General features: G+C 36.1%; 92 protein-coding genes and 1 riboswitch (2 of these 93 running past the window's edge). Of the genes, 41 read left to right on the top strand and 51 right to left on the bottom strand.

What is annotated here, in order from left to right; genetic code table 11:
• The 6 genes from OO013_RS20245 to OO013_RS02830 all read left to right on the top strand — a co-directional run.
• Positions 1-1,170, top strand: the final stretch of a protein-coding gene (locus tag OO013_RS20245) for a S41 family peptidase (RefSeq protein WP_266055107.1). The gene continues 1,377 nt to the left of window position 1, outside the view; only the last 1,170 of its 2,547 coding nucleotides appear in the window; the start codon falls outside the window, past its left edge; its stop codon occupies positions 1,168-1,170.
• A gap of 221 nt (positions 1,171-1,391) precedes the next feature.
• Positions 1,392-2,306: a hypothetical protein gene (locus OO013_RS02850; protein ID WP_266055106.1), complete on the top strand. Its 915-nt coding sequence runs from the start codon at positions 1,392-1,394 to the stop codon at positions 2,304-2,306.
• Between the two features lie 99 nt (positions 2,307-2,405).
• On the top strand, positions 2,406-4,394 hold the full coding sequence (locus OO013_RS02845) for a mechanosensitive ion channel family protein (RefSeq protein WP_266055104.1): 1,989 nt from the start codon (positions 2,406-2,408) through the stop codon (positions 4,392-4,394).
• Positions 4,369-4,989 carry a hypothetical protein gene (locus OO013_RS02840; protein ID WP_266055102.1) on the top strand — a complete coding sequence of 207 codons (621 nt, stop codon included), beginning with the start codon at positions 4,369-4,371 and terminating at the stop codon, positions 4,987-4,989. Before OO013_RS02845 ends, OO013_RS02840 begins: the two co-directional genes overlap by 26 nt.
• Positions 4,979-5,665, top strand: a complete 687-nt coding sequence (locus tag OO013_RS02835; protein ID WP_266055100.1) for a DUF2490 domain-containing protein — start codon at positions 4,979-4,981, stop codon at positions 5,663-5,665. The genes OO013_RS02840 and OO013_RS02835 overlap by 11 nt, the downstream gene beginning before the upstream one ends.
• 2 nt (positions 5,666-5,667) lie before the next feature.
• Complete coding sequence (locus tag OO013_RS02830; protein WP_266055099.1) at positions 5,668-6,507, top strand: endonuclease/exonuclease/phosphatase family protein; 840 nt, start codon at positions 5,668-5,670, stop codon at positions 6,505-6,507.
• Between the two features lie 45 nt (positions 6,508-6,552).
• Here OO013_RS02830 and OO013_RS02825 read toward each other — a convergent pair whose 3' ends face one another.
• The 15 genes from OO013_RS02825 to OO013_RS02755 form a co-directional block, all read right to left on the bottom strand.
• Positions 6,553-7,005, bottom strand: coding sequence for a hypothetical protein (locus OO013_RS02825; RefSeq protein ID WP_266055097.1), 453 nt, complete (start codon positions 7,003-7,005; stop codon positions 6,553-6,555).
• A 219-nt stretch (positions 7,006-7,224) separates the two neighbouring features.
• Positions 7,225-8,082, bottom strand: coding sequence for a hypothetical protein (locus OO013_RS02820; RefSeq protein WP_266055096.1), 858 nt, complete (start codon positions 8,080-8,082; stop codon positions 7,225-7,227).
• Positions 8,083-8,170: 88 nt separating this feature from the next.
• Positions 8,171-8,551, bottom strand: a complete 381-nt coding sequence (locus tag OO013_RS02815; RefSeq protein ID WP_266055095.1) for a hypothetical protein — start codon at positions 8,549-8,551, stop codon at positions 8,171-8,173.
• A gap of 91 nt (positions 8,552-8,642) precedes the next feature.
• A complete protein-coding gene (locus tag OO013_RS02810; protein WP_266055094.1) occupies positions 8,643-10,175 on the bottom strand; it encodes a tetratricopeptide repeat protein in 1,533 nt (510 codons plus the stop codon).
• 128 nt (positions 10,176-10,303) lie between these two features.
• Entirely contained in the window at positions 10,304-11,182 is an 879-nt protein-coding gene (locus OO013_RS02805; RefSeq protein ID WP_369414877.1) for a CvfB family protein, read from the bottom strand.
• 101 nt (positions 11,183-11,283) lie between these two features.
• Positions 11,284-12,213: a hypothetical protein gene (locus OO013_RS02800; RefSeq protein ID WP_266055093.1), complete on the bottom strand. Its 930-nt coding sequence runs from the start codon at positions 12,211-12,213 to the stop codon at positions 11,284-11,286.
• A gap of 158 nt (positions 12,214-12,371) precedes the next feature.
• A complete protein-coding gene (locus tag OO013_RS02795) occupies positions 12,372-12,809 on the bottom strand; it encodes a winged helix-turn-helix transcriptional regulator (protein WP_266055091.1) in 438 nt (145 codons plus the stop codon).
• 315 nt (positions 12,810-13,124) lie between these two features.
• Entirely contained in the window at positions 13,125-14,390 is a 1,266-nt protein-coding gene (locus OO013_RS02790; protein ID WP_266055090.1) for an acetyl-CoA hydrolase/transferase family protein, read from the bottom strand.
• A gap of 134 nt (positions 14,391-14,524) precedes the next feature.
• Complete coding sequence (locus OO013_RS02785; protein ID WP_266055089.1) at positions 14,525-14,998, bottom strand: hypothetical protein; 474 nt, start codon at positions 14,996-14,998, stop codon at positions 14,525-14,527.
• A gap of 15 nt (positions 14,999-15,013) precedes the next feature.
• A complete protein-coding gene (locus tag OO013_RS02780) occupies positions 15,014-16,084 on the bottom strand; it encodes a serine hydrolase domain-containing protein (RefSeq protein WP_266055088.1) in 1,071 nt (356 codons plus the stop codon).
• Positions 16,085-16,231: 147 nt separating this feature from the next.
• Complete coding sequence (locus OO013_RS02775; RefSeq protein ID WP_266055087.1) at positions 16,232-16,501, bottom strand: Trm112 family protein; 270 nt, start codon at positions 16,499-16,501, stop codon at positions 16,232-16,234.
• Entirely contained in the window at positions 16,498-17,127 is a 630-nt protein-coding gene (locus tag OO013_RS02770; protein ID WP_266055086.1) for a thiamine phosphate synthase, read from the bottom strand. The genes OO013_RS02775 and OO013_RS02770 overlap by 4 nt, the downstream gene beginning before the upstream one ends.
• Positions 17,127-18,182, bottom strand: coding sequence for an AIR synthase-related protein (locus OO013_RS02765; RefSeq protein ID WP_266055085.1), 1,056 nt, complete (start codon positions 18,180-18,182; stop codon positions 17,127-17,129). The genes OO013_RS02770 and OO013_RS02765 overlap by 1 nt, the downstream gene beginning before the upstream one ends.
• On the bottom strand, positions 18,182-18,907 hold the full coding sequence (locus OO013_RS02760) for a class I SAM-dependent methyltransferase (protein WP_266055084.1): 726 nt from the start codon (positions 18,905-18,907) through the stop codon (positions 18,182-18,184). Before OO013_RS02760 ends, OO013_RS02765 begins: the two co-directional genes overlap by 1 nt.
• A gap of 67 nt (positions 18,908-18,974) precedes the next feature.
• Positions 18,975-19,065: riboswitch (TPP riboswitch) on the bottom strand.
• A 65-nt stretch (positions 19,066-19,130) separates the two neighbouring features.
• On the bottom strand, positions 19,131-20,192 hold the full coding sequence (locus tag OO013_RS02755) for an SMP-30/gluconolactonase/LRE family protein (RefSeq protein WP_266055083.1): 1,062 nt from the start codon (positions 20,190-20,192) through the stop codon (positions 19,131-19,133).
• A 154-nt stretch (positions 20,193-20,346) separates the two neighbouring features.
• On the opposite strand from OO013_RS02755, the gene OO013_RS02750 reads away from it, so the two are divergent.
• Together OO013_RS02750 and OO013_RS20240 are read left to right on the top strand one after the other, a co-directional pair.
• A complete protein-coding gene (locus OO013_RS02750) occupies positions 20,347-20,970 on the top strand; it encodes a hypothetical protein (protein WP_266055082.1) in 624 nt (207 codons plus the stop codon).
• A gap of 100 nt (positions 20,971-21,070) precedes the next feature.
• Complete coding sequence (locus OO013_RS20240) at positions 21,071-21,922, top strand: archaemetzincin (RefSeq protein ID WP_266055081.1); 852 nt, start codon at positions 21,071-21,073, stop codon at positions 21,920-21,922.
• 6 nt (positions 21,923-21,928) lie between these two features.
• Here OO013_RS20240 and OO013_RS02740 read toward each other — a convergent pair whose 3' ends face one another.
• On the bottom strand, positions 21,929-22,138 hold the full coding sequence (locus OO013_RS02740) for a hypothetical protein (RefSeq protein WP_266055080.1): 210 nt from the start codon (positions 22,136-22,138) through the stop codon (positions 21,929-21,931).
• Positions 22,139-22,350: 212 nt separating this feature from the next.
• Here OO013_RS02740 and OO013_RS02735 point away from each other — a divergent pair, with 212 nt between their 5' ends.
• Positions 22,351-23,751, top strand: coding sequence for a ComEC/Rec2 family competence protein (locus OO013_RS02735; RefSeq protein WP_266055079.1), 1,401 nt, complete (start codon positions 22,351-22,353; stop codon positions 23,749-23,751).
• 11 nt (positions 23,752-23,762) lie between these two features.
• The gene (locus OO013_RS02730) at positions 23,763-24,119 is read left to right on the top strand and encodes a DoxX family protein (RefSeq protein WP_266055078.1); all 357 of its coding nucleotides are present in this window, start codon (positions 23,763-23,765) and stop codon (positions 24,117-24,119) included.
• 1 nt (position 24,120) lies between these two features.
• On the opposite strand, the gene OO013_RS02725 is transcribed toward OO013_RS02730, so the two are convergent.
• The 16 genes from OO013_RS02725 to OO013_RS02650 all read right to left on the bottom strand — a co-directional run bounded on the left by OO013_RS02725 (position 24,121) and on the right by OO013_RS02650 (position 46,234).
• Positions 24,121-24,765 carry a DUF2459 domain-containing protein gene (locus OO013_RS02725; protein WP_266055077.1) on the bottom strand — a complete coding sequence of 215 codons (645 nt, stop codon included), beginning with the start codon at positions 24,763-24,765 and terminating at the stop codon, positions 24,121-24,123.
• Between the two features lie 106 nt (positions 24,766-24,871).
• Positions 24,872-25,594: a hypothetical protein gene (locus OO013_RS02720; RefSeq protein ID WP_266055076.1), complete on the bottom strand. Its 723-nt coding sequence runs from the start codon at positions 25,592-25,594 to the stop codon at positions 24,872-24,874.
• 169 nt (positions 25,595-25,763) lie between these two features.
• Positions 25,764-26,231: an ArsI/CadI family heavy metal resistance metalloenzyme gene (locus OO013_RS02715; protein WP_266055075.1), complete on the bottom strand. Its 468-nt coding sequence runs from the start codon at positions 26,229-26,231 to the stop codon at positions 25,764-25,766.
• Between the two features lie 58 nt (positions 26,232-26,289).
• Complete coding sequence (locus OO013_RS02710) at positions 26,290-26,850, bottom strand: sigma-70 family RNA polymerase sigma factor (RefSeq protein ID WP_266055074.1); 561 nt, start codon at positions 26,848-26,850, stop codon at positions 26,290-26,292.
• A 171-nt stretch (positions 26,851-27,021) separates the two neighbouring features.
• Positions 27,022-27,435 (bottom strand): hypothetical protein, encoded by a 414-nt coding sequence (locus OO013_RS02705; RefSeq protein WP_266055073.1) that lies wholly within the window; start codon positions 27,433-27,435, stop codon positions 27,022-27,024.
• A 306-nt stretch (positions 27,436-27,741) separates the two neighbouring features.
• Positions 27,742-28,638, bottom strand: coding sequence for a 3-hydroxyacyl-CoA dehydrogenase (locus tag OO013_RS02700; RefSeq protein WP_266055072.1), 897 nt, complete (start codon positions 28,636-28,638; stop codon positions 27,742-27,744).
• 159 nt (positions 28,639-28,797) lie between these two features.
• Positions 28,798-30,396 carry a SusD/RagB family nutrient-binding outer membrane lipoprotein gene (locus OO013_RS02695; protein ID WP_266055071.1) on the bottom strand — a complete coding sequence of 533 codons (1,599 nt, stop codon included), beginning with the start codon at positions 30,394-30,396 and terminating at the stop codon, positions 28,798-28,800.
• Positions 30,397-30,416: 20 nt separating this feature from the next.
• Positions 30,417-33,647 carry a SusC/RagA family TonB-linked outer membrane protein gene (locus OO013_RS02690; protein WP_266055070.1) on the bottom strand — a complete coding sequence of 1,077 codons (3,231 nt, stop codon included), beginning with the start codon at positions 33,645-33,647 and terminating at the stop codon, positions 30,417-30,419.
• Between the two features lie 570 nt (positions 33,648-34,217).
• The gene (locus OO013_RS02685) at positions 34,218-34,619 is read right to left on the bottom strand and encodes a hypothetical protein (RefSeq protein ID WP_266055069.1); all 402 of its coding nucleotides are present in this window, start codon (positions 34,617-34,619) and stop codon (positions 34,218-34,220) included.
• A 109-nt stretch (positions 34,620-34,728) separates the two neighbouring features.
• A complete protein-coding gene (locus tag OO013_RS02680; RefSeq protein ID WP_266055068.1) occupies positions 34,729-35,127 on the bottom strand; it encodes a hypothetical protein in 399 nt (132 codons plus the stop codon).
• A gap of 126 nt (positions 35,128-35,253) precedes the next feature.
• Positions 35,254-36,093 (bottom strand): glycoside hydrolase family 16 protein, encoded by an 840-nt coding sequence (locus OO013_RS02675; protein WP_266055067.1) that lies wholly within the window; start codon positions 36,091-36,093, stop codon positions 35,254-35,256.
• A complete protein-coding gene (bglX, locus tag OO013_RS02670) occupies positions 36,074-38,380 on the bottom strand; it encodes a beta-glucosidase BglX (RefSeq protein ID WP_266055066.1) in 2,307 nt (768 codons plus the stop codon). The genes OO013_RS02675 and bglX overlap by 20 nt, the downstream gene beginning before the upstream one ends.
• 14 nt (positions 38,381-38,394) lie before the next feature.
• On the bottom strand, positions 38,395-39,486 hold the full coding sequence (locus OO013_RS02665) for a glycoside hydrolase family 16 protein (RefSeq protein WP_266055065.1): 1,092 nt from the start codon (positions 39,484-39,486) through the stop codon (positions 38,395-38,397).
• 50 nt (positions 39,487-39,536) lie between these two features.
• The gene (locus OO013_RS02660) at positions 39,537-41,657 is read right to left on the bottom strand and encodes a PKD domain-containing protein (protein WP_266055063.1); all 2,121 of its coding nucleotides are present in this window, start codon (positions 41,655-41,657) and stop codon (positions 39,537-39,539) included.
• A 19-nt stretch (positions 41,658-41,676) separates the two neighbouring features.
• Complete coding sequence (locus OO013_RS02655; protein ID WP_266055062.1) at positions 41,677-43,110, bottom strand: RagB/SusD family nutrient uptake outer membrane protein; 1,434 nt, start codon at positions 43,108-43,110, stop codon at positions 41,677-41,679.
• 40 nt (positions 43,111-43,150) lie between these two features.
• On the bottom strand, positions 43,151-46,234 hold the full coding sequence (locus OO013_RS02650; protein ID WP_266055061.1) for a SusC/RagA family TonB-linked outer membrane protein: 3,084 nt from the start codon (positions 46,232-46,234) through the stop codon (positions 43,151-43,153).
• 304 nt (positions 46,235-46,538) lie between these two features.
• Between OO013_RS02650 and OO013_RS02645 the strand changes: the two genes are divergently transcribed.
• The 4 genes from OO013_RS02645 (at position 46,539) to OO013_RS02630 (ending at position 52,563) form a co-directional block, all read left to right on the top strand.
• Positions 46,539-49,430, top strand: a complete 2,892-nt coding sequence (locus OO013_RS02645; RefSeq protein ID WP_266055060.1) for a ligand-binding sensor domain-containing protein — start codon at positions 46,539-46,541, stop codon at positions 49,428-49,430.
• An 84-nt stretch (positions 49,431-49,514) separates the two neighbouring features.
• Positions 49,515-50,117, top strand: coding sequence for a TonB family protein (locus tag OO013_RS02640; RefSeq protein ID WP_266055059.1), 603 nt, complete (start codon positions 49,515-49,517; stop codon positions 50,115-50,117).
• 179 nt (positions 50,118-50,296) lie between these two features.
• The gene (locus tag OO013_RS02635; RefSeq protein ID WP_266055058.1) at positions 50,297-50,935 is read left to right on the top strand and encodes a dioxygenase family protein; all 639 of its coding nucleotides are present in this window, start codon (positions 50,297-50,299) and stop codon (positions 50,933-50,935) included.
• Positions 50,936-51,075: 140 nt separating this feature from the next.
• Positions 51,076-52,563, top strand: coding sequence for a flavin monoamine oxidase family protein (locus OO013_RS02630; RefSeq protein ID WP_266055057.1), 1,488 nt, complete (start codon positions 51,076-51,078; stop codon positions 52,561-52,563).
• A 69-nt stretch (positions 52,564-52,632) separates the two neighbouring features.
• On the opposite strand, the gene OO013_RS02625 is transcribed toward OO013_RS02630, so the two are convergent.
• Positions 52,633-54,822: a prolyl oligopeptidase family serine peptidase gene (locus tag OO013_RS02625; protein ID WP_266055056.1), complete on the bottom strand. Its 2,190-nt coding sequence runs from the start codon at positions 54,820-54,822 to the stop codon at positions 52,633-52,635.
• Positions 54,823-55,101: 279 nt separating this feature from the next.
• On the opposite strand from OO013_RS02625, the gene OO013_RS02620 reads away from it, so the two are divergent.
• Both OO013_RS02620 and OO013_RS02615 read left to right on the top strand, forming a co-directional pair.
• Positions 55,102-56,742, top strand: coding sequence for a hypothetical protein (locus OO013_RS02620; protein WP_266055055.1), 1,641 nt, complete (start codon positions 55,102-55,104; stop codon positions 56,740-56,742).
• A 156-nt stretch (positions 56,743-56,898) separates the two neighbouring features.
• Entirely contained in the window at positions 56,899-57,561 is a 663-nt protein-coding gene (locus OO013_RS02615; protein ID WP_266055053.1) for a DUF4242 domain-containing protein, read from the top strand.
• A gap of 75 nt (positions 57,562-57,636) precedes the next feature.
• Here OO013_RS02615 and OO013_RS02610 read toward each other — a convergent pair whose 3' ends face one another.
• From OO013_RS02610 to OO013_RS02600, 3 genes are all read right to left on the bottom strand, one after another.
• Complete coding sequence (locus tag OO013_RS02610) at positions 57,637-64,845, bottom strand: NIDO-like domain-containing protein (protein ID WP_266055051.1); 7,209 nt, start codon at positions 64,843-64,845, stop codon at positions 57,637-57,639.
• Positions 64,846-65,351: 506 nt separating this feature from the next.
• Complete coding sequence (locus OO013_RS02605; RefSeq protein ID WP_266055050.1) at positions 65,352-66,209, bottom strand: 3'(2'),5'-bisphosphate nucleotidase CysQ family protein; 858 nt, start codon at positions 66,207-66,209, stop codon at positions 65,352-65,354.
• Between the two features lies 1 nt (position 66,210).
• Positions 66,211-67,191 (bottom strand): phosphotransferase, encoded by a 981-nt coding sequence (locus OO013_RS02600; RefSeq protein WP_266055048.1) that lies wholly within the window; start codon positions 67,189-67,191, stop codon positions 66,211-66,213.
• Between the two features lie 455 nt (positions 67,192-67,646).
• Here OO013_RS02600 and OO013_RS02595 point away from each other — a divergent pair, with 455 nt between their 5' ends.
• From OO013_RS02595 to OO013_RS02580, 4 genes are all read left to right on the top strand, one after another.
• Positions 67,647-68,030, top strand: a complete 384-nt coding sequence (locus OO013_RS02595; RefSeq protein WP_266055047.1) for a BlaI/MecI/CopY family transcriptional regulator — start codon at positions 67,647-67,649, stop codon at positions 68,028-68,030.
• Positions 68,023-69,294 (top strand): M23/M56 family metallopeptidase, encoded by a 1,272-nt coding sequence (locus tag OO013_RS02590; RefSeq protein WP_266055045.1) that lies wholly within the window; start codon positions 68,023-68,025, stop codon positions 69,292-69,294. Before OO013_RS02595 ends, OO013_RS02590 begins: the two co-directional genes overlap by 8 nt.
• Before the next feature lie 647 nt (positions 69,295-69,941).
• Positions 69,942-70,448, top strand: coding sequence for a hypothetical protein (locus OO013_RS02585; RefSeq protein ID WP_266055044.1), 507 nt, complete (start codon positions 69,942-69,944; stop codon positions 70,446-70,448).
• Between the two features lie 298 nt (positions 70,449-70,746).
• Positions 70,747-71,805 carry a hypothetical protein gene (locus tag OO013_RS02580; protein WP_266055041.1) on the top strand — a complete coding sequence of 353 codons (1,059 nt, stop codon included), beginning with the start codon at positions 70,747-70,749 and terminating at the stop codon, positions 71,803-71,805.
• Positions 71,806-71,814: 9 nt separating this feature from the next.
• Here OO013_RS02580 and OO013_RS02575 read toward each other — a convergent pair whose 3' ends face one another.
• The 4 genes from OO013_RS02575 to OO013_RS02560 are packed head-to-tail and all read right to left on the bottom strand — an operon-like array spanning position 71,815 to position 79,319.
• On the bottom strand, positions 71,815-72,405 hold the full coding sequence (locus OO013_RS02575) for an HD domain-containing protein (protein ID WP_266055040.1): 591 nt from the start codon (positions 72,403-72,405) through the stop codon (positions 71,815-71,817).
• A gap of 22 nt (positions 72,406-72,427) precedes the next feature.
• Entirely contained in the window at positions 72,428-72,964 is a 537-nt protein-coding gene (locus OO013_RS02570; protein ID WP_266055039.1) for a Pycsar system effector family protein, read from the bottom strand.
• A 26-nt stretch (positions 72,965-72,990) separates the two neighbouring features.
• The gene (locus tag OO013_RS02565; protein ID WP_266055037.1) at positions 72,991-74,970 is read right to left on the bottom strand and encodes an adenylate/guanylate cyclase domain-containing protein; all 1,980 of its coding nucleotides are present in this window, start codon (positions 74,968-74,970) and stop codon (positions 72,991-72,993) included.
• Between the two features lie 5 nt (positions 74,971-74,975).
• Complete coding sequence (locus OO013_RS02560) at positions 74,976-79,319, bottom strand: S8 family peptidase (protein WP_266055036.1); 4,344 nt, start codon at positions 79,317-79,319, stop codon at positions 74,976-74,978.
• Between the two features lie 597 nt (positions 79,320-79,916).
• Between OO013_RS02560 and OO013_RS02555 the strand changes: the two genes are divergently transcribed.
• The 6 genes from OO013_RS02555 to OO013_RS02530 all read left to right on the top strand — a co-directional run bounded on the left by OO013_RS02555 (position 79,917) and on the right by OO013_RS02530 (position 84,273).
• Positions 79,917-80,396, top strand: coding sequence for an RNA polymerase sigma factor (locus OO013_RS02555; protein ID WP_266055035.1), 480 nt, complete (start codon positions 79,917-79,919; stop codon positions 80,394-80,396).
• Complete coding sequence (locus OO013_RS02550; RefSeq protein ID WP_266055034.1) at positions 80,396-80,938, top strand: hypothetical protein; 543 nt, start codon at positions 80,396-80,398, stop codon at positions 80,936-80,938. Before OO013_RS02555 ends, OO013_RS02550 begins: the two co-directional genes overlap by 1 nt.
• A 159-nt stretch (positions 80,939-81,097) precedes the next feature.
• Positions 81,098-81,586, top strand: coding sequence for a hypothetical protein (locus OO013_RS02545; protein WP_266055033.1), 489 nt, complete (start codon positions 81,098-81,100; stop codon positions 81,584-81,586).
• Between the two features lie 260 nt (positions 81,587-81,846).
• Positions 81,847-82,338, top strand: coding sequence for a hypothetical protein (locus OO013_RS02540; RefSeq protein WP_266055032.1), 492 nt, complete (start codon positions 81,847-81,849; stop codon positions 82,336-82,338).
• Positions 82,339-82,465: 127 nt separating this feature from the next.
• Complete coding sequence (locus tag OO013_RS02535; RefSeq protein WP_266055030.1) at positions 82,466-83,656, top strand: MFS transporter; 1,191 nt, start codon at positions 82,466-82,468, stop codon at positions 83,654-83,656.
• 59 nt (positions 83,657-83,715) lie between these two features.
• Positions 83,716-84,273: a YybH family protein gene (locus OO013_RS02530; protein WP_266055029.1), complete on the top strand. Its 558-nt coding sequence runs from the start codon at positions 83,716-83,718 to the stop codon at positions 84,271-84,273.
• 70 nt (positions 84,274-84,343) lie between these two features.
• Here OO013_RS02530 and OO013_RS02525 read toward each other — a convergent pair whose 3' ends face one another.
• Positions 84,344-85,162 carry a sterol desaturase family protein gene (locus OO013_RS02525; RefSeq protein WP_266055028.1) on the bottom strand — a complete coding sequence of 273 codons (819 nt, stop codon included), beginning with the start codon at positions 85,160-85,162 and terminating at the stop codon, positions 84,344-84,346.
• A 198-nt stretch (positions 85,163-85,360) separates the two neighbouring features.
• Here OO013_RS02525 and OO013_RS02520 point away from each other — a divergent pair, with 198 nt between their 5' ends.
• On the top strand, positions 85,361-86,017 hold the full coding sequence (locus tag OO013_RS02520) for a cyclase family protein (protein WP_266055026.1): 657 nt from the start codon (positions 85,361-85,363) through the stop codon (positions 86,015-86,017).
• Here the strand turns inward: OO013_RS02520 and OO013_RS02515 are convergent, their stop codons facing one another.
• The 7 genes from OO013_RS02515 to OO013_RS02485 form a co-directional block, all read right to left on the bottom strand.
• Positions 86,018-86,794, bottom strand: a complete 777-nt coding sequence (locus OO013_RS02515) for a carboxylesterase family protein (RefSeq protein ID WP_266055025.1) — start codon at positions 86,792-86,794, stop codon at positions 86,018-86,020.
• 62 nt (positions 86,795-86,856) lie between these two features.
• The gene (locus OO013_RS02510) at positions 86,857-88,449 is read right to left on the bottom strand and encodes an MDR family MFS transporter (RefSeq protein WP_266055023.1); all 1,593 of its coding nucleotides are present in this window, start codon (positions 88,447-88,449) and stop codon (positions 86,857-86,859) included.
• A gap of 43 nt (positions 88,450-88,492) precedes the next feature.
• Positions 88,493-88,948, bottom strand: a complete 456-nt coding sequence (locus OO013_RS02505; protein WP_266055022.1) for a universal stress protein — start codon at positions 88,946-88,948, stop codon at positions 88,493-88,495.
• Between the two features lie 14 nt (positions 88,949-88,962).
• A complete protein-coding gene (locus OO013_RS02500; RefSeq protein ID WP_137090097.1) occupies positions 88,963-89,214 on the bottom strand; it encodes a hypothetical protein in 252 nt (83 codons plus the stop codon).
• Positions 89,215-89,311: 97 nt separating this feature from the next.
• Complete coding sequence (locus OO013_RS02495; protein WP_266055018.1) at positions 89,312-90,844, bottom strand: RagB/SusD family nutrient uptake outer membrane protein; 1,533 nt, start codon at positions 90,842-90,844, stop codon at positions 89,312-89,314.
• 12 nt (positions 90,845-90,856) lie between these two features.
• Positions 90,857-93,946: a SusC/RagA family TonB-linked outer membrane protein gene (locus OO013_RS02490; protein ID WP_266055016.1), complete on the bottom strand. Its 3,090-nt coding sequence runs from the start codon at positions 93,944-93,946 to the stop codon at positions 90,857-90,859.
• Between the two features lie 126 nt (positions 93,947-94,072).
• The gene (locus OO013_RS02485; RefSeq protein ID WP_266055014.1) at positions 94,073-98,170 is read right to left on the bottom strand and encodes a hybrid sensor histidine kinase/response regulator transcription factor; all 4,098 of its coding nucleotides are present in this window, start codon (positions 98,168-98,170) and stop codon (positions 94,073-94,075) included.
• 191 nt (positions 98,171-98,361) lie between these two features.
• Between OO013_RS02485 and OO013_RS02480 the strand changes: the two genes are divergently transcribed.
• The 3 genes from OO013_RS02480 (at position 98,362) to OO013_RS02470 (ending at position 102,195) form a co-directional block, all read left to right on the top strand.
• Positions 98,362-100,626, top strand: a complete 2,265-nt coding sequence (locus OO013_RS02480) for a glycoside hydrolase family 3 N-terminal domain-containing protein (RefSeq protein WP_266055013.1) — start codon at positions 98,362-98,364, stop codon at positions 100,624-100,626.
• Positions 100,627-100,692: 66 nt separating this feature from the next.
• Positions 100,693-101,802, top strand: coding sequence for a lactonase family protein (locus OO013_RS02475; protein WP_266055010.1), 1,110 nt, complete (start codon positions 100,693-100,695; stop codon positions 101,800-101,802).
• A 201-nt stretch (positions 101,803-102,003) separates the two neighbouring features.
• Positions 102,004-102,195, top strand: a complete 192-nt coding sequence (locus OO013_RS02470) for a cold-shock protein (protein ID WP_266055009.1) — start codon at positions 102,004-102,006, stop codon at positions 102,193-102,195.
• Between the two features lie 55 nt (positions 102,196-102,250).
• Here OO013_RS02470 and OO013_RS02465 read toward each other — a convergent pair whose 3' ends face one another.
• Entirely contained in the window at positions 102,251-103,111 is an 861-nt protein-coding gene (locus OO013_RS02465) for an alpha/beta hydrolase family protein (RefSeq protein WP_266055008.1), read from the bottom strand.
• Between the two features lie 111 nt (positions 103,112-103,222).
• Between OO013_RS02465 and OO013_RS02460 the strand changes: the two genes are divergently transcribed.
• Together OO013_RS02460 and OO013_RS02455 are read left to right on the top strand one after the other, a co-directional pair.
• Positions 103,223-104,200 (top strand): polyprenyl synthetase family protein, encoded by a 978-nt coding sequence (locus OO013_RS02460; protein WP_266055006.1) that lies wholly within the window; start codon positions 103,223-103,225, stop codon positions 104,198-104,200.
• 120 nt (positions 104,201-104,320) lie between these two features.
• Positions 104,321-104,962: a hypothetical protein gene (locus OO013_RS02455; protein ID WP_266055004.1), complete on the top strand. Its 642-nt coding sequence runs from the start codon at positions 104,321-104,323 to the stop codon at positions 104,960-104,962.
• Between the two features lie 59 nt (positions 104,963-105,021).
• Here the strand turns inward: OO013_RS02455 and OO013_RS02450 are convergent, their stop codons facing one another.
• Complete coding sequence (locus OO013_RS02450; protein WP_266055003.1) at positions 105,022-106,590, bottom strand: amidohydrolase family protein; 1,569 nt, start codon at positions 106,588-106,590, stop codon at positions 105,022-105,024.
• 108 nt (positions 106,591-106,698) lie between these two features.
• A complete protein-coding gene (locus OO013_RS02445) occupies positions 106,699-107,310 on the bottom strand; it encodes a hypothetical protein (RefSeq protein ID WP_266055001.1) in 612 nt (203 codons plus the stop codon).
• Positions 107,311-107,513: 203 nt separating this feature from the next.
• Between OO013_RS02445 and OO013_RS02440 the strand changes: the two genes are divergently transcribed.
• The 9 genes from OO013_RS02440 to vgrG form a co-directional block, all read left to right on the top strand.
• Positions 107,514-109,319, top strand: coding sequence for a glycosyl hydrolase family 18 protein (locus tag OO013_RS02440; RefSeq protein WP_266055000.1), 1,806 nt, complete (start codon positions 107,514-107,516; stop codon positions 109,317-109,319).
• Positions 109,320-109,385: 66 nt separating this feature from the next.
• The gene (locus OO013_RS02435; RefSeq protein ID WP_266054999.1) at positions 109,386-109,928 is read left to right on the top strand and encodes a Pvc16 family protein; all 543 of its coding nucleotides are present in this window, start codon (positions 109,386-109,388) and stop codon (positions 109,926-109,928) included.
• Between the two features lie 3 nt (positions 109,929-109,931).
• A complete protein-coding gene (locus OO013_RS02430) occupies positions 109,932-110,963 on the top strand; it encodes a hypothetical protein (protein ID WP_266054998.1) in 1,032 nt (343 codons plus the stop codon).
• A 28-nt stretch (positions 110,964-110,991) separates the two neighbouring features.
• Positions 110,992-112,572, top strand: a complete 1,581-nt coding sequence (locus OO013_RS02425) for a phage tail sheath family protein (RefSeq protein WP_266054996.1) — start codon at positions 110,992-110,994, stop codon at positions 112,570-112,572.
• A gap of 39 nt (positions 112,573-112,611) precedes the next feature.
• Positions 112,612-113,049: a phage tail protein gene (locus OO013_RS02420; RefSeq protein ID WP_266054994.1), complete on the top strand. Its 438-nt coding sequence runs from the start codon at positions 112,612-112,614 to the stop codon at positions 113,047-113,049.
• An 8-nt stretch (positions 113,050-113,057) separates the two neighbouring features.
• Positions 113,058-113,537: a phage tail protein gene (locus OO013_RS02415; protein ID WP_266054993.1), complete on the top strand. Its 480-nt coding sequence runs from the start codon at positions 113,058-113,060 to the stop codon at positions 113,535-113,537.
• A 1-nt stretch (position 113,538) separates the two neighbouring features.
• Positions 113,539-113,697: a DUF5908 family protein gene (locus OO013_RS02410; protein ID WP_266054992.1), complete on the top strand. Its 159-nt coding sequence runs from the start codon at positions 113,539-113,541 to the stop codon at positions 113,695-113,697.
• 3 nt (positions 113,698-113,700) lie between these two features.
• A complete protein-coding gene (locus tag OO013_RS02405) occupies positions 113,701-114,378 on the top strand; it encodes a CIS tube protein (protein ID WP_266054991.1) in 678 nt (225 codons plus the stop codon).
• Positions 114,379-114,387: 9 nt separating this feature from the next.
• Positions 114,388-115,343 carry the 5' portion of a type VI secretion system tip protein VgrG gene (vgrG, locus tag OO013_RS02400; protein WP_266054990.1) on the top strand. It continues 832 nt past the right edge of the window, so 956 of the gene's 1,788 nt are visible here — the first part of the coding sequence; it begins with the start codon at positions 114,388-114,390; the stop codon falls past the right edge of the window.

Below are 115,343 nucleotides of genomic sequence, written 5' to 3'. Positions count from 1 at the left end.
GATGCCTGGAGATTCCAACGCGACTATTTTTATGACGAAAATATGCATGGTGTGGATTGGCTGGCAGTGAAAGATTATTATGGAAGCCTTGTTGAGCAAGCAAATACCAGAAGAGACCTGAATTTTATAATTGGGGAGATGATCGGCGAACTCAATGCCTCGCATACTTATCGTGGAGGTGGTGATACTGAAACCAATGAGCAGACGGAGGTAGGTTATCTTGGAGTTAATTGGAAGGCTGATAACGGCTATTATAAAATATCAGAAATTGTAAAAGGTGCACCATGGGATGCGGAGGCAATAGCGCCGGTCGCTATGCCGGGAATTAATATTAATGAAGGCGATTATATTTTGGCTGTAAACGGTGTGCCTTTAAGTGTAGACAAGGAGCCATATAGTGCTTTTTACGGTCTTAACGGAAAAGCCGTTCAATTAACGGTAAATGATAAGCCTTCTATGGAAGGGGCCAGGAAAGAACTGGTTAAAGCATTTAGTAGGAATGAGGATATCAGATTGAGGCATTTGGCCTGGATTGAAAACAACAGGAAGAAGGTTCAGGAAGCAACAGATGGAAGGGTAGGGTATATATATGTGCGAAGTACCGGATTAGACGGTCAGGCAGAACTAGTTAGGCAGTTTGCAGGCCAATGGAATTTAGATGGCCTGATCATAGATGAGCGCTTTAATAGTGGGGGTCAGATACCCGATCGGTTTATCGAATTGTTAAATAGAAAGCCTTTTGCTTACTGGGATGTAAGAGATGGTCAGAATTGGCAATGGCCTCCGGTAGGCCATTTCGGACCAAAGGCAATGCTTATTAACGGATGGAGTGGATCAGGAGGTGATGCCTTCCCTGATTACTTTAGAAAAGCAGAATTAGGACCATTGATCGGATCCAGAACGTGGGGAGGATTAATTGGAATCTCGGGAGCACCTGCTTTAATTGATGGAGGTAGAGTTACTGTTCCTACTTTTAGAATGTACAATCCGGATGGAACCTGGTTTAAGGAAGGCCATGGTGTTGAACCTGATATCAAAGTGCCAGAAAATCCATCTGAATTGGCAAAAGGAAATGATGTGCAGCTTCAGAAGGCAATAGAATATGTTATGACTGAATTGGAAAACAAAGATTTAGGTGTTCCAGAGCATGAGGCTAAAGAGACCAGATAATATCTCCAATTTTTAAAATCAATATGTTAAAACCGGAGGGTAAATCTCTTCGGTTTTTTCTTTCCTGTTAATTTTCACATACCTGGAACCGTTGTTTAATGGATGGTTAAAAGATTAATAAAAAAAATATATGAATAGCTGATTGCAATATGACTTTAATTTGATATATTATATTTAATATTTAAATAATCATATCTAAACTAGAGATTAACATGATGAAAATGCCAAAATTATTTGCGCTAATATCAATGATATTGATATTAGCCTGTGAGAGTAATGAACAAACTTCATTAGTTCCAGTTCAAGTTGAGCCTGAATTCAGAGATCTATCAGCTATGGGGATCAATGCAAGAATAACATCAAATATTGAAGGGGAGTCATATGTGCTTTATAAAGCTGAATTTCTGACATTGGATGAATCCGGAGAAATGGGTAATACGGTCTTTTTTATGAATACCGGGAATAAGCAATTAGGTGCTGACTTCGTACCAGGATTGAGTCTGGATGGTACTAATGACATTTCATACTATATTGACGAGAACAGACCTTCTGCCGACCTTGATGTTAGTACTTCGTCAGCAGCTGTAGACAGAGCAATGAATACATGGGACGATTTGTTATGCAGTGATCTTAACATATTTAAAGTACCTTCTGACCCTGCAGTAAGTTCAGGTTTTGTTGCTTTTTTATTGGGGTTTGGAGGGAGTCAAGTAGTAATGGCTGATATAACTCATTGCGGGTGGTTAGGCTCTGACTTTTTTAACTTTCTCGCACCAGGAGGTGGTAATTTCATATTAGGAGTGACTTTTACATTTGTTTATAGCGGCCCAGGTGGTCCAACTGATGAAGATAATAATGGTAAATTAGATGTTGCTTTCCGGGAAATATATTACAATGATAATTTTTCCTGGTTTGACGGAGGTAACATCGACGTGGAAACTGTCGCCTTACATGAAGCGGGACATGGGTTAAGTCAGGCACACTTTGGAAAGGCATTTTTAGATGCTGGGGCTGGAAAATTACATTTTAGTCCAAGAGCAGTGATGAATGCTGGGTATTCAGGTATTCAAACTGAAATTCAGAGTACAGATAATGCAGGCCATTGTTCTAATTGGGCAAATTGGTCAAATAATTAACGAACAAGTTTCAAGTTGAGGATCTATCTTATCATAATTGAAAAGATAGATCCTTTTTTTATAGGTCAGATGAAAAACCGGTTTATAATTCTTTTGATAATGTTTTTAATTCCTGAAAAGCATTTTACCCAGGAATTAGATAACCAGTATTATTCAGACTCAACCAGAATTGTTTTACTTAAAATATATAAAAAAGAGCTTAGTGAAATAAAACAAAGAAAACTTGAAGATTCGGTTTTGGAGACTATCCTTATGGAAAGAATCTTAACTCTTGAGCTTGATTCGAACCAAGCGAAAGTATCCGAAGATAATAACCAGGTTATTCCAGATCCAATTAAAAGTGTAGAGGTAGAAAATAGCGAACCAGTTATAGGATTGTCAGGTGATACTCTTTTTTATTTTTACTATCCTGTAGGAACTCTTAAGGCCGATCAGAGAGCTAAAAACTTGTCAGAAAAACTCAAAGAACTATTTAACCAGGATGAATTTACACCTGACTCTTTAAAAACCATAACTGAAGATAATACAGTAGAAATTTACTATCAGGATCAGCATTTGTTGACAGCGACCAAAGAAGAAGCAGAATATAATCAACTTTCATTGAATGAATTATCAAAGTTTTATCTTCTTGAATTGAAACAAGATCTGGAAAAGTCTTATCGCGATAAAAGTTTTTTAATAAATCTATTAAAGGCGGGAAAGGTATTAATTATTCTTATTGGATTATGGCTGTTAATTAGACTTATCAGTGCTGGAAGTAATCGATCGTTTGCACTCGTTGAAAAGCATAAAGATAAATGGCTAAAAGATCTTCAATATAAGAATTATACATTCTTGTCAAAAAGCCAGGAAATCACATTAATAAAATTTTTAATTGGGGTGGCCAAATGGGTTTTAATTATTTTGTCATTATATATCTCCATACCACTAATTTTTAGTGTGTTTACCTTCACACGAGGCTGGGCAGATAAACTATTTAAACTGGTCTGGACTCCCTTTTCATCAATGGCAACTTCAATCTGGAGTTTTCTGCCGAATCTTATTACAATCATTGCCATATTGCTGGTAATGCATTATTTCCTGAAATTTATAAAATATATTTTTCAGGAAATCCGTAGAGAGAAACTCACAATACCTGGTTTTTATCCCGATTGGGCAAAACCAACTTATGGGATAGTGAAATTCTTATTGCTTGCTTTCACAGTAATACTCATTTTTCCTTATTTGCCGGGATCGGATTCTAAAATATTTCAAGGGGTATCAGTCTTTGTTGGTGTTCTGTTTTCACTTGGTTCTACAAATGCCATATCGAATATGGTTGCTGGCATAGTTATAACTTATATGAGGCCATTTAAAAGGGGAGACCGGGTTAGAATTGGTTCAATAACTGGTGATATTATAGAGAAAAATCTTTTGGTTACGAGAATAAATTCAATAAAAAATGAAGTTATTACGATCCCGAATTCAACAATTCTTTCCGGAAATATATTAAACTATAATTTACTAGGTTCTGAAAGCGGATTGATTATTTATACTACTGTGACTATCGGTTATGATGTACCATGGAAAAAAGTGCATCAGGCTTTAAAAGAAGCGGCAGGTAGAACAGAATTACTTCTTGACGAACCTGAACCATATGTTTTTCAAACGGAACTGTCTGATTTTTATGTTGCCTACCAATTAAATGCCTATACTAAGGAACCAAATAAACAAGCAGCAATTTATTCAGCTTTACATGCCCATATCCAGGATGTCTTTAATGAAAATGATATAGAAATAATGTCTCCACATTATCAGGCCAACAGAGATGGAAATAAGTCTACGATTCCCAAAATTAATTCTGGAAAATCAACTGTTAAAAAGATGAAGATGGGAAATCAATCGGAAGGGGAGGAGCCTGTTTTGGGGGATAGAGGTCAGGCAATAGAGGAGGATATAGAAGATGTCACTAAAAATAGTGATGTAACAGAAGATAAATCATCAAAAAATCCTGAAATTGAAGGTCACAGAGAAAACCAAAATAAAGAGAAGAAAAATCAGGATGATGACAAAGTGGATGAAAATGATAACCAAAAACCTAAAAAGTAGAAGTCTCTATCGAAATGGTAAATTTCTCAAATTATTGATTTTCATACTTTTTCTACATTTAACCTACAATTCTTATTCTCAGGAAAAGCTCGAAAGAGAATATAAAATCGACGAAAGCGAGGTTCCGGAAAAAGCATCAAATTTCATCAAAGAGAGTGAAGTTGACTCACGAATTAATTGGTATCGGGAAGAGAGTGAGGATGATATTTCTATAGAAGCTAAATTTAAAAATAAGGGTAAATTTTATAGTGTTGAATTTTCTGAATCAGGAGAAATCCAGGATATTGAAATTATAGTCAGAAAGAAAGAAATTCCGGAAGAAGTATGGAAAATATTGGATGAGCATATCACCGAAAAGTTTGCAAAATATGGAATAATAAAAATACAAACCCAATTCACTGGTGAAGCAACCTGGCTATTAAAACTTTTAAAAGAGGGAATAACAGATCATGATTGCATTTTGAAATATGAGATCATTATTAAGTCCCAAGTTGAAAAAGAGTGGAGTAAATATGAAATACTAGCAGATGAGGAAGGAGAGATATTACAAGTAAAAAAAATAGTAATCAGAAATACAGATAATCTTGAATACTAAAAAATTTTTTATACTTCTAATTTTATTAAGTTCACATTTTTACCTGTTTTCTCAAAATGATCACCTATTCGGAATACTTCCGTCCTTAAATATCAATCATAATATATCTGGTAACTGGACATTAAATGTAAAGTGGGAGGGGAGGCAGGTTTATTCTCAAGGAGAGGCAAACAGTGAATTTGAAGACCTGCCTGTATATGAGAGAAATGATGTGGCTACGTTAATCAGCTATAAAACGGACTTACAGCAGGTCATAGCAATGGGCTATCTAATTCGATTTGAAATGGGTGAATTAATTCATCGTTCAATTCAGCAGTACACATTTTTAGAATCTGGTTACTCTTCACGAAGATCTCATCGAATATCTGCTGATCAGACTTTTAGTAAGGTTGAAGATTCAGAATTTCGTTTCCGGTACAGATTTACCATTGAAAAACCATTGAGTGGAGTTAAAGTAGATGAAAGAGAGTTTTATTTGAAGATTAACAACGAATATCTTAATATTTTGCAGGGTGGAGAATATGATCTGGAAATAAGAATAGTACCCGTTATAGGTTATAAATTTACCGAGGACCTGAAAACCGAAACCGGACTTGATTATCGGATTGACTCATTCATTAATAATAAAGCCTCTCATAATTATTGGTTATCTTTAAGTATATATTTATCATATTAAAAATGAGTCGGTTAACTCTATTAATATTATCGGTATTTATCATTTCTAATTCCATCTGGGGTCAGAGTTTTACAGCCATGACCTATAATATTAAGTATGACGATCCCACCAGTGAATTAAATAGCTGGAATGACAGAAAGGAATCCTTAATAGAGCTCATGAAATTTTATCAACCATCTATAATTGGTACGCAGGAGGGATTACTTCATCAGCTGGAATATATTGATTCGGCTCTGGTAGATTACACTTATTTTGGAAAAGGGAGAGATGATGGGAAAAAGGAAGGAGAGTTTTCAGCCATATTTTATGATTCGACCCAATTCACGGCAAGAAATATAAATACCTTTTGGCTTTCTGAAAAAATGACAATGCCGTCTTATGGTTGGGGAGCTAATTACAGAAGAATCTGCACTTATGCTTTATTTAAAAATAAGGAGACGGGAGACGAATTTTGGGTTTTCAATGTCCATTACGATCATGAGAATAAACTGTCCAGAATCAATTCTTCAAAATTACTTTTAGAAGTATTAAACAAAGTGAATAGTAAAAACTTGCCAGTTATCATAATGGGTGATTTTAACAGCCAGATGGTGGATGAACCAATGAAAATATTAAACTCAATTCTAGCTCACTCTTTTAATAATGCTGATCAGGTTTATGGACCATTTGGTACATATAATGGATTTAATCTTGAGTCTCCTTTAAATAGGAGGATTGATCATATTCTGGTAAGAGGTATTGATGTAAAACTCAACTTGACTATAGATGACCGTAGAGATAATAATCTTTATATCAGCGATCATTTTCCTGTTCTTATAAATGCAGAGATAAAAAAAAGGTGAAGGTGTTGAGAACCTTCACCGGGTAGGAATTTCTAAATATACATTTCATTCACCTCTGGACATACCTAATTGCATACTTGACCGTGCAACGAGGCTTTGATATTCTTCCCAGATGTCTTTGGCAGAGGCTCCTTCTTCTTCTGCTATTTTTTCCATAGCTTTTCTCCATTTGATATTATCAGGACTTACTTCCCAATTCATTTCATCTAATCCGTCTTTCATTGACCAGACAACCATCATATCCCATGGCCCGGTTCTTAGTTCTATCATTGTTTCAGGGAAACTAGTTCCAGACATTTCTGAAGCTTTTTTGAAATATTTGTTAACTATTTCGAGGGCTCTGTCCATTTTTCCAGGCTTGAAGTCGATGAACACAACTTCTTTCCAGGTTGCGTTTTCGAATTTTTTAGGTTCCATATCTTCCTGAGCAATGACGTCAGTAGGCATAAGGAAGTAGGCAAAAATAAATACTGCAATAATTGTGGTAAGTGTTTTCATCGGTGTGGTACTATTTAGTTATATTAAAATATTAATATTTAATATAATAATATTTATTTTGAATAGCAAGTGCTTTTTTCACCATGATAATATTGGAAGGGGTAGATATTTTTAGAATTTGAAAAGTCTGCCTAAAGCTATTGTAAACACTCTAGATGTATGAATAAAGCCTTTTTATATAAGGTTAAGGCGATAGGATTAAAACATTCTAAAATTTTTTTAAAGAAGGATAATTAACTGAGAAGTTAATTTGATTTTATTTTTACTGTATTTGTCCCAAATGATTAATTCAACCTCAATAGGATTTTTAACTACCATACCTGACATAACAAATGAAGCTGTTATCTGGCTTTGAAATTCTTTTTCACTAAATAACTTGTCACCGATTAGGTCATCATTAGACAGAATGATTTTTCCATCATCGTCTTTGACATTCATACTCATTCCTGCACTAATCTGCCCATTTTTTAATTTGAAACCGCTTATGCCTTCAAACACATAATATATTTTTTCACCCAAAACAATTTCGTTATCGTTAACCACGCTATTTTTAAGCGGAGAATAAATATAAATCTCTTCAATACTAGCTGATTTATTTTCGATGACAAATTTTGGATTTCTGTCAACCTGAAAATTCATCTTAAGATCATTGGTTCCTTTTCCTTTTTTATCCCAAATATGAATTAATAAGGTATAGTCATTATTTGTGTGCATTGGGTTAGCACAAGTTAACGTAGCTGTTAATTGTAAGGGTTTATAGTTAACTCCCTCAGTCATTTCTTTATATAAATCCGGATTGTTAAAGATAGTATCCATCTCACTATTTACTACTGTAATACTCATTCCCGGGAACACATATTCATTCACTTCTGTCAGCCCGGTTAAATTTTCAAAATGTACTTTAATCACTTCACCATAATAAAATTTATTTCTTTCAATTTTTTTACCATTAGAAGTGAGATGAATTTTTTCAGAATAGAGGCCATTTCCGGTATTTATTTGACTTAAAGAGATTAAGTGTATAAAAAATAAGAAAAATGCTACAGAACCTCTGATTATGAGAGATGATTTGGTCATTTGCAATAAACTAAAAAATAGGACAGGTTAAAATTTATATATAGGACTTAATAATAGTGAAATTATAAAATAAACTTATAATTCACCATTATTCATATACGAATTCTGGTTTTCCATCAATACATACAACATCTGATGGATTTGACGGAACAGCGCAATCAGAATATATTCGATACTTTTTGTTAAATTCTAATTGCCTTAATTTATACTTTTCTACCAATTCAAGAAACAGGGTAGTGTCAGATTGAATAGAGTATGGTAAATAGTGAGTAGGACCACCACATGCTTTTGATCCTATTGGTGTTATTAACCATTCTGAGGGGTCTGAACAATTTTCGCTGTAAGCTATTTGTTCAATTTTCTGATATAATTTTTCTAATTGCTCGATTTCCTCTCCCTTTGTAATAGAGTTTTCTTCACATGCAACTAAAGCTAATACTGGAAAAAATAACAGAATAAGTTTTTTCATTTTTTAAGTTTTTTTAAAAAAAAACATCAAAAATCATTCCGTTAATCGAGTTGAGCCTAAAAAAATTAGTTATTATGCTTTTAACTTTTGATTAGCTTACCTCTTTTAATTCTTCTTTTTCCAATAAATCCCTGATGCTTTTAACAACAAATTCCAACTCCTTGACCTCTTTGACAAGCATAGGAATAATGATATCATAATCTTTATTATCATTTTTATCATTCATAAGGTTAATCAAACCAATTACCCGGGCTAGAGGTCCTCTGATTTTGTGCGCATTCATGAATGAATATTTCAGGATTGTTTTATTCTGAGATTTAACTTTTTCAGTTCTCATTAAAACCTCTTTTTCCAGGTTGATATTCATTAATGAAATTTCCTGATACGCTTTTATTAGCTTATTAGACTGTTCATCAAGCTGTTCTTTTTGTTGAAGAATCTGATGATTAGATTTGAGTAATTCTAAATTTGCTTGCTTTCTTAACCTGTTAAATCTCAGTAGAACAAAAGATGCAATTATTAGAATTACCAGGCATGATAGAGTAGCAAAAATTATGATTGTCTGGTATTTTATTACTGATTCCTGGAGTTCAGATTCCTTTTTTAGTACCTCATTTTCATGAGATTCTTGTATAGATGCATAATTACTTTTAAGTTGGGAGATTTTAAAGGAATTATCTCTTGTTAAAAGACTGTCCTTCAGTACAATATGCTTCTCGAAAGCTAAAAGCGCTTTATCTGAATTTCCTGTTTTTTTATATAGTTTATAGAGTGATTTATACCCTAATTCTTCAATGTGTAACATTTTCTTTTCAGAGGCTATTTCGATTGCACTTAAAATGTTCTCTTCTGCAAGACAAAAATTCCCTGAATTAAAATGAGCTTTACCTATACTGATCAAAATAGATGGTATCTGAGCTTCATTTTTTAATTTTTTATTTATTGTTAATGCCCTGTTATAATATTCTAATGATTTTTTAAACTCATTTTTATCAAGGTATAAAGTTCCAAGATTATGATAAATTATAGCACATTCACGTTTGTCACCTTTATCTATAGATATACCAAGGGCTTCATTATATGCGGCAAGAGCTTGTTTGAAATTTTCTTTTTTCCAATAAACGATTCCCAGATTCATATAATAATTCCGCCAATTATCCGAATCATCTTCTTTTAGAAATTGCTTAAGATTTTTATAATTTTTTTCAGCATCATCATATTGGTTTAGATACATATAAACTACACCAATATTGTTATAGGCTTTGATTACTCCGTCGTAATAATTAATCTTTTGTGCTAAGTTTAACGAATTTATAGTCTGGCTAAGTCCTTGTTCATACAACCCAATGTTTATATAAGAGATACCAAGTGCTCTTAATGCATTTGTGAGAAAGATATCATTTTCTGCTTTTCTACTGATATCTATTGCTTTTTTATTTATGTCTATTGCTTGTGAGGGGTCACTATCATTTAATAACTCACCATATTTGACTAATATTTCGGCTCTTTTTTCAAGTGAGAGGGGTTTGTTTTCCAAAATATATGCGATACTATCAAGTTTTGGGCTAGCATCTAAAACTTCGAGGCATAAAAAAATACCAAGAAAAATAAATAATCTTTTCATTTTGGTGTTAAGGTTGTGATCGATAGTTGCAAGAAATCAGTAATAAAGTGCACTTATTTCTTTCGGCCACGAATATTGCACCAACAAATGATTTTTCAAATTTATTTTATGATTATTTTTATAAGTAGTTACCTGTTCAAGGTAATCCCATCTGAATCAATTGTTATTTTACGATTTTTATATAAATCTCCTAATGCTTTTTTGAATGCTTTCTTACTAATTCCAAACTGATCATAAATCGCCTCCGGTTTACTTTTATCAGATAGTGGTAAAAAGCCACCATTATTAACAAGGGTATTGTAAATGGTCTCAGCATTTTTATCATTGAAATTTTCATAACCGATCGGCTGTAAAGTAAGATCGACCTTTTTATCTTCTCTGATCTTTTTTATGTATCCTTTAGTTTTATCTCCAACATTAAGATCTCTAAATACCTCGTCTTTATAAATTAAACCTCTGTGCTGACCATTGATTATTGCGGAATACCCCATATCAGAAATATGATAAATTAACAGGTCAACTTCTTCGCCTTCATTAATGGTCAATAAAGCATTTTGTAAATACTTGTCTATTTTATTAGATGCAAATAACCTGTTAGTCTTTACATCAAAATCCATATAAACAACGTACCACCTTCCAGGTTGCATTTTTTGTCTTTGTTCCTTAAAAGGCACCATTAATTCCTTTTCAAGACCCCAATCCATAAAGGCACCGACAGGAGTTACATCTGAGACTTGTAAAAAACCAAATTCATCTAATTTTATTTTTGGTTCAAGTGTGGTAGCTACTTTTCTCTCTTCATGATCGAGGTATACGAATACATCAATGTAGTCATCTATTGAATAATCCTCAGGTATATACTTATTTGGCAATAAGACTTCTTCTAAAGACTCACTGATTAAATAGAGTCCATGGTCTGTTTTACGGTTGATTCTTAGCTTATTATATTTACCGATCTCAATCATGTAGAATATTTTTTGTAAAGCTAATGCTAATAATGCAGTCAATGGTAAATTATGGAAATTAATTTAATAGTGGTAGTCACTGCTGGTAGATTTATAAATAATGAAAAAGCACAACAAGCGTTGTGCTTTTCACCTTTATATAGCTACTGAACTTCAGTAAAATTTCCGTAATAACTTCCTGTGAGCGATTCGTCGTCGGGATAAATCAGATTAAATATTAAGTAGTATCGGTTTTCTTCAATATTACCCTTTAATTCTATGGTTCCACTGACAGGTTTTATGTCCACTTGATTTTGATTTAATACCAACCTGGCATCAAAGAAAAAGGTTGAATTTGCAACATCTTCTGGTGTGACGCTTGCTTCATTTCTAAATTCAAAAGTGCTATTTAAAAAATCACTTTCTTCAGGGGCATATAAATATATATCCAAAATGATATTTTCTAATTGATCTCCGATTTCCAAATTATACAAATAATGTGTGGGATTAGTATTATTCTCTTCATCAAACGGATCTGAAAGGCCTTCTTTATAAACTAAGGACAATTCATCGTCCATTAGATAATTGGTGCCATTAAAATTAACTAACCATTCTTGTCTTGCAACAATAGTAAAAACTGTAAAATGTTCTACATCAGCCTGAATAGTTTTTGTTGATGCATTAACTATTGATGGAATTTCAATTAATGCTGAGTTTTCATAATAAGCCATCGTTAGAAGTTCATCAGCACCAGAAATCGGCACATTGTCATTGCGATAATTATATGTTAATACAGCTGGTATGTTAAACTGAGTTCCATCAGGGCCCCAGTTGTAAGCATTCTGATTTAAATCTAAAGTACCGGGCACTGGTTCTTCAGTTTGTTCTACTGTAATAGCTGTAGATTCAGATAGAGCATTTGCAGGTATATTTATTTCCATAACACCATCGTTTGAGGTTACAGAACCACCATTTTCATCAATGATATTTTCTTCAGGGGGATTAGGGTTTCCCTGATCATTATTATCATCATCATCACAAGCAATTGCAATGATTAATACCCATGACATTATTAAAACCAGGTATTTTTTCATAGTAGAATGCTTTTAATTAGTCTCTTTATGTCGGTTGTGCTGGTCTTATTAAAAATAGCATATCATTATCTGTTTATTAAATATATTCTATCAATAGAGATATATAATCGATGAAAATATTTAAACGGTATCAGGTATATGTTTGAGAGTGTTTTATTTTATTCTTCCGTAAAAAGCCTGTTGTAATTTCCTTCCTCGTTACTTCCTAAATGATCGATTCTACAAGGTCTGAATTCAATTCCTTCAATGTTTTCTTCACACCACTCACTAAATGAATTAATGATCGGGATGAGGGATTTCCCTTTAGTAGTCAGGGAATAATCAACATGAGGGGGAATATCATGATAAACCCTTTTTTCTATTAAGCCATCTTCTTCTAATTCTAATAATTGACTAGTGAGAATATTCTTTGATATTGCTGGAATACATACTAGCAATCCATCAAATTTTATTGGCTTATTCCCGATTACATGGATAATTATTATTTTCCATCTTCCTCCGATGATATTCATTAAATGTGTGATAGCACATTTTCTTGGGTTATTAATTATTTTTCTTGCCATTTTTTTTAACAGAGTAGATATTAATATACTCATATTTTATTTAATATTTCCCGTTAAGAGGAAGATGATAATTAAAATCTGAATAATTTATTTGGAAAAAGACAGATATAAGGCTTTATAATTTATAAGAAAGGGAAAGGGAGCTTTAGCTCCCCTCATTTTTAGCTTCACTTTTTAATAAACCTAGATTACTTAAATATGTCAGTATAAATAGTTTTTAAACAGATCTAGACACGTTTTTCACATTACCCTAATCGATAAGAACTAGTTGGTCATACAGGCTTTATTAGAGTATCTTTTACATTATCATTAATGAGCCTTTTCTGGTATTGAATTAAGTAGCCAACTTTATAGTAACTCATATACTTCTCTTTCAAGTGCTTCCTGATGATCTGGGTGCGCAATGCTTATCAACAGGTCAGTTCTTTCTTTCAGTGTTTTTCCATAGACATTAACGGCTCCATATTCGGTAACTATCCAATGCACGTGAGCCCTGGTAGTAACCACACTGGCTCCCGGAGTCAGGCAGCATACGATTTTGCTTTTCCCGTTTTTAGTTTGAGAAGGGAGGGCTATAATTGGTTTTCCGCCTGGAGATAAAGATGCACCACGAATGAAATCCATTTGTCCGCCAACACCTGAATATTGTCTGCTACCGATGCTATCAGCACAGACCTGCCCATACAGGTCTACCTCTAGAGCAGAGTTGATCGCAATCACTTTCGGATTTTGCCGAATCATCTTTGTATCATTAATAAATGATGAATCCAGGAACTCAAATGTCGGGTTGTCGTCAATATAGTCGTAAAGCTTTTTAGATCCCATGCAAAAGCCGGAAGTTACTTTACCATTGTAAATAGCTTTCTGACTGCCATTTATTACGCCTTTTTCCATCAGGTTCATCACCCCGTCAGAAAACATTTCGGTATGCATTCCCAGATCTTTATGGTTATTTAATGCCAAAAGAGCAGCATCCGGTATGGCACCAATACCAGTTTGAAGCGTTGAGCCATCTTCAATCAGATTTGCAATGTGTCTTCCGATTCTTAATTCTATTTCACTTAATTGTTTAGGAGCATGTTCAAATAGCGGATCGTTGACCTGAATCATAGCATCGATCTGACTTATATGAATTGTACCATCACCAGAAGTTCGAGGGACATTCGGATTTACTTGCGCAATTACCTTTTTGGCACATTGGACAGCTGCATGTGTTACATCAACTGAAATCCCCAGGCTGCAATAACCATGTTTGTTAGGTGGAGAAACTTGTATTAAAGCCACATCAACAGGGATGATGCCATTTCGTATTGCCAGTGGAATTTCACTTAAAAACATTGGAATATAGCTGGCTCTTCCTGCCTGAACATGTTTACGGATATTAGCTCCGACAAACATAGCTTTGACATTAAAGCTGGATGTGTATTGTTCTTCAGCATAAGGAGCATTTCCTTCAGTGTGTATGCTGTATATTGTTACATCTTTTAGCTCCCTGTGCCTGTCTGTCATTGCATCTACCAGTCTTTGAGGGGTAGAGGCCGCAGAGTGGAGAAAGACGTTATCACCTGATTTTATTAATTCAACTGCTTCGGCAGCCGTATCACAGACCTTCATGTTTTTTTTCTTAAAGGTCGGTAGTTAGATTATAAATGAGGGTAAGATTGGTCTGTTTAACCTATGATGTAAATCATAACTGAACAGTTGAAAAGCACCTTTATTTAATTTAAAGCCAATATTTTTAAGAGATTCTAAATATTATTCAGGTTAATAAATCTTGTATTGAGAGATTCGGCGTAAGGTTTGATTTTTTTAATTAGTGATCCTTCATTTTTAAAACTTCCAAGATGTACTTTTCTGTTATCAGAAAATCGGATGTAGGCATCAAAATCGATTTTCCTGGTTATTGAAGAATTCGCTGTTGAAAAGTCCGATCTCTTTTCTAAACTGGAATTGATTTTATAAAAAATACAGTCTATTTCTTCATATACTTGCTTTTTACCAATTTTAAATCCAAAGAGCAATATGTAGTCATGATAAATATTATTTTCTAAATCCAGTGAAAAACCATATTTGGTCGTTAAAACTAAAGCACTTAATAAGAGTAAAATCAATAAAAGAATAAGGTTTCCTTTTAATAATGCAAGGATTCCGAATAGTATCAAGATTATAAATATGACAATTCTTCCTTTGGAGAAGTAATTGCCAATAATTAATGATTTCATAATTCTAAAATTAATTTATTCTCTGGCTCCCCATACCAAACCAATCATTTGATAAAAGTGACCCTGATGAAATGAATATTCTTTCTCGGTATCTACCCTGTGAACTAAAACCATATTAGCGCCTGGATATACAGCCAGCATATGTATGCCGGTTCCGGTATGGAAAAATGATCTGGTTTTTCTACTTTCTGTTTTCATCAATACTGCCCAAAGCATCCCATAAGCAATTCCATATTTTTCGTCGTAAACTGAAATTGGTTGGGTACTGGCATTAATCCAGCTTTCAGGAATAATTTGCTGTCCATCCCATTTTCCGTTATTTAAATACAATTGACCATATCGAGCCATATCTCTGGCTGAAAGCCTGAAATGATATGCTGGGTATTTTGATTTACTTAATTCATATTGATAAAAACCATCAGTATCAGGAAACTTAAAATTGTCAGATTCACCATCAATAGAATCATAAGTTCCGTCAAAGTGTTCCATTCCGATAGGTTTTGCTATTTGTTCATGGAAAAGATCAAAAATTTTCTTTCCGGTCTTTTTTTCGAGGATGTAACCCAATACATTAAAATCCCAATTGTTGTAGTAATAAATTTCACCTGGTTTGTGAGATCCTCTTTCTGGCATTTTAGCCAGCATACCTTCAGATACAGCAGCTGCGTGATGATATACTCCGGACCTCGATTTGAGAAGGTCAGCTATGGTAGCCTGCAACTCTGATTCTGTTAATTCCGGGGTGATGTCTTCAATTTCTAATTCCTTTAAGGTCTGAGTGGTATCAATTATACCATCATTGATAGCTATTCCATAAAGTGAATTTAACATGGCCTTCCGAATGCTATGAATAGTGTGGGGTCTTTTTATATCACCAAATTCATAGACTATTTTCCCGTCAACAAGGATCATTAAGGATGAAGAACCGGCTTCTTCAAGAAACTGAGTTAGCGTATCCAATTTTGCCTGTGAGAACCCTTTAGTATTCGGGTCAACATATTCATATTCCTCAAAAGACTGTGATACTAAATTATGAGCTGAGGTGATAAGAATTAAAAGTGCAAAAATTAATTGATTGAAATTCATATTAATGATATAAAAAATCCGTAGAAAATATTTCCTACGGATAATGATAGTTTATTAAAAGCCTTTATGGAAATTGTTTCTGATGAGTGGTTTTAATAAAGTTTCTAATTGAGGATAACTCATTTTCAGTTAACCAATAAATCTTTTTTACTCCTCGATCAATCGGAAATTTTCTATTTTCTTTCCTTCTAATTGTTTATTCCATTTATCTAACAATGGTTTTTCCAGACTAAACTCCCTGTATTCATCAGGGTTCATTATTGGAATACCACGAACGATAGGATAGATCCTTCTGCATTCTTTACAGGTGAAAAATCCTTCAAGTATATTTTCAGTTGTATCCTTAGTAACCACGGTTAAGTCAAGGTCGTTTTTATCAAAAGGACAGCAAAGTTTATTTATTGTATCTCTTTTCATTTCTTTAGCTTCTTTTTATAATTTTTCAAGGCGTCTACCGGATCCTCTGAACCCATTATTCCTGATACTATCGCAATTCCATAATATGGAAGATCATCAAGATCATTTATATTCTTTGTTGTTATACCACCTGATAAAAATATTGGAACATCCGTTATTTCGGCCGCTTTTTTTACAATCTTTGGATCTACGAGTTCACAGCTATTGTTTGTTTGGCTGGGAAAAATCGTGCAGAAGGATAGATAATCAAATCCATAATCAATTGCCTCTTTGATTGTTTCAAGGTCATTATTAACTGTCAATCCAAAAATCCTGTTATTTGGGACATTGGATTTGATCCGATCGAAATCACGAGGTATTTCATCAAAGTGAATGCCATCCAGAGCAAGTTCAGCAAATAGCTTTTTTTGATTGTTTATCAATAAAGGAGTATCGTGATCCTTACACACTTTTTTGATTTCTTTGATATAATTTTTAAGATCGGGTGTTTTTTTAAAATTATCCCAGATCTGAACAGCTGCTAATCCCTCTTCAAGAAGCTTATTTAATTTATCAATAGTCTCTTGCAATGGCTCTGAAGGATCAATTACAAGGTAAATACCGCTATTAATTCTACTTTTTTTCATTATTTCCATCCTGATTTTAAAGCATTGAAAAATGCAGCCCAATAAGGGTCTTCTTCAAAATAGATAATATCTTCGGATTTACCATTAGTCGTGACCTTAATTCCCTCATTTTCTTCAGTCAATTCACCAACTTCCGAACATCTGATTCCATTTTCCTGAAGATGGGAGCTTATCTTTTCTGATGCCTCAGGAGCACAACAAATGATCATTGATCCAGCTCCGATAATATATCTTGAATCTAAATCAAAGACCGAACATACCTGCTCAATATTCTGGTTTTTCGGAATTTTCTCATTATCCACTCTCACTCCATTACCAGAGGCGATGGCTAATTCATAGATAGCACCGAGTACGCCTCCTTCAGTAACATCATGCATTGCCGATATATCTGAATTTTTAATACCAGGTGTTGCTACTGCAGTAAGTGCATCCTGAAGAGAGGAAGTCTGGAAAAATAATTCTTCGGTTTGTATCTGAGCTTCTTTCCCGAGTCTATCAGTTAATTTTTCAGGGAAGCTTTTTGCCAGGATAGCCGCTGAACTCATTGCGCAGGCTTTTGTTACCAGAATTTTATGTCCTTTTCTCGCATTGGATGATAATTTAACCTTCGGTTTATCAGCAATGGTTGTGAAAGTACCTCCACCTGAAATGGTCGAATTCTGGCCTTCTATAAAACCCGTGTGACCACCGGTAATAGCAGCCCCAATATCATCGCAAAATTTATGGATGTAATTCCAGTAAGTTTCAAAATCTTGCTTAGTAAACCCGGCTGGTAAATTAAGAACAAATTGACCAAACTGGGGTGCGAATCCCGTAGTTGCCATGTCGTTAGCCATTAAATGGACTGATAACCAGGCCGACTCTTCTAATCCTAATGAAGGAATTAATGATAATGGGTCGCTGGTCATTGCCATAACCATGTTACCTGGTATATCCACCAATGAAACATCAACACCAAAACCAGGACCAGCGATTACATCTGGTCTGTTATGACCCGTATACTTTTTGATCTTATTGATCATTTGCTGATCTGCTTTTCCAAGTATTTCACTCATTATTCAAGATCGTTAAGTTGAACATAAAGTCCGAAGAAATCACCCACAGGAACACTCCATTGTTGTACCGGAAACCATTTTGGTAATCCTGTACAAGACCACTCGATTGTATAGTCTCTTCCCTGAAGCGCTTCATCAATTATTTTAGTGAGCATTTTTGGAGTGTAGAAAGTAGCTGTAACGTAAAATGGGTTTTTACCAAATAATTGCTGGACTCGACGTCGTGCAACTTTCGGGGAGTTTCTATTCATCATTCCCATAGCGATACCATGTTTAGCCACTCTTGCTGCTTCCCTTATCACTTTAACCGGATCTTTATAATACTCGAATGTGGTTATAAAAGCAAGAGCATCAAAGGTGTTGTCTTTAAAAGGCATATGATGAGAATCGGCCATAACAAGGTCTCCTTCAAACAGGTGAATAGCCTGCGATAACATCAGAGGAGAGATATCTCCACCTGTAGCTTCGATGCCTATTTCTTTCCACCATCGTGTAAACCTTGTGGTTCCACAACCAAATTCAAGTAATGTTTTAACTCGCGTATCTTTACTTACGAGTTGTTCCATAACCTTTTTTTGCCAGATTTCTGCTCTTTTATAGCGTCCTTCGTACCACAATTCGTAAGTATCAGTATGTTCACGATTGAAAAACCACTCCGGTCGTCCTTGCCAGTTAGGTTGTTGTTCCGGAATCAGAACAGTTGATTTTTTTTTATCTATTTCCATTTTCATGATGTTTAAAAACTAAAAATCCACCCTATGGTATGAAACCAACAGAATGGATACAAAATGGAAATAATAATTTTTGCGATCCCTACGTTGGCATTATCCAAATCAGGTTTCGGGTATGATCTCAGCCAAAGATGGCACCCCGTGCATTAATAAATACGTGAAGCTAAGACAATTGTTATTATTGAGCAACAATTATATCCTCCTGCTTAGTAATAATTTATTTTAAAGTATAAAAACCTGCTTTATCCATTTTATAACTCCCAAAATACAATGTGTCCCCAGTTTGTAATGCACTGGTAATATCATGGTAAAGGCCAGTTTCATCCTGTAGATTGTACACCACATTTCCCAGTGTATCATAACCCACAATCATTCCGTACGGAGGTGGCATTTCCGGTGGAAAGACCGAAGAGACACGATAGGCTATTTTACGTAGCATTGGTTTAGTGTATAGGGGTTCAAGTGTGCCTGTTCGAATTGACGGAAATGCGACCCAGAAAATACCATTGTTATAAGTGATGTTGTCAGGATACCCGGGAAGGCTTTCTTTAAAATATTCAATTTTTCCTTTTTCCGAACCTTTAAGCCAAAGCTTTTTTATTCTCATACCTACTGTTTCGCTTACCAGTACATATTTATCATCCGGTCCCAGGGCCACACCGTTGGCAAATCGAAGACTATCTAGCTCAATGGTTGTAGATCGGGTATCAGGATCAAATTTTAATAACCTTCCGGTAGGTTGTAATTCCCAAAATTCCAGGATCACCTCATCAGCTTGGTGTCTTTGCGTCGCATCGCTAAACCAGATAACTCCATCAGAAGTGATGTCAAGATCGTCTGCTAATTTTATTTTAGTGCCGTCAACACTATCAGCGAGAATTTTCACTTTACCGGATTTATTTACTGATATCAGACCTTTGTATTCATCAGCAATTATCAAATCACCTTTGCTATTAAATTTCATTCCTAAAGGTCGTCCACCCGTGTTTACGAATTCATCAATATTTAGTCCTCCATGTTCAAAGCGAATTATCCGGCCATCTTTCAACCCGGTGTAAAGATGATTGTCCGGGCCAATAGCCATTGCTTCAGGTTGAGGATAACCCTCCAGAATTGAAGTAGCGTTATTCAGGTTGCTGTTTGGAGCAAGTTCTTCTACAAGACCAGGATTTTCTAATTGATGCCAGCTGACTGGTTCAAATGGTACGGGGTACAAAAACAGGTAAATTGAAAGAACTAAAACTATTATACCGATGACTATTAGTGTCTTTTTCAGCATTCTCTATTTTTAATTTTGTTGAAGATCATAATAACGATAATACCATTTAAAAAACAAAAAATCTGGTTACAAGGAAGCGTTATAAATGATAAAATGAGGTTTTATTCATTACCGTTCCTTAAATTGGGAGAGCTTTATTATTATTTTTTTAACTATGAAATTTTATTATAATATAATTTTTGTTTTTGTATTCATTGTAGGGTGTATAAAACAGGAGAAAAGTAATTCTTTCATAGAATTTTATGAAAAATCAGAAAGATCATTAAAGTTATTGGAAGGCAAGTGGGAAGGTAAATTTCAAGTGATTGACCCTAAGACAGATACTGTTTTTTACAAAAATCTCACTGAAAAATTAGAATATCAACTCACTGGAGAAATTTTGGATTCATCACTGGTGAAGGAAATAGTCATTGTTGATACTTTTTCTTATAAACCAATCAGAATTGATTTTGATAATTTGAATCTAGATAGTTTAAAACTACAATCTTCAATAAGTATTTTGGATTCGGTGTATCACCTGCCGGTTTTTATTCAGCCAGCTTATGATGTTACCGATTCTGAACTTATGCTTCATTTTGGTGAACAAAAAGGCCTTAAGTTATCAGAAGATTCAATGCAGGTCATTTCAATGCCAGTTATACATTTTAATTCATTCGAAGAGGTATTCAGGAGTGAGGGTGTGTTACTCAAATGTGATTTAATTACCCAAGACTCACTTAAATTATCCAGTTTAAGTGATATGTTGAAAATGAATATTCAATTGAATAAAGTTAAATAATAGGTTGAAAATAGAGAATTCGAAAATTAAAAAGTCAATCAGGATCTTTCCACTGTTAATTATAGCTCTGTTAATAGTGTCTTGTGTTAAGGAGCGATCAGTGAATCAGCAAATCAAAAGTAAGCCCAGTACTTTGACTAAATATGATTCAATTAAATTTTTAAGTAAAAATGATATAAAACTAAATGACCCTAAAGCCTGGGAATGGAGAGGTCAATTTCAAGAGGAAGAGCAGAGCTTTGCAGATTTCCGTAGTTTAAATCATAAAATTACAGATTCATTAAAAGTAATTTATATCTATCCCATTGGTGATTTCGACTCATTGGAAAACCAATTAATAATTGCAACTAAAGATTATTTGTCCAGATTTTACCAGCGGAAAATAGTAATCAATTCAAGTTTTTCTACGAAAGCTATTCCTGAAAAGGGAAAGCGAAATCATTATGGTAAAGATCAAATTCTCGCACCATATATTTTATATGAAATGCTTGAACAAGATAATCCTCCTGTTTCACTTTTAAAGCTGGCAGTAACAAATGAAGATATTTATCCGAAAGAATCATGGAATTATGTCTTTGGACTAGCGAATTATAAAAAGAGTGTTGGAGTGAGCTCTTTTCATCGATTTTCTGATAATAACCTAAAAGAATCTAATTTTAGTCAGACTCTGTCCAGACTAATTAAAACATCCACACATGAAATAAATCACATGCTTAAAATTCAGCATTGTGTAAAAGCTGTTTGTTTAATGAATGGTGCTAATAATTTAGGTGAGTTAGATGGCAGGCCAAACAGATTATGTTCAGAATGCCTTGCCAAATTGACCTGGAGTCTGGATATAAAACTGAAAAACAGGAAAATGTTATTAAACAGGTATTTTTTAGAAAATAAACTCCTTTCAGATCTGAAGCATACTAGTCAAGATCTGGAAATATTAAAGGAAGTAAATTGAGAAGGGTTATTCCTCCTCATGGTTGGAAAGAAGTGCCCAGGTAGCAATTCCTGCAATAGTAACCACAGCACCTACAGCTAAGGCTAAATTAAGATTTCTTTGTATACGTTGTGCTTTATTGAGATAGCCAGATCCTACGCCTCTTTTAGCGATATAGTTTTCTATCTCGTGAATTCTTTTCTCAAGTTCGTCTTTAGCTTTATTTTTAATATCCATAATATTTTAACGTTAATTTACTTTATTAAACGAATTATAAGTCACAATGTTTATTTATGATGCTTTTCTCATAAATAATATCTTCTTTATTAATTAATACTTATAACTTTTATGAATTAAACTTTCATTTATATTTCCGTTTGATAAGCTGTGAATTAAATATTAAATTAAATCAAATTGATGACTTGGTTCATTTTAATAAAGAAAAGCAAATGACAGAAGAACACTTACCTGAACATCTATTTAATCTTGGTCAGTATAATTATAAGTATGCTTTTGCAACCTTCCCCTCTGTAAAACTTTACAGATACTCAGACAGCGATGAATGGAGAAATCATCTGCTTTTCGGAGATATGATCAATATAATTGATACTGAAATAACAAATGATCGAGTAAGGGTGAGATGTCGGAACAATGCTGGATGGGTAAAAGTGGAGGATATTCAGAAAAACAGAGTTCTGGAAATGAATTTTATAGATGGAGGTGAAGGTGATGGTTGTCATATTATTACACCAGATAATAAAAATATACTGGTCGATGCAGGGAATTCGGCCAACATGAATCATTATTTATTTTGGCGATTTGATCTTTATAGAAAGGAAAAACTGCAAAATGCATTCTCAGCTGTAGTCACAAGGAATGACAGAGATTATTTCGGTGGCTTTAAACATATCTTTAACAATGAGGAGCTTCCTTTTGATAACCTGTACTTTAATGGTTTTCTAGCAAAGAAAGGCAATGAAGATGGCTTTGAATTTGTTGCAGATCAACATAAATTATCTGACCGTATAAAGACTGAAGGAACGTCATTAATTAAGATTTTCAGGAATGCATTGGAGCATAATAAAAATTTAAAATTTTATCCGATAAATAATAAGACTGAATTCTTAAATGGATATGATAGTGAAAATACCATAAACGATGAGAAGTTCAATATCCAAATTCTTTCCCCCCTGGCAGATAATTCCATGAGGCTTAACCAGGCTATCAGACTAAAGATTACCTACGGAAATGCTCAGATCCTTTTAGGTGGAGAATCAGATAAAGAGGACTCACAGGAGTTTATAGATTATTATTCGGATAGTGATAAATCTTCATGTCTTAAGGCTGATGTTGTTAGTGCTGGACCATTAAATAAAAAATTATTTGATAAAAGTTTAATTGAGGCTGCAGATAGCCGGGTGATAATTTTTTCAACAGGTGGCGATGAAAGTAATTTTAATTCTGTTGATGATATTACCGAATCCCTCGGTGAAAAGATTAAAGATTTAAATATTCCGGTTGTTACCACAGACCTGGCTCATGCCAAGGCGGAATTCAACAAAGAAAAGAAAAAGTATATATTTGATCGATTGGAAAAGATCAAGCAGGTAGATGATGAAATTGAAAATGAAGAGAATAAGGATAAGCTTAAGACTCTCGAGGCTATAAAAATTAAAGCCAGAAAAGAAATTGACTCTATGATTACCAAATATGGTATGATCAACCTGCGAACTGATGGAGAAAGACTGGTGATAGCCAGAGAGCTGGATGAACCTGAAAAGGATACAAAATGGAAAATATATTCTCTTGAATATTCTGATTCATCAAAAAGATTTGAAATAGTAAATTAAAATTAATAGATATGAAAAAAGCTCTACCCTGGATACTTGGAATAATTATGGTTTTAGGAGGGATAAATCATCTGATCCATCCGGAAATTTATATTGAAATGATCCCACCCTTTATTGCAAATAATATAGCCAACATTGGGGCGGGTGTTGTAGAAATTTTAATTGGTGTTTTATTTTTTATACCGACTTTCAGAAAGCTCGGTGGTCTTGCGTTTGCAGGTTTGATGTTAGCATTTTTACCACTTCATATCTGGGATGTATTTAGAGAGGATCCCGTAACCGGAAATAAGATAATAGCAATAATGAGACTTGGACTTCAGGTATTATTGGTCTATGCTGGATGGTGGGTTTATAAGAATGAAAGATAGATTATTCATATTTATTTATAATGCCAAAATCAAACGGTGTCCAGACACAGGCTCTTAATCCACTGTTCTTTAGGACCTTGTTAGTCCAGGAGTTGCAGGTATTAAACAAATTATAGCTACCTGTTGCTTTATAAAAATTATCATTTGAATGGTATCCTGCACCTTCAAGAACCTGTAGTTTATCGTTTTTAAATTCAAATGAATTTAATATCTGAGATTTCAACTTTTCAAGTTGGGTTTGATTAACATGGGTTCTTACCCAATGTTGAGATATCCCGGAATACTTTGTCAGATGGATGAGAGTAGGACTGTCTATAAAAAGAGCTTTAACAGCATTATTAAATGTCAGATCAGCCCAGGTTGGAGTGTTCAGGTAAAAATTTTGATCTCCCCACCCAAATGATAAATACTTAACAGAAGGATCTGCATCAAGCTGGTTTATGAAATCAGAATCAAAATACTCGATAGGAATTATTATATCAGCATGTACTCCATTGGTACTTAGATAAATCTGGTTTTCTCCTTTTGAAGTATCAAAATCACTATTAACAGGTATCCAGGTGAGAATGATGGCGATTAAAAAATAAATCAAAGGAAGTATAAATATAGAAAGAAAAACTTTAAAAAATAATTTCAGGTATTTCATATTATTTTGTCAATAGCACAAAATAACAAATTGATGAATTATTTCAATTTTTTCGAATGGAATCCTTAGCATTCAAAATGTTATGCTATATGGTTAAGTTGGAATATTATGAAACTTTTATTGTTGTCGGAGGATATATTCGTAGTCTTTTTTTGACAGGAAGATCTTTTTTAGTATAAAATAACTTTTCCTCGACATTAAAAGGATCAACAAAAACCCATAGTAGAATCACACTAAAGGTAAATTCCCACAATTCCCATTTTTTTGAATCGGCTATAGACATTACCAAAGCAGTAATACCCAAAAGAACAGCAGTTTGAGATGCTTTGGGTATAGGAATACCAAATTCATTAATTATTTTTCTTATAGCGGTGTTTTTACGATAGATTATATATCCGAATAAAAAATAAATGCCAAAAATGATAGTCAGCATTTTACCAAAAATTAATTTATTAATCCCAATGCCAAGAACCTCAAGGTTATGAAGGTTGGTTTCCTGTTGTTTATTGTTTTCCAGGAAGAATTCATTCGATTCAATGGAGAAAATACGTTGACCCCATGATATTTCTTCACCAAAAACAAAAAACAATGCAAAAATCATTACCAGATTAAAAAACTTCCATTTAGCTTTTTTCGCTTTTGAAACTTTGATATACCTGGAAAGTAATAAAAGAGAAAAGATCAGACAGGTTATAGCAGTAAGGTTTTCAACCAGACCATCTTCTTTTGCTAGTTGAAGAAATAGTTTCAGGTCTACAAAATAGATTACACTGCAAATGATATTAATGAGAAGCAGTACGGTAATTGTTATTTTTAGAGTTTTATTCATGGTTCTAAAGACAATAAATTTCAGACATTTATTTTCATTAAAACCGGCGAGACACGATCTAATAATAAATTACCTAATTCTTAGTTAATTTTATAATAATATTTATTTTAAATATAATTATTTCAAAAAAAACTACAGGCAGAAGATTTTCTTCTGCCTGTAGTTCATGTTAATCATTTGCACATGTTGACGAACATGTTTTTATTGGAGCATCTGGGATTGATTCTGTTAATTCTTGATCATCATTTCGTGCATATATACCCTCACCATATACAGTTGAAGATCCGTGAGTGTAAAACACCTCCCAATCCACTCCTTGAGGATCTGTAATCCAAGATTTAATACTTTTTGAATAGCAGCAAGTAGTTTTACCTTCTTCCTTAATTATAGATTTCGCCTTTTTTAAATTTGAGTATACTTCTTCGAGTTCATTTTTTGAATCGACCTGAATGCCCAGATGTTCGATTCCAGGGTTTGATTTGCCGGTTGAAATAGCAAAATTAACCAGCGGATCATTTAACATCCACTTTGCATAATCTGATTTAGTAATATCAGGTTTTGAATTAAATACTGCCTCATAAAAAGAAATGCTTTCTGAAAGGTCTTTAACTCTGATGTGAACATGTAATCTTCTCATAATTTTAAGTTTTATTACCAAGACTGAGAAGATTGAAAAAAGACGCAAAAAAAATAAATTATTTTTTCAGGGGAGTACAGGAATCTTTGACCTTAAATTCAATTATTCTACCAGAATTATCTTTTAAAATTTTACAACAAGATAAAATTTGATCTTTTAATAATACTCGCCCGCGCTGGATTCTTGATTTAGTAGCAGTTAGTGTCAGGTTTAGTTTAGACGCTATAAGAGACTGTTTCATACCATCAATATCTGCCATCTTTAATGGAACTGAATACTTCTCGGGTAATAAACCTAATAACGGCAGAACCAATTCAGCCATTTCTTTCCATAGATGATCGTCTTCAGAATTTTCCGGTTTATCGGGAAAATCAGAGGTAATGGATAATTTTGAATCAATTGAATCGAGGAAAAGATTATGAGTGATCTGAAAGATCCATGATCTGATATTTTTTATTTCAATATCTGAACAACATGAATTATATAGCTTAATTAAAACCTCCTGGGTAAGATCATTTGCAACGTTCTGGTCGCCTGTTTTTTTTACAAGATAACCTTTCAACCCGTTTTGGTAATTAATCCATATTTCCTCTGCCTGCTTATAATTGTCTATTTTCATAAACTTAAATTTAATTGAAGTAAACCAGGTTTAAAGAGAAGCAGTCATTATTTTTTTGATTAATGTTTTAAAATAACAATTAATGCTTGGGATGAAAATGAGAATTTTGTCTTTACTTTTTTAACTATTGGGAGGGAGAAAAAAAGCAGGAGGGAGCCCCTGCTAATTATTTTATTTAGCGTTTTCCACAGAGGAGTCAGATAAGGCTAACCATTCTCGTGCACTTTCTAATGAATCAAAATGGTTCATCATTTTATTTTCAGTTTTCTTATTGATACTTCCAATATAAACTTGCTTAAAAATATCGGAATCTAATACAACAGCAATTCTAGATAATCCATTCCCAATCGCCTTTGGAATTGCTTCTTCTTGTAACCACCTCGATGATGCCGGACCCACAACCCCTTCTTTTCTAATATCTGATAACCATCCGGTTGCTCCAAATTCTTTAAGAAATTCGATCCCTTTTGTAAACAATAATTTGTAAGTGTCTGCATCCTGGTATTTTTTCCAGATAAGTTCTATTGAATTTGTTTCCTGGTTAAAGTAAAGATCTGCTTTTTCGTGTTCAAAAAGTAATTTCATGATAAAGGAATAATTGATTTAAAAAATTTCCTGCAATTTCCCCAATAACTGATATATCAGCCATAATATGTAAGATGGGCCCAATAAATGTAAGCTTTATGAAGACAGAAAATCCCAAAAAAATAAAAGTTATGAAGGGATTCAATTCATTTAGATTAAATGGCGGTCAAAACTCGTCATTTAATACTATTTTAAATGATTTAATTCAATGTTAGTATACAGAAGAGTTTGGCTTTATAGTCAGATTGCATTGATGTAATATTTTTTATTCACCCTATAAATTTTATATTCAGGGGATATAAAGAATCACTTAAGGAAGTTTTTTTTTGTAAAATCCGGGTTTGGATAGGAATATATTCCCTCGCCCACGATCATTCCCATTTTTTCTTCTTTTATGAAATTTTCGTAGATAAATTTTACTCGTTTGGAAGACTCTTCAGTATTTTCCTGTTTATCAATTAATTTGCATACGTCATAAACTGTTTTCATTCCAATCATGTCCATAATTGCAGCAGGTCCTATTGGTCCGCCCATGCCGATCATCCAGGTTTTGTCTATATCTTCAGGAGAAGCGATATCATTAGCCATAAGATCTATTGCAGCTGTTAAGAAGGGAACAAGCAAGGAATTAATTACATAGCCGGAATGTTCTTTTTTAAGTATTATAGGGACCATTCCTATATCTCTGGTAAATTGTACAACAATCTCAAATATTTCAGGATCTGTGTCTTTATGTCCCATTACTTCACCAATGTTAGCTTTCCAGATCTGGTTTGCAAAATGTAGTGCCAGAAACATATCTGGTCTTCCAGTTTCCCTTGCATACATACTGGGAATTGTTGTCGAAGAATTGGTAGTGAAAATAGTTTTTTCCGGAGCAACAACAGCAAGTTCTTTATAAAATGCTTTTTTTATTTCTGGATCTTCAGGAATAGATTCACTAACCAGGTCTGCATCTTTGACAGCATCAGCCAGATTAGTGGTATAAGACAGTCTATCGTAAGTTTCTTTTATTTGATTTTGTGAGGCATCCATTTCATCCAGATATATTTTGGAATACCGATCATGAAGATCTTTACACTGTTCGATTCCCGAATCAAAAGCATCATACACAACAACATTGAATCCACTAAAAGCAGTTTGCCAGGAAATCTGAGAACCAAGAGTTCCTCCTCCGGCAATAGTAACATGAACTATAGACATCTATTAATTGGGTTAATTGGTGTGTATTTAATATAGCTATTATATTAGAAATTGCTCATTGAATTAGTTCTTAATTTCGATTTTTCAGATTAATTATTCATTGTAGAGCATAAAAAAAGCCGGTATTTCTACCGGCTGTTATGTATTGGCTAAATGGCATTAATTTACATCCCAGAAGATTCTTGTATCTTTTTCATCTCCACCAATGGCCTGAGAGGCTGCAGATACATTTTCACCATTTAATTGATCTTCAATCAATGGATAAGTAAGCCTTACCGGAACTGTAACTTCAGCATCTCCATAAAGAGGTTGTAACACATCGTGGTCAAGCCTCTTCCATGAGTTCCAAGATTCTACTCCCATATCATAAAGTGCTAAATAAAGTTGTCGTCCAATTTTATTTCTCCAGTCACCTTCAGCTGTAGTATAAGCTACATCTGGCTGTACGATATAATCTTCAAAACCTTCGACTCCCCATTGATCAAAAGATGCTTCAATGCCTGCATTGTAATGCTCTTCAGCAGTTCCGGAGACATTATAGCCGCCTCTTTCAACAGCTTCGGCTAATAAGAATTCAACTTCTGCATAACTCATTATAGTTCCGGGAAGTGAAGGATCCGCGTATAGTGATGGGCCAACTTTAGCATGAGTAACATATGAATTATTCTCTCCGATTAATCCACCTCTGTAAACTCTTGGGTTGCGATCTGCATCTGCAGCGGAAATTGTAAATGTTCCTTCTCTCCATGTAAGAGAATCAGAACCATCAACTGCTTCCCATAAAATGTAATAGCCGGGAGAATCAACAATTGTTGAATCAAGCTTATTGTTATCGTCATCAGTTTTGTAACCAAATGCAACAGGTGTAGCATATTCGGTAATTCTTGGATCTTGCAAGGAACTTAACAGGTTACTAACCGTTTCGGCCAGAATAAAGTCCTGTCTTCCACTTAATACCAAATCTTCATAGACAGGATTTGTATTAGGAGCCACATTAAGGTATTGTAGAGCTGCATTATCTTCATTGCTTTCGAATACCCCAGCTGCAAGAGCTTCATTGACTAAAGAGACCGATCTGCTTGGATTTAAGTCAGCGTATCGCATTCCAATTCTTAATTTAAGCGTATTCGCAAACTTCATCCATTTACTTAGGTCATCATGATACAAGATGTCTTGTGTAGACCCAAAAGCCGGGTTTGATTCATCCAGATTTCCTAGCGCCGTATTAATTTTTGAAAGGACAGCATCATAAACAGCCTCTGCATCATCGTAAACAGGGGTGATGTTTTCAGGGTCTAAGGCTTCTGTAAAAGGGACATTGCCAAATACATCGACCAAGGTATGATACATGTACGCTTCGAAAATATTAATTACTGCTATCTGATTTGTTAGTTCCTCCGGATTAAGAGGCTCATTGTTTAGATCTTCATTAATCAGTTTTTTAGCTTCATTCATATCTGAAAGAGCATCCACGTAAATAGCAAACCAGAAATTTTCAGGAATTGTTCTCGAAGTTAGATTATATCTGGTTTCTTCCGGATAAGTAGTTGTCGTAAAATATTGAACATAGAGATTAAAAACATTCTCATTTACATTAATACTATTAAGAATATCAAATCCATTTTTCAATCCATTTGAAAATAAGGAAGAAGCAGGGACCACCTCTGGATTCTTTTTATCCGTATTTAAATCATCCAATCTGTCGTCGCAAGCAAATGCAAAGACGACTAATATGAGTATAGAAATTATTTTTTTCATGACTTTTTTAATTTAACTGGTTAAAAAGTTGCATCCACTTTGAATCCGAATGTTTTTACAGTAGGGTAGGCCCCGGTAATGAAACCCTGGCTTACACCTGCACCTAATCCTGACTCTGGGTCTGCATATGGAAGGTCTTTATCAATAATCCACAAGTTTCTTCCAACAAATGAAAGACTTAACCGTTGAAGCACATTATCAAACATACTTTTTGGGAAAGTGTAGCTCAGTGATAATTCTCTTAATCTCACAAAACCAGCATCATAAACAGTCATTATGTTTGGATTATAATCATCATTACCCCAATAGAAAGCACCATTATATGCTAAAGCTTCACCATATGTGGTGTTGGGTTCTCCAGCTTCGGTAACTCCTTCATATAAAAAGCCACCGCCATCTGCAACTGGGGTTCTTATCGGGTTACCACGATCATTTAAGCCCGCTGTTTCAGGATATAATCCTGTACCTCTACCATAGTGCATATCAAGAGAATAAATGTCACCACCTTTTTGGATATCGATGAGGAAACTTAAGGCTAGTGCTTTGTACGAGAAGGTATTGTTTATACCCATTGTCCAGTCCGGGTTTGGATCCCCAATAATTTGATCAGTAACTGCGACAGGATACCCATCAGAATTAATTACACGCTGACCATTGATGTACTGGTAACCTGTACCTTTTAATACGCCGAATGGTTGGCCTACTTGTGCATTAGAGGTTACACCACTTTGGTACGATGCAAAAACATAAGTTTGAACATCACCGATCAGAGATTTAACTTCACTTCTGTTTCGGGTAAAGTTTACTGTCGTATTAAATCTCCAGTCTGCATTTTTGATCCAGTCTCCACCAATCATTAACTCAATACCCTTGTTTTCTATTTCTCCGGCATTAATGAAGATACCATCATAACCAGTTGCTTGTGAGATTTTCACAGCCATTAACTGGTTATCAGTTGTTCGGTCATAATAAGCCAGGTCAAAATTTAATCTTTGTCTGAATAATGTAAGGGCCAGACCAACTTCCCATTCTTTTGTTAACTCTGGTTTAAGTTGATCATTGTTCTTTTCATCAGGCAATGAAGTAAGCACCGCTCCTCCAAAATTATTTATCCGTTCATAAGTTTGTTTAACTCTTAAAGGTCTTGTGTCGTTACCAACGGTACCATAACTGGCTCTGAATTTGCCAAAATCCATCCAATCAATGTCAAACATCTCAGAGAAGACATATCCAATACCAACTGACCAATAGTCATATTGATTATTCTCTACTGGTAAGGTTGAAGTAACATCTATTCGGTAGTTACCGTCCAGATAGAATGTGTTTTGCCATCCGATATTAACATTACCAAAATATCCATATACCTCTCGCTGCCATAATCTCTCGTCAGGGAAAGGATTTGGAAATAAGGAGTTGCTTAAACTATATAGATCTGGTACTGCAAGCCCTCCACTGGTTGATTCCCATATGAAATCATAATTTTCTCTTCTCAAGTTGAAACCCAACAAACCAGCAATACTTAAATCCTCATTGATTTGTTTATTAGCATTCAATATCGCATTGTAGTTAAACTCTTCACTATCAATAGTGTATTTCTGATAGCCTGAAGATACTTCCAGTCTATTTACAGTAAATTCAGCAGGGACACTACCCACCGCTCTACGTTCTTCTCTTAGCCAGTTGTACATGTCTCCTGAAAATCTAAGGTTCAGGCTTAACCAATCAACTATTTGATAATTTAAACCCACTTTCATAATGAAGCGGTCTCGAAGGTCTGAATTGAAATTCTTATACCTTGTCCAGTATGGATTGTCCCAATAGATCGGCCTTGTTGGGTCAGAAGTAGGATCTGCAGCATTCCAGGTGTAGTTTTTTCCAGTTTGGAAGAAAATATCTTCCTGGGCTCTAATATCTACATTTGTTTGCCACCATTGCCTATATTGTGACATGAGATTATCGGAATAACCAGTACTGTACCGGCCGACAACATCATTTCTGTTATATTGAAAGAAAATATCAGTAGTTAGCTTATCATTGAGTTTGGCACTTCCATTAAAGTTAATGGTGTTTTTTGTCATTTCTGAATTAGGAAGAATACCATTTTGAGAAACATTAGTATAACTAACTCTATATGTGAGATTTTCATTTCCACCAAAAAGGGCTATTGTATTATCCCATATGGTTTGTGTTTCAAAAAACTCGACCGGGTCGTTAGCACCGGCTACCCACGGACGTGATGTAAGGTAATTATCAGACTCAGGAACGAAAGCATCCCAGTGATATACATTTAAGGAAGGATCGAAAGCTCCGCCAAAGGATGCATCTTCAGTAGTAGGGACGGCAAGGTCATCGACACCATCACCATCAACATCTAGATCATTAAAATATCCTGTAGAGCCATAATAAGCTCCATAACCGGCACCATATTGTTTTTGATATTCAGCAAAAGTAGATTTGTCAATAGTACCTATAGTAAATCCTGAACTTACACTAATACCTATACCTTTTCTGTCAGCGCCTTTTTTGGTTGTAATAAGAATCACGCCATTTTGACCTCTTGAGCCATAAAGCGCAGTAGCTGCAGCACCTTTCAATATTGACATTGACTCGATATCTTCAGGGTTAATGTCAGCTGCAGGGTTTCCATAATCATAACCATTCCGGCCATTTATCTGGCCTTCTTCGTTTTCAGTTGCATTATTAATCGGTGTTCCATCAACAACGAATAAAGGCTGATTGTTTGTAAATGAAGAATTACCACGGATCAGGATATTTGTTGATCCTCCCATGGTATTGTTTTGTCTTACATTAACACCCGCGGCTTTTCCTGAAAGCGAATTAATGAAATTCGTTTCTTTTACTTTGCTTACGGCATCAGAATCAAGTGTTTGTTGTGAATAACCCAGGGATGCTTTTTCTCTGGAAATATTCATAGCAGTAACCACCACCTCACTGAGCTCTTGGATGTCTTCACGAAGAACTACATCGATGGTGCTTTTTGAACCAACAGGAATTTCCTGTGTAACATAACCAATTGATGAAAAAACAAGAATTGATTCAGATGAAGGTACGTTTATCGTATATCTACCTTCAATATCTGTGACTACACCTGAGCTTGTACCTTTTATTAGTACGTTAACTCCAGGTATGCCATCGCCTCCTTCACCGGTAACATAACCGGTTACATCTTTATCCTGCCCGATTGCGATAAAGCTAATCAGGCAGAATGCCATTAAGTAAATTTTTAACATAAGTATGTGGTTTGGTTTAATAAAATTAACCGAGGCTAGATCTAACTATTACTATATAAATATAGTTAATAATATTATTAATAAAAATATATAATACCGCTCAATATCGTTTTAAATAGCGTGTAAATATAATTATTTTAATAAAGTCCACTTTGTTAAAAATTGGGGGATTTTTCAATTTTAACTGAGTGATATCTTAAATAAAGTAGTATCTATTGTTATATAGCGATAGTTTTAAGGTGTGAAATTTTAATAGTTTAATGATTTGCTCTTTTTATGAGGATGTTTTAAACCGAAGAGTTATTAATAATACAATTGATATATGGTACTTTTATGTGAATTAATATAAAAATACCGCAATATGGGTGATGAGGAATAAACGAAAAATATTATAATATATTGATAATAAGTTGTTTAGCTAATATGAAATCGTACCTTCTAATTAGTAGAATATAACATTTCAATGAATTTCTTCTTATTTGATTTTTTTTATAATTCTCGTTTTGATAAGGTATTAGCATATAGGCTAATACCTTTAGTGATCTTAAATATTTTTCTTATATGTAAATGTTATTTAACTGTTTTAGGATTATTCATGAATAAGTATCCAAAAGTTATTAGAAAGAGGATATACACGATTGATATAATTAAAAAAGTTGTATTGGATGTTTTCAGATAATATTTAGTTATTAATATACCTCCTGTCATAAAATGAGATAGATTTCCGATAAGAATTGCCCGGCCATAAATTCCTCCCATAATTGAATGTTTAGCAGTCCAGTTTGACATGGCAAATCCAAAATATGCTGCTCCTATGATTTGAAGTAAAATTGCATTTTGATTGCTCTGTGTCAGGAATTCCATGATTTCTTCTGGAAAAAATAAAAGTGAGAGCCCTGAGATCCCTAAAACATAAGCACTTAAAGTCATAATAATTTTGGAGGCAGGAGCTAATGTTTGGCTTACATTCATTCTATTTTATTTGGTTTTGATATTGGTTTAATAATTTAATTAAGGGCTCAAGATAATTAATAAATATTATTTCTATGGCTAATTATTTTAATAACTTTTTAAGCATATCCTATTGCTTATTATTTAATAGCTTACCCAGTTTTGCAATATTTTTTTTAGAGAATAAGAGAAGGATAAATGTGAAGCCTACACTAATGAAAGCGATTGTTCCCAATTTCCCTCCAAATCCTTTAAAAAGGCTTTGAGTATAATAATAGATAAAACCACTGGTGCCTCCAGCAATGGCAACCGCCATTATAGGCATAAGGTTAATACTAGTCATACCTACAAAAGAGCCACAGAATAAGGCCGCAGCGACGTTAGAATGAGATGTATATTGACCCAAAAAACCAGCGAAAAGCCCTACAATAGCGGATGAAAGTATCGCATTGAGACCTGCTTTTTGAAGTGAATAAGTTACAGTTGATCCGATTATTCCCGCGATAATTAAAAGCACAGACTGATGCATGCGATAATTTTAAATTTATTTTAAAATGACGAAGTTAGGCGATTTTCATATAAATAAAAAAGAGGCACTTACAAAGAAGTGCCTCTCAACGGTTGATCCCTCAACAATAAACCCAAACTTACAGGATCACTCTTCTTTATTTATAATCTCATATACCCGGACGTAATCTATAATCATTTTCTGAGGCCAAACAGAATCATCAATTCCATGCTTTCCTCCCCAATTTCCTCCTACGGCTACATTGAGGATCAAGTGAAATTCCTGATCAAAAGGCCATGTGTCAGATCCATTATTTTCATTTTCGAAAGTATTGTATACTTTCCCATCGATCATAAATTCAATCTTTTCCGGACTCCATTTAACAGCGTAATCATGAAACTCATTGGATACTGTCTCCACTCTTAATGAGTCACCTCTTTGCGTACCTTTATTGTGGTTATATGCTGTGGTATGAACAGTACCGTGAACAGTGCCATGATCATAACCTACATGTTCCATAATATCAATTTCGCCACTAGCAGGCCAGTTTCCGTATTTCCAGTTAGTTGGTAACATCCAAATAGCTGGCCATGTCCCTTTTCCCTTGGGTAGCTTCGCTCTTACTTCTATTATACCATACTTCCAGTCTCCTTTATTTTTGGTTTTTATCCTGGCAGAAGAATATTTTATTTTTTCATCATCCCTGTTTTTATGGACTTCGATAATCAATTGATCATCTTCAACTCTTACATTCTCCTTATTCTTTGTATAATATTGCACTTCATTGTTTCCCCATCCGCAAAGGGTTGGACAACCATCTCCCAGATCATAATCCCATCTTTCAGGGTCCGGGCTTCCGGTATAATCAAATTCGTCATGCCAAACTAGCTGCTTTTGCTCCTGAGAAGGTTCTGAACTTCCATTTCCACATGAAATAGCCAGGGCTGTAACGAAAAGGATTATTACATTATAGGTTATCTGTTTCATTTGGTATCAGTTTAAATTTGGCGGACTTTAATTCGCTGGAATTTGGTCCGGTCATTACCTGGAATTCGCCAGGTTCGGCTTCGTAATCAAAATCTCTGGTATAGAAAGCCAGATCTTCAGTTGTTAATTCAAAATTAATCTCTTTCGATTCACCTGCTTTAATAGCGACTTTTTTATAGCCTTTAAGCTGCTTTACCGGCCTTGTTATGCTTCCAGTGATATCTCGTGTATAAAGTTGCACGATTTCTTCACCGTCTATAGAACTGGTGTTTTTTACCATCACTTTAATCTGAAGAGTGTCATTCATTCCTATCTTATCTTTCGATATCACCGGGTTGCTATATTCATATTTTGAATAGCTTAACCCGTAACCAAAAGGGTATAAAGGACTAGGATCTATGTCATTATGATGAGTATAAAATACCTGGTCAGGACCTGATGAAGGTCGTCCTGTATTCTTGTAGTCATAATAAATAGGGACCTGACCAACAGAGCGAGGAAAAGTCATTGTTAATTTTCCTGATGGGTTGAATTTACCAGTAAGTACATCTGCTATAGCATTACCAGCTTCATGTCCAAGATGCCATGCTTCAACTATCGCAGGGATATTTTCATCTTCCCAACTTATAGCTAAAGGTCTGCCATTCATAAGAACCAAAATGATATTATCATTTACTTTCTTTAGCTCTTTTAATAATTCTGGTTGTAATCCCGGTAAATCCAGGGTAGATCTGCTTCTTCCTTCACCAGACATATAGGCCGTTTCACCCATGGCAACAATTACTATATCAGAATTTTTAGCAACCTGGATGGCTTTAGCAAATCCGGATCTGTCTTCTTCCTCAATAACTGTTTTATTAAAAAAGTTATTAGGTCCAATTGAAAGTTTAACTCCTTCTGCATAATCAATATTAGCATCTGGGAAGCTTTTCACAATTCCTTCGTATAAGGATACTGCTGTACCTTTGTCTGCAGCACCTCTCCAGTTACCCAGGGGACTGTCTTTATCTTTCATTAATGGACCGATCAATCCTATAGAGAGTTCTTTTTCTTTAATAGGCAACAGGTTATTTTCATTTTTAAGAAGAACGATCGATTTCAGAGCTGCCTCATGTGCAAGTTTGCGATGCTCCTTATTAAAAAGAGTTTTTTCCTCTCTTTTTGAATCAAAATATTTATATGGATCATCAAAAAGACCGAGATCATATTTTAATTTCAGAACTCTCCGCACAGCATCATCGATATCTTTTTCTTTGACATCTCCGTTTTCAACAGCTTTTTTAAGATTGTCAATATAAGCGGTGCCTTCCATGTCAATATCACTACCCGCATTCAGAGCCATTACAGCAGCTTCATATTTATCTGCAGCGACGCCGTGAGTAACGATTTCACCGATCGAGTTCCAGTCAGAAACCACTACACCATCATAATTCCATTCTCCTTTTAGAAGTTCTCTTAATAAATAATCATTTGCTGTAGAAGGGATGCCATCAATATCATTAAAGGCATTCATGAAAGTGGCAACGTTAGCATCAGCTGCCGCCTTGAAAGGCGGCAGAATAGTATTCAATAGCTGATGCTTACCTAAATAAACATTGTTATAATCTTTTCCGCTTTCTACAAATCCGTATCCGGCAAAATGCTTTGCACAAGCGGCTATAGTATTTATATCACTAAGGTCATTTCCCTGAAATCCGTTAATTCTAGCAATAGCGATTTCGCTACCGAGGTAGGCGTCTTCACCTGCTCCTTCCATTACACGTCCCCATCTGGCGTCCCTGCTAATATCTACCATTGGAGCAAAAGTCCACTGTATTCCAGCAGAAGCCGCTTCTTTTGCCGCTGCTGCGGCAGTTCTTTCCATTAGATCAAGATCCCATGAAGAACTTTCAGCCAATGGAAGGGGGAACATGGTTTTATATCCGTGTACTACATCAAAGGCAAAAATTAATGGAATACCCAGTCTTGTATTTTCTACAACGAATTTCTGGGTTTCATATGCCTGTTCAGCACCCAGTAAGTTCAATACCGAACCTACCTGTCCTGATTTAAGCTGTTCATACCTGATTTGCTGGTTACCTTCTTTAGCTCCGGGGCCAGTTAGCTCCGGGCCTATAGAATATTGATTTAATTGACCGATCTTTTCTTCAAGGGTCATTAAATTCAGCAAACTGTCAATTTTTTTATTTGCAACACTATCTCTATCTGTGTCTTCGTTAGTGAGATAAGTCATTGCTACAATACCAGACACAATAAAGGTCAGTATAAGTATGTGTTTGTATTTCATTTGTCTCTTGGTAATCAGTTAGCCTGAAAAACGCGTACGTAATCTACGATCATTTGCTGTGGGAAAGTGGTTGTAGCATCAGGCTTTTGTGGCCAGTCTCCACCTACTGCAACATTGAAAATAAAGAAAAACTTATCATGGAATTCACTCAATCCAGCAGGTGTTATATCAATTTCGTGATATTTGAAATCGTCTATATACCATGTGATTGAAGTGCTATCCCATATTATAGTAAACACATGAAACTTGTCAGACAAGGTGCCACTTGAAAGTGTATGGCTTCCACCATAATTAGCATGACTCCCATTATTATCCCAGTGAACAGTTCCGTGAACTGTATTTTCTCTGTTTTGTCCTCCGATCATTTCCATGATATCTATTTCACCACATGAAGGCCATCCTACAGTTGGGAAATCAGATCCCAGCATCCATAGCGCTGGCCAGATTCCCTGACCTTCAGGTAAAGTAGCTCTTATATCGATTCTTCCATATTGAAATGACTGTTTACCCATAGTCACAATTCTGGAAGAGGTATAATTTTGACCACTAAAATTTTCTTTTCTGGCTTCAATAGTTAAATATCCATCTGCAACGGTGGTGTTTTCACTACGGTAATATTGTAGTTCATTATTTCCCCAGCCGTTTGAGCCAGTACCGATCTCATGAGTCCAGTCTGAAGATAAAGCAGATCCATCGAATTCATCTTGCCATACCAGAGTATAGCCATCATAGGAAAGGGGAGTAGTGTAACCTTCATCTGGTATTACCACATCGCCTTTTTCTACAGTGATTTCTTCAGTTTGGTTAATGTAAACGGAAGTAGTAGTGTTAGCTCTTACTTCAAGAGTATACGTTCCATTTTCAGCATAAGTATGAGTTATTTTACCGTCTTCATCCCTGACCAGGCCACTTCCATCACCAAAATCAAACTGATAGAAATTAGCCATATCAGCAGTTGCCTCAACAGCTATTTTACCCTCTGCTATATTAGTTTTATCTACAGTTACAACAAGATTCGAAGGTGGCTGAGCAGAAGGTCCGCTACTTTCTTCTTCACACGCCAAAAATAATACACTTACTAGTATCAGACTTAAAATTTTTCTCATGAGGTCAAGTATTATAACCGGTGGCCAAAAAGCCACCGGTTTATTATTAATTAGTTATTAGGTACGAGAACGAAAGACCAATAAGCACCGCCTGTTTCACCTTCTGAAACATCGATGGTAATGGTTAATTCCTCGCCAGATGCATTTTTGGTATAATCTAAAACTTCATACCTTACAGTTTGATCCATATTTGGAGGTGCTGAAGCATATTCTCCACCATTATAAGCTTTTGGAAGAGCGATAAAAGCTCCAGTTCCTCTAACTGTAATGTAAGCTGGCTCAGACTCTGTCGCAGGCTCCAAAGAGAAAGAGTGTATTCCAGAACCCCAGGCTTCTGCATCAGTACCGACTAAATTTGCAGCATCGGTGCATTCATCAGTTGCAAAGCCCATATATCCTTCACCGAAAATATCACCATTAGTTTGATATTCATATTGGCCACCTGATTTAAAGATATATTCATCATTGTATAAGCAAGGTCTTTGACCAGAAATATCAGTTCCCCATCCAGGGTACCATTCCATACTTCCTTTTGCTGGTCCTACTCCAAATGAATCGGCTGTTGGTTTTAATACCCATGATTTTGATCCACCACCTGTTAAAGCCTCAAGAGTCAATTCATTAGATTCTGCAACAGAATAACCAATATCATCAACATAGAAAGTTCCTCCATTATTATTATCGAAGTCCATGAATAGAGCAATTTTACCATATTTATTTGATTCAGCTCCACTGAAATCAAATGTTAGTTGTTGCCATGTATTTGCTTCTGTGATATCAGCAAAAACTTCGACAAATTGAGTATTATCTCCAACTACCTCTATTTTAAACAATGCTCTACCGGTAACAGGAGACCATACTTTCATAGCTAAGGTAGAATTGTTAGTGAAATCAATTGTTTCATCTAAAGTAATTTCAATTCCAGCCCAGCTGCCTTCAGTTCCTTTGATGTATTCCCCCACACGACTTGAAGTATTAACTCCAGAAGGATCAGGGTTATCGATTACATTAAATACAGTACCTCCAAATCCACCGAACAAGATATCTCCATCTTCGAAGGTAATTGGGAATGCTATTGGAATAGAAACAACCGATATATCAGTTGTAAAGGTAGCCTCTTCTCCATTTCCAGATGCAGTTAATGTAACTGTATAAGTTCCATCAGCAGCATAAGAATGAGTTGGATTTTCAGCAGTACTTGTGTTTCCATCACCAAAATCCCATTGGTAAGTAGTTGCATTTAAAGAATTATTAGTAAAAGTAACATCAAGACCCGATGTTGCATAAGAGAAATCAGCTGAAACCGGCTCATAATCAGCAGGGATTAATCTATGGTACCATCTTAAATCAGGGTTTGCAGCATCTTTAAACCGTAAGAATATTTCATTTTGCTCGATTGAAATAATCTGGTAAGTCGAAACACCAGTATTATATCCAATGAAACCACCATTATTAAAGGTTATGTTAGTATATCCTTCAGGACCTACAAAAATAGCATAATTAATGTTTTCAGGAGCTGTATAAGGCGCTGTAAAATCCCCTACATCAGGGTTTTCGTAAGCACCCGGGAAGTTAGATGCTTGTGCACCATTTAAATAAATATCACCATTGGTTTCCTGATCAAAAACATAGTTTTGCAGTACGAAGGTATATTCATCGTTATATAACCCACCACCTTGTTTTTCAAAAGCTCCTGCTTCGTACCAAATAGGATAGTACTCATTTGTTGGTCCCACTCCAAAATGTCCGGAGCGAGATGCATCGATTACCCAGGTTTTACCTTCAGGGCTTTCACATCCACCAGTTAATAAGGTAAGAATTTCATTATTACAAATTTCAGGGTCGGTAGTCTCCACTGTTAATGTCTGAGAAGTACTAGCTGATCCTCCTTTAAAATAAGAACTTAATGAAATTTCGTATTCGCCGGCGAAAGGAAAGTAAGCTTCAACTTCTCTTCCCTCTGCAGGGGCTCCATTACCTAAGTCCCATTTATTGATGAAACCGGAAGAATTTGTACTTAGAATGTACCTGTTTGTTCCGGTTGGACTTGGTTCAATAGTGAATTCTGCTTCAGAATCGCTCGGAGGATTACCAAGGCTGAATTCTTCCTCCTCACAGCTACCCAGGATAACCAGGGTAGCGATAAAGAATATATTTAATAATTTTTTCATGATCTAAAAATATTTGGGTTTAATAATTTGAGTTTTGTTCCCATCCTGCACCTGCTAAGTCGATTTCTGCTTGAGGAATAGGAAATAACTCATGTTTTCCAGCGACAAAACCTTCAATTTCGTTAGCTGCTTGTCCGGTTCTTACCAGATCAAAGAATCTTAAACCTTCACCAGCAAACTCCCATCTTCTTTCTTGCCAGATAGCATTTGTAAGATCGGCTCCTGAAGCAGTTATCTCAGGCATATCAGCTCTGTCACGAACAAGATTTAAATATTCACGGGCAGTAGCGTCATCAGGAGAAGCTTTTCTGTTAAGAGCCTCAGCGGCCATAAGCAGTACGTCAGCGTATCTGATCACTCGGTGATTTAACGGGCTTGTAAGGTCATCATCAGGAGCTCCTGTTTCACCTTGTCTTTTGATGTACTTATTATTGAAATAACCAGTATGCTGGTCTCCTGTGCCATATTCTACTCCCGGGTTAGCCTCTGCAAATGCTACTATATCCAAAACAGATGCATCACGACGGAGGTCAGCAGGATCAAATGAATTATAAAGGTCTGCAGTAGGAACATTATAACTATTTCCGCTTGCATATATTGGACCAGAATATTGTCTTATTCCATGAAATCCAGGGGCAGCAAATCCTTCCAGACAAACAAAGCAACCGTAACTACCACCTTCTACTCCAACGTACTCGATATCAAAAACAGTTTCCTGATTTTCTTCATTCTCTAATAACCACATTGTAGTTACATCAGGAAATAATGAGTACGGACCTTCGTCAATTACTTGTTGTAATACCGTGGCTGCTTCATCAAATTTATCCTGGTATAAATATACCCTACCAAGTAATGATAGTGCAGCACCTTTAGTAATTCTTCCTTTAACCGGGTTAGTCCAATCCAATACCTCTGCTGCTGCCAGAAGATCAGCCTCTATCTGTGCATATACTTGTGAAGCAGGAGTTCGCTGTATCGAAGAAACTTCATCATTACCTAATCTTTTATCTACGATGAGAGGTACATCACCAAAGAATTTAACTAGTTCAGAATAATAATAAGCTCTTAAAAAATGAGCTTGTGCCATTATCTGATCTTTACCTTCAAACTCAAGATTATCCTCATTTTCGAAGATATAGTTTACTCTTGCTATACCTGAATAGTTCCATCTGAAGATATTTCTTAACTCAGCATTAATACCACCATGTGACATAGCATCTATTTGATGAAGACCCTCAGTGTCAGATGGACTTTCGCCACCTGCTCGTGAGTTATCAGATGCTATTTCTCCTATCCAGATACTTAAATAAGATGTCTGAAGAAGGTCATAGGCACCAGTTAAGGCTCTATCGTAATCTCGTGGAGTGCGGAAAAAATTCTCAGCATCCAATTCACCTTCCGGCTCGATGTCTATGTAATCATCACAGCTAAAAGCAGCTGCAAATAATGTCATAAACAAAAATATTTTTAATTTATTTTTAATTTTCATGTTCTTAGAAATTAAGGTTTACACCAAACATATAAGTTCTAGGTTGAGGATAAAATCCTAGGTCAACACCAGCTCCCAAAGGACCAAAAGATCCGATATCAGGGTCAAACCCTCTGTATTCTGTTAGAGTAAATAAATTATTTGCTCCGACATAAAATCTTACATTTTCAAAACCAGTGTTGTCAGTTATTCTGTTAGGTAATGTATATCCTATTTGAATATTTTTTAATCTTAAATAAGATCCGTCCTCGACAAAATAGTCTGAGAAAACATTATTTCTATTAAGTTCAGTTGTTACTCTTGGTTCATTCGATGATCCTTCACCTGTCCATCTATCAATTCTGTATGCAAGTTGGTTAGCTAACGGTATTTGTCTTTCGTAATTTCTTACAATTTCATTTCCGATTGAAGCAAACAAAAATGCAGAAAGATCAAATCCATAAGCCTGAACACCTAAATTAAATCCCATAGTAACATCAGGAATTGCAGATCCAATGATGGTTTTGTCTGAATTTCCACCAAAATCGATAACACCGTCACCATTGATATCCTGATATTTCAAATCGCCAGGAGATGCGTCCAATTGAGTAGGTGAGTTATCAATTTCTTGCTGGTTCTGGAAAACACCATCAGTTTTATAACCATAGAAAAAACCAATTGGGTAACCTACTTCCATTCTTGTTGCATAATTAGCTCCCACGCTAAATGGAGCACCTTCCAGGTAGTCTAGTCCAGATGGCATTGCAGTTACTTCATTATTAACTGTCGTCAGGTTATATGCAATACTTAGATTTACATTATTGGAAATATTCTTTTTATAATTAATTGATAATTCCAAACCATCATTTCTTACAGTTCCTGCATTAATGAATGGTGGTGCACTTCCTGCTCCATAAGTTCCGATAAGCGCAGATACATCTGGTTGGAATAATAGGTCTTTCGTAGTCTTAATATAATAATCCACAGCGAAAGAAAGCGCTCCTTTTAAGAGGTCAAAGTCTAGTCCTACATCAAATTGAGAAGTTTCTTCCCATTTTAAATCAGGGTTACCAGCTGTCCCAATAGCTACGCCATTAGCAAGCTGGTTGTTGAATGGATAATCTCCTTCGCCACCAAGTAATGCTCTATAGGTGAAATTGTCTAATGATTTATCGTTACCTGACACACCATAACTAGCTCTCAATTTTAAGAAATCAAAGAAGCTTGAATTAAAGAAATCTTCATCTGAAATTACCCATGCACCAGAGAAGGTAGGGAAATATCCTATGCGATTATTAGCACCAAATTTTGAAGATCCATCTCTTCTAAGCATAGCAGAGAACAAATACTTGTTGTTATAATTGTATTCACCACGGATGAAATACGATAATAATCTGGCTTCAGTTTGATATCCGTCATTCGTGTTTAAGAAGTTTTTTTCATCAATTAATGACAGGTAAGCAAACTCCCATGAATTATAAGGAACATCATAACCAGTAGCAAAAATACCTTCGCTGCTTTGAGAAAAAACAGAAGTTCCCAAAGTACCTTTTACTGTATGAACATCATTGAATGTTTTCTCATAGTTGATAAAGGCATCCAGGTTGTAATCGATGAATTTTTGTTCCGATTGAGTTACACTGTTAAGCTGAGGAATTAAAACACCCGGAGCTATCTCCGTCATTTTTGGATTTAAATCTGCATCATCGGCAGTGTTTTGAGCTTTTTGAGGGCCATAATATACCAATGGGTTAAAATTTCTCGATTTTACATTTGCCCAGTTATATCCAAATCTACCCGTAGCACTGAAATTTTCATTGATCTCCCAGTTAAGAGCCAATTTACCTGTTAATTTATTAGTGCGTGCTTCATTAAAGGTATTTGCAATTTGAGCAAGTGGATTTATAATGTCAGTAATTCCATCTGCATAGGTGAAATCTCCATTTTCATCATAAACTTCAAAAATAGGACTGTTATTTATTGCATTATATAAAACTGAACCAATTACATTTTCAGGTAATGTTTTACGATATTCATTTGCATATAAAAGAACATTTTCAAATGTCAGATTATCAGTAAGATCTGTAGTGAAATTCACTCTTCCGTTATATCTGGTAAAAGAAGATTTATCACCTCCAACTATTCCTTCCTGGTCAAAATAAGATCCTCCTATCGAGTAAGAACTTTTGTTTGTTCCACCTCTTACAGTTAAATTATAATTCTGTATTGGAGCTGTTTGAAACACTTCATCCTGCCAGTCAGTACCTTCGCCAAGATTTGTATTATCAAAAATTGGCGTACCATTGTTTGAAACAACCATTTCGTTTTTTAAAACTGCATACTCACGCGCGTTTAAAACATCAATTTTATTTGAAGTTTCCTGAACACCGTAATAGCCATCAAATGATACCTGTGCAGCCTGGTTCTTCTTACCTTTCTTGGTAGTAATCATTATTACACCATTAGCTGCCTGCACTCCATAGATTCCTGCAGTGGCATCTTTTAACACGTCAATTGATTCGATATCAGAAGGGTTGATGGATGCTAAACCCTGAGCATCATAAATTACCCCGTCTACAACAATAAGCGGGTCGTTATTAAGGTAAGTAGAGAAACCTCTGATTCGAATATTCTGGCCTCCACCTGGAGATCCTGAATTTGCAGTGATATTTACACCTGCAAATTGTCCCTGAAGTGCGTTTTCAAGCCTTGGGACATTTAATTTTTCGATACTTTCTCCTTTAACTGAAGCTACAGCGCCAGTTAGTTCTTTTTTGGTAGATGTACCATAACCGACAACAACTACTTCATTTAAAGCAGTAATGTCTTCCATCATGGTGATGTCGATAGTGCTTCGGCTCTGAACCGGCACTTCCTGAGAGTTGAATCCGATATATGTGTAGGTCAAAACTGCATCAGAAGGTACAGTTAAACTGTATTTACCTTCAATGTCTGTTACAGTTCCGTTATTCGTTCCTTTTTCAAGGACGTTAACACCAGGGATCGGAAACCCGTCGCTGTCAGTTACAGTTCCGCTTACTGTCTGCTGTGCATACGATGATACAGCCAGCAGCATAAACAGCAACTGAATGAGTAGTGTTCTTTTCATAAGTTTATTAGGGTTAGAAAAATTATAAAACGTTATAGCAAATCGTTTTTTGCAATCGATTGAAATAACTCCTTATTATAGAGGAAACAAAAAAGAGAGATACAACATGACTACATCACAGCTTAATTATGAATTTCACAATTATTCATCATTTCAATCAAAAATGTTTGTTTATTACATTTAAAAGCCTTTTTTTTGAGCTTAAACTTTTTCTTTTTTATTTAGTTAAAATACATCAATGAATCTTATCAAAATTTGTTTTTAAGATGTGTGATGTGACCTGCTGATATTGATTACTATCAAAATGCGAAGCCTGTTTTTAATATTATTTTTAGTTTCTCTCAACGCATCAGCACAAAATGCGGAAGGATTGCCTTTTACCAAATACTTCTCTACTCAGGATTATGAAGGAGGGATACAAAACTGGTCGATCACCCAAAACAATGAGGGACTTATCTATGTAGCTAATAATTTTGGGCTGCTTGAGTATGATGCCAAATCCTGGAATCGCTATGTTGTTCCTGGAGGAACAAAAATGAGGGACGTTACCATTGGCCCTGGCGGGAAAATTTACGTTGCTATTCAGGGAAATTTTGGATATATAGTTCCTTCAAATCCAGAAGGGGAAAGATTTATTTCTCTTGCAGATAGCCTACCTGAAAAATATAGAAATTTTGATGAAGCATGGAGAATATTTCATGATGGAGAAAACTTATATTTTTGTACTTTCAGGCAAATTTTCACATTTAATGAGGAAGGACAATTAACAGATATAATAGAGCCGACCTACGCTCCCGAAAATTTTCATTTTGTTAATAACCGTTTGTTTGTTAATGAACTTGAATATGGATTGACTTATCTGGATAATGGAAAACTTAAGCTATTTGAAAAAGGAGAGTTCTTTAAGGGTAAGGCAGTCACTTCAATTATTCCTATTGCAAATAACCACCTGCTGATTTTCACTAGTAGCCACGGCGTCTATACCTGGGATGGAACAAAGTATAAAGTGTGGAATGAAGAAAATCATGAGATATTTTCTTCAGCCTCTGTGAATACTGCCATTCGGCTATCATCAGGAAATATGGCCATAGGGACGCAGAACAAAGGGTTATACATAACTGATTCAAATGGAAAAATATTATTTTATCTAAATAAGGGAAATGGATTAAATAACAGAACTGTACTTTCACTTTTTGAAGATATATACGGAAACCTTTGGGTGGGACATAACAATGGTATTTCGGTAATTGAATTAACTGTTCCTTTTACTCTTATCAGTGAGCAATCGAACCTCCCCGGAACAGGCTATGATGGAATGGTCGTGGATGATGTAATCTATCTGGGAACTAATAATGGTCTTTATTCGAAGAATATTACTGATCCCTCTATTCAAAATTATTCATTTGTTGAAAATTCAAGCGGACAGGTTTATTCCATAGAAGAAATTGATGACTTCCTGTTAATGGGCCATCACTTAGGAACATTTTTGATCAATAATAGAAAGGTGGAACAGATTTCGGAAGTTCTGGGAGCCTGGACTTTTGTCGAACTTCCAAATCACCCGGATTATATTATTTGTGGAACATACAAAGGATTACTTCTTTTTAAACGAGAAGGTGAGTCGTTGAAGTTTGTTCTTAAATTGAAAGGATTTGATGAGTCTTCTCGGGTAATGGAAGTTGATGATTCCGGCTATATCTGGATGACTCATGGTTATAAAGGAGTTTACAGATTACATATTCATGATGAGCTTGATTCTGTACAGGTTAAATTTTATGGAATAGAAAAAGGTTTACCTTCAAATTATCTGATAAATGTATGGAAAATCAATGGGCGATTGATCTTTTCAACTGAGACTACTATTTACTCATACAATGAAAAAACTGACAGATTCGCCCCGGATGAGTATTTCTCAAAATTTTTTGATGAGGAATCAAACATAAGTATCATGGAGCAAGATCCATTGGGTAACATCTATTATTTATCTTCAAATGAAATTGGAGTTCTGTTGAGACAGTCAAATGGAACTTTTGAAAAAAATACTAAAATTTTCAACAGGCTTAAAGGTCTGTTAAATGACGATCTGCAAAACTTGTCAATATTAAATTCCAACCAGGTACTTTACGGAGCAAAAGAAGGATTTATTTTATACACAAAACAGGGAGGAGACCCCTCTAATGCCTCTTTTAATGCTTTGATTAGAAAGGTTTATAATACCAGTACCATGAAGGACAGCGTAGTCTACGCGGGATATTTCTACGATGGGGACAATCTTCAGCCTGACTTACCTGATAAGCAGATACCTGAATATCATTATTCTCATAATTCAATCAAATTTGAATATAGTGCACCATTTTATCAGGGCTCAAAATATACCAGGTTTCAGTATAAATTAGAAAATTATGATGAAGATTGGAGCAGCTGGTCAGAAACGAATGTAAAAGAATACACTAATTTACGTGAAGGGTCATATACCTTTAAAGTAAGAGCAATTAATATTTATGATCAGATAAGTGAGGAAGACTCATTTAGTTTTGTGATTGTAGCTCCGTGGTATCGAACTACTTTTGCCTATATAAGTGGTACATTTTTCCTTTTATTTATAATAGCAAGCACATTTTATTTTATAGATAGAAGGCATAAAAAGGAAAAGCGTTTAATGGAATTGACCCAGGAAAGGGAAATAAGCCAAAAAGAATCCCAGCTTCGTTCTTCTGAAGAAATGCTGGAGAAACTTAAAAGTGAAAAATTAAAGGCAGAAGTAGAAAGCAAAAACCAGGAACTGGCTACTTCAACGATGCATCTTCTAAATAAAAATAGCTTTATAAACAGTATTAAGCATAATATTAGTTCCATCATTAAACGAAGTAAAAATCAGGAAGTAAAAAAAGAGCTTAATAAGATCATGGTCAATATTGAAAAGAATATTGCTTCGGATGATGATTGGGAACATTTCGCTATACATTTTGACCAGGTCCATGGTGATTTTACTAAACGGTTAAAAGAAAACTATCCCAAATTAACACCTCAGGAAATGAAGCTCAGTGCTTATTTAAGAATGAATCTTTCTACCAAGGAAATAGCTCATTTATTAAATATTTCAGTACGGGGTGTCGAGATTGCAAGGTACCGTTTGAGGAAAAAACTTACTCTGGAACGTTCAGAAAATCTACAGGAGTTTATTTTGAAATATTAAATGATAATTTCAATTAAGAAATTAAATTATTGTCATATAGGAGTAAATTATTTAACTTTTATTTAACCAAATAACTACACACTTATGACTAAAAATATAATGACCTTAATTCTGGTGGCATTTTTTGCTATCAGTTGCGGAAGCAGTGATTCGTCTGATGAAGAATCGGATGACATGATTAATGAAGATGTTCCAATGGAAACAATGCCGGATCCCCCGATGACTGAGGAGCCTCTTTCTGAACCACATACAGAAGAAGATGTTGATCCGATGGAAGGGGCGGATGCAGATGGATCCGTAGCAAATGTTGGAGATCCTCAAATGATGAAAAATGATGGTTCTGATTATTACACCAATGAAGATGGAATGATTATTCATAATGTGATGGATGTTAAACCTTCCTATATTGGAGGAGAGGAAGAAATGGATAAATGGATCGCAAAAAATATCAGCTATCCTTCTTCTGCGAGAAGAGATAATGTCGAAGGAACTATGGTCGTTTCTTTTATAATCGATAAAGATGGAAATATAGTTAATCCTGAAATAGAAAGTGGACCTGAAAATGAAGCATTGAGGGAAGAGGCTAAAAGAGTCATTAGTGAAATGCCGAAGTGGCAAGCCGGTATGAAAAATGGAGATCCGGTCAATGCCAAATATAAGCTTCCCATTACATTTAAGCTTCAATAATAAATAAATTATGAGATACCCGGTTTATGCCGGGTATTTTGCTTTATTGTTAAATGAAGATTTTTGATCTTAACTCATTTTAACATCCTGAAAATAAATGATTGCGTTATATAAATAAGAAATTCCATTTCAAATTATCCCCGGATTTAATGCTTCAATCTTTTAAAATAGCAATAAAAATGTATCGTATTCTAACTCTTGGGTTGTTAAGTATTTCAATTCTTTCTTGTTCAGGCCAGGAATCCAATGATAACTATGGTACAAGGACCCTCATTGGCAACTGCGAAGGATGCGAAGCTGTTTTTGAATTTAATGATCGAAAATTAAATGCAACAGATACCCTTCCTGATTTTGAAGATGATGGAACCAAAATCAAGATTTCCGGTACTATTTATGAACCAGATGGTGTAACACCGGCAAATGATGTGGTAATGTATTTGTACCACACCAACCAGGATGGAATTTATGAGCCAACACCTGATTCTGAAGGCTGGGAAAAAAGACATGGCTATATTCGGGGTTGGGTAAAAACTAATGAAGAAGGTTACTATGAATTTTATACTTTAAAACCAGGGCATTATCCAGATCGTAAAACCCCGGCTCATATTCATCCAATAATACTGGAACCAAACGGGAAGTATTATTGGGTAGGATCATACTTTTTTTCTGATGATCCTTATCTAACTGACGAAATAAAAAATAATGACAAGCCAAGATGTGGGTCTGATGGTATCTTGCAATTAACTGATGCTAACGGAGATGGAATTATGGAAGGAAAGAGAGACTTAGTTCTTGGTAAAAATATTTCCGGTTACTGAAAATAAATCATTTCTGAGAAAATTAGTGATACTTATCCTTTAGTGAAATTTGCACTATATAGTAATTATTTTGTATTTTAAAACTAAAGCCACACTGAATCTCATAAATGAGGAAATTTTAAACCAAAAAATATCTGTCAATGTCATTTTATCAGTCAAATAGCAATTCCAGGAGGAATTTTCTAATAAAACTGTCTTCCGGAATTACAGCATTTACCACATTTTCAATGGTCCCCTTTAATTTAGAAGCAGAATCATCCATAAAGGGAAGAACCACATCACCCAAGAAAATTATCGTTATAGGTGCCGGATTGTCCGGTTTAGCAGCTGCACGAGAATTACACAAAGCGGGTCATGATGTAACAGTATTAGAAGCCAGGTCTGTTTCCGGAGGTAGAGTTAAAACACTCAGACAACCTTTTGCAGATGGCTTAAACGCAGAAGCAGGTGGATATATGTTTTCAGAGGCTTACACCACTGCAAACAAACTAATTTCTGAATTGGGATTAAAAAAAGAACCTGTGCAATTTCCAGTAGGAGGAACTGCCTATTACCTTGCTGGTAAACGAATGGTATCCAGTGATAACCTTGAAGTGCTACCATTTGATATTAGATCAGATGAGGCTGAATTGGGTGCTATGGGACTGGTGAAAAAATATATTATTGACACACTACCTCCTGACATTAATGATCCAAGTAACTGGAGTAATCCGGAGGTTATCGCTCTTGATAAAATATCTGTAGAACAATATCTCAAGAAGCAAGGAGCTAGTAAAGGAGCTATCGATCTGTTAAAAACGACACAATATTATGCGACTGCTCCTGAAAAGACATCCATGCTTGCTGTAGCAAAATCAGATTTTGGTTTATTTATGCAAGGAGCTCCTTTCATAATAAATGGAGGTAATGATAATCTGCCAAGAAAAATGGCTGAAGAACTCAGTGATAAAATTCAATATGGTGTTGAGGTAAAAAAAATATCTTATAATAATGACGGAGTAACTGTTGATGGAATGAGACATGACAATTCGATGTCTTTTAAAGGTCATCATGTAATTTGTACATTGCCATGTAACGTCATGAAAAACGTGAGTTTCGAACCCGGTTTGTCAGAAGGAAAGAAAAACGCTATTCAAAATATGCCTTACCTGAAGGTAACCCGAGGATATGCACAAGTAGATGGCGCATATTGGAAAACTGAAGGAGTGGGTAGTATGGCCTTCACAGATAAATCAACTTTTGTTTATACCCATCCGACTTACAAATCATTTGAGGCCAAAGACAGATGCATTATGGAAGCCTATATGGATGGTGATGAATCTGTAAAATGGGGCAAAAAGGATAAAAAAGAAATATTAACACATGCCTTAAATACACTAAATGCAGTTCACCCCGGATTAAAAGATCATTATGAAGGAGGTGCAGTGAAAGACTGGACTTACGATCCATATTCATTGGGAGGCCCTTCATGGCCAGGACCCGGGGATGTATCTAAATATTTGGCAGATCTTCAAAAGCCGGAAGGCAGAATTCATTTTGCCGGAGAGCATACGACCATTTTAAGAAGTACAATGGAAGGAGCTCTAAGGTCTGGTATAAGGGCTGCAAAGGCAGTTGATGAAGCTTAAGATAATATTAACCAGCTAGTAAAAAAACCCGGCAAGTGCCGGGTTTTTAATTTTATCTGTTTTTCTGAATTATCGATCTCGCATATTAATCATATTTGCTGTGTATGCAGGATTGCCCGTTTGCCATAAACTGAAACTAAGAATGTCTGTCATTTCTCTGATTTCCTGACTTTTAGTATCCCCAACTCCATGGCCTCCTTCAAAATCCACAGTAAATAATATCGGATTATTTGATGAGTTATATGACTGTAATTTAGCTGCAAACTTTGCTGGTTGCCATACAGCTACTCTTGGGTCATTATACCCGGCAGTAACAAGTGTTGCAGGATATGCCCGTCCATCTTCTAAATGATGATAAGCATCCATTTCCAATAAAGCCTTATATTCTTCCAGGTTTTCCGTGGTGCCAAATTCAGGAGTGTTTACTGGTCCGTTAGGTGAGTTTTCCATTCTTACAGGATTCATACAGCCCACAACTGGAACTGCCGCTGCAAAAAGGTCAGGTCGCTCAGTCATAGCTCTTCCTATCAATATTCCTCCGACACTTCCTCCAAAAATGGCTGTTTTTTGTGGAGACGAATAGTTTTCTGAGTGCAAATACTCTGCGCAGGCGATGAAGTCTTTCCAGGTATTTGGCTTGGTAGACTTATAGCCTGCCCGGTGCCATTTTTCACCTAGCTCTCCACCTCCACGGACATGAGATATTGCAAATATTCCTCCTTCAGCAGTCCACATTAATGCTTTCGGATTAAAAAACGGGTTTATAGATGCTCCATAAGATCCATAACCAAGCATTAGTACCGGGTTTTCACCATTTCTTTCCAGGCCTTTCTTATAAATTAAAGAAAGTGGCACCATCGTACCATCATGAGAAGGTACCATAACCTCTTCTACTACTAAATTTGCAAATTCAGGATAATCCGGTCTATCGGTTAACTCTTCAACTTTAAAAGAGTTTTCATCAGGGTTGTATTTGAACCTTCGGTAATCAGATGTCCATCCGTTAAGTCTGACCCAGATATCATCGTATTTATGCCCTTTGGTCATGATATTCACATTTCCGGCAATAAAAGGAAGGTCAATATGCTTTGGTGTGCTATTTGCCTCAGTCAGGTGATATAATTTTGATTGTACTCCGTTTCTACGGGTAGTATAGAAAATTCCTTTTTTGGAAAGATCAAAATCTTTTAACACTTCATTTTTGTGTTCCGGGATAACTGTTTCAGCTAACTCTATTTGTGGTTTTTCCACAGGAATTCTCATTACTTTGTAATTAGGAGCCTCTTTTGAAGTCATGAAATAGAGGTATTCATCATCAGTTTCGAAATCCATTACTTCATTTTCTTTTTCAAACACCTTCTGCCAACTAATGTTATCCTCATTTAAATCTTCAGCATCAGCCATATACATCGTGATATATTTGTCTACCGTAACGGTTAAACCATATACTTTATCAGAGTACTTATCATAAAATACCAGGGGGAACTCTTCAGCTTTAATGCCCAGATCCGGATTGTTTTTTGTAGAAAGAATTTCTTTATCCTTGTTTGGATCAGTTCCAACTTCATGTAAAAAGCTTTTACTATTCAATTCCCTTTCCTGATCATTGAGATCTGCGGAATTAAGCCGGTTATACAGAAAATGCTTTGCATCAGGGAGCCAGGAGACTGTAGAAAACCATACCCTGTCAATAAGTTCAGGATGAATATTTTTGGATTCAACATCCATAATAAGAAGGTGCGCATTTTCAGATCCGTTTGGTGCAACCTCGAATGCTACTTTTTCTGCATTATCACTTGGGTAAACTCCTGTTATAACATAGTTCTTGTTTTCAGCAGATTGGTATGTTTGAGGATCAAATAGTAGCTGTTCGGAACCGGATATATTGTCTCGCAAGTACAATTTGCCGATCTCTTCATCTTTCGTTCTTTTTACATAAAAATATTTGTCATTTTCAGTGATGTTGACATAGGAAAGTCTGGCTTTTTGCCTGTTTTCAAGTTCCATTAATTTACTTTGTAATTCATTTCTGCCTGAAATAGAGTTTAATACATTTCTTGCATAGGTGTTTTGAGCTTTAAGCCATTCCACAAATTCAGGCTTATCAGATTTTTCCATATAATGATATGGGTCTTCCAGTTTATCACCGTGATATTTGTGTGTGTGGTTTTTGACCGGAGCCTCCGGTGGTTGTTGAGCAAATGCTAAATTTATAGTCATAACGACCATAAACATGGGTAGGATTTTCTTCGCATTCATGATTAGTAGTTTTGTTGGTGGTTAATAATTAGTATTATCGAAGATCGAGGGATTAGTGCGTAAGTATTGTTTAATTATTGCAATACTGTTATTTAAATTATAAAAAATATTCTATAAGTACAATTTAAATAGTCTGGTATTTTATGTTAAATTTTGGCGTTGGTTGTTTTAAATTCAATTTTTAGTTAATTGTACTTTAAGATTTAATTTTTAGATTTGTATTTATACCAAGAAGAGAATCAGGAATTTATCACTTAAACTCAATTATTTTTTAATATCATGAAATGGAAATTCTTATCTATCACATTCCTGATAGTATTTTATAATTCATTTGCACAGAACAAATCTGATTTTGCAGAAATTAAATGGGGGAATACTCAAAAAGTTAGAAAAGGGATAATGGTCAAAAATGTCGTTGGCAAAGATCAAAAAGACCTTTTTATTCTTAAATCTAATACACCCATTTATAACAGTTCTGATATTGTTTTAAGGGGTAGATACAGGTATCAGTTAGCCAGGTATGACCATGGGCTAAAACTTAAAAAGCAAGCTCAAATCGAGCCGAATGTCAATGGTGAAAGGGCAGATTATGAAGGTATAGTTCAATTAGATGACAAACTGATTTTATTGTCAAGTTTTGAAGATCCTGCAACCAGAAATTTAACTCTGGCTGCACAGCAAATAGATAAAAATACACTACTGACTGACAAGTCTTATAAGAAGTTGTCTGTGATTAAGCAAGAGGGGTTTAGTTGGAAAGAAGGTTTCTTTAATTATATCCTTTCAAAAGATAGCTCAAAATTGTTCGTGTATTATAAGCTTCCCAGGAAAAATAAGGAAAATGATGCTTTTGGAATGCACGTTTTTGATACCAATCTAAACGAGCTTTGGCATGAGGAAGTTACTCTACCTTACAATGAAAAGATGTTTTACGTCAAGGATTTACTGGTAGATAATGATGGGAATGCTCATGTGCTTGGCCGGCTTTATAAAGAAAAAGACCTTCTGGGGCAGGTGAAAACCAGGAGAAAAGGTGATGCGAATTATCATTACCGGATAATCAGTTTTTATCAGAGAGGCAAAGTAATGGATGATAATCAAATTGAGGTTGAAGATCACTTCCTGAATGACATGCAAATAAGAACTGATAAAGCTATGAATATCATTTGTTCTGGTTTTTACTCTAATGAGGGTTCAAGAAATATAAAAGGTGCATATTATCTGAGGATAAACTCAAAAACCAAGGAAACTGATATCAGTTCTTTTCAGGATTTTAGTACAGAATTGTTATCTGAGGGTGCTTCGGATAGGGAAAAGAGAAAACTTGAGCGGAAAGAAGAGAAGGGGAAAGATGAAGAATTAGAAAGCTTCGATATTGATAAAATGATACTGAAAGATGATGGAGGCGTAATTTTAGTAGCCGAAAAATATTATTCAAGTACCTATACAGTAAGCAATGGAAATGGAGGCTATTCAACCAGAACAACTTATCATTTTAACGATATACTGGTGGTAAGTTTAAATTCTGATGGAACCGTGGCCTGGTCAAAACTTATAGAAAAAAAACAAAGTGGATTAACCTATTCCTCGTATAGTGTTGCTGCAATTGAAGATCGTTTATACATTCTTTACAATGAGAATGAAAAGAATTTAAACAGGGATAAAGATGATACTTATGTCACTTTATATGGCTGGAAAAAATGGAATGCAACGCTTACAGAGATAGATTCTCAAGGTAATATGAAGGCTGAAGTTCTTTTTAACTGTAAAGAAGCAGGAACTATTAACATACCGACTCTTTCTGAACAAATTTCTCCAAATGAAATAATTATATATAATTACAGAAAGAAAAAAGGAACGGTTGCAAAGCTTACATTTAAACAAAAATCAAATAAAAATAAATCAAGCACGTCTCCTTAAGACCTTTTAAAAATTCAAATTTTTAAAGCACCGGAAATCTGATTCCGGTTTTTTTATTGGTCTATTGCAATTGAATTTGATTCTTTATTTTTGAAATGACTCTCATTATCAGTAACTTATGTAGTTGTTAAAGATTCTTAACCATACCACAAGCATATGAAAACCATACCATTATTTTGTTTGTGCCTGATGTTTTGGGCATGTAACAATCAGGAAAAAACATCTCAGGAAGACCAAGAAGTAGATAAAATGGAAGATACGACTGAAGTATCTATGGAAGATGCAGATACCCGGGCGATGTATATTGATGTACATGATCTTGGAGCAGGGAATGTAACAGCAGAAGCTGTAGCAGAAGCTCACGAGAAAGACCTGGCAATTCAGGATTCTCTGGATGTCAATTTTGTGAAATACTGGGTTGATGAAGAACAAGGGAAGATTTATTGTCTTTCTAAAGCCCATAAAGAATCAGATATTGTTGATATTCATAATTCAGCACATGGCCTGTCTCCTCAAAAGGTTCATAAGGTTTCTGAAGGAATTGCTGCAGATTATACAGGTGACAAGACCTTATATCTTGACGTTCATGAACTTGGTGAAGATGGAGTGACCGCTGAGGATGTGGCTGAGGCTCATGAAAAAGACCTCGCAGTTCAAAGTGATTATGATGTGAACTTCATTAATTACTGGGTAGATGAATCATCGGGAACAGTAATGTGTTTATCTGAAGCTCCAAATGCCGAAGCTGTTAGAAATGTACATAAAGAAGCTCATGGACTGGTTCCTGTTTCTGTGGCCGCTATTACTGAAGGTGAATAGTGAAAAAATATTTTTATGTAAAAGGCTGGCGAGAGGATCGCCAGCCTTTTTTTAATTTAAATTGAAAATCAATAATTACTGTTTTATTATTTTTTTCTGAGTGATAATCATTCCGGATTCAGAAATTAATCTCATAATGTAAATTCCCGGTCTGAGAGTTTCTACATTAAATTGATTTTCTCGAACGCCGGATACATTTCCAAGATTTGAGTTCAGAACACTTTCACCATTCAGATTATAGATTTCAGTATAATACCTTTCACCCATCCCTTTAAAATTAACCTTTATAAAGTTATCAGCCGGAACCGGATATACTTTGATATCTACATCTTGCTCGTTGGTAACAAGGTTTTCAGTTTCATTAACCGAGACCATAAGTTCTTTTTGAGCTTCTGCAGAAAGCTTGTTGATCACTATGATACCATCGAGGTCATAGCCATCTGCATTACCACCTCTGAAGTCAGCAGGATCTGAAATGTCAGTAATTCGGAGGTAACTTGCTTTTTCAAGTCCACCATCGGCAAGATCAATTGATCCGTCCCGACAAATTTCTTCTGAGACCACAAACCAATCAATACCATTTTCCGAAGCTTCAATTTTAGCTTTTTCCGGATAGGATAGGCAGGATGAACTACCATCCCTGAAGGAAGTTTCAACAATGAGGAGATCATCTCCTTCGCGATCCAATACCTCGCATCCTAAGGCTATCTCAATCGAACCACCAAAACCTAATGAAACGAAGTTGAAATTATCATTTTCTTGTGGTTCGCCAAGTGCTTGTTCAGGATTGGATCTGGACTCTGGTAGTGCTCTGCCATTTTTCCTGTTTCCGGGATTATATGAAAGAACAGATTCACCATAGCATTCGGAAGAATTATTATTAATGACTTCAAAATTTATTGAAAGAGGGATTCCTTGGAAACCATTACCATTTCTTTTGGTAAAAGGTGTGGCAGTTACCGTGTTGATCCCTAAAGGCAATTCAACTGGATAAAACTTGTTACCACCACTAAAGTCTCCATTTAAACTATACGGTGCGAAGTTCTCAGTTTGGAAGCCTTGCTCTTCATTGAAATCAAAGACTACACTACCTATGTTTTTGCCATCAACCTCAGCAACGATACTAAATTTATTTTTACGATAGTTGTCGAGATTGATTACATCACCATCAGATAATGGGCCGATTTCTTCCTGTATATCAGCGTTAATTAAAGTAAACGCGATTACTTCAGGAATCGGTAAGACGGTTAATGCAACTGGTATTGATGCTTGTGGTGTAATCGGGTCATTGCTTCGCACAACGATATCTCCAAAATAGGTAGAATCCGCTTCCAGCTCATCAGAATAGAAAGTTACTGCCACATCATCAGCTTCTCCTGGCTGAACGGTTCCACCAACTGGCGGTGTAAAGGATATTGCAAGCTCATTGGTCAGGTATTCTGTATTAAAGATAACCTGAAGCCCTGACATGCCCATTGGTCCTTCTATACCAACAGTACTACTCGTGCTAATGGTGGATTCAACATTTTTGTATTGAAACTTGAAAGAACCATCAGGAAATAATATAACCTGAAAACTTACCGGTGCAGGTTCAGGGAGAAATGGCGGAAAGCCAAATCCTGGTACTTCCTCATACTGAACTATAAAGTACTCTGATGTACCATAATAAAATACTCCTGTTCCGTTTTGTGGCTCCAGATCATCCCAAAGTGGTGCAATGAAATAATTCGGATTTGATTCGTCAGGTATTTGTTGGTTAGTGAAATTATTACCAACAATTGGGGCAAAGGTCAGGAATCCATTAGCTCCGATTGTGACCTCACTTTGATCATTTCCAAAGAAATTAAAGTTGAATGGAAGTGGAACTGTAATGTCTCCATCTCCACCTACATCGGCAAGAGTCCCCATAGATGAAATATCTATGTATTCATATGAAGGTCCGCCGCTATTATTATCTACCCAGGTATATCCAAACGTTCCAGGTCCGCCACTGGCATTTAAGAAGGCCGGGCCAACTCGATTGTCTTCCGATTCTTTACTTAGAATTTTTTCGTATTCCAGCTTTTCATATCCTTCTGTTGTAAGATTATTTCCTGCTTTACCGAATGCCGGTGTGGAAAGAAAATACGTTAAAGGATAATTACCATTGTTTGAAACACTTACAGTGGAGGTTACTGAGTCCGTTTTATAAACAGATACAGCTATGGAGTCAGGATCCAGTCCAATTACTGGCGGGTCAACTCCAATACCGGATACATACACTGTAGAAGTTGGGTTACCAAATGCATCATTACTTTGAATTATGATCTCATCTTCTATTAATTCAAACGAAGATGGAATGAATGTAACATTGACAATTCTTGATTCATCAGGAGCCAGTGATATCGGACCTGATTCATCACTTATGAAGTCATTATTTGCATTGGATATAGAAGAAATGTCCAACGTTTTACTTCCTGTATTTGTAATAAGGAAAGAAGCGTCACTGCTTAGACCAACAAACAGGGAATCAAAATTCAGGCTGTCTGGTTGCAACGATATTTCCGGGAATCCTATTACGGTTAGTTCAAATAATGCCGTATTGTTTTCTTCTGAAGGAGCATTGCTGGAAAGGAAAAGTTCGTCGTAATATACCCCGTCATTTAGTTCAGTGGCATCAAGAGTAACATCTATTTGCCTGGATCCACCAGCTGGAACAACACCACTCAATGGTGATACATTTGATATAAATGGTGTCAGAATGAGATCAGGTTTTACAAACCTCAATGCTAAACCATCTTTTACATAATTTGTATTAAATGCCACTTGGGCTCCATCGGATCCATCAGCATTTTCGATTCCTACTGTCGCTGTATTAAGGAATGAAGCTGAAGAAACATCATCATAGAATACATCAATGTTTCCATCATTATATAAGACAATCTGAAATGTTACATATTCTTCTGCCTCTCCAAGAAATTCAGTTGCCTGGGTCCATTGTACGATAAAGTGATCTCCGAAGTCCTGGAAATGAACAGCACCATCAAACTCTTGTGGTTCAAGGTCACTCCAGAATCCGGCAATTACATTATTCACATTATCGTCAACTGGTATTTGCGTATTTAACCAGGTTGGGCTTGCAGGTTCGCTAAATGCTAAAAAGCCATTGGCATTAATGAATACAGAGTTTTGTTCCTCTCCATAATATTCGAAAGGAAAAGACAAGGCTACCTCAGTTGATCCATCACCTCCTAAAGCAGCTGTTACTTCTGTTCCTGACGTAGTGATATCTGTAAAATTATAGATGGGTCCGCCATCTTCATCACTGTCTATCCATGAATAGCCGAATCCATTATCAACTCCTATACTTTTTTCTACCGGACTACCAACTCGGGTATCAAGGGTGGTTTTTTCGGCAGTTTGAGGATTGAAATTTTCAAAAGCCAGAAGTTCAGCATTTGAAAGATCTAATGTCGGATCATTTAAAGCCGCTTTTATAGCAAGATCAGGGAATGAAAATATTAAAGGTGAGTTGCCTTCATTTTTAAGCGAAACAGATGTTTCTACTGTAGTACCGGCATCAGTAGTTTCTGTAATTGTTTCCGGATCGAACAATGCGATTGGTGGATCAACTCCAACGCCATTGACTACCAAATCAAATGAAGTGTTATTAGCAGCATCACTTTCTATGGTAATCAACCCGTTAATACTTCCCAGTGAAGAAGGTGCAAACGTTACTGAAACCTCAATCGATTCTCCAGCTGGTAGTTGGGCTTCAGATATATCAACAGTAAAATCAGGATTATCTGATGAAATGCCTGAAATGTTTATCAGAGCCAAACCAGTATTTGATATGGTGAATGTTCGAGTTCTTTCAGCACCTTTAAATACATCATTGAAAAGAATATACTCTTCTGAAAATTCAATATTTGAAACCTGGCCACTAACGGAAAACTGAGTATTTACCACGACCGATGAATTAATCGGATCATTACTGGTGACATTTAGTGGAGTGTTATAAGTTCCATTTGCCAATGATGAACCATCAAAAGTTGCTGTAACTATCAGTGAGTCTCCGGGAGCAATATTACCTGTACTTGGCTCAACTGCAATATATCCTTCTGAAGTACTTCCACTAAGGGCTCGAACAAAGAATACAAACCCGGAAGGATTATAAGTTTCACCTCCGTCTCCACTAAAGAAATACGTGTCTGGACGCTGCGTAGCATTGTCATCTACTCCCTGTGGAAATTCAATGCCTTCAGGGTATTTGTGAACTACCCAGAACGTATCTCCTGCTTCAAAATCTATCGACTCTTCCAGCGTTTCCACGATGACAATTCCTTCTTCACTTCCTTGTTCTACGGTTTGGGAAAGAAGTAATTCGCCTTCAGTTGGATCATTACCGCCTGCATAAATTTCAAGAATGATTACAGGATCTGAAACTGATTCTGTTCTAAATCCATTCCTAATGGCAGTCAGAGTAAAATTACTTTCTACATCAAATTTCATTGCTGTCGTGTAGGGTGATGTTTGTAATCCTGAGAAATTATCCGGAAACCCTATTCCTGAATCATAATAAATTGAATCGGTAAATGAACTGTTTAAGGGCTGACCTGAGGACGACTTAATTGTACGCATCGTCCCTTTAGTAAAGACAGAATTCTCTGAATATTCCTTTATATTCCCTAGACCGTAATTAGCAAGGTCTATTGCAGCCTTTCGGGCATTTGAGGAAGGAGGATTGAATGAAGTGTTTCCTGTATTAATATTAAACTGTAGTGATGATTCCCCTGAATTAGTAATAGTAAAAGACTCTACTGCAGTTGGTGGATCGTCGGTTGTTACATCTACAGCTGCACTTAGGTTATCTGGAAAAACACTGATTTGTGGAGGTGCAACAACGGTTAATTCAACAGGAACCGAAATAGGTGAATTAGTAGAGTCATTGCTCCATACATTAATGGTAGCATTATAAGTTCCAGAGGAAAGAACTCTTGCATCGAATTTAACAGTCAGTGTTTCGGACTCACCGAACGGAACGACACCTGAACTTGGAACAACACTTAAGAAGAATGCATCCGGATCTCCATCGGTGACCTCAAGGTTATCAACATCAAAAGTTGAGCCTGTTGTCTCCATTGCTGACAAAAAGATAACCTGCTCAATAATTGATGCAAATCCCTGTCCGCTGAAAATCAATTCACCATCTATAAATACAGAGAAGGAGGAGTCATCCTTGTCGACAACTAGTTTTAAGTTGAAATATCCTTCAGGAACCATTGCATCAAGACGAGTGAAATTCGATTCAGTCAGGGCATCAATTGTTCCGTCAGGATTAAAGCGGATCCTTGTAACTACAGATCCTTCCGTAGGCGATTGAGGAATAAACTCCCAGGTTACCCCAGACCCTTGAATGTTTATATCAGCGGAAGCTGTCATAAAGGGTTCTGCTAACGGAGTGATGGTAGGGGATATAGCCAGAATATTACCAGTTCTGGTTCCTCCCAGTCCATCTGAAACACCTCTGAAATGCAGGGAACTGTCTTTCGGGTTTTCGTTGGAAATGGTCCAGTTACCAGCGTATTGGCTTAGCCAGCCATTCTGACCATTAATATCTCCTGTGGAAAAAGATTCGAATCCTGTGGCATACAAGGAAGTAACTACTTTGCTCTGGGTAGTATGTTCACCAATAATTGCAGAAGATAAATTATCTGTGTCTGGTCGGTTTACTTTGAATTTTTGTAAACCATTAGTTCTGATAGTTGCATCTGTTTGCTCAACCAGCTGATTAAATGAAGTCAAGGAATCATTTTCTATTTCAATTTTATAGATAAGATCATCATCACCTGAATTACTTATTGTCAAATCACGGGTGGCCTGCTGGAATTGCTCCAATTCCACTGAAAACGAATTGGGGTTAACAGATATCTCCGGCGCTTCGGATCCATCAATCACCCGCACATTGACCGGGACAGAAATTGTACTATTAAAATCTGCTACCTCTATTAGTAACGTATCCGAGTATGTTCCTTTAGCAATTCCCGTTGCATTGATATCAAAAGTGATCGAATCAGTTTCACCTGAGGCGATTGTTATTGATTGCTGTGATAGGTTAGATATTAATACCGATCCGGGAAAAGGTGTAATATCAACAGTAATAAGTGAATCGGAAATATTAGATAATTCGAGCTGTTTAGTTATAATATTATTTGTAAATAGTTCTTCATCGAATGTAGCAGGACTCACAACAACGGGAGGGGCATTGTCATCATTTATTACCCAGCCCATATCTTTAAATAGACCCCTGGTGATATCTCCTATATCAAAATTTGATTCGGCGGATCCTACTTGCGGAGTCATTAATGAATTTGGATTTCCTGCCGGAAAAGCAGCTTCATCCCAATGAGCAATACTCGATCCTCCCTGAAAGTTTGATGGGGCATATAATTCGGGTCTTTCTCCGCCTAATGCTGCTCTGGCGAAGGTGCCGTCCATAAATATATCACCACCGGTGAAGGCATCGCCTAATTCTTCAGAAGGATCGGGGAAATTTATCAATAAATTACCGTCTCCATCGACAATAAATATTCCGAATACTGATGGTCTTCCACCGGAACGTAAGGTTCCAACACCCGCATTATAACCGCGAACAGTAGTAAAACCAAGACCGTGACCGGCTTCGTGCAAGGCAACTGTGACAAAATCAAATAGTCCGGCAGGGGTATTTCCATCTAAGCCGAAATACCATGGTATGCCATTTCCCAGGTTAACTATGAGGTCATATTCCTCATCTGGAAAGAGTACTTCACCCGCAAGTGAGTTTGCTAACGCTGCCGGGTATAGAACGTCTTCTTCTGGCGCTCCGGGGAAGTTAAATACATTATAAGCTGGTCCGGCGGAAGCAAGGACACCTGGTCCTAGATCAGCAAAATCAACATATATTTTAATGGGCACAGAAGATACAATTTGTGTGGCCCAGATATCCAGCGCATATTGAAATGCAGCCTTTGCTTCCGGATTTGCCTCCGCTCCGGGACCAAACGTGATTTGGAATTCGGCAGTAGCATTTTGTTTTAATATGCGCTGGTTTAAAAGGTTTTTAGAATCGGGAATGTTGACCCTGGTGAACATATCCTCGAATTTGGCCGGGCAAATGACAGGTTCTGCCGGCGCTTTTTGTGCTTGTGAAAAGATGGTTAATGGAAGTGCAAACAACAAAAGAAACAGGTATACCCATTTGCTTGAGCTAAATGTCTTCCAATACCAAAAGCATAAATTGATTGGTTTTGTAAAGATATTCATAGGTAAAGATTAGTGTTGAATTGGAAAATAGTTTTGAATTAAGCGCAGGAGACTATGGTGGCTGGGGATCGAAAACCAATTCGATGATTTTTACAATAGAATATAATTTCACACCAGGCAATAGATTTCTATTGCAGATTTTTTCAATCAGCATAGGGATTTAGTTTTACAGATGTAATTTTTCAGGTAATGTGTATCACCTTGTCATCACAAAGATCTGTTCTTTAATGAATGAATAGTTTTGGTTTATTTTTATTGATCTTTAGAAAGATCATTTTATTTAAGTTCGTGAAATTTTAATTATTTGCAAATAGAATTGTAATATTTAATGTAAAAATATTTGATACTTAATTTTTACATAATATCCTTTAAGTAATAATTTCAAATAAAATCAAATCATTTAAATATCATAAAACTGAATAAAAGTAGTTCTTAACGTTCTGTTTTAGGACCGACATAGTAACGATTCACACGTTTCATAATTAGATTTTAATGCAGACTAATTATTACTTTGATTCTTGGGTGTAATTTAAAATTGTTAAAGCCACCTCATGATTTGAACTATAAATTATTCCACTTTCATGCATGAAAGTAGTTTTTTCATTATTAAGGTTTAAAGGTTGGCCTTCTTCATTTATGCAAGTAAGTCCTGCTTCAGTGTAGATACAGCACGTAGCGGCAAAGTCCCAGATGCTACCTCCGCCCTCAGATTTTTTTGATAATTTAAAATAACATCCCGGAGCATTTTCAATGGATTTAATAGCATTCATTACTGCTCCATAACCCAATTTTGGTCCGGTAATGTTAAATCCCTGCTTTTTTAAATGATCAAGAATCTTTTCATACCGCTCATCTTTAGCAGAACTTCGATCGAGATAGATATTTAAATCATCACTTTCATTTATTTGAATCTTATGGCCATCTTTATAGGCTCCTAATCCTTTTGAAGCATAATAAAGTACTGAGTTGACCGGATCGTAAACTACACCAATACATGGAACACCACTTCTGGAGATTAAGGCAATCGAAACTGCATAACCTTCCTGGTTTTCGACAAAAGACAAGGTTCCGTCAATGGGATCGATACACCAGAAAAAAGCTTTCTTTAACCTGCTTTGATCATCAGTCGTTTCTTCGGTTAGGAGACCCAGGTCATATTCAGACATTGAATCTTTTAAGTGCTCGACTATTAACGATTCTACTTCTTTATCGACCTGCGTGACTACTTGCGATGCCAGGGTCTCCTGCTCATCTTTCATTTCTACATTAAGATCTTCCCGGGGAAAAGATTTAATATAATTACCGGCTTTCTTTGCTGCTTCTATGGCAGTATCGGTTAGTATTTTCAGCTTATCCTCGTTCATATTAAATCTCTTTTAGACACTTGTTTACTACTTCTTCGGTCAATTCCATTGCGTGATCATTCACCTTCCAGTGATCCGGGCTCCAGCCATTTAGAAATCGCTGGAAGTCAGCGACTGCGTAAGGGTAAAGAGACTGCCATTCTGCTTCAAGGCTTTCAAAATCTGTATCCGGCTTTACCGTTGTTTTCAATTGCTCGAAATAGAAATCTAAGTATTCTTTTTCAGTTTTGTTATTAGAATCGGTACAAGCACCGAGTAGATAAGCAATATCTTTCATACCACAACCACCACCTACATATTGAAAATCAACTGCTGCGACATCTTTATTATTGGAAGTAAAACAAAAGTTTGCTGGTTTGGCATCACCATGTATGATCGTTTTAAACGTGCAATCCTTGAGTTTCTCGTCGATTAACGGGGCTGCTTGTTGAAGCCTTTTGTTTTTCATTGCCTTTAGTTCATCGGGCCTGGTGTCCAGATGCCAATAGCTTCCTTGTTCCCAAAGACCTGTTGGAGAAGCTCCTAAAAATTGACCGTGAAAATTAGCCAGCCACCGTAAGCATAATCTGATCTGTACCGGACTCAAGTCTAAGCTTCTACCCGGAAAACCGGAAAGGTCCAGGTCTTCTAAAATGATTAAAGCCCGGTCATCGAATTCTTTGATCAAAAGTGTTTTCGGTACACTGCAAAGATCATTGCACTGATGACTATAGTTTTTATACCATTCTAGTTCGACTTCATAGGAATGAAGCTTTCGTTCATGTGAAATATTTGTATTCCATCCCCGAGGATGTGATGAAGCCTTTTTGAAATTGATGAGTTTCAGGATTACCGATTCAGGTTGACCATCTGAAACACTTACCCGCAGAATTTTCCCATAGCCACTCCATAATTCCTGGATCTCCTCGATTTTGGTTATAGAAGAAGCATGAGTACTTCTTAAAATTAACTCTTCAATTTGCTGATCTACTAACTCTACCATGATAGTACAAATATAAAAAACTGCTGATCGACATTTGCAATGTCGGGCTATTAATAAGACACAAGTGAGATGCTTGCGCCAGGGCATTATATAAGTCGTTATAAACGCCATTCTCACCCATCCTCGTTACAAACAAGGACGATTGACTTCTCCGTAGGAAACATAAATAAATGATGATGCATCGACCTTGTTTAGCGAAGCGCAACGAGGTTGTTATCGAGACCAGCGTTTGTAACGCTGAAATTGGTGCTACATATGTTGGTTTGAATATCTCCATAAAGGAAAGCAGCTGTTCGACATTGCAAATGTCGAAAGATTATCGTCGGATCTGAGATCCGGATTAAATTATTTAGGGTCCTGTTTTTCAGGTGTTTCAGTCAGTTGTTACTATAAAAGTAATCATATAATTGTAAATATAGTTGTATAATTATTTTTATAGTAATACATTTGTCGTCATGAAAGAGTTAACAAAGGCAGAAGAACAAGTAATGAACATTGTCTGGAAACTGGAAAAGGCATTTTTAAAAGATGTCGTTGACGAGTTTCCTGAGCCTAAACCGGCATACACAACGATTTCGACTGTTATGCGGGTGTTGGTGAAAAAAGAATTCATTGGATATAATACCTATGGCAAGGTTCATGAATATTTTCCTAAAGTTTCAAAGGAAGACTATTTTAAGAATCATATTGGAGGAGTGATCAAGAACTTCTTTGATGGCTCGTTTAACCAGTTTGCTTCCTTTTTTACGAATTCGCAAAATGCGGACGTAGACGAACTTGAAGAAGTAAAGAAAATGCTTGAGAATAAAATTGATGAGTTAAAGAAGAAAGATGAATAAATTTTTAGTTTACATCGCAGAGGTCAGCATTGTATTTTCGCTCCTCACAACCATCTATTATGTGTTTTTCAGGCGACTTACTTTTTATAGTCTGAATCGTTTCATTTTGCTGTCGATAATACCGGTTTCATTGATCATACCTCAGTTAAAATTGAATTTTGGATTTAGTGAGAGTGTTTTGGCTTCTCCTTTTTCCGAAATCGGTCTTGCATCTGCAGGTGCTGAAGTCATAACAGAAGGGAAGGTCAGTTCGGGAATTATTGATATGAATGAAATTACTTTGTGGATCTATTTTAGCGGAATGGTGATTTTCTCTTTCATATTTATTTATAATATCACCAGGTTTTTTCTGCTTGCTAAAAGATCTTCAAGCCAGGATTTCAATGGCTACAAAGTAATCCAAACAGATATTCCGTATGTTTTTTCTTGTTTTAAGATGATTTTTCTTCCAAAGAATTATGATCTGGCCAGTCATGAATCAATCCTGGAACATGAAAAAGCACACATACGGATGTATCATACCATTGATCTGACAATTACCGAATTATTCATCATTCTGAGTTGGTTTAATCCTTTTGTCTTACTCTTTCGAAGCCAACTCAAGTCTGTGCATGAATACCAGGCAGATCAACAGGTAATATCATCCGGAGTAAGGAAATCTGACTACCTGCAAATAATGCTGAGTTCAATAACTATGACAAGTTCTCCGGGCATTACAAGCAGCTTTAACAGTTTAACAATTAAAGAAAGAATTGAAATGATAACAAAAAATAAAAGTAAAAGAACAGAGCAATTGAAGTACCTGATATTGGTTCCTGCTCTTGCGTTTATGGTTTCAGCGTTTGCTCATTTTATCGGATCAGAGCCCAAGGTTATTCCGATACAAAAAGGATATGAATATAAGCTGACAGCAAAATTCAATAAGCACGTGGTCATTCCGGAGAAGGGAATAGATAAAGTACATGGGGGCATTGATATTGCTGCGAAGGAGGGAACTCCGGTAGTTGCTTCTGGTGCCGGTAAAGTGATCCACGCTAAAATGAAAGGTAACTGGGGTAACCTGGTAATCATTGACCACGGTGACGGCTTAATATCCAGGTACGCACATTTACAGAAATTTGATGTGAAAGTAGGTGAGGAGGTCGGCGAAGGCGATGTGATCGGTAAAGTCGGGAATACAGGGAAATCCACGGGGCCACATCTTCACTTTGAAGTAGAACGAGACGGAAAAAAATTAGATCCCGAGGATTTTATCAAATTATAAAATATTTCAGGTCAACAACACAACCGGTGGGTATACTCACCGGTTTTTTTATTGTGGGGTGACTATTAAATGATTTGGAGAATGGAGTTGATGGATTACAAATCCATGGATAAGGCTTCAGGATTGCAAATCCAGAAGAGCAGCTGTTTTTTTATAGTCTGTGTTACAATTTAAAAGAACTTTAATAAAGAAAAGCTGCTGTTCGACATTTGCAATGTCGAGCTATTATCATAGGATCTGTGATCCGTATAAATTTGAAGGCGATACAATCGCCATTCTCACCCATCCTCGTTCCAAACGAGGACGATTGACTTCTCCGTAGGAAACATAAATGAAAGATGATACATCGACCTTGTTTAGCGAAGCGCAACGAGGTTGTTATTGAGACCAGCGTTTGTAACGCTGAAATTGGTGCTACATGTGTTGGTTTGAATATCTTCATAAAGAAAGACCGCTATTTGATATTTTCAATTAATAAAATTCCAATAGGCTTTTCTTTTGAGTAGAGTAAATTTTAAATGTATTATTGTGATAAAATGCCCGAGTCACAGACTCTGCAATACATAAGAAAGTTTGAAGTTGTCCTGCGGAACACTCCAAACAGCGGGGGATTAATTAATAAAATCCTAATTTTTAAGAACTAGGTTATGATTAAATTCTTAAATATCAAATTGATCATTTTAATTTTATGTTCAACCGGATGTAGATCAACTTTAGAATTTGGAGAGACATATGTTTCTAATTGTCGTACAGTAAGTGATCCGGCAATAGTGCTGACATTATACAATGACGGTACTTTTAAATATGATGAAAGGCTTCCGCCAGGAGAAGATTTATATGGTACCTATAAAATTAAAGATAAATACCTTTTTCTTTATTCATATTATTTTAGTAAGGACTATCTTGATTTGAAGAATGATGAGATTAATGAAATTTATTATGACATGAAGAGGGAAATGAATATTATACAACCTTCTATGCCTCCCGTAGATATATCAGAAATTGTTTCAACTAAATTTTGGAATAAATTCAATTTTACTGATAATGATGGTTTTGATAAGTATTATATAAAAAAGAATCATCTTATTGAAGTAGATAGCCTGGGAAGTCGTGGTCCTTGTAGATTGAAGGTATTGAAAAAGAATATTGAATAAGGATAATTATTTTTTTCATGTTTTTCAAATTCATAGAAAAGAGTGGATTTCAAATCCTGAAGAGCAGCTGATTAAAATTAATCAGAGTTACAAATTGAAAGAACTTTAATAAAGAAAAGCTGCTGTTCGACATTTGTAATGTCGAACTGTTATCATAGGATCTGTGATCCGGATTAATAAGTAATAAATTCTGAATAGTTTTATGGTTATTAGTATAGGCACAAGCGCGACGATTGCGCCAGTGTACAGTATTTTAAATGCCCTAGCATCTGTCACCCGAATTACCGAATTTTAAACCATGAAATCCCTCTTTGTTATCTTCATCTATATATTGCTGTCTGCGACGCTTACCGCGCAGGTGAGTAATGATAATATCGAAGACAGGCTTAAGTTAAAAATAGGCCAGGTTGCTCATTCCAAAACGGATGATTGCACGGTGCAGTTTAATTGCATCGACCAAAGTGTGACCGGAAGCTGTCTGATCTATCACAATGACCAGTGGTTTGAATTTAATTCCGGTAGTCATAGCAAACTGTTTTTAAATGTATCAGACCAGCAATGCAGGGATCTCAAAGGGGTTCAGGTGGTCGTAGTCAAAGGTACTCCCTGTGACAAAAAGTCATATGAACTGATCACCTGTGCGTCATTCGGAAACCAGGACGATGTATTTTTAACTCTTAACAACCTTGATAAGAATACAGACTACCTGGTGCTCATCGACGGATATTTAAATGACTTTTGCCGGTTTAATATTCAGGTAGGGGAGGTAGCCAAAGGCATTCCGGTCAATCAATACCTGAGATTGCCTTTTAAAGCAGCCAATAATGATGGAGTAATTAGTTTTGACTGGCTTTTACCTGACTCTATAAGGTCTGATGTAGAAAAGTTTGAAATCTACCAGAGAAAGGGATCCAGATTTAAAAGTGATCTAATCAAAACTATTAATGTAAAAGATTATGCTTATGGGAATTCAGAAGGAAATTATAGCTTCATTGATACTATAAGCCTTGATACTAGTTATGAGTATAAAGTCGTAGCAAGGCATTTAAACGGAGCGGCAGATATCGTTTCGGAATATCTTATAACACCCGATGAAGAACTCCTTCCTCGTGAAGTGTCTGTAAATATTGTTCCATCAATCAAGATCAGAAAAAAGGACGAGGTAACAGTTGTAGTCAGGGATTTTTATTCACGAAGAGTAATTAAAAGCTTTCAGTTTACAGGTAAAGAAATACCTGATGAAGGCTTTTATATAAATAAAGCTCAGTACTCGAAACTGGGATTAAAAAGGTTGAGAATTGAAATTATTAATAATGATTCAGGTCGAAAGGAAGAAATACACTTGGACATAAACTAGGAAAATACATCATCCTGAATTGATCACTGCCTGTTTTAATTCAGTCAATCGTTTTTGCTTTTCCGGTTCTCTATGCTCGATCGCAAAATCTGTATGATAGTGATGTTTTTCTAAAAAGTTAATTTGAGCTTTATTCCAGTCATCGATCGAATCAATAACACCAAATTCTCTTAATTCCTTAAATAGCTGATTGCTGATTTCATAAAACTCATCACCACCAAGGTAATCCAGGTCGGCATCACAAATAATTCTTTCAAGATCGGTTTTAGGCGATTGGGGTATTTTAGTAGCCATGATTAATCCAGCTACTAAAGTAATTTCATCATCGGTATAGCCATATTTTTCCATTATTTCAGTTGTGATCACTACCCCATGTTCTTCGTGGTTTTTGTTTGAAACAGTAAAGCCTATATCGTGGGTGAGGGCACCTATTCTCAATAATTCGGCCCGATGTCGGTCGATTTTATCTCGCTCAATATATTCATTGCATACATCGTAAACCCCTAGTGTATGATCTATACTATGATAATATAATTTATCAGATAGTTTATTTCTTAAAATATCTAATGCATGTTCCTTAACTTTTACGAATGCATCCATTATTAAAAAAATTAAATAATAACTACAGAAATATTACCCAATAAACTAATATAAGAATAAGTGCAATAAAACTGACAGCAAAATACTTTATTGATAATTGTACGCTTTCAAACTTTTTATCAATGATTTTACTTTCGATATGTACCTGCTGACTTAGCTCGAGGCATAGTTCTTTGATATCTCCACACGTTTCAATATAATTTTTATTAAACTGATCTACATCACCAAAAGCATATACGGCATCTCGAAAGAAAAACACATTACTCTTATAATTTAATACCATTCTCGGCATAAAACACCTAAAACAGTAATAAATTGATATTAATACCAATAAAATCCACATTCCGGCAAGAACCAGCACAAAGACACTCTCGGAAAAAAGTCCCTGAAAATAGTCTAGTCGATCAACAAAAAGCCCTAATATCAAACTGTGGAATGAAAATATCACCCCTGCTTTTAACTCTGATGCTCTGATCAGTCGTTCGAGGCGCTCTAATTGTAACCAGTAATTTTGAGGATCCTGGTCTCCGTATTTTATATTCTTCTCAGTTTCTGCCATTTATAAGGTTAAGTGGCCTCTTTAATTTAAGAAATTTTTCCGGAATGTTTAACATCTACCTGCTCTTCTTCTTCATTTTTAATTCCCTCTATATAATACATATTTAAATGCCCTTTATTCTTCACATCGATTTCCCCTCGGTAGACACATTCAAATTTGTTTTTGACCAGCTCATAAGTAGTTTCTGAAATATTGATTTTTCCCGGTGTTGAAGATGATTCCATTCTTGCTGCGACGTTTACTGTGTCTCCCCAGATATCATAAGCGAATTTCTTTATACCTACCACTCCAGCAACTACCGGTCCGGTATTAATACCTATTCTTATCTCAAAAGGAAAGATATCAGGTTGTTCTTTTTTTACATTGTTCATCACTTCCAAAATCTCCATGGCGGCCAGGACCATATTTTCGGGGTTGTGATTATCCGGAAATGGCATTCCTGAAGCACACATGTATGCATCACCAATCGTTTTGATCTTTTCAATGCCGTATTTTTCCATTATCACATCAAATTCGGCAAAATAATAGTCAACACTTTTTACCAGGTCTTCCGGAGAAAGGGTTTCAGAGTAATAGGTGAATCCCTTGAAGTCGGTAAACATCACAGTAACTTCATCAAATCTCTTGGCTTTTACTTTACCGTATTGTTTAAGCTCATTGGCTGTTTCTTTTGGTAAAATATTCAGTAAAAGATTATCAGATCTGGCTTTCTCAATACTGATCAGTCGATTGGTTTTCTGAATGAATCGATACCTGTTAAATATTCCTAATGCGATGATGAATATTAAGCCTGCGCCGATTCCTGTAGCCAGGGTCAGGTTTTTTTGGCGTTTTTCATTGAGTTGGGCGATTTCTCTTTCTTTTTCCAGTAACCCGATCTGATTTTGTTTTTTATCCAGTTCAAATTCAAATTGAAGTCCCCTGATACGATCATCGGTTGCGATATTGAAAAGAGAATCTTTTTGAGCTAAGTATTGCTCGTGAAAAGCCAGTGCTTCTTCATATTTACCTTTATATTGATATGCTTTATATAATCCGAGGTAAACATCTCTCAGTTCCCCGGAAATTCCCATGTCCAAAGCTATTTCCTGAGCTTTTTGATACGTGTCGATGGCTTTGTCAGGATCAGTTTTAATATAAATGTCCCCCAGTGAAAGAAGAGATTGAACATGGTCTAATTGTAATTCATTTTCGATTGCATATTTATTTGCCTGAGAAAGATATTCTATAGCCTTTTTGTCATTGTTTAATGCTGTTTCAATCTTGCCCAGCATGATCAGGTTATATGCATAATCCAATGTGTTTTCACTTAGAAAAAGAGATTTCTCAAACTTTTCAAGAGCTTCTTTAAACTTATTTTGCTTATAATAAATTTCTCCAATTCCCATCAATTGTCCTGCTGTCAGCTGATCGTTATCTAATTTCAGGAGATATTGATCCATCCGTTCATAATAAGTCAATGCCTTCTCATAATTTTTCATTTGGCCATAAACTCCTCCAATATTGGCCAGACTGGTAGCGATTCGTGTGGGAATGTTTTGTTTTTCTGCAATACCTAGTGATTCCAGATAATATTCAAGGGCTTTTGGCTGGTTACCCATACTATAAAATATAGCCCCAATATTATTTGCCATATTTGACATTCCTTCGAGGTCATTTATTTCACCAAAGATTTCATGGGCTTCTGTCCAGGTTTCCAGTACCGCATTATATTTGCCCTTGTAATACTCGACCATACCGATCTGTTTGAGCGCATGAGCTTCACCTTTGGGGTAGTTTATCTCCCTGCTTATAGAAAGTGCTTCATTTGCTGTCGTCTTAGATTTGTCGAGTTTACTTTCATTCCTGTATTCAATACTAAGACCAATCAGATGGTTTACTTTCGAAGTATCTTCACTGGTTTGTTCCAAAAGGGACTTTATGCTGTCAATATTATCAGTTTGACCTTTTGAAATAAAGGTCAAACTGAATAATAATATGATAAATGGTTGAAAAATATATTTCATTGTTTTTATTCTTTCATTATTGAGAAAGTCTGCACACCTGATTTACTGGTGCATCTGATTATATACATTCCGTTAAGGTAGTTTGAGAAGTCTATTTCGATGCTGGCACCTATTCCCGATGGTATTGTGGATGAAGTGTAGAAATTACCATAATAATCAAAGACTTCCACGGTGCTTTCATCTTCAAATGTTTTTTCTATAGTCAGATAGGTTTGAACCGGATTTGGATATATGTTATATGCTTCAAAACCTTCGCCACTATCACATTTGTTAGATGAAGAACTTGCTGAGCTACTTGTTGAGGTCTTAAGGGTGGTTTCGCGAGAAGTTAAATTCCATTTCAAGTCGCTGCCATCAAACTTAACTTTAAAGGTTCCTTCTCCGGAAAGGAATATCTCCGGTACCGATCCGGATCTTTCTGCAGTACCGCTCAGGTAATTATCAGGACCTTCAACAATATAAATTGTGTAGTCATTTGGATTTAAATACCTGAAATTGGCTACGTAATACAGACCATCCGGATCGTCGGGGTGATACTCCACACAATCAAGATAGGTTCGTATTTTTCTTGCATTGGCATCATCAATATTTACATAAAGCTTGGCATCATTAAGATACTTAACAGCATAATTTTTCGGATCAGTGATGTTAATGTCAAATATTCCCGTAGCTCCACTTTGATATGGATTGCCATTTTGATCTGTGAAATAATAATCGATTCCTGATGGGAACACACTACCGGTTGAATCTTCATAAACATATCCTGAAAACTGTGTTTCAATACTATCAGGATTTATTTCTTCTCCCTGGGTGATCATATAGTCTTCGATTGAAGCAAACAGATCTGCTTTAGTGATGGTCAGTCTGCCTGATCCATATTCATTTTGCAAGTTAGCTGCTACAGGTCCGATAAATGCACCGGGGAAGCTGTAATGAAGACTATCAGGATGCGTTACTTCCAATCCTGTGATCAGATCCATCGAATACAATTTCCGGATGCCATTTTCTTCAGTTTCTGTAGAGGCATCTTCTGCATCAACAATGGTAAAGGTTGAGCCATACTCTGTTTTATCGGTTTCATCACCACGACCTGTGTCATTAACAATCGCTCTGAATTTGTTTTCTATACTCAATTCCACGTTATTGCCGAGCAGGTCTGCTGTATTAACAATCGCCCTGAATTTGTTCACGATGGCTCTGAATTTATTAGTTGTTCCATCATCCAGTGCAGCATCATAATCTACAAAATGATCAGTATCCAGATCGATCACGTTCATCCCGTTAACAATCGCCCTGAATTTATTTTGTATGGTTCTTTCAGAGGTCGTCCAGCTTGCATCCTGCAGATAAGAAAGGATATCAACTTCATTGACGATCGCTCTGAACTTATTAATAATTATCAGGGTGTTTTCCTCGTAAAAGGTCGATTGATAATCAGTTGAGACCAGCGAAAGGAAATCAGCAGGATCTGCTATTCCGGTTGGATCAAATTCAAATTCTTTTCTCAACTTTACTGCCTGGCCATAAACGAAACTGGTGTCAGCAGGAGTGATTTTCATACCATTTTTGAAGACAGTGAAAATACCCGACTTAAAGTTTAACTGATAGAGTTCCTCCTGTTCGGGAGTCAGCTCAGTTTCTGTGAATGCTGTTAATAAATAATTGTTTACATCAGGATAAGGAAATACAGCCGGTGTTGAGAATTGAATCGCCGGGAGACCGGTATCTTCATAGGTCTGACCTTCAGGTAAGCCTGAAGCTATATATTCAAATGATGCTTGCTGACCATATTTAGTGGTATCATTTACTGCCTGGATAGTCAATGCTACTTTGCCTCCATCGAAGAATCTCAATACATTCGAATCACCACCATCTAGTCCCGAAGGAGTGGTTGGCTGAGTTTCGACGGTGAGATCGGGATTACCATCAAATTCGGGGACAATTGCTTTAATATAGCCGTCTCCAGTTTCTATTATAGTCAGTTGCTGTCCGTCAAAGTTCACTATCGGATCTTCAGGTAGGTATTCTCCCAGGATCGTAACGATGAAAGGTTCTGCACTTGGTGTTTTGCCATCTTCAATAATCAATTTGGTGATCTTTGCAGTTTGAGAGGCAATTGCTTTAAAAGCTGCTTCAACATCTATAAATCCTGCTCCGACTTGAAGTGGATCACCACTTGCCGGTGTTGAGGTGTTTTTGAGAAGTGATAATAAGGAATTACTTTCTCCGGTACTGCTTGCAGCACTTAATTCATTTGGTAAACCATCGGGAAACCAATCTCTTGTTCCTTGTAATAATAAAGCATGAGAGGCAGCAGCATGTGGAGCAGCAGCGGATGTGCCAAAGAAATTTGGAAATCCATCTCCATCGACGTCTGATGAAAAGTCAACAACATTAATATTTCCTCCATCAGGAGCAAGAAAATCGGCAGCTACAACCTGTCCATTAGGAAGAGTACCTCCATGAGAGGAGAAAGTCTGTGCTTGTGGATTGGTATTTGCATAATACGATGCACCTACAGCCGCAATCTCCGGGGTCATCTGGTGACCCCCAACGGTTGATGCTCCTGCGTACTCAGTAAATTCGAGTCCGTTAGCTACGTATGCCACTAGCCTGATAGCTAATCCTTCAGGAGCCGGACCATTGGCACTTGTAATCACAATATTGGCCTCGCCGGCTTCAAGGGCTTCAAAAACAGCTATTTCTCCTGCGTCCTCACCGGAACTGAAGCGATTTATATTAACTAATAGATTGTTATTGTCATCAACTACATAAAAATCAAGGTCTGTATTCGCTCCCGTAGTAACATCTTCACTGGAGAAAGGTTCAGACCAATGCATAGTAACCAGAAATACCCCCTTGGTTACTGAAAACCTCATTTTTATATCCTCTGTACCATCAGGGTTTGTTCCAAATACATGGGCCCTGGTATCCGAACCGTTTGGAATAAAATCAAAGGGAGGGACGGTTGAGGAGTTTTTAAATGTACCCTGATAGGCTTTATCGTAAAAGTTACCAATCGAACTATAGACAACTTTTCCCGGGATTTGCGAAAACTCTTGCATCAATTTGCCTATTCGGGTGATCCCAAACAGTGGCGCATTAACAAAAGTTATATCGTCACATACCATATCAGCTCCGGCATCTACAAGGTTTTGGAAGTTTACCTCGAAGCTTTTTTGAGTTATCGTTCCAGTACTGAAAAGCAATTCTGCACCCGGCGCTACATCATGAAATGTTTGTAGCATTCCTCTTCCTTCATCTGATGTAGGACCATAAGGATAATCAAAGATAACATTTACGGGTATGTTATATCCATTTGGGTTTCCCGGACCGGGAAGATCTCCATTTTCAACATCCACTTGTGCTCTGGATTTCCCGGATGCTGCCGGTTGAGTGTTAAATCCATTCGACATTACAGCTGCTTTAACTCCGGTACCATCTATGAAAGCCGGTTCACCATTGACTACCGTTCTAAATGATTCTCTTACAATATTAGATCGTTGTGTGGTGTCTCCCTGTGAAGTAGTGATGCCCACATTGTTCTGTCCGGGGTATGCTGATCGGGCAAAATTAAATTGCTCACCATATAAATTTAATTCATTTAGCCTGTTAATTGGAAAGAACACATCAATAGAAGGTAGGTTTTTAGCAATTATTACGTCAGGATCGATAATGAAATCAGATTGCAACGGGTTGGTGGAATAGGTCAGTCCAAAAGTATTCTGTAAAATATCGAGCGAATTTAAGAGTTGACCCGGATTGTAAATTACTTCAATTATTACTTTATCCTTAGTCTCGTTCAATTGATAAACTAATTCTGATGGTATATTACCGGCATTCCCTTCAAATAGTGCATTGAGTTCGGTTGTGGTTACATCTCCTGATTTGCCGTCACTATATACCGGAACGATAATTCCTGATTCTTCATCCGGGCAATGGGAGGAGCTGGCACTGGCGTAAACGGTATGCGTATTCCCATTGGGGTTTACTACTGTCCATTCAACCGTTTCCTTATCATTGACTACTTCCGAAAAGGCTTTATTAACTTTTCCAAATTTAAAGTTAGAGATCCCTGATTTTTCTTTATTGGTATTTTCAAATTTTACTTTGCTTTTTTCATCAGGTATTTTTAATCCCTGGCGGTTTGGATTTTCATAACTGAAATTCAAACTGATCAATCCATTACCAATATCCTCCTTACAGGCTCTGACGATCAGGTCTTTGGTCCCATTATTTTGACCATAGACATAACTTGAAATTAATATTAATAAAAGGAATAGAATCACCTTTACTGTGACACTTGCTTCTAAGAAACAAGGTGTTCCTGTGGTCTGTTTACTAAGCATAACAACTTTTTTGGTTATAGGTAAAACAACCATTAGCTTGATTCTTCCTGTAATGATTGAAACTCGGGCACATTTGTAAACCACTGTATCGGAATAGTAAAGTTGTTTTGCTCCGTTTAAAATCGGATTTCGGCTCTTTATTCACTAATTCCCTCTGGTTGATCCCCCTGGAATCAATTGATCAACGATATGCAGTGACTTACTGGAATTTAGATTATGGATAAAGTTATATTTTTTCACCGAAATATCAAATTTATAGGTAACTATATTTTGCATTGAAAAAGAATTTGAATCTTTTATAATAAAATGCCTCATAGGAATAATTAACTAATATAGAATTTAAAATTTTGATGAATTTAAAATTAAAGACTGGTTGAAAAATTTGATAAATAACAAGAATCCTATTGACTTCCCTTAGAACAATCATGGGATTAATGTATATTAATTTTAAAGCAGGCCTTTTCGGGATTGCTTTTTTATTTCTTACTAAAAATTTTATTAAAAAAATTCATACTTATTGTAATAAATATTCCTCATTCATCAACTAATTATATGAATTAAAAAATTACACCATGTTTGATTTAATTGACATATCTGATGAATGAAAATCGTTTTTTATCGATGATTGAGGCTCATCAGGGTATTATCTACAAGATATCTAAGATGTACAGGGATGATCCTGGGGATCAGGAAGATTTGTTTCAGGACATTGTATATCAATTATGGAAGTCGATCTCAAGCTTTAAGGAGGACTCTAAAGAAAGCACCTGGATCTATAAAGTAGCATTAAATACTGCCCTGGCTTCATTTAGAAAAAGGAAAGTAGAAATTAATTACACCGAAGACAAGCATTCTCTGGATCATATTGAGGAAGAAAGTACATCAGAAAATCAAGAAAGACTTTTTAGTGCCTTAAGAAAATTAGAAAAGAGTGACAGAGCACTTATTTCATTATTCCTTGAGGGTTATTCATATAAAGAAATAGGAGAAATTACAGGAATCAGTGTAACCTATGTCGGAGTGAGATTAAATCGAATAAAAACCAGGTTAAAAGAAATATTATTAATTAAAGTATAATGGAAGATTTAAAGAACTTATGGGAGAATGCAGGTCGATCTCCTTACGAGAAAAAGACTATAAAAGCGATGACCACATTGAGATCACATCCTCAACTTAATCGGTTGAAAATTAAATTTATTATTGAGATAGTGGCTATTTCGTTATTTGTGGCTCTTTATTATGATGCTTTCGATGGACATCAAAAGCCACTGATATTAAATATATTGTTAATCTTCTTTGCCCTGGCCTATATTTTCAGTGATCTTGCAGGGATGTATAATCTTTATAATCCCGTTCATAAAGGCTCTTTGGTTCAATCTCTTTTGATATTTGCTAATAAGATCAAGTTTTATGGGATATTAAATACAGTAAGCTCATTTCTATTTGGCTTATCTGTTATTACCTTTTTTGTACAGGGAGTTGAATTAAATACCATTAAAATTTTGTTCATTACTGGTTTCTTAATATTCCTTATTATCATGACTTTTATCGCCTGGAAACTATGGATGAAAAGAATAAGAAGTATTGAAAGAGTAATTACTAAATTAACCACTGACTAAAGACAGAAATGAGAATAAAGAAAGCTCCTAATAGTATAATCAGCTGTTTAATCAGAGTTTAACTATTTAAAAACCTTATACTACTTATTAATTATACGCAATAAATCACTATATTATATAAGAATAGTCATACAAAAAATTGGTTAGACAATAAGATTTATGAAAAAGTATATTCTTATCATATCGTTAATTTTAATAGTTAGTGAAATTAAGGCACAAATTAAAGCCGGAATACACGGGGGTTCACCAGTGGGCGATGCAGAAGGGCTGTATAACTCTAGTTGGGGAATTAATGGTTATTATATGTTCGGTAAAGAAAGAGAATCATTACTTAAATTTGGTGCAGGTGCCGGATGGTTAAAATATTCCGGAGATGAAATAAATCTCCCTGGAGGAACAATTGAGGTAGAGGATGCGTCATTTTTGACGATATATTCTGCAGCGAGAGTATATTATAAAATGTTCTTCACAGGTGTGGATATTGGATATGGTTTTGGATTATCTGATAGGGATGGGGGCTTTCATTGGAAACCAGTATTGGGAGTAGTATTTCTTAAAATACTTGAAGCAAATTTATTTTATCATAGTATTGCATCGGATGATACCAATGTTAGTTCGCTTGGGTTAGGTCTTCATGTTAAACTATAGTTCATAAGGATTGAATAAAGATCCTGGGTAATTCAAAACTTACCACATGAGGGTGATTAGCTGTAAATTGTCTTTTCACAATCTTGTTTTTTTAATCTCTAATTTCTAACCGCTGTTTAATCTCTGATTCACATATCTTAGACCGTTACTATACGGTGTATTTAATTTTTGTAATTATTTATTTAAATAACAATAAAATATCACCATAATATACTATATTATGAGTGCTACATGTTATTTTTCAATAAACCACTACACTTATGAAAAATTTATTCATATTAATATTGTCTGTATTCATGATCTCTTCCATACAGGCACAATTAAAAGTTGGTGTTCACGGCGGAGCACCGGTAGGTGATGCAAAAGATATTTACCAGTCGAGTTGGGGTATAAATGGGTATTACATGTTTGGTGAAGAAAGTGATGCTCTTATTAAGTTTGGAGTGGGTGCTGGCTGGATACATTATCTTGGAGATGAAGTAACAGATACCGGGGTTACCGTAGAATATGATGATGCTTCTTTTTTACCTCTTTATGCAGCAGGTAGAATTAATTTTTTAGGACTGTTTGCAGGGATAGATGCAGGTTATGCCATTGGTTTAACTGATGTTGATGGAGGATTTTACTGGAAACCTATGGTCGGTGTCGGATTATTTAAGATCCTTGAACTCAATTTATTCTATCATAGTATATATCCCGGGGATGGTGTCGATATTAGTTCCGTAGGACTGGGATTATATTTAAAACTTTAGAGTTGTTTATTTCATTTTGTTAATGATTTACGTACTTGTTTGAAACAGGCTGGCCATTTGACCAGCCTGTTTTTATTTTGGGTTTAAAATATGTGTTCTTATTTTAGAGTAAATTTTAAAACATTGTATGACCAGTAGATCACTTGTTTTACCTGTAATAGTTATTGCGCAATTTTTTTGTACTTCATTGTGGTTTGCCGGAAATGCGGTAATGAATAACCTGGTTTCTGATTTTGGGCTTGAAGAAGGAGCTCTGGGAATTCTTACCTCTGCAGTTCAATTTGGTTTTATTACCGGAACATTGCTTTTTGCGATTCTTACCATTGCAGATCGGTTTTCTCCTTCAAAAGTTTTTGTTGCCTGTGCTGTTTTTGGTGCATTATTTAATCTTGGGACTATTTATCCTGAGAATTCTTTCCTTTCACTAGTGACTTTCAGATTTTTCACTGGCTTTACCTTGGCAGGTATTTATCCTGTCGGAATGAAAATAGCTTCAGATTATTATAAAGAAGGTCTTGGGAAATCTTTGGGATTTCTGGTTGGTGCTTTAGTCCTGGGGAAGGGCTTTCCTCATCTGGTTAAAGCATTAACAGCAGATCTGCCATGGGAATCTGTTATATTATTAACTTCATCAATAGCTGTTATCGGAGGGGTGTTACTTTACTTGACAGTGCCAGACGGACCGTATAGAAAACCAGCTTCCAGGTTTAATTTTACTGCTCTATTTAGTGTGTTTAAGCACCCGCGGTTTCGACAAGCAGCATTTGGTTATTTCGGACACATGTGGGAGCTATATACTTTCTGGGCATTTGTGCCTGTCATTTTAATTTCTTTTCAGGGTATACATCCCGAAACCTCTTTTAATGTTCCGGTATTATCATTTTTAATAATTGGCCTTGGTGGATTAGCTTGTGTGCTAGGTGGTTATATATCAAAAGATTTTGGAGTTAAGCGAACAGCGACGACAGCTTTGTTTTTATCTTTTATTTGTTGCATTACTTCACCATTTGTGATTTTATCGGGTTCTGAAATTTTTCTAATCGCATTTTTAATCTTTTGGGGATTAGTTGTAATTCCCGATTCACCATTATTTTCTACTTTAGTGGCCCAATACGCACCAGAAGAATCCAGAGGTACAGCTCTTACAATTGTTAATTGTATAGGTTTTGCCATAACAATAATCAGTATTTTACTTATTGAGTATTTGAGATTTTTAATTCCTGTAGAATGGGTTTTTGTTTTTCTCGCTATTGGTCCGGGGCTGGGGCTAATAAATTTGATAATAAATCCCAGGAGCTTATCAGAAATTAAAAGTTAGAACTATTATAATTTCAAAAAAAGATAATAAGTGGTAAATTATATAAAAATCACACCACTATGAAAATTAAAATTTATTTAGCGATTACGCTGTTTATATTTGTTGCGTTTACTTCATGTGAATCTAAAACCGACCAGGACGTAGATGAGTTATCTTATTCAAACGTAACTGAAGAACTGATAACCGAGGAAGATCGGGAGGAGATTAAGACTATTATCGATCAAAAGAATACCGAATTAGAAAAGCTTTATAGGGAAGGGAAGATGGAAGAGGCTGCAACCTACTTTTCTCAAGATGTAATCCAATTAGCACCTAATACTAAACCAATCAAGGGAACTCAAATGTATATTGATGAGTGGAATAAAGCCGTTAGTCAAGGGGAATGGAATTTTGATTTTAGAGTAGAAGAAGTGAAATTTTATGGAAACGCAGCAGTTGAACTAGGTAGTTACGATCTTGAGATATTACCTGCAGGAGGATCTGAAATGCCTCCCTTTAAAGACCAAGGGTATTATGTTGTATTATGGGAGAAGATTGATGGTGATTGGAAGATAGTATGGGATGCACCGGTAAGTTCATTGCCATTACCCGGTCAGGAAAATGAAAAAGAAATGTAAAAAAATAAAAAGTAAAATTAAGCCCGGCTGAATAAATTCAACCGGGCTTTTTAGTATAGGAATAATAGACTTAATAATCTGTCTTAATGTTTTTATCGAATGGTATTTTAAACTGATAGATTACATTTGTATCGGTCGAATCATCAAGTACATCCAAACCATATTTTATTTTTTTAGGATCATCCATAACATAAGTGCCAAACATCCTATCCCATAGGGAGAAGATATTTCCAAAATTGGTGTCGGTCCATGGCCGCTCGAAATGATGATGAAACTTATGCATATTCGGAGTGACAAAGATCAACCCAAGAGTTTTATCTAACCATTTTGGAGTTACCACATTTGCATGGGATACATAAGTAAAAAACACAGTAAGGAAACGATAGATCAAATAATAGGAGATAGGAGCCCCGATTACGATGATCGCACCTAAAGCAAATGTCTCTCTCAAAATGTAATCACCCGGATGATGCCGGGTACCGCTAGTAACATCTACCTTGGTATCACTATGATGGATCATATGGAATTTCCACATCCATTTAACACGATGCAGAAGATAGTGGATTAAATATTGTGCGACCAGGTCTAATACCATAACTGCAACGATTAACTCAACCCAGATAGGCCAATCAACCATATTTAATAACCCGACATGGTTTTCACCTATCCAGTTGAAAATTCCAACAGTAGCTATTCCGAAAACAATATTAATTACAAGAGTTATACTGAGAAAAATGAAATTAACCTTCGCATGATTCCACTTTTTATAAGCATGTTTGAAAAGGGGGTAATAGCCTTCAAATAGCCAGCAAACTACCAGAACGCTTACCACCCAAACCACTTTTTGCCAGGCAGGCATTGTTTCAAAAAATAATAAAAAGGACTCCATACACTTTGTTCTTCATTTTTGGGTTACAGAAAGAACGAATAATAGTGTTTTATCAATTATCACCTTCTTTCCGACTTATAATTTAATTATATATTATTAAACTGTAATAAGGATGTGAGGTTTTTGCTGATTTTATATAATATTAAAGATACTTTTGGTTAATGATTTATCACATTCAGAGACGATAAAATCGTATATATGCCTTTAATAGATCTGAGCCATACTATTGATAATAATACAGTTACTTACAAAGGATTGCCTAAGCCAGTGATATGTGATTATTGGACAAGGAAATCTTCCGGGAAAAATTATGTAGATGGGTCCTCTTTTCAGATCGGTAAAATTGAGATGGTCGCTAATACGGGTACTTATATTGATTGTCCCTTTCACAGATTTGAAAATGGAAAAGATATAAGTGAGGTATCTCTTGATGCTTTTGCTAACCTGGAATCTCATAAAGTAAGATGGGATTATCAAAAACAGGGATTATCTGTGTCTAAGCAAGCTTTTGAAGGGATTAATTTAAAAAATAAGGCCATTCTTATAAATACAAACTGGAGTGAAAAATGGATGTCTGAAGAATATTATACTAACCATCCTTTTCTTTCTGAAGAAGCTGCAAATTATCTAAAAGATTCAGGGGTATTGTTAGTTGGAATTGACTCGTATAATATCGATGATACCCGCACTAAAAAAAGGCCTGTTCATACTGTTTTATTAGGCAACGAAATATTGATCGTTGAGCATCTGACTAACCTTTCTTTATTACCTGATCATGAATTTAATTTCACTGCAGTCCCGCCTAAAATAAAGGGAATGGGAACTTTCCCTGTCAGGGCTTTTGCAAAAATTTAACTATTTTGATTTTGAAAACATCCATTCAAGCAGTCCGGGATGGGCAAATGCCGGATCCCAGCTATTGTGATTTGCATCTTCAAATAAGGTAAGCATAGGGTAGCCACCGGCCCCCAGAATTCCTTTAGCAATATCCAAACTATTTTTAGGATCTACTATATTATCTTTTGCCCCATGAAAGATCCAGACTGATACCTTTTTAGCATAACCGTCAACCATATCAGCATTTCCCCCACCACAGATAGGCACCGCCGCGGCAAATATATCAGGCCTTCTGTAAAGCATTTCAAAAGTCCCCATTCCTCCCATAGACAATCCGGCAATATAAACCCTGTTATTATCTGTATATTCTTTTGAAAGCAATTCATCCATCAAATCCATTACATTTTGCAAAGGAAGAGGAGGAGAACTGGTATAATCATATTGGCGGGAAGGAATGTTGTCATTCTCTACTATTCGCATATTGGACCAGTAAGTATCCATCGGACATTGAGGAAAGACGACGATCGCAGGGAACTTTTCCCTGTTATCTTCAGAGGCAAATAGTGAACTTCCATGAATAAGCTGCTTTGTGTTATCACTTCCTCTTTCACCAGAACCATGAAGAAATAATACGACAGGGTATTGCTTATCCTCAGAAAAATTCTTGGGATACATGATACGATAAAGTAGGTTTCCATTCTGTGTTTCAAATACTTTTTTCTGATACAGATCGTAATGATCATTTTGAGCTGAAAGTATAGTAGTAGTCAAAAGCAGTAATATTATAGTTCTCATATTATCTCTGATTTAACTATAATTTAAAATATTAGGGGTAATAAAAAAATACTTTAATAAGATCAATGATCATTTGTTTGTCTTAACTCATGATCAGGGAGGAAGAAGGTAGCAATAGACGCTAAAAATGATACTATTAGGGAAAAAAGAAAGATCCTTGAAATAGCATCACTGAATGCTGTGATAATCGTATCCAGAGCATCTTTATATGCAGGGTTATTGTTAGTGTTACTTACCCGTTCATCTAATTTTTCTCTTAATTCCTGTATGTTTGTTTCTTTATCAACTGTAATTTCTATTGGAGAATTTTCAAGTTTATTAATTTCTGGTTTTTGAATGATGCCACTAACAGTCAAAGCCAGAATCATACCCATAATAGCTGCTCCGGTAACACCACCGATCTGTCTGAAGAATTGAGTAGAGCCTGTTGCCTGACCCAGCACATTTCTTCTTACGCTATTTTGAACTGCTAAAGGAAACATAGGCAAGGTGGGGCCCATACCAAGGCCTGCAATGACCATTAAAATCACCACTTTATAATAGTCAGTGTCTGTACTAAGCGTAGTTAGTAGTCCAAAGGCAAGCATCAATATTCCTATACCAAAGAGAATAATAGTTCTCACCCTCCTGAATTTATTTGAAAGCTTTCCGGCTAATGTTGATCCCGTAACCAACCCCAGAGATAAGGGTATTAAACTTATGCCGGCTTTTGTTGCAGAAACCCCAAGCACATTGGTTAAATACAAGGGAATGAAAAGAGTCAGACTAAAAAAGGACATTCCAAGGAATATCACCGCAATCACCGATACTTTGAAAACGCTATTTTGAAATAATTGAAGATTGATAATAGGATTAGGACTTTTCTTGGATCTGAAATAGAAAAGGAGGGTACCTGTAATTGCCAGAAGTACAAAAATCAGAAATTCCGGAGAGGTAATACCTGTTTTTTGCTTATCCGACTCTAGTGCCAATAATAATCCTCCAGTGCCGATTGTTAAATAAAAGGCTCCTCTGAAATCGAAGTATTTCGAACTATCTTTTTCAGGTAAGAGTTTTGGCATATACCTGATTATAAAATAGACAGCTATTGCTCCGAAAGGAATATTTACATAAAATACCCAACGCCATCCCTCAACCCCTGGAATTATCCCTCCTGCATAATCCGTTAACAATCCTCCAAAGAAAGGGCCCAACAAACTCGCAATACCAAAGGCGGCTCCAATGTATCCCTGGTATTTCCCTCTTTCAGCAGGTGGGAAAAGATCAGCAATAACGATAAAGGCCATTGAAAACAAACCGGCACCACCTAGTCCTTGAATAGCCCTGAATAAGATTAGTTGATTCATGCCATCACCAATGATTGGGAGATCACCCCAGATTCCAGCCAATCCACATAGAACTGACCCAATTAAAAAGATTGTAATAGCACCAAATTCAATTGATTTTTTACTGAGCATATCTGCCAGTTTACCATAAATCGGTACAAAGACTGTGCTGGCAGTTAAATAGGCTGTAGCTACCAGACTATATCGACTAAGTCCCTGAAGATCCCTGGCTATCGAAGGCAGAGCTGTCGCAACAATAGTCTGATCTAACGCTCCTAAAAATAAGGCTGTTAAAACAGCAGCAAGCGTAAGTGCTTTATCTTTGGTCATAGGCAATTAACGCCGCAAATAAAGATTGGTTTTGATTTAATTTCTATTTATCAGAATCACCTGAAAGCATGGGAATTACCATTATTGGAATTTTTGCTCTCTTAACCACTTTTGAAGTAGTCTCTCCAATAAGAGCTTTATACATGAATGAATGATCCTCATTACCGATTATGATCAGGTCTGCTTTGAGATCCATTGCTTCTTTTAACAGTGTATCCACTGTCGGGCCTTGAATTAGAAGAGCATGTGTTGAAATCCCTTCATTGGTTTCTATTTTCTCGGCCAACTCCTGGAGATAGCGATGTTCTTGCTTTATAGTTTTCGCACGGTCATCACGAATATATTGCGGACCGGGATCGTACCCCACAAAATCGGGATCCGGGAAAGTGACGTGGATCAACCATAGTTTGGATCCGAACGCCCTGGCCTGATGTATTGCTGCATCGATCAGAGCGGGAGAGTCAACATCGTCGATAGCGACAACTATATTATCAAACATGATTTAAATGTGGGTTATCTTTTTGAACCAGTTTTTTGTTTTTGAAAGATCTGAATGAATGCTACAATAGCTAGTATTAAGCATGTCAGAACTAACTCCATCCCGTTCGATTCCAGAAAATCTAACCAATAGAGTACAGGTATTATTATCATAAGAGCTGATGCTCCTATTAAAATGTATTTACCTGTCTTACTTTTCTTTTTAAAGCTTTCCAGCAAGCCATATACGCCTATGCATACGAAAGCGATTCCAAATATTAAAGCCATATCATAATTTCGAAAAAAATAAGATGAAAGACAAATAAAAAAGGCCGCATAATGCTATGCGGCCTCAAATTAAACGATTGCAACGGTAGGTTCTTTATTAATAACCAGGATTTTGTGTTAATCCGGCAGTTCTTACTTCTGCAATTGGAATAGGCATTAATTCGTGTTTTCCAGCCTGGAATCCTTCAGAAGCTAATACTTCATCTGCAATTCCCCATCTAACTAGATCTCTGAATCTGTGTCCTTCAAAAGCTAACTCAAGTTGACGCTCAAGGATCAATGCTTCGATCAGTGCCTGACCTGAAAGATCAATTGGTGCTAAACCAGCACGATCTCTGACATCATTGATATAATCAACTCCTGTACCTTCATTGCCATTTCTAATATGCGCTTCTGCTGCCATTAACAAGACATCTGCATATCTGATAATTCTAAAGTTGGTAGCATAATTTAATTCACCAACAGCTCCACCTTCTAAATTTGTTTCACCTGAGAAAGTGCCATATTTTCTTCGGATATATCCTTCATATCCCCATGCATCAGCGTTTGTCCAGTCACCACCCATTGCACGAAGTTCTTCTTCGGACATCAAGTTGTTAACTCTTCGTTCAACATCTCCTGCATCCATAAAAGCTTGATACATTGAAGGCTCAGGAACATTGAATCCCCAACCACCCATTAATGAGTCGCCAGGTGCTGCCTGATAAAAGTCACCACGAGGTCCCATTAGCTGAATGTGGATGTTAGATTCCTGGGCACGTCCCTCGCCCCATGGGAAATTGCCCCAGTTATATCCTTCTTCTGAAATGAATTGAACTTCGAATACTGATTCCATTCCAAATTCATGTTCTTTCGTAAATATTTGGCCGTAATATGGTTCAAGAGAATATTCTCCCGAATTGATCACATCATCAAGTATGTTAGCCGCGTTTGTCCATTCTTCCATGTAAAGATAGGTTTTACCTAGTAAAGCTTTAGCCCCACCAGATGACCATCTGAACTTTTCTCCTTCGCCGTAGGCACTTTTAGGAGGCAATACGTCTATGGCAGTTTGAAGATCATCGACAATTTGTGCATAAACTTGACTTGCGGGAACTCGTGGAGTAGAAGAATACTCAGCTGGAGGCACCTCATTTAGTACTAATGGTACATCTCCAAACATAGATACCAACTCGAAGTAATAATAGGCACGTAAGCATTTAGCTTCAGCTATTAATCTTTCTTTTAAATCAGTATCTGGTTCTGTGTTATTTACTACCAGGTTAGCTCTGTAAATACCATAATAGGCCATTTTCCAGAAACCTAAAATAGCCCCATTATTAGAGTCAAACGTGTAATTATCTAAAGTTTGATATGCTGGCTGGTCTCCTAAACTACTTCCTCCTGCATTTGATTCGTCAGATGGAAGAGTTTTCACCAGGTATGGACTCGCCCAACCATTACTAAAATGGTATTGTAAAAGATCATAAGCTGCTGTTGTAGCTTGCATTACATCTTCTTCAGAAGAATAAAATTCTTCTACAGGTGCTCTTCCAGGAATTTCTTGCTCCAGAAAATCTTCGCAACTCTGGAAGGTAAATCCTACGAGAGCAACCATAATAAGTGTTGATAATTTATTTATAGTTTTCATGTTCTCGTTCAATTAAAATGTAACATTTAATCCTGTTAAGAATACTCTTGGTATTGGATATACTCCTCTGTCAATACCAAGGCTATTGTTATTTGCGCTACCAGCCTCAGGATCAAGACCTGGATAATCCGTGAAAGTAAAGAAGTTATCTAGAGAAACGTAGAATCTCAATTTCGAAATCCCAGCGTTTGAGAAGATATTTTCCGGAAGAGTATAACCTACTTGTAACTGTCTGATTCTCATGTAAGAACCATCAAATACCATTAGGTCACTGTTATAAATGAACGGATTATCAGTGTTTGCTCTGAACCAACTGTTTGTGCTGCCTTCTCCTGTCCATCTGTCTTCATAATAGAATGCAGGCTTATTGGCAGTCGGACGGTCAGTTCTGTTGAAGCCCATTAGGATGTCATTACCTTGTTTACCCTGTAAGAATAAAAGGAAATCAAGTCCTTTATATGACGCTGTGGCTCTTACAGCATAAATGAAATCAGGGAATGGATCACCGATATAAGTTTGATCGTCAGGTGATATTGAACCATCACCATTTACATCAACCACCCTAGGGTCACCTGGTACAGGGGTATATCCTGTTAATCCACCTTCAGATACATATGCATCAATTTCGGCCTGATTTTGGAAAATACCATCAGTTTTGTATCCACTGAAATACCAGATCGGGTAGCCCTGCTCGAAGAATGTTGCAGTCCATCCTGTACCTACACCGGTACCACCAATTCTGTCAACGTTCTCATTTAAGGCTGTAACTTCGTTATCTAATGTAGTGAAGTTAGCTCCGAGTGAATAGTTGAAATCTCCAACCTGATCTCTCCAGTTAAGAGCTAATTCTATACCCTGGTTTTGAATTGTACCACCATTGATGAATGAAGGATCATTTCCAGAGAATAATGGTGGAGTACCAAGTGTGATAAGATCAACAGTTTCTTTTCTGTAATAATCAAACTCAAGAGTTAGTTTATCATTAAAGAAACCAGCTTCTAATCCAACATCTATCTGTCTACTTGTTTCCCATTTTAAATCAGGGTTTGACTGGAAGTCAGGTTCTGCGCCGATCAGGTAATTGCTGTTAGCATTTGGGTATCTAATACCCTCTGTTGTGATTAAAGCAGCATATTGACCGATTGATAACGATCTTACACTACCATTTTCACCCCAGCTGGCTCTCAATTTCAAGAAATTCATTGTAGATGTACGTGAATAAAATCCTTCTTCTGAAATTACCCATCCTGCAGAAACACTAGGGAAGAAATCCCATCTGTTATCCGGGTGTAATTTTGAAGAACCATCGTAACGGCCTGTGATATTGAATAGATACTTACCCTGATAATCATACAATACTCTGAAATAGTATGACATGATGGTTTCTACATTCCTTCTTCCGCCAACTCTGTCATTATCATCAGGAAGAAAATCGTAGTAAGCATATTTGTCAGCTTCTTTAAACATCGGGCCACCTGACATAAACAGGTAATTATGCTCCATTTTTTGAGCTGTAGTACCTAGAGTTACATTGAAATTATGATTGTCAAAAGACTTATCAATATTTACAAAGTTGTCCCACTGCCAGTTAAACCATTTATCATCAGAATCATTAACTGTAGCTGTGGTGTTTAATCTCTCTGAAGAATAATAAAAAGTAGGAGTCCAGCTGCTGAATCTCTGGAATGCAGCATCTATACCAAATCGAGTAGTGAATTTTAACCATTCTACAGGCTTTATATTTGCATAGATATTTCCTACAATTTTATCCTGAACTGTACCACCTCTGGCTGTTTGAATACCTGCTAATGGATTAAATATTTCTCCAAACACATATTGTGAAATACCATAATACTGACCGTCGTCATTTGTAACAAGTGTATATCCATTATCCAGTACTTGCTGAGCATAGCCAGGTAAACTACCTGTGTATACAGTTGGAGTTAATGGATCAAGCAAAAGGGCGTTATTTATAACACCTCCAAATTCACTATCTTCAGTAATTGTAGATCGCTCAAAGTGAGAGAATGACATGTTATTACCAACAGTCAACCAGTCTTTTACTTCATGCTCAGTATTTAATCTGAATGTATAACGCTGGAAATTAGCTTTATCCCCACCGATAATTCCATCCTGGTCAAAGAAACTTCCGCCAATCAGGTATTTTGATTTCTCTGTTCCTCCACTAATATTAAGACTATGTCTCATCATTGGAGCTGATTCAAATACCTCATCCAACCAATTTGTACTTACACTTCCTACATTCGATGGATCCGGACCGTTAGCTACACCAGCTTCATCTAAATATGTTGCATACTGCTGTGAGTTCATTAGGTCCATATCGGTATTGGCACTCTGAACTCCATACTGGAATCCGTAGTTGATCTGTGCAGTACCAGCCTTACCTTTTTTAGTTGTAATGTAAACTACACCATTTCCTCCTTGAGCACCGTAAATAGCTGCAGATGCAGCATCTTTTAGTACTTCGATAGATTGAACTTCATTTGGATCGAGATATTCAATTCCTCCTGTAATCACACCATCCACGACGTATAGTGGCTGGGAGTTACCGTTTGAACCGGTACCACGTATATTAATATTAATACCACTTCCAGGTGATCCTGAATTTGGTAAAACATTAACCCCTGCTACTCTTCCCTGAAGAGTCTGATCAATACGTGTGTTAGAAACAGATTGAATTTCTTCAGCATCCACACTCGAAATAGCTCCTGTTACTAAGCTTTTCTTCTGCTCACCATACCCAATCACCACTATTTCTTCAAGAGCAGTAATGTCAGGCATTAAGGCTATACTAATTGTGGATCTTCCGTTGATCTCCACTTCTTCTGTTTCATATCCTACAAAAGAAAATACCAGAACTTCTGCGCTTTCCGGTACTGTTAATGAATAGTTACCATCAACATCGGTTACTGTACCATTTCCGGTACCTTTAATAAGAATGTTCGCTCCGGGAATTCCGGAATCGTTCATGCTGTCTGTTACCCTACCGCTGATTACTCTGTCCTGAGCAATGATTGCAACCTGACAAAGCATCAGTGCGAGATAAAGAATTAGGTTTTTCGGTTTGTTTATGTTTTTCATATGCACTGAGTTTTGTGTCAATATTAAATTGTTACAGATAACAAAAGCAGGGCATTTAAAACAAATACGAGTGGTATTTGTAACAATCGTTTGAAATAGGTCTTATTCTCTTATAAGGAGGGTTTTTTAGTGTTTCAATGATACAAATTCCGAGGGATTCATACCAAATTGTTTTTTAAATGTCGTTCTGAAATATTGTAGATCTGTAAAACCAACCTGATAGGTAATCTCAGCAATGGAAAGTTTGTTTTGTTTTAATAGCTGAGCGGCCCTTTGCATCCTGATATGTCGAATCAGTTCATTTGCACTCATAGATATGGCATTTTTTAACCTTCTATACAACTGCATTCTACTCATGCCGATCTCCTTGCAGATATCGTTTATGGTGAAATTAGGTTCACTAATGTTTTTTTCTATGATTGCGACTATCTCTTCAACGAATTTTTCATCCGTATTTTTAATCTCCGGTGTTTTAGGAGTTAATTTATGATGTTTTTTTTGTGTGATTTTCTTTTTGAAGTTTTTGCCAGTTTGAAGCATATTATGAATCTGCATCTTTAGCTTATTCGGATCAAATGGTTTGGTAAGGTATGCGTCTGCACCACTATAATATCCTTTTTCAAAACTTTCATCTGAAGCTTTCGCAGTTAATAGAATAATAGGAATGTGATTAATCTCAGGATTGGATTTAATGGAATTACAAAGGTCAAACCCGTTCATCTCCGGCATAACGACATCACTAATTATAAGATCAGGTTTTTGATCAATGGCCATTTCTAAAGCTTTGGCTCCATTTAATGCAGCTAAGGTATCAAATTCCTCTTTTAGATATTCAGCAATGAATTTCTGAATTTCAGTATTGTCTTCTGCAATCAATATTGTTTGTTTCTGAGATACCTCTTTTTTCTCTTCGTCCAAATCAGCTTCTGCTGCCCCTTGATCTAATGCATCTAATTCCGATATGTTATCTATAAGGCTTTGCCTAACACCAGGTAAAGCTATTACAGTTTCAGTATCGATATCGGTAAGATTTATTGGTATAACTACATTAAAGCAAGCTCCTGATTTTTTATTGTTTTCAACTTCAATTGAGCCATCATGTAATTCGACTAATTCTTTAGTAAGAGCAAGCCCGATTCCTGTTCCCAGATCACTTCTACTCTTAGAACTTGAACTTTGATAATACCTTTTGAAAATTTCCTCTTTGTCAGATTCAGCAATACCATCTCCAGTATCACAGACCGAAAATAAAATTTTATTTTCTGAACTTCTCAAATTGAAGCTGACTTCACCAAATTCAGGAGTGTATTTTATTGCATTTGATAATAAATTAGTGACAATCTTTTCGAGTTTGTCAACGTCTACCGATGCAATGATTTTTTCTTCAGGGAATCGAACCGTAAATCGAATATATTTTTTTTCAGCCAGTCCAGAAAATGAATAAACGACAGGTTTTAAAAATGCAGAAACATCGATGACAGTAAAATTGGGATTTATGCTACCTGATTCTAATTTTGATAAGTCGAGAATCTGGTTAATCAGGTTTAGTAATTTATCAGCCTGCCTGATAATATCAGTAATTCTTTTGCGATGCTTTGAGAAGTGTTCATCGTAATAAATTGTCTTTAATGGTGACAATATAAGGGTTAATGGGGTCCTGAATTCATGAGAAATGTTTGCAAAAAACCTGGACTTCATTTCATCAAGTTCTTTTAATTTCTCCAGCTCCAGATGCTCAATTTTCAAGTTTGTTTTTAACTTCTCTCTACTGATAATAGTATTTCTTCTCCATATTAAAAGGCTAACAATTATTGCTATATAAGCCATATATGCCCATATGGTACCATACCATGGTGCATCGATATGAATATTTAGGGAGGCATTGTTTTCTGCGGGTTTTCCGTCTGCATTGAATGCTCTCACTTTAAAAGTATAATCACCTGCAGGAACATTTGTGTAATATGCTACATTTCTTGTTTCAGCGTCCTGCCAATTTTCATCGTACCCCTCCAGCTTATACTGATAGGTGTTTTTATTTGGTTGAGTGTAGTTTAAATAGGTAAAAGAGATGTTAAAATCATTAAGAGAATAAGGTAAATTAAGATTTTTACTATGAAGTATATTTTTATTTTGTTCAATCAGGTGACGGGTCCCATCATCAGAATTAAATTTAATATCCTTTATCAATACTTTGCCAGCAGTTGGTATTTCAGGAATATTAAGTGGATTAAATCTATTGAAACCATTGATTCCTCCAAAAAGAAGATCTCCGTTTTTAAGCTTTAAAGAAGCTCGCTTAGTAAATTCTGAAGCCTGAAGGCCATCAGCTTTGTCATAAGTTTTGATAATCATATCATCCGGAGATACTGATGCCAGCCCCTTATTAGTACTTACCCAAATTAGTCCACTATCATCCTGCTCAATACTTAAAATCATATTACTTGGTAGACCATCAGCCACCGTTATCGCAACGAACTTTTCAGATTTTTCATCAAAATAATTTAATCCCCCTCCATGTGATCCAGCCCACAGCCTGTTTTGAGAATCCAGTAGAAAAGAGGATACAAACCCGTGGTTTAAATAATGTTTGCTGTCAGATGGGTGTTCAGGTGAATAATTTGTGAGACTTTTTGTTTTAAGATCTTCTGTCAGAGTTATTTTATCAATTCCATAGCCTTCTGTTGCAGTCCAGATATTACCATACTGATCTTCAATGACTGCATGAATTGTAGTGGAGGTTATTTTTCTTTCTACATTATTCGGGCTGAAAAAATGCACCTGACCAGTCTCAGGGTCAAATACTTCCAGTGAATGTCTGAATGACGCAATCCATATGCGGTTTTTACTGTCTTTATGTATATCAAAAATATATTTTCCGAAAGAGCCGTTTCTGGTACGTTTATCAAAAAATGAGATTTCATTTTGGCCCTTCTTTTTTGTAAAAACTCCACCTTCCCATGTGCCGATCCATAAAGTGCTATCTTTATCTTGTTCCAGGCAAAGTATACTGTTACTTGTTAAGTTACTGTTTGTTTTATTAAAGTATTTGGTTCCTTTCTCTGGCACTACATAATTTAATCCTCCTCCATCTGTCCCGACATAATATCCTTCACCTTCCTGAGCGAAGGCACTTACCAGGTTATAACTTAATGCCTTTCCAGGTTTTTGCGTCTGGTGATAATGGATAAATCGTTTTTCATATGGGTCTACTTTAAAAAGCCCCTGATCAAACGTACCTATCCAGATAATTCCATTTTTTGATTCAGCCAGATTCCAAATCGAATTACTTTTCAGGGCATGGTTATTATATGGGTCACGATAATATCTGTAAAATTCCTCTGTTTTGAGATCCAGAATTATTAAGCCTTCATTTTCTGTTCCGATCCATAAATTATGATCTGTATCCTCAAGAAGGCATAGAATGGTTGTATTGCCTATTAATTCATTAAATTCTTCATTTTCAATAGTAGGTAATTCGAATTTGTAAACACCATCCTTAAAAACAAGTCTTCTTAAACCTTTTTGAAAGCCAATCCATATATCACCTTTTTTGGTAGTAAACATGGTACGAACAACATCGTGAGGTATGGATGAATGGGTCTTGGTATCATAATTAATAAACCTTTTATCCTTTTTATTAAATAAGTATAACCCTTTCCCCCAGGTTCCTATGAAATAATTATTTTGCGAATCCTCTGCTATACCTACAATACTTGTTTCTGTGATTTTTCCGTTATTGATAAAACCCGTGTAACTATCAACCACTTTACTTTTCGGGTTGTAAGACATGACCCCCGATTTTTCAGTAGAAAACCAGATTACCCCTTTTGAATCAATTAATGAATTTGTTATTAGTTTGTTATCGAACTCGGGTGAGAGTTCATCTAACCTGCCAGTTTCATTGTCTAAATAAAACGCCCCGCCACCATAAGTACTAATCCAGATATTATTGTCTCCATCCACATTCAAACCACTGACAAAACCATTTTCCAGGGCATTCTGAGATGAATCATTTACAAAGGTTGATATTTCTTCACCATCGAATCTGTTCAACCCGTATCTTGTAGCAATCCACAAGAATCCGTCTTTATCTTCAACTAATCTTGTAACACTGTTTTGAGATAATTCCACATCAACATGATGGAAATATAGATTGTTAAGATCTTGGCTTTTAACACCTTGGGTAAGTGTTAAAAGAACTAATATAAGGGGGAGGTTTTTCATATAGCTATTTTAATAAAAAATATTTACCCATGCTTAAAATATAACGTATCTGATACAAATACCATGTGTTGTTGTGTCATTTATCTACCATTCAATCTCCATTATTTATAGAATTTGCAATACCCAAATACGAAAATGGGGTTTTGTGAATTTTGAAAACCCATTTTTTTTAACCTCTAAATAAACTAAATATGAAAAACTTATGGATAGCATTTCTTCTATCTGTCCTTACTCTGTCAGTTTCTTGTGATAAAAGTTCCAATAGTGATACAATTGAAGCCTCAGCAGGCAGCAATACTGATGCTTTTGTCGAAAACTTATTAGATAAAATGACAGTAGAAGAAAAGGTAGGGCAGATGACTCAAGTAACGATTGATCTTATTTTAAAGGATAATTCTACCACTGAGATCGATCCGGATAAACTCAGAAAAGCTATAGTTGAGAAAAAAGTTGGTAGCATTCTTAATGTTAAGGGACATGCCTACACCTATGATACCTGGAGAAATATATTAACAAGTATTCAGGAAGTAGCTGAAAATGAAACACCGAATAGTATTCCGGTTTTATATGGAATAGATGCAATTCATGGAGCTACTTATTTAAAAGGGTCTTCCTTATTTCCTCATAATATAGGTATGGCTGCCTCACGAAATAAAGAATTGGTTCACAGATCAGCTTCTATTACTGCATTTCAAACTCGTTCGAGTGGTATACCGTGGGATTTCGACCCTGTATTAGGTTTGGGACGTCAGCCACTTTGGTCAAGGTTTGAAGAAACTTTTGGAGAAGATGTACACCTGGTAACTGAGATGGGGGCAGCTGCAATAACTGGTTATCAAGAGGATGGTCTTAAAAGTAATACGGCTGTTGCTGCCTGTATGAAACACTTTCTTGGGTATTCAGTGCCTTCTAGTGGAAAAGACCGTACTCCCGCAGATATTTCAGATATATTCCTTAAAGAATATTTATTACCTCCTTTTAAGGCTGCTGTAGAAAAGGATGTTGCAACTGTGATGATTAATTCCGGTGAAATTAATGGGGTTCCCGTCCATGCGAGTAAGCATTGGTTAACCGAGGTTCTGAGAAACGAATTAGGGTTCAAAGGAGTTGCCGTATCAGATTGGGAGGATGTTATTCGTTTGCACACCCGACACAGAGTAGCTTCAACTCCAAAAGAAGCAGTTCGAATGGCTGTTGAAGCAGGATTAGATATGAGTATGGTGCCCTATGATTATACCTTCTATGATCTGCTTGTTGAATTGGTAAATGAGGGAACTATTTCTGAGGAAAGACTTGATGAGTCCGTTAGACGGATTTTAAAACTAAAGTCTGATCTGGGACTATTCGATCAACCTGTAAGCCCTGCAGTTTCTAAAGAAGAATTATTTAAGCCTGAGTTTGATACAGCTGCATACACTTCTGCTGTAGAAAGCATGGTTCTTACCAAAAATGAAGGTGTTTTACCTCTTAATAAAGGGGCGAAAATTACAATTGCCGGTCCAACCGCTAATGCCTTTGGCCCGCTTCATAGTTCCTGGTCTTTCACCTGGATGGGAAATGACGAATCTCAGTACTCTGAGCAGACAAAAACTTTCTATGAAGGAATGAAAGAGGTCTTTGGTGATGAAAATGTTAATTGCAATTCTACTAATGAATGGGATGATAAAAATAACTACCAATTAGGTGATATCTCCGATTCTGATGTAATCGTTCTTGCATTGGGGGAACCACCATATGCTGAAGGACCTGGTGTGATCGATAACCTGGATTTAGATGAAAGACAATTAAAATTAGCTCAGGAAGCAATTGAAACAGGTAAGCCAGTGATTGCTGTATTTTTCACAGGGCGCCCTCGCATAATCTCTTCGATTGAGCCGGGACTTAATGCTATTCTCCTTGGTCTAAGGCCTGCAACTTTTGGAGGCCTGGCAGCAGCCAATCTTCTGGCTGGAACTGAAAATCCATCCGGGGTTTTACCTTTTACCTATCCAAGACATTCTGGTGACATTGTTCATTATGACCATAAGCTTACTGAAGAGATTAGAGAAGATGTTCCAAATACCTATGGTCAGACTGGGTATCAACCTCAGTGGGATTTCGGACATGGGTTGAGTTACACTGATTTCAAGATTGAAAATTTAAAAGTTGAGGAAAAGGAAATTACAACTGAAGGAACACTTAACGTTTCGGTTTCAGTGAAAAATACTGGAAAAGTTGGTGGTAAGAAAGCAGTAGACGTTTTTGTCAGAGATCATTTTGCTTCGATAACTCCATCTGTTAAAAGACTAAAAGCTTTCAAGAAAGTTTACCTCGATCCGGGTGAAACAACTATACTTAATTTTAAGATATCTGCTTCTGATCTAGCTTTTATAGGGCAGGAGGGGACACCGGTAATTGAACCGGGTGAATTTGATGTCATTGTTGGTGACTCTAAAGAGACTTTTACCATTAAATGATGTTTATTTGGGTTTTTTTGATAGAAAGAGGAGCTAGTCTCCTCTTTTTATTTAATATTATCTAATATGGATTTACAAAAGATAATTTTACTGGCTTTTTTACTGATCGGTGTAAAGGTTTACGGTCAGAATGATTACTTATTAATAGGTAAGTATGATTCAGATACTGAAAAAGGTATAGCAGTGTGCAGGTGGGACCCGGTAAAAAAAGATGTGGATCATATGTATACTTTTGATGAGGTATCTAATCCATCTTATTTACTTTATGATTCCATAAATTCAATGCTGTATACTGTTGAAGAAATTGCTTCACCAACAGGAGGCTGGCTTACTGCTCTTTATTTTGATAAAGCAAATGGTAAACTCAAAAAAATTAATTCAGTACCTTCAATGGGTGATCATCCCTGTGTTCTGACCATGTCTCCGGATAGAAGATATATATTAATTGGAAATTATACTGGTGGAAATTTTTCAGTTTTCAGGATTAGAGAAGATGGAGCTATCGGGCAAAGAGTTCAGACAATAGCTCATGAGGGTAGTTCAGCAAATACTCAAAGACAGGAAGCTCCTCATGTTCATGACCTGGTATTTTCTCCAGACCATAAATACCTTTTAGTTGCCGATCTCGGTACGGATAGGGTTGAAGTTTACCAGTACAATGAAAATGCTGAACAACCATTTGTAATAAAAAAGAATAAGGGCATATCTGTACCTGCTGGCCATGGCCCACGGCATGTTAAGTTCACTCCGGAAGGAGATAAATTAATTATAGTTGAAGAATTGAGTGAAACTATCGGGGTTGCCAATTTCAAGAATGGGAAACTTAAGTATGTTAAAACTGAGAAATTAACTTCCGATAATGAAAATAATAAAGGAAGCGCTGCTGAGATCCAGTTTTTACCAGGGGAAAGTAGTTTTATAGTGAGTAACAGAGGTGAAATAAATATGCTTACTTATTTTGACCTTGATAATGAAGAAGAACTTTCTTTTTCAGCAGGAGTGAAGGTGCCGAGATATTTCATGATTTTACCAGGGGGAAAGGAATTATTAGTAGCAGGACAGGAGTCTAATGAAATAATTTTACTGGAAAAGCCATTTAAATCAACTGATAAGCTAGAAAAACGAACTTTACTAAAGACTGATAAACCCGTATTTATTCTACCTGTTTTAAACTAAGGAAATAGATTTTGTTGATTGTAAAATATTAAGGATTGTACTTATCGGTTGTTTGTTACCAAATTGTTAATAATATCTTGAAAATCAGTTTTGTATGTTAATTTTTCAGGGAGTCTGAATAAATTATTCTCAAATTGTATTTTTAGAATGTTTTTATATCTACCTTTAGGGCAATTATTAATACTATTACAATTTATTACAATGAAAAACGGAACAGTTAAATTCTTCAATGAGTCTAAAGGATATGGATTTATCATTGATGATGAAACAAAAAAAGAGTACTTCGTACACATTTCTGGTCTTATTGATCAAGTAGTCGAAGGTGACGAAGTGAACTTCGATCTTGCCGAAGGCAGAAAAGGACTTAATGCAGTTGACGTTAAAATGAAATAATTTAACAGTTATAAAAGTTATTAATTGCCTGAATCCCGGTCTTTGGCCGGGATTTTTATTTTTTAAGCCTTAATGGGCTTAAAAATTCAACAACATTTTTCATTACCGATTTCATATGAGCAGGTAAAGGCTTGTCCGGATAAGGATGACTCATTCCAAATACGTGATCTGCGCCTTCAATTATTTCCAATTGGATTGAATCATTTAATTCACGAAGTTTTACTGATCCTTTGTAATCAACCGTGGGATCAGCTGATCCATGTATAATTAAGGCAGGCTTATTGAGTTTAGAGATTCTTTCCGGAAGGTTATACCGTTCTTTGTTAAGCTGAGTGTCTTCATAAAATTGATAGTATAATGGCATTTTTTGCCCGGTTCGAGCATTATCAATGTAGACTACACCATCTTTTTTCCATTTTTCAATATTATCAGTAGGCATTCGATCAACCGGATTGTATACTGGAGCTAAAGCTGCAGCTAAATTTATATTTGGATTTTCTATTGCAGCTAGAAGCGTCATGGCACCACCACGACTATGTCCCATTATTGCAATTTTTGATGGATCAATCTCTTCTTTTGGAATCTCCGAGGGCAAATTTGTTATCCAGTCTATAACTCTATTGATATCATCTAATTCTTTACCATAATTATTCTGGCCAAAAGCTTCGAGATCACCAAAATTCATTGGATCTTCTGGTGTAGTTCCATTATGACTAAAGTTGAAATTAACCGAAACAAGATCTAAAGAAGCAAACTCTTCAGCCATAAGACGCCAGCCTCCCCAATCCTTAAATCCTTTAAACCCATGACAGAATACAATTACCGGTTTAGGTTTGTGTGAAGATTCATAACAAACATCGATCAAGATCGGTTTATCAGGTGTATTAGATTCAATTGTTGTAGTAATTTTCGCCATAACTGTATCAATTACTTTAAAATATAAATTTTTCGTCAAAAAACGTACAATTATCTATGTCCTTACTTTGCAATAGCCTCAATTGATATTAATATTGTGTCGCATAAAATTATGACTCAGATCACAGTTAAAGAAATCCAGGCGCCGATCGCATCAGAAATGACTGCTTTTGAAAAGAAGTTCAGACAGTCTATGCAAACCAGGGTAATGTTGCTCGATAAAATAATGGGCTATATTATTAAAAGAAAAGGGAAGCAAATGCGGCCGATGTTTGTGTTTTTGAGTGCCGGAACTACCGGCGAAATATCTGAGTCTACTTATCGTGGAGCTGCCCTTATCGAATTACTACATACAGCGACTCTTGTTCACGATGATGTAGTTGATGATGCAAACTATCGCAGAGGTTTTTTCAGCATAAATGCTCTCTGGAAAAATAAAATAGCTGTGCTGGTTGGAGACTATCTTCTTTCAAGAGGATTATTGCTTTCGATAGACAATGGAGATACTCATCTTCTTAAAATTGTTTCTGAAGCTGTAAGAGAAATGAGTGAAGGGGAGTTATTACAAATAGAGAAAGCCAGGCATCTTGATATTACTGAAGAAGTCTATTTTGAGATCATTAAGCAAAAAACTGCTTCATTGATTGCCTCTTGCTGTGCTGTTGGAGCCGCTTCATCAGGCGCTACCGAAGAAGTAGTTAAAAAAATGAAAGATTTTGGTCTGAAAGTTGGAATGGCTTTCCAGATTAAAGACGATCTTTTTGATTATGGGGCAGACGAAATTGGCAAACCCTTGGGTATTGATATCAAAGAGAAAAAAATGACTCTGCCACTTATCTATGCTTTAAGTCAATCGAGCTGGATTGAACGTAAGAAGATCATTTTCAAAATCAGAAATAAAAGCCATAAACCAAAAGTAGTAAGAGAAGTAATTGATTACGTTAAGCAATCCGGTGGATTAGATTACGCTACCTCAGTAATGAATAGATTTTATAAGGAGGCACTGGCTATGCTTGAAGAATTCCCTTCATCAGAATATAAAGAGTCCCTTTCCAAGATGGTCACTTATACTATTAAAAGGTCTAAATAGTTTACCGAGTATTTGCAGGTTTTAATGGAGTCTGAATTATAATCTGAAAATATTTTCATTTTTATGGTAACCTTTCGTTTTCCCAAACACTAACTAATACAATTAAAAAATTATTGTATTATGTGGAATTTAAGATTTATACCTTTTTTAATGATTGCATTCATCATTCTATCATGTTCAGATGATGATGACCAGATTTTAACTCCGGAAGTGTCTTATCCTCAAACAACTTTTGATCCAACTTTTTATACCAGTGGTAATTCTTCAGCTCCAAATATAAGCTGGAACGGAAACCAGGGTACATTCAGTTTATCAAAGGATATTAATGGATTATCTATAAATAGCACTAACGGAGTGATTTCGTGGACTAAATTATTACCTCATGGAATGCATCAACTTGAAGTAGTGGTATCAAACTCTGCCGGACAGATCACAATTCCTATTCAAATTAATAATCCTGTTGAAGGAAGGTTTGTAGGCACCTATAGTGGAAGCACCTATTTCGCAATTACCTTTTTCGAGGACGGAACTGCAGATATTGAGGCTAATAGCGAAACCAGTCCGACGGAAGCAAGTGGAACCTGGGATGTAGTCAATGATGAAATCATTGTAAACTACACCTATGAAACCACCACTGAAGAGTACTCAGTAAAAGGAAATATCACGCAGACCCAAAGTGTTGCAGAATTTAATGGTGACTGGTATTTTGGGTTTGATGCCCAGAATTCACCAGGAGGTACTGTGGAAATTGTTATAAATTAACTTTGTGCAAATTAAAAGTAAGCCTTTATGCATATTGAAGGCTTACTTTTGTTATTTGATTATTTTGTCAAACCGGGCTGCTTGATTTTGTAGTTTTCTCTTTTTTTAGCTTCATCTACCATTTTTTTAACCTCTTCTAGCAAATACTTTGCGTCGTAAACAATGCCATCCTTAATAGTATACTTTACGCCACCTACCCTAATCACTTCATTATCCTCATTAAGTTTTATTGCTCCGGTGCCATATAATACTTTCAGGTTTTCTAAGGGATTTTCTTCTACTATAACCAGGTCAGCAAGCTTTCCAACTCGTATTGTGCCTATTTTATTTTCCATCTTAAGGGCCTCTGCACTATTTAAAGTTGCAGATTGTATTACTTCCAGAGGATGAAAACCAGCTTCTCTTAAAAGTTCGAGTTCTCTTATATAAGCAAACCCGTACAACTGAAAAATAAATCCACTATCAGATCCGGTTGTTACCCTGCCACCACGGTTTTTGAATTCGTTGATAAAGGTCATCCATAACTGGTAGTTTTTCTTCCAGGCTACTTCCTGCTCTGTGCCCCAGTAATGCCAATAAGATCCGTGAGAAATTTTACTGGGTTGGTAAAAATCCCATAGCTTTGGTAAAGTGTAATATTCATGCCATTCAGCTCTTCGGGCCCGCTGAAGATCTCTGCTGGCTTCGTAAATATTAAAAGTAGGGTCAATTGTAAAATCCAGTTCGATCAGTTCATTCATCACATTATTCCAATGATCAGAATAGGGGGGAGCAGCCTGTTTCCATAATCTTCCGGCTGCCTCAAAACGATCTTGCTCATTAGCATAATTATAATCTAATGGATAATCCTGTATAATGCGATCAGTAAATAATGCTTCTGGAAGTCCGTACCAATGTTCCATACTGGTCAGGCCAGCACGAGCTGAATTTAAAACATTCCATCTGGATACATCCATCTGGGCATGGTGACAGGCTGAACCCAGCCCTAGTTTATTGTTCTCTTCCAGGGCTGCAGACATAATTTCTGGTTCAGCACCAAAAAACTTAATTCCATCTGCTCCATTTTCAGCATTCTTTCTTACCCATTCCCTGGCTTCTTCAGGTGTTGTTATCGGATCTTCACTTCCTTCTCCAAAAACACTATAGGCAATAATCCTGGGCGCTATTATTGAATTGTTTTTACTTTTATTTTGAAGGTTTTTTGTGAATTTCAATCCTCTGCCACCAGGTTCTCTGATTGTCGTTATCCCATGGGCCATCCATAATTTGAAAACATATTCCGGATCAACATTTGGACCACCACCAATATGACCATGCATATCAATGAATCCAGGTAATACATACATGCCCTCAGCATTGATTTCTTTACCGCCTTTTTTAAGTTTAGGACGATTTTCTTCCTTTATCGGTACTCCGGGAGCACCTACTTTCTTTATGCTGGTTATTTTATTGTTTTCAATTACTATATCCATCGGTCCGATAGGAGGAGCTCCGTCACCAATGATTATAGTTGCTCCACGAATGATCAGTTGATCAAAAGAACCTTTGTTGTGTAATTCATCTTGAGATTGAAGGGTGAATAATGAACTAATAGTAAGTACCAGAAAAATGCAGAACCTTATTTTCATATTATATCATTACAATGAATAAAATATGTAAAATAACTGATTCGCCTATAAATAAAAAGTCACCTTCCCTGTAATTAAGAAAGGTGACAGTATTGTTAAAATTTTCAATTATTTCACCTCGTCTGTAACCGGAGCAGCAGTATCTTTCATTGCATTCATATTCTCTTCAAGTGCCGGTTGAATTGTTGGTGCTTCCGGAGCATTTTCCTTTGCTCTGTTGAATAGGTTGTGAAAAAACTTGAATACGAAAAAATCAGGTTCTTTCCATTCCGGAGTATTTGGAAGTTCAAGCCTTAACAATCCTTTAATGGCGATTTCCCCGTCACGGTCTAATTCATAGTAATCATATATTTCAAGATCGTTAATAATTGTTCTCTTTGAATGTTTGATTACGTAATTATTTTCAAGTGCTTTAACAAATCCCTGAATAAAAAAATCAGATACGTGATATACACTTTCTTCAGTTCTGGGGCCATCAGTTATAAAGACGTCTAAATTATCTGCCTGTACAACAGACAGTATCCATGAATCGTAATATTTTACAGCGTATACTTTGTAGGGAATGCAGTTCTCCGCATTACCAAAATATCCCGGCTGTAAATTTTTTAAAATTTCTATTGCTGCATCCTTGGAACTGCTATCTATCTGATTTTGAGCGTTTAAAGGATTGGTTAAGCCTAGAGTAAAAAATACTGATATGACAAAAAATAATAATTTCATTGGTTAAAAGATTTTAATGTATTAATATCGTCGCGTAGTTGAGACGGCAAATAAATAAATTGTTTTCATAAATTATATATTTGTTGATAAAATTATAATTAGATCTTTCAACCCGGTTAATTTTTTAACCGATTTATTTTAGCAGCTTTCAATTTAATTGAGCTGCGAATTTTTTGACTAATAAAACAGGATTTGTATTAATTATGCTTTCCAAAATATGTTATGTATTGTTTGGATTGGTATGCTTTCTATTAACCGAAAATATCTCTGCTCAGGATGGACTTAAAGACAAGTTTAACCAGGTTATCAGGGAGAATTCAATAGAAGAAAAAACACCACAAAAACCACAAGAAGAAACCCAAAAAGAGGATCAGACTTCTGCGAAAAGAGATAGTATCGAAGTAGTTAAAAAGAAAGCTGAATCGCAGGATTCGCTGATGACTGCTATGGAGGATCTTTCTTTCGATGCTGGTGGTATCCAGAAAGATGCAATCGATTCATTGAAATTTGAAAGCCGGGTATTATCTGTAAAAAGAAGAAGACCGGAGAAAGAATATTCCAGGGAAGCTCAGTGGAGTAAATACATGGGGGTTACCCACAATAATGTGTATAAGAAAGAGCACGTACTGGATACAACTAAGAATGTTCTAGGCTGGCATCCTTATTGGATGGGTGATGCTTACAAGAGTTATAATTTTTCTCTCCTGTCAGTAATTGCTTATTTTTCTTATGAATTAAATCCTGGCACCGGAGGGTATAAAACTGTACACGATTGGAAAACCACTGCACTTGTTGATTCGGCAAAGGCCAATGGAACAAAAGTCGTATTGAGTGTGACCAATTTTGGTGCTCAGAATAACCTGAAGTTTCTTTCTAATAAAAAGGCTCAGAAAAACTTTATCGATCAATTGATTGACCTGTTGAGGTTAAGAGGCGCTCATGGAGTAAATATAGATTTTGAAAATATTCCTAGAGCCAGCAGGGAACAGTTTACAAATTTTATAATTGACCTTTCATCAAGTCTCAGATCGATCGATAAGGATTATTTAATAACTATTGCTGTTCCTCCTATTGACTTTAACAGGGTATTTGAAATCAGACAATTAACTCCTCATGTTGACCTTTTTGTTATCATGGGGTATGAATATTACGGAGCAAATAGTTCCGTTGCCGGTCCTGTTGCTCCATTGCAAAGTGGACAGTTATGGTGGGAATATAATCTTCAAAGTGCTGTAAATGAATACCTGGTAGCTGGAACTCCTGCCAGAAAATTACTCCTTGGGTTGCCTTATTACGGCTCTGAGTGGATGACTTATGATCTTAAGTTCCCATCGAAAGCACGGAAATATATCGGTACAACTACTTATCGTAATATTAGAAAGAAACATGGGGACCTGGCATGTTGTGAAGATGATGTCAGTAAAAGTAAATTTTATGTTTACCGCGATAATTCTAATAATTATCGTCAGTTGTGGTATGATGATAGCCTTAGTCTTAGTAGAAAATATGATTATATAAATGAACAAAATCTTGGAGGTGTAGGGATTTGGGCTTTAGGATATGATAACGGCTACACCGAATTGTGGAAATTGCTTGCAGCCAAATTTGCACTGTCTGAAAGCAAGGCTGCTGCTGTGAAAGCTTCAGTCAGCAGCAGCCGTTTCTCATTTCGCAGAATCATGAGCCTTGCATATCGAATAATGAGAAACCCACAAAGATTATTCTCCAATCCAAGACCTTTAATCGGTGTTTTTGGTGCCCTTTTCGGGGTCTCAATATTTGGGTTTTATGCATTATATCGATGGGGATGCCGTTTCAAGCGGATGTTTGGAATAGCAATTAAAAGTACTTTGGCCTTATTAATTATAATTCTACTGGCAGTTATTTTTATAGCTATGAAATATACCGCTGTCAGGGACATAGCCTTTTTACTAAGTGGCTTTATAGTGGGCTCAATAATAATACTATTTATTAGCAGGAAATTTTTAACAGAAAAAGATCTGCCATAAGCAGGATTAAATAAATTTTTAAGAATAAACGTCTATCAACCGGACAATTTTTTTAATAAATAACCAATGATCTATACAGCTGTACAATCTGTTGCAGATGCATTAAATGATTACCTTTCCAATCGCTTCAGGCAACCTGAAGACAAGGTGATTATTTCCAATATAATCAATATGGATGGTTCGCCAGGGGTAACTGAACCTGACAAGATTATTTTAACTCTGGCCAATTTGGAACAGGAAACGATTAATCAAAAAAATCCAGTGGTAGGAACTCCTCGCCCGGTAAAGATGAACCTGTTTATTTTGATTACAGCTGCGTTTGAAGGGTTGAATTATTCTGAAGGACTTAAATATTTGTCTGGAGTTATCAGCTATTTTCAGTCAAATAAAGTGATGAATCATCAAAATACTCCTGATCTCGATCCGGGAATAGAAAAATTATCATTTGAAATTTATAATCAGAATCTTCAAAATCTTAGCCATTTATGGGGTTCGATGGGAGGTAAATATATGCCTTCTATACTTTACAAGGTTCGGGTGATATCATTTGATGAAAATAATATTGGAGCAGGCTCGGCACCATTTACCGGCTTGGGAACAAATTTTTAAACTATGATAAAGTTACAGTTCAAATTCAATAAGCTGATCACGCTTTCTTTAAACCATGATTACTTTGATAGTGGCAAGGCAAAGTTCATGACGGTAAACCCTACTGTTCAGACTGCTTTGAAGCTTGAAAAACATGGTTTACTTGAACGTTATCGCGATAATGAACTAGTGATTTTATTTGATAAAGAAAAAGAAGATCTCCTGGCTGATAAACTTGAAAAGGCTGAAAGGCTTGAATTGAACTTTTGGGTTCATTGTTCTGATACTTCCCTGGTGAATTACACCAGTCTGCCTTTAAATCTTCATGAAGGGATTCTTTGTTTTGAAAATTCCAGGGGATCCGAACTTCACCAATTGGATCATGTGTCTGAAAAAGAATTTGTAAAGACTTTTCAGCCAGGTGAAATAATCAGTGATGATTATCAGGAAATTGAACTTCTGGATAACGATCAAAATGTAATTTATAGTGCAACATCAAAAGAGCAACCAGTGTGTTATATGCCTGCTGTTGGAACAGGTATCTATCATATCAGGAAAGATAAAAAGCAAACTGAAAAAATTGTTTGCTTAAGTGAAAGGGTAAAAAGGAAGCCTGTAGGACTGATTAATATTGTCCTGGACAAAAATGATTGTAAAAAAATCACTGGTGATATATCTAAAGGTGATGATCCTCAAACCCGTGATTATGAGATTCATTTTAAAGCAAGAGAAACTTATTGGAAGTACCTGATAGTTTCAAAATATGTTAATGGAATCAAAGAGGCCAGGATTGAGACGAACGACAAGGAGATAAAATTTAGTAAGCCTCAAACAACTGATTTAATCACAGGTCAAAAGGCGGTAAGTTTTGAATCAGCTATTCCACTAGCCATGCATGAGTTTACTCATCATCACTTCCAGCTTGTCAGGAAATCTACTGGCATGGGAAATAAGGTGATATTAAAGCATATGCCGGCACCAGCTCCGGATAGGATAATTCCTGAGTCGCGGTCGGCAGATAGTAAAGTATATTCTGAAATTTTAATATATGTATGATCTTTTTAAAACCAATTACTGATCAACTATGTCACAAAATCTAGCAACGCCAGGCGTTTACGTAGAAGAAAAGAACGCCTTTTCGAATTCTGTTGCAGCTGTGCCTACCGCAGTACCAGCCTTTATCGGCTATACTGAAAAGTCACGACGCGACGGACGCACATTAATTAACAAGCCGGTGAGAATTTCCTCACTTTCTGAATTTTATAATATCTTCGGAGGAGGCCCGACTACAACGTTCAATGTTCAGTCTGCAGATGCAAATGAAGACTATGACTTTGAGATTGGAAACAACGGTTATAAAATCGTTTCTGATAACAAAGCAAGATTTATGCTTTATGATAGCATCAGGCTTTTCTTTGCTAACGGAGGAAGTACCTGCTGGGTAGTTTCTGCCGGAAGTTATTATTCAGAAGTAACATCTTCTGCTCCTGCTTCTAAATCTAAAGACGGAAAAGATTCGAAACAGCCATCTTCAACCACAGAATTAAAACAGAACGCTATTTCTAAGAAGTCTTTACAGGAAGCAATGGATTCTCTTTATGGAGAAGAAGAACCAACAATGCTTGTAATTCCTGAGGCAGTAATGCTTGATGAAGCAGATTGCTTTGCATTACAGCAAGATATGTTATCTCATTGCGGGTACAGAACAAAAAGCCGTTTTGCTATTCTGGATGTTTACGATGGAACAAAAGCTCGTTCTTATGATAAGAATGATGTGATCACTCGTTTCCGTGAAGGTATCGGTTCTAACTTCTTAGCTTATGGAGCTGCTTACTACCCATGGGTATACACTTCAGTAGTTCAAAATGAGGAACTTAGCTATGCTAACATCTCAAATACTGATAAGCTTAAAGAATTATTAAGCAAAGAAGCTGAAGCTAGTGCTCCAAACGCTAAAAAAGCAGATGAGATCAAAGCTGAGATTAATAAAATCGGAGATGCGAATGATATTTCTTCTCTAACTCAAACATTGAAAGTTATCAGCCCGTCTTTCGAAAAAATTCTTCAAAAGATCAAAACCCATTTGAATGTGTTGCCTGCAAGTGCAGCAATGGCTGGTGTTTATACTATGATCGACGGAGAAAGAGGCGTATGGAAAGCTCCTGCAAACTTAACAGTAAGCCAGGCTATCGCTCCAATGGTAAGATTAACTCAAGACGATCAGGAAGACCTTAACGTTACTCCTTCAGGGAAATCTGTTAATGCAATCAGAGCATTTGTTGGTGAAGGTACTACTGTTTGGGGTGCAAGAACTCTTGACGGTAACAGCCAGGACTGGAGATACATCAACGTTAGGAGAACGATCACTTATATTGAGCAATCAATCAAAAAAGCAGCGAAGGCCTATGTTTATGAGCCGAATAACTCAGGTACCTGGGTATTAGTTCGTAGCATGATCAACTCATTCCTTAATGATATCTGGAGACAAGGTGGTCTTGTAGGTTTAACTCCTGCAGATGCTTTTGAAGTTCAGGTTGGACTAGGAAGTACTATGACTCCAAATGATATTCTGGATGGTGTTATGAATATTTCAGTTAAAGTTGCGGTCTCTAGACCAGCTGAATTCATCGTGATCACATTCCAGCAAAAAATGCAGGAATCTTAATTTTTAAATCAAAACATTAACGAATAAACACTAAAAATTATGGCAGAAGAACTATGGCCAGTACCTAAGTTCCACTTTCAGGTAGAGTGGGGCGATGTTGAGGTTGGTTTTCAGGAAGTAACCGGCCTTGAAATGGAAACTCAGTTCATTGAATACAGATCGGGAAATGATCCGGAGTTAGTAACTCGTAAGGTCCCTGGTTTGAAAAAGCACGGAACTATTACACTTAAAAAAGGTGTATTCAGAGATGATCTTACTTTTTATGAGTGGTTTGAAGATGTTCAAACGAATAAAGAAAGAAGAGAAGATGTTATTATCACTCTTTTAGATGAAGAAGATGAGCCAGTAATGATTTGGACTGTCTCTAATGCATTTCCAACAAAAATCTCTGGCCCTGACCTTAAGTCAGATGCTAATGAGATTGCTGTTGAAACACTTGAACTTGCTCATGAGGGTATTGTTCAGGAAGCATCATAATCTAAATTATGACAGATATTAATTATCCGATTCCCGGTTTCAGGTTTGCCGTTTCTTTAATGAAGAAAGACGGAGTGAATACCGGTCAATCGAAACAGTATGATAATAACTTCATGGAAGTAAGTGGTATTTCTGTTGAAATGCCTACTGAAGAATTTCAAGAGGGTGGGGAAAATCGATTTATTCATCGGTTTCCCCAACCTTTGAAATATCCTAACCTGGTACTTAAAAGAGGAAGGTGCCATGCAAGTTCTTCTTTTGTTGACTGGTGTAAAAATACATTTGAAGTCGGGTTAGCGAATGGAGTTACACCTAATAATATTGTGATAAAATTATTAGGAGAGGATATGGAACCGCTGTTTAAATGGACTTTTTATAACGCTTATCCTGTGAAGTGGTCTGTGTCAGGATTGAATAGCCAAAGTAATGAGCTGGTAATTGAATCGATAGAGCTGGCTTATCAGCGGTTTGAGGAAGAATTAAAATGATATGCCTGTAGAAATTAAGGAATTAGTAGTGAGGATCAATGTTAATGATGGACAAAACATCATTAAAAATGATCAGTCAGTGAAGGTTGATAAAAAAGAAATTGTTGACGCTTGCGTTGAGCGGGTAATGCATTTACTTGAAATAAAAAAGGAGAGATAAAAGATGGCGGACGAAAGATCTAAGTTGGAAAAGCTGAAAATCATTTCATATTCGACAGCATCTTATGATTCAAAAGATGAATTGGGTAGTATGTCGGTTTATATGAATCCCAATTCAATTACCAATCAGATGTCCATTAATTATAATGCTGATCAGCCAGATGATACCGAAATGTCTGAGCAGAAATTCAAACATATCAATTCGGAAAAGTTACAGTTTGAAATCTGGTTTGACGGCACTGGGGCTAATGGCAAGGTCATTAGTGTTAGCGAAGAATTGAAAAACCTTCGTGGATTGATTTACGATTATATTGGTTCTTCTCATGAAACTCCTTTTGTAGAGCTTAATTGGGGAAAATCTGTATCCTTTAAAGGAAGAATGGAAAGCATGAATGTTACCCATACATTGTTTGCTCCAAATGGTGATTCTTTAAGAGCTAAAGTAAACCTTGGTTTTGTAAGTGCCAGAACACTTGAAGAACAGGTGAAAAGGCAAAATAGAAATTCTCCCGATTTATCTCATTTAATTACTGTCAAAATAGGAGATAACCTACCTCAGATGTGTAAAAAGGTCTATGGTGATCCTCAATATTATATGCAGGTAGCTCAAATTAATGGGCTGACAAGCTTCAGAGACCTGAAGCCTGGTATGGAACTAAGTTTTCCACCTTTAAAGAAATAATTATCCATTATGAATAATTTGATAGAGAAAAGTGGGTTGGTAACTACTACTATTTTGATCAATGGTGCGGAAGTGCCTGGACAATATGGTGTTATATTCATTAGGGTAGATAAAGAAATTAACAAAGTATCATCGGCAACTGTCGAGTTTACAGATGGTGGAACAGGTGAGTCTCAGAATTTCGAATTAAGTAATGATGATCTTTTTAGTGCTGGCAATGAAATAGAAATTAAAGCGGGTTATAAAAGTGAAGAAGAAATAATTTTTAAGGGAGTAATCATAAAGCAAAATCTAAGGATTATGCGTTCGGGAGGCTCCAGGTTTATTATTGATTGTAAACATAAAGCAGTAAAAACCACACTTACAAGGAAAAACCGGGTGTTTTTTGATTCGACAGACGCTGATGCAATAAACAAAATTTTCGGAGACTATGAATTCGAAAATGAAGTTGAAGATACTGAAACCACTCATCCCGAGTTGGTACAGCATCATGCAACTGATTGGGATTTTATCTTAATGCGCTCTGATATTAATGGCTTACTTGTTAATACAGGCGATGAAAAACTAACAATAAAGAAAATAGATTTAGCAGAGGAGCCTGTTCTTGAAGTAGGGTACGGTTCAGGGTTACTTTCTTTTAATGCTGATGTTGATGCCAGAAACCAGTTTAATGCTGTTAATGCTTATGCCTGGGATTCTTCAAACCTGGAACTGATCGATTCATCAGGAGAAGCAGTCGGTGAACTTGAAGTTGGAGAAAAAAAATCTGAAGAACTGGCTTCTGTTTTTGGTATAGAAGATGTGCCACTTCAATCACCTGCTTTTATGCAGCAATCAATGCTCAAGGCATGGGCCGATGCAAAAATAACACGGTCCAGGTTGGCTAAGGTCAGGGGAAATATGACTGTTATCGGCAACTATTATGTCAACCCGGGCAATTTTATAAAACTAGATGGTTTAAGTAA

The sequence above is a fragment of the Mangrovivirga halotolerans genome (assembly GCF_026241165.1).
Classification (GTDB): domain Bacteria; phylum Bacteroidota; class Bacteroidia; order Cytophagales; family Cyclobacteriaceae; genus Mangrovivirga; species Mangrovivirga halotolerans.
Note: the sequence above shows the minus strand (reverse complement) of the source record. Positions and strands in the feature narration are given on the sequence as shown.

What these genes read in the sequence shown, in the direction of transcription:
- OO013_RS02850 (WP_266055106.1), top strand. Translation starts at nt 1,392, where the DNA reads ATGCCAAAATTATTTGCGCTAATATCAATGATATTGATATTAGCCTGT.
- OO013_RS02845 (WP_266055104.1), top strand. Translation starts at nt 2,406, where the DNA reads ATGTTTTTAATTCCTGAAAAGCATTTTACCCAGGAATTAGATAACCAG.
- OO013_RS02840 (WP_266055102.1), top strand. Translation starts at nt 4,369, where the DNA reads ATGATAACCAAAAACCTAAAAAGTAGAAGTCTCTATCGAAATGGTAAA.
- OO013_RS02830 (WP_266055099.1), top strand. Translation starts at nt 5,668, where the DNA reads ATGAGTCGGTTAACTCTATTAATATTATCGGTATTTATCATTTCTAAT.
- OO013_RS02825 (WP_266055097.1), bottom strand. Translation starts at nt 7,005, where the DNA reads ATGAAAACACTTACCACAATTATTGCAGTATTTATTTTTGCCTACTTC.
- OO013_RS02820 (WP_266055096.1), bottom strand. Translation starts at nt 8,082, where the DNA reads ATGACCAAATCATCTCTCATAATCAGAGGTTCTGTAGCATTTTTCTTA.
- OO013_RS02815 (WP_266055095.1), bottom strand. Translation starts at nt 8,551, where the DNA reads ATGAAAAAACTTATTCTGTTATTTTTTCCAGTATTAGCTTTAGTTGCA.
- OO013_RS02810 (WP_266055094.1), bottom strand. Translation starts at nt 10,175, where the DNA reads ATGAAAAGATTATTTATTTTTCTTGGTATTTTTTTATGCCTCGAAGTT.
- OO013_RS02800 (WP_266055093.1), bottom strand. Translation starts at nt 12,213, where the DNA reads ATGAAAAAATACCTGGTTTTAATAATGTCATGGGTATTAATCATTGCA.
- OO013_RS02795 (WP_266055091.1), bottom strand. Translation starts at nt 12,809, where the DNA reads ATGAGTATATTAATATCTACTCTGTTAAAAAAAATGGCAAGAAAAATA.
- OO013_RS02790 (WP_266055090.1), bottom strand. Translation starts at nt 14,390, where the DNA reads ATGAAGGTCTGTGATACGGCTGCCGAAGCAGTTGAATTAATAAAATCA.
- OO013_RS02785 (WP_266055089.1), bottom strand. Translation starts at nt 14,998, where the DNA reads ATGAAATCATTAATTATTGGCAATTACTTCTCCAAAGGAAGAATTGTC.
- OO013_RS02780 (WP_266055088.1), bottom strand. Translation starts at nt 16,084, where the DNA reads ATGAATTTCAATCAATTAATTTTTGCACTTTTAATTCTTATCACCTCA.
- OO013_RS02775 (WP_266055087.1), bottom strand. Translation starts at nt 16,501, where the DNA reads ATGAAAAGAGATACAATAAATAAACTTTGCTGTCCTTTTGATAAAAAC.
- OO013_RS02770 (WP_266055086.1), bottom strand. Translation starts at nt 17,127, where the DNA reads ATGAAAAAAAGTAGAATTAATAGCGGTATTTACCTTGTAATTGATCCT.
- OO013_RS02765 (WP_266055085.1), bottom strand. Translation starts at nt 18,182, where the DNA reads ATGAGTGAAATACTTGGAAAAGCAGATCAGCAAATGATCAATAAGATC.
- OO013_RS02760 (WP_266055084.1), bottom strand. Translation starts at nt 18,907, where the DNA reads ATGGAAATAGATAAAAAAAAATCAACTGTTCTGATTCCGGAACAACAA.
- OO013_RS02755 (WP_266055083.1), bottom strand. Translation starts at nt 20,192, where the DNA reads ATGCTGAAAAAGACACTAATAGTCATCGGTATAATAGTTTTAGTTCTT.
- OO013_RS02750 (WP_266055082.1), top strand. Translation starts at nt 20,347, where the DNA reads ATGAAATTTTATTATAATATAATTTTTGTTTTTGTATTCATTGTAGGG.
- OO013_RS02740 (WP_266055080.1), bottom strand. Translation starts at nt 22,138, where the DNA reads ATGGATATTAAAAATAAAGCTAAAGACGAACTTGAGAAAAGAATTCAC.
- OO013_RS02735 (WP_266055079.1), top strand. Translation starts at nt 22,351, where the DNA reads ATGACAGAAGAACACTTACCTGAACATCTATTTAATCTTGGTCAGTAT.
- OO013_RS02730 (WP_266055078.1), top strand. Translation starts at nt 23,763, where the DNA reads ATGAAAAAAGCTCTACCCTGGATACTTGGAATAATTATGGTTTTAGGA.
- OO013_RS02725 (WP_266055077.1), bottom strand. Translation starts at nt 24,765, where the DNA reads ATGAAATACCTGAAATTATTTTTTAAAGTTTTTCTTTCTATATTTATA.
- OO013_RS02720 (WP_266055076.1), bottom strand. Translation starts at nt 25,594, where the DNA reads ATGAATAAAACTCTAAAAATAACAATTACCGTACTGCTTCTCATTAAT.
- OO013_RS02715 (WP_266055075.1), bottom strand. Translation starts at nt 26,231, where the DNA reads ATGAGAAGATTACATGTTCACATCAGAGTTAAAGACCTTTCAGAAAGC.
- OO013_RS02710 (WP_266055074.1), bottom strand. Translation starts at nt 26,850, where the DNA reads ATGAAAATAGACAATTATAAGCAGGCAGAGGAAATATGGATTAATTAC.
- OO013_RS02705 (WP_266055073.1), bottom strand. Translation starts at nt 27,435, where the DNA reads ATGAAATTACTTTTTGAACACGAAAAAGCAGATCTTTACTTTAACCAG.
- OO013_RS02700 (WP_266055072.1), bottom strand. Translation starts at nt 28,638, where the DNA reads ATGTCTATAGTTCATGTTACTATTGCCGGAGGAGGAACTCTTGGTTCT.
- OO013_RS02695 (WP_266055071.1), bottom strand. Translation starts at nt 30,396, where the DNA reads ATGAAAAAAATAATTTCTATACTCATATTAGTCGTCTTTGCATTTGCT.
- OO013_RS02690 (WP_266055070.1), bottom strand. Translation starts at nt 33,647, where the DNA reads ATGTTAAAAATTTACTTAATGGCATTCTGCCTGATTAGCTTTATCGCA.
- OO013_RS02685 (WP_266055069.1), bottom strand. Translation starts at nt 34,619, where the DNA reads ATGAATGTAAGCCAAACATTAGCTCCTGCCTCCAAAATTATTATGACT.
- OO013_RS02680 (WP_266055068.1), bottom strand. Translation starts at nt 35,127, where the DNA reads ATGCATCAGTCTGTGCTTTTAATTATCGCGGGAATAATCGGATCAACT.
- OO013_RS02675 (WP_266055067.1), bottom strand. Translation starts at nt 36,093, where the DNA reads ATGAAACAGATAACCTATAATGTAATAATCCTTTTCGTTACAGCCCTG.
- bglX (WP_266055066.1), bottom strand. Translation starts at nt 38,380, where the DNA reads ATGAAATACAAACACATACTTATACTGACCTTTATTGTGTCTGGTATT.
- OO013_RS02665 (WP_266055065.1), bottom strand. Translation starts at nt 39,486, where the DNA reads ATGAGAAAAATTTTAAGTCTGATACTAGTAAGTGTATTATTTTTGGCG.
- OO013_RS02660 (WP_266055063.1), bottom strand. Translation starts at nt 41,657, where the DNA reads ATGAAAAAATTATTAAATATATTCTTTATCGCTACCCTGGTTATCCTG.
- OO013_RS02655 (WP_266055062.1), bottom strand. Translation starts at nt 43,110, where the DNA reads ATGACATTATTTGCAGCTGCTTTTAGCTGTGATGATTACATAGACATC.
- OO013_RS02650 (WP_266055061.1), bottom strand. Translation starts at nt 46,234, where the DNA reads ATGAAAAGAACACTACTCATTCAGTTGCTGTTTATGCTGCTGGCTGTA.
- OO013_RS02645 (WP_266055060.1), top strand. Translation starts at nt 46,539, where the DNA reads ATGCGAAGCCTGTTTTTAATATTATTTTTAGTTTCTCTCAACGCATCA.
- OO013_RS02640 (WP_266055059.1), top strand. Translation starts at nt 49,515, where the DNA reads ATGACTAAAAATATAATGACCTTAATTCTGGTGGCATTTTTTGCTATC.
- OO013_RS02635 (WP_266055058.1), top strand. Translation starts at nt 50,297, where the DNA reads ATGTATCGTATTCTAACTCTTGGGTTGTTAAGTATTTCAATTCTTTCT.
- OO013_RS02630 (WP_266055057.1), top strand. Translation starts at nt 51,076, where the DNA reads ATGTCATTTTATCAGTCAAATAGCAATTCCAGGAGGAATTTTCTAATA.
- OO013_RS02625 (WP_266055056.1), bottom strand. Translation starts at nt 54,822, where the DNA reads ATGAATGCGAAGAAAATCCTACCCATGTTTATGGTCGTTATGACTATA.
- OO013_RS02620 (WP_266055055.1), top strand. Translation starts at nt 55,102, where the DNA reads ATGAAATGGAAATTCTTATCTATCACATTCCTGATAGTATTTTATAAT.
- OO013_RS02615 (WP_266055053.1), top strand. Translation starts at nt 56,899, where the DNA reads ATGAAAACCATACCATTATTTTGTTTGTGCCTGATGTTTTGGGCATGT.
- OO013_RS02610 (WP_266055051.1), bottom strand. Translation starts at nt 64,845, where the DNA reads ATGAATATCTTTACAAAACCAATCAATTTATGCTTTTGGTATTGGAAG.
- OO013_RS02605 (WP_266055050.1), bottom strand. Translation starts at nt 66,209, where the DNA reads ATGAACGAGGATAAGCTGAAAATACTAACCGATACTGCCATAGAAGCA.
- OO013_RS02600 (WP_266055048.1), bottom strand. Translation starts at nt 67,191, where the DNA reads ATGGTAGAGTTAGTAGATCAGCAAATTGAAGAGTTAATTTTAAGAAGT.
- OO013_RS02595 (WP_266055047.1), top strand. Translation starts at nt 67,647, where the DNA reads ATGAAAGAGTTAACAAAGGCAGAAGAACAAGTAATGAACATTGTCTGG.
- OO013_RS02590 (WP_266055045.1), top strand. Translation starts at nt 68,023, where the DNA reads ATGAATAAATTTTTAGTTTACATCGCAGAGGTCAGCATTGTATTTTCG.
- OO013_RS02585 (WP_266055044.1), top strand. Translation starts at nt 69,942, where the DNA reads ATGATTAAATTCTTAAATATCAAATTGATCATTTTAATTTTATGTTCA.
- OO013_RS02580 (WP_266055041.1), top strand. Translation starts at nt 70,747, where the DNA reads ATGAAATCCCTCTTTGTTATCTTCATCTATATATTGCTGTCTGCGACG.
- OO013_RS02575 (WP_266055040.1), bottom strand. Translation starts at nt 72,405, where the DNA reads ATGGATGCATTCGTAAAAGTTAAGGAACATGCATTAGATATTTTAAGA.
- OO013_RS02570 (WP_266055039.1), bottom strand. Translation starts at nt 72,964, where the DNA reads ATGGCAGAAACTGAGAAGAATATAAAATACGGAGACCAGGATCCTCAA.
- OO013_RS02565 (WP_266055037.1), bottom strand. Translation starts at nt 74,970, where the DNA reads ATGAAATATATTTTTCAACCATTTATCATATTATTATTCAGTTTGACC.
- OO013_RS02560 (WP_266055036.1), bottom strand. Translation starts at nt 79,319, where the DNA reads ATGCTTAGTAAACAGACCACAGGAACACCTTGTTTCTTAGAAGCAAGT.
- OO013_RS02555 (WP_266055035.1), top strand. Translation starts at nt 79,917, where the DNA reads ATGAATGAAAATCGTTTTTTATCGATGATTGAGGCTCATCAGGGTATT.
- OO013_RS02550 (WP_266055034.1), top strand. Translation starts at nt 80,396, where the DNA reads ATGGAAGATTTAAAGAACTTATGGGAGAATGCAGGTCGATCTCCTTAC.
- OO013_RS02545 (WP_266055033.1), top strand. Translation starts at nt 81,098, where the DNA reads ATGAAAAAGTATATTCTTATCATATCGTTAATTTTAATAGTTAGTGAA.
- OO013_RS02540 (WP_266055032.1), top strand. Translation starts at nt 81,847, where the DNA reads ATGAAAAATTTATTCATATTAATATTGTCTGTATTCATGATCTCTTCC.
- OO013_RS02535 (WP_266055030.1), top strand. Translation starts at nt 82,466, where the DNA reads ATGACCAGTAGATCACTTGTTTTACCTGTAATAGTTATTGCGCAATTT.
- OO013_RS02530 (WP_266055029.1), top strand. Translation starts at nt 83,716, where the DNA reads ATGAAAATTAAAATTTATTTAGCGATTACGCTGTTTATATTTGTTGCG.
- OO013_RS02525 (WP_266055028.1), bottom strand. Translation starts at nt 85,162, where the DNA reads ATGGAGTCCTTTTTATTATTTTTTGAAACAATGCCTGCCTGGCAAAAA.
- OO013_RS02520 (WP_266055026.1), top strand. Translation starts at nt 85,361, where the DNA reads ATGCCTTTAATAGATCTGAGCCATACTATTGATAATAATACAGTTACT.
- OO013_RS02515 (WP_266055025.1), bottom strand. Translation starts at nt 86,794, where the DNA reads ATGAGAACTATAATATTACTGCTTTTGACTACTACTATACTTTCAGCT.
- OO013_RS02510 (WP_266055023.1), bottom strand. Translation starts at nt 88,449, where the DNA reads ATGACCAAAGATAAAGCACTTACGCTTGCTGCTGTTTTAACAGCCTTA.
- OO013_RS02505 (WP_266055022.1), bottom strand. Translation starts at nt 88,948, where the DNA reads ATGTTTGATAATATAGTTGTCGCTATCGACGATGTTGACTCTCCCGCT.
- OO013_RS02500 (WP_137090097.1), bottom strand. Translation starts at nt 89,214, where the DNA reads ATGGCTTTAATATTTGGAATCGCTTTCGTATGCATAGGCGTATATGGC.
- OO013_RS02495 (WP_266055018.1), bottom strand. Translation starts at nt 90,844, where the DNA reads ATGAAAACTATAAATAAATTATCAACACTTATTATGGTTGCTCTCGTA.
- OO013_RS02490 (WP_266055016.1), bottom strand. Translation starts at nt 93,946, where the DNA reads ATGAAAAACATAAACAAACCGAAAAACCTAATTCTTTATCTCGCACTG.
- OO013_RS02485 (WP_266055014.1), bottom strand. Translation starts at nt 98,170, where the DNA reads ATGAAAAACCTCCCCCTTATATTAGTTCTTTTAACACTTACCCAAGGT.
- OO013_RS02480 (WP_266055013.1), top strand. Translation starts at nt 98,362, where the DNA reads ATGAAAAACTTATGGATAGCATTTCTTCTATCTGTCCTTACTCTGTCA.
- OO013_RS02475 (WP_266055010.1), top strand. Translation starts at nt 100,693, where the DNA reads ATGGATTTACAAAAGATAATTTTACTGGCTTTTTTACTGATCGGTGTA.
- OO013_RS02470 (WP_266055009.1), top strand. Translation starts at nt 102,004, where the DNA reads ATGAAAAACGGAACAGTTAAATTCTTCAATGAGTCTAAAGGATATGGA.
- OO013_RS02465 (WP_266055008.1), bottom strand. Translation starts at nt 103,111, where the DNA reads ATGGCGAAAATTACTACAACAATTGAATCTAATACACCTGATAAACCG.
- OO013_RS02460 (WP_266055006.1), top strand. Translation starts at nt 103,223, where the DNA reads ATGACTCAGATCACAGTTAAAGAAATCCAGGCGCCGATCGCATCAGAA.
- OO013_RS02455 (WP_266055004.1), top strand. Translation starts at nt 104,321, where the DNA reads ATGTGGAATTTAAGATTTATACCTTTTTTAATGATTGCATTCATCATT.
- OO013_RS02450 (WP_266055003.1), bottom strand. Translation starts at nt 106,590, where the DNA reads ATGAAAATAAGGTTCTGCATTTTTCTGGTACTTACTATTAGTTCATTA.
- OO013_RS02445 (WP_266055001.1), bottom strand. Translation starts at nt 107,310, where the DNA reads ATGAAATTATTATTTTTTGTCATATCAGTATTTTTTACTCTAGGCTTA.
- OO013_RS02440 (WP_266055000.1), top strand. Translation starts at nt 107,514, where the DNA reads ATGCTTTCCAAAATATGTTATGTATTGTTTGGATTGGTATGCTTTCTA.
- OO013_RS02435 (WP_266054999.1), top strand. Translation starts at nt 109,386, where the DNA reads ATGATCTATACAGCTGTACAATCTGTTGCAGATGCATTAAATGATTAC.
- OO013_RS02430 (WP_266054998.1), top strand. Translation starts at nt 109,932, where the DNA reads ATGATAAAGTTACAGTTCAAATTCAATAAGCTGATCACGCTTTCTTTA.
- OO013_RS02425 (WP_266054996.1), top strand. Translation starts at nt 110,992, where the DNA reads ATGTCACAAAATCTAGCAACGCCAGGCGTTTACGTAGAAGAAAAGAAC.
- OO013_RS02420 (WP_266054994.1), top strand. Translation starts at nt 112,612, where the DNA reads ATGGCAGAAGAACTATGGCCAGTACCTAAGTTCCACTTTCAGGTAGAG.
- OO013_RS02415 (WP_266054993.1), top strand. Translation starts at nt 113,058, where the DNA reads ATGACAGATATTAATTATCCGATTCCCGGTTTCAGGTTTGCCGTTTCT.
- OO013_RS02410 (WP_266054992.1), top strand. Translation starts at nt 113,539, where the DNA reads ATGCCTGTAGAAATTAAGGAATTAGTAGTGAGGATCAATGTTAATGAT.
- OO013_RS02405 (WP_266054991.1), top strand. Translation starts at nt 113,701, where the DNA reads ATGGCGGACGAAAGATCTAAGTTGGAAAAGCTGAAAATCATTTCATAT.